Annotated in this window: 105 protein-coding genes, 2 tRNA genes, 1 other RNA gene and 1 riboswitch (1 of these 109 running past the window's edge); of the genes, 45 read left to right on the top strand and 63 right to left on the bottom strand. The window is 68.9% G+C overall.

Annotated elements, in window-relative coordinates; genetic code table 11:
• Positions 1-2003, bottom strand: partial view of an ATP-dependent chaperone ClpB gene (gene clpB, locus ACU5AP_RS04290; protein WP_128718919.1) — the 5' portion only. Its footprint begins 583 nt before the window's first position; only the first 2003 of its 2586 coding nucleotides appear in the window; its start codon is at positions 2001-2003; its stop codon lies off the left edge, out of view.
• Between the two features lie 182 nt (positions 2004-2185).
• Between clpB and ACU5AP_RS04285 the strand changes: the two genes are divergently transcribed.
• Entirely contained in the window at positions 2186-2818 is a 633-nt protein-coding gene (locus tag ACU5AP_RS04285; RefSeq protein ID WP_046652396.1) for a LysE family translocator, read from the top strand.
• Positions 2819-2834: 16 nt separating this feature from the next.
• Here the strand turns inward: ACU5AP_RS04285 and ACU5AP_RS04280 are convergent, their stop codons facing one another.
• Positions 2835-5111 carry a TonB-dependent receptor domain-containing protein gene (locus ACU5AP_RS04280; RefSeq protein ID WP_446680834.1) on the bottom strand — a complete coding sequence of 759 codons (2277 nt, stop codon included), beginning with the start codon at positions 5109-5111 and terminating at the stop codon, positions 2835-2837.
• 164 nt (positions 5112-5275) lie between these two features.
• On the opposite strand from ACU5AP_RS04280, the gene ACU5AP_RS04275 reads away from it, so the two are divergent.
• Both ACU5AP_RS04275 and ACU5AP_RS04270 read left to right on the top strand, forming a co-directional pair.
• The gene (locus tag ACU5AP_RS04275; protein WP_233126833.1) at positions 5276-7171 is read left to right on the top strand and encodes a BCCT family transporter; all 1896 of its coding nucleotides are present in this window, start codon (positions 5276-5278) and stop codon (positions 7169-7171) included.
• A gap of 72 nt (positions 7172-7243) precedes the next feature.
• Positions 7244-8896 (top strand): serine hydrolase, encoded by a 1653-nt coding sequence (locus ACU5AP_RS04270; protein ID WP_076224366.1) that lies wholly within the window; start codon positions 7244-7246, stop codon positions 8894-8896.
• A gap of 156 nt (positions 8897-9052) precedes the next feature.
• On the opposite strand, the gene ACU5AP_RS04265 is transcribed toward ACU5AP_RS04270, so the two are convergent.
• The 6 genes from ACU5AP_RS04265 to prmC all read right to left on the bottom strand — a co-directional run bounded on the left by ACU5AP_RS04265 (position 9053) and on the right by prmC (position 14682).
• Entirely contained in the window at positions 9053-9454 is a 402-nt protein-coding gene (locus ACU5AP_RS04265; RefSeq protein WP_003166255.1) for a hypothetical protein, read from the bottom strand.
• Between the two features lie 72 nt (positions 9455-9526).
• Positions 9527-10252, bottom strand: coding sequence for a DUF4893 domain-containing protein (locus ACU5AP_RS04260; protein WP_446680833.1), 726 nt, complete (start codon positions 10250-10252; stop codon positions 9527-9529).
• A 48-nt stretch (positions 10253-10300) separates the two neighbouring features.
• Entirely contained in the window at positions 10301-11026 is a 726-nt protein-coding gene (locus tag ACU5AP_RS04255; RefSeq protein WP_446680832.1) for a DUF4893 domain-containing protein, read from the bottom strand.
• Positions 11027-11131: 105 nt separating this feature from the next.
• Complete coding sequence (locus ACU5AP_RS04250; RefSeq protein WP_446680831.1) at positions 11132-12520, bottom strand: hybrid sensor histidine kinase/response regulator; 1389 nt, start codon at positions 12518-12520, stop codon at positions 11132-11134.
• Between the two features lie 82 nt (positions 12521-12602).
• Positions 12603-13496, bottom strand: a complete 894-nt coding sequence (locus tag ACU5AP_RS04245; RefSeq protein ID WP_233126834.1) for a DUF4167 domain-containing protein — start codon at positions 13494-13496, stop codon at positions 12603-12605.
• A gap of 277 nt (positions 13497-13773) precedes the next feature.
• Positions 13774-14682 (bottom strand): peptide chain release factor N(5)-glutamine methyltransferase, encoded by a 909-nt coding sequence (prmC, locus tag ACU5AP_RS04240; protein WP_446680830.1) that lies wholly within the window; start codon positions 14680-14682, stop codon positions 13774-13776.
• Between the two features lie 78 nt (positions 14683-14760).
• Between prmC and ACU5AP_RS04235 the strand changes: the two genes are divergently transcribed.
• Positions 14761-16032 carry a YihY/virulence factor BrkB family protein gene (locus ACU5AP_RS04235; protein ID WP_446680829.1) on the top strand — a complete coding sequence of 424 codons (1272 nt, stop codon included), beginning with the start codon at positions 14761-14763 and terminating at the stop codon, positions 16030-16032.
• On the opposite strand, the gene recR is transcribed toward ACU5AP_RS04235, so the two are convergent.
• Complete coding sequence (gene recR, locus ACU5AP_RS04230) at positions 16029-16631, bottom strand: recombination mediator RecR (protein WP_003166259.1); 603 nt, start codon at positions 16629-16631, stop codon at positions 16029-16031. The two genes, ACU5AP_RS04235 and recR, sit on opposite strands and share 4 nt — an antisense overlap.
• On the bottom strand, positions 16631-16960 hold the full coding sequence (locus ACU5AP_RS04225; RefSeq protein ID WP_003166260.1) for a YbaB/EbfC family nucleoid-associated protein: 330 nt from the start codon (positions 16958-16960) through the stop codon (positions 16631-16633). Before ACU5AP_RS04225 ends, recR begins: the two co-directional genes overlap by 1 nt.
• A 174-nt stretch (positions 16961-17134) precedes the next feature.
• On the opposite strand from ACU5AP_RS04225, the gene ACU5AP_RS04220 reads away from it, so the two are divergent.
• On the top strand, positions 17135-17749 hold the full coding sequence (locus tag ACU5AP_RS04220; RefSeq protein WP_088410554.1) for a malonic semialdehyde reductase: 615 nt from the start codon (positions 17135-17137) through the stop codon (positions 17747-17749).
• 30 nt (positions 17750-17779) lie between these two features.
• Here the strand turns inward: ACU5AP_RS04220 and nudC are convergent, their stop codons facing one another.
• Positions 17780-18703 carry an NAD(+) diphosphatase gene (nudC, locus tag ACU5AP_RS04215; RefSeq protein WP_446680828.1) on the bottom strand — a complete coding sequence of 308 codons (924 nt, stop codon included), beginning with the start codon at positions 18701-18703 and terminating at the stop codon, positions 17780-17782.
• Positions 18704-18774: 71 nt separating this feature from the next.
• On the opposite strand from nudC, the gene ffs reads away from it, so the two are divergent.
• The 3 genes from ffs to ACU5AP_RS04200 all read left to right on the top strand — a co-directional run bounded on the left by ffs (position 18775) and on the right by ACU5AP_RS04200 (position 21557).
• Positions 18775-18868, top strand: an RNA gene (gene ffs / locus ACU5AP_RS04210) — signal recognition particle sRNA small type.
• Positions 18869-19238: 370 nt separating this feature from the next.
• A complete protein-coding gene (locus ACU5AP_RS04205) occupies positions 19239-19637 on the top strand; it encodes a DUF3597 domain-containing protein (RefSeq protein ID WP_128718926.1) in 399 nt (132 codons plus the stop codon).
• 57 nt (positions 19638-19694) lie between these two features.
• The gene (locus ACU5AP_RS04200; protein WP_128718927.1) at positions 19695-21557 is read left to right on the top strand and encodes a DNA polymerase III subunit gamma/tau; all 1863 of its coding nucleotides are present in this window, start codon (positions 19695-19697) and stop codon (positions 21555-21557) included.
• On the opposite strand, the gene ACU5AP_RS04195 is transcribed toward ACU5AP_RS04200, so the two are convergent.
• Positions 21558-22280 (bottom strand): 3-deoxy-manno-octulosonate cytidylyltransferase, encoded by a 723-nt coding sequence (locus ACU5AP_RS04195; RefSeq protein ID WP_446680827.1) that lies wholly within the window; start codon positions 22278-22280, stop codon positions 21558-21560. It lies immediately after the preceding gene.
• 148 nt (positions 22281-22428) lie between these two features.
• On the opposite strand from ACU5AP_RS04195, the gene ACU5AP_RS04190 reads away from it, so the two are divergent.
• On the top strand, positions 22429-23136 hold the full coding sequence (locus ACU5AP_RS04190; protein WP_446680826.1) for a c-type cytochrome: 708 nt from the start codon (positions 22429-22431) through the stop codon (positions 23134-23136).
• A 78-nt stretch (positions 23137-23214) separates the two neighbouring features.
• On the opposite strand, the gene ACU5AP_RS04185 is transcribed toward ACU5AP_RS04190, so the two are convergent.
• The gene (locus tag ACU5AP_RS04185) at positions 23215-24015 is read right to left on the bottom strand and encodes a C40 family peptidase (RefSeq protein ID WP_446680825.1); all 801 of its coding nucleotides are present in this window, start codon (positions 24013-24015) and stop codon (positions 23215-23217) included.
• A gap of 80 nt (positions 24016-24095) precedes the next feature.
• Complete coding sequence (locus ACU5AP_RS04180; RefSeq protein WP_446680824.1) at positions 24096-25478, bottom strand: leucyl aminopeptidase family protein; 1383 nt, start codon at positions 25476-25478, stop codon at positions 24096-24098.
• A 90-nt stretch (positions 25479-25568) separates the two neighbouring features.
• Between ACU5AP_RS04180 and ACU5AP_RS04175 the strand changes: the two genes are divergently transcribed.
• The 6 genes from ACU5AP_RS04175 (at position 25569) to arfB (ending at position 30347) form a co-directional block, all read left to right on the top strand.
• Positions 25569-26390, top strand: coding sequence for a tetratricopeptide repeat protein (locus ACU5AP_RS04175; protein ID WP_128718932.1), 822 nt, complete (start codon positions 25569-25571; stop codon positions 26388-26390).
• Positions 26391-26601: 211 nt separating this feature from the next.
• On the top strand, positions 26602-27072 hold the full coding sequence (locus tag ACU5AP_RS04170; RefSeq protein WP_446680823.1) for an iron-sulfur cluster assembly scaffold protein: 471 nt from the start codon (positions 26602-26604) through the stop codon (positions 27070-27072).
• 80 nt (positions 27073-27152) lie between these two features.
• On the top strand, positions 27153-27401 hold the full coding sequence (gene yidD, locus ACU5AP_RS04165) for a membrane protein insertion efficiency factor YidD (protein ID WP_128718934.1): 249 nt from the start codon (positions 27153-27155) through the stop codon (positions 27399-27401).
• Entirely contained in the window at positions 27398-29338 is a 1941-nt protein-coding gene (gene thrS / locus ACU5AP_RS04160; protein WP_446680822.1) for a threonine--tRNA ligase, read from the top strand. The genes yidD and thrS overlap by 4 nt, the downstream gene beginning before the upstream one ends.
• Positions 29339-29490: 152 nt before the next feature.
• Positions 29491-29949 (top strand): YaiI/YqxD family protein, encoded by a 459-nt coding sequence (locus ACU5AP_RS04155; protein ID WP_076222843.1) that lies wholly within the window; start codon positions 29491-29493, stop codon positions 29947-29949.
• Entirely contained in the window at positions 29946-30347 is a 402-nt protein-coding gene (arfB, locus tag ACU5AP_RS04150; protein WP_125900405.1) for an alternative ribosome rescue aminoacyl-tRNA hydrolase ArfB, read from the top strand. The genes ACU5AP_RS04155 and arfB overlap by 4 nt, the downstream gene beginning before the upstream one ends.
• A 159-nt stretch (positions 30348-30506) precedes the next feature.
• Here arfB and ACU5AP_RS04145 read toward each other — a convergent pair whose 3' ends face one another.
• Genes ACU5AP_RS04145 through ACU5AP_RS04135 form a run of 3 tightly spaced genes read right to left on the bottom strand, consistent with a single transcriptional unit; the run spans position 30507 to position 33384 of the window.
• Positions 30507-31004, bottom strand: a complete 498-nt coding sequence (locus tag ACU5AP_RS04145) for a hypothetical protein (protein WP_128718936.1) — start codon at positions 31002-31004, stop codon at positions 30507-30509.
• Between the two features lie 23 nt (positions 31005-31027).
• Entirely contained in the window at positions 31028-32611 is a 1584-nt protein-coding gene (ubiB, locus tag ACU5AP_RS04140) for a 2-polyprenylphenol 6-hydroxylase (RefSeq protein ID WP_312293706.1), read from the bottom strand.
• Entirely contained in the window at positions 32599-33384 is a 786-nt protein-coding gene (locus ACU5AP_RS04135) for a class I SAM-dependent methyltransferase (protein WP_446680821.1), read from the bottom strand. Before ACU5AP_RS04135 ends, ubiB begins: the two co-directional genes overlap by 13 nt.
• Positions 33385-33519: 135 nt before the next feature.
• On the opposite strand from ACU5AP_RS04135, the gene ACU5AP_RS04130 reads away from it, so the two are divergent.
• Together ACU5AP_RS04130 and ACU5AP_RS04125 are read left to right on the top strand one after the other, a co-directional pair.
• Positions 33520-33816, top strand: coding sequence for a 4a-hydroxytetrahydrobiopterin dehydratase (locus tag ACU5AP_RS04130; protein WP_446680820.1), 297 nt, complete (start codon positions 33520-33522; stop codon positions 33814-33816).
• Positions 33813-34598: an SDR family oxidoreductase gene (locus tag ACU5AP_RS04125; protein WP_446680819.1), complete on the top strand. Its 786-nt coding sequence runs from the start codon at positions 33813-33815 to the stop codon at positions 34596-34598. Before ACU5AP_RS04130 ends, ACU5AP_RS04125 begins: the two co-directional genes overlap by 4 nt.
• A gap of 82 nt (positions 34599-34680) precedes the next feature.
• On the opposite strand, the gene ACU5AP_RS04120 is transcribed toward ACU5AP_RS04125, so the two are convergent.
• The 5 genes from ACU5AP_RS04120 to ACU5AP_RS04100 all read right to left on the bottom strand — a co-directional run bounded on the left by ACU5AP_RS04120 (position 34681) and on the right by ACU5AP_RS04100 (position 39861).
• Entirely contained in the window at positions 34681-36024 is a 1344-nt protein-coding gene (locus ACU5AP_RS04120) for an amidohydrolase family protein (RefSeq protein ID WP_046652436.1), read from the bottom strand.
• 3 nt (positions 36025-36027) lie between these two features.
• Entirely contained in the window at positions 36028-37524 is a 1497-nt protein-coding gene (locus tag ACU5AP_RS04115) for an amidohydrolase (protein ID WP_396489318.1), read from the bottom strand.
• Between the two features lie 116 nt (positions 37525-37640).
• Positions 37641-37922 carry a DUF167 family protein gene (locus ACU5AP_RS04110; protein ID WP_003166274.1) on the bottom strand — a complete coding sequence of 94 codons (282 nt, stop codon included), beginning with the start codon at positions 37920-37922 and terminating at the stop codon, positions 37641-37643.
• A 245-nt stretch (positions 37923-38167) separates the two neighbouring features.
• Complete coding sequence (locus tag ACU5AP_RS04105) at positions 38168-39097, bottom strand: electron transfer flavoprotein subunit alpha/FixB family protein (RefSeq protein ID WP_440229724.1); 930 nt, start codon at positions 39095-39097, stop codon at positions 38168-38170.
• The gene (locus tag ACU5AP_RS04100; RefSeq protein ID WP_046652441.1) at positions 39097-39861 is read right to left on the bottom strand and encodes an electron transfer flavoprotein subunit beta/FixA family protein; all 765 of its coding nucleotides are present in this window, start codon (positions 39859-39861) and stop codon (positions 39097-39099) included. The genes ACU5AP_RS04105 and ACU5AP_RS04100 overlap by 1 nt, the downstream gene beginning before the upstream one ends.
• A gap of 125 nt (positions 39862-39986) precedes the next feature.
• Here ACU5AP_RS04100 and ACU5AP_RS04095 point away from each other — a divergent pair, with 125 nt between their 5' ends.
• Positions 39987-40328, top strand: coding sequence for a hypothetical protein (locus ACU5AP_RS04095; RefSeq protein ID WP_076222848.1), 342 nt, complete (start codon positions 39987-39989; stop codon positions 40326-40328).
• Between the two features lie 9 nt (positions 40329-40337).
• Here the strand turns inward: ACU5AP_RS04095 and ACU5AP_RS04090 are convergent, their stop codons facing one another.
• Positions 40338-40910, bottom strand: coding sequence for a cob(I)yrinic acid a,c-diamide adenosyltransferase (locus tag ACU5AP_RS04090; protein WP_128718940.1), 573 nt, complete (start codon positions 40908-40910; stop codon positions 40338-40340).
• Positions 40911-40944: 34 nt separating this feature from the next.
• On the bottom strand, positions 40945-41148 hold the full coding sequence (locus tag ACU5AP_RS04085; protein ID WP_076222851.1) for a twin transmembrane helix small protein: 204 nt from the start codon (positions 41146-41148) through the stop codon (positions 40945-40947).
• Between the two features lie 156 nt (positions 41149-41304).
• Here ACU5AP_RS04085 and ACU5AP_RS04080 point away from each other — a divergent pair, with 156 nt between their 5' ends.
• Positions 41305-43446: a TonB-dependent receptor domain-containing protein gene (locus tag ACU5AP_RS04080; RefSeq protein ID WP_446680818.1), complete on the top strand. Its 2142-nt coding sequence runs from the start codon at positions 41305-41307 to the stop codon at positions 43444-43446.
• Positions 43447-43562: 116 nt separating this feature from the next.
• Positions 43563-44687, top strand: coding sequence for a hypothetical protein (locus ACU5AP_RS04075; RefSeq protein ID WP_040347107.1), 1125 nt, complete (start codon positions 43563-43565; stop codon positions 44685-44687).
• A gap of 64 nt (positions 44688-44751) precedes the next feature.
• Here the strand turns inward: ACU5AP_RS04075 and ahcY are convergent, their stop codons facing one another.
• On the bottom strand, positions 44752-46143 hold the full coding sequence (ahcY, locus tag ACU5AP_RS04070) for an adenosylhomocysteinase (RefSeq protein WP_446680817.1): 1392 nt from the start codon (positions 46141-46143) through the stop codon (positions 44752-44754).
• A 235-nt stretch (positions 46144-46378) separates the two neighbouring features.
• On the opposite strand from ahcY, the gene ACU5AP_RS04065 reads away from it, so the two are divergent.
• The 4 genes from ACU5AP_RS04065 (at position 46379) to ACU5AP_RS04050 (ending at position 50900) form a co-directional block, all read left to right on the top strand.
• Complete coding sequence (locus ACU5AP_RS04065; protein ID WP_446680816.1) at positions 46379-47872, top strand: methyl-accepting chemotaxis protein; 1494 nt, start codon at positions 46379-46381, stop codon at positions 47870-47872.
• A gap of 79 nt (positions 47873-47951) precedes the next feature.
• Positions 47952-49310: an amidohydrolase family protein gene (locus tag ACU5AP_RS04060; protein ID WP_446680815.1), complete on the top strand. Its 1359-nt coding sequence runs from the start codon at positions 47952-47954 to the stop codon at positions 49308-49310.
• Between the two features lie 67 nt (positions 49311-49377).
• The gene (gene bioB, locus ACU5AP_RS04055; RefSeq protein WP_446680814.1) at positions 49378-50394 is read left to right on the top strand and encodes a biotin synthase BioB; all 1017 of its coding nucleotides are present in this window, start codon (positions 49378-49380) and stop codon (positions 50392-50394) included.
• Positions 50391-50900: a GNAT family N-acetyltransferase gene (locus ACU5AP_RS04050; RefSeq protein WP_313425480.1), complete on the top strand. Its 510-nt coding sequence runs from the start codon at positions 50391-50393 to the stop codon at positions 50898-50900. The genes bioB and ACU5AP_RS04050 overlap by 4 nt, the downstream gene beginning before the upstream one ends.
• Positions 50901-50903: 3 nt before the next feature.
• Here ACU5AP_RS04050 and ACU5AP_RS04045 read toward each other — a convergent pair whose 3' ends face one another.
• The 12 genes from ACU5AP_RS04045 to ACU5AP_RS03990 all read right to left on the bottom strand — a co-directional run bounded on the left by ACU5AP_RS04045 (position 50904) and on the right by ACU5AP_RS03990 (position 59187).
• Positions 50904-51101, bottom strand: coding sequence for a hypothetical protein (locus tag ACU5AP_RS04045; protein ID WP_088410574.1), 198 nt, complete (start codon positions 51099-51101; stop codon positions 50904-50906).
• Positions 51102-51172: 71 nt separating this feature from the next.
• Positions 51173-51616 (bottom strand): hypothetical protein, encoded by a 444-nt coding sequence (locus tag ACU5AP_RS04040; protein WP_446680813.1) that lies wholly within the window; start codon positions 51614-51616, stop codon positions 51173-51175.
• A gap of 31 nt (positions 51617-51647) precedes the next feature.
• Complete coding sequence (locus ACU5AP_RS04035; RefSeq protein ID WP_128720666.1) at positions 51648-52850, bottom strand: divergent polysaccharide deacetylase family protein; 1203 nt, start codon at positions 52848-52850, stop codon at positions 51648-51650.
• 206 nt (positions 52851-53056) lie between these two features.
• Positions 53057-54475, bottom strand: a complete 1419-nt coding sequence (locus ACU5AP_RS04030) for a S41 family peptidase (RefSeq protein ID WP_046652452.1) — start codon at positions 54473-54475, stop codon at positions 53057-53059.
• Between the two features lie 149 nt (positions 54476-54624).
• On the bottom strand, positions 54625-55719 hold the full coding sequence (locus ACU5AP_RS04025) for a murein hydrolase activator EnvC family protein (protein WP_052747982.1): 1095 nt from the start codon (positions 55717-55719) through the stop codon (positions 54625-54627).
• A complete protein-coding gene (gene rlmH / locus ACU5AP_RS04020) occupies positions 55719-56183 on the bottom strand; it encodes a 23S rRNA (pseudouridine(1915)-N(3))-methyltransferase RlmH (RefSeq protein ID WP_003166290.1) in 465 nt (154 codons plus the stop codon). The genes ACU5AP_RS04025 and rlmH overlap by 1 nt, the downstream gene beginning before the upstream one ends.
• 4 nt (positions 56184-56187) lie before the next feature.
• Positions 56188-56622: a ribosome silencing factor gene (rsfS, locus tag ACU5AP_RS04015; protein WP_181409310.1), complete on the bottom strand. Its 435-nt coding sequence runs from the start codon at positions 56620-56622 to the stop codon at positions 56188-56190.
• Between the two features lie 135 nt (positions 56623-56757).
• The gene (locus ACU5AP_RS04010; protein ID WP_164917957.1) at positions 56758-57420 is read right to left on the bottom strand and encodes a nicotinate-nucleotide adenylyltransferase; all 663 of its coding nucleotides are present in this window, start codon (positions 57418-57420) and stop codon (positions 56758-56760) included.
• Positions 57421-57536: 116 nt separating this feature from the next.
• Entirely contained in the window at positions 57537-58154 is a 618-nt protein-coding gene (locus ACU5AP_RS04005) for a DUF6655 family protein (RefSeq protein WP_088410579.1), read from the bottom strand.
• Complete coding sequence (locus tag ACU5AP_RS04000) at positions 58151-58591, bottom strand: VOC family protein (protein ID WP_313424000.1); 441 nt, start codon at positions 58589-58591, stop codon at positions 58151-58153. Before ACU5AP_RS04000 ends, ACU5AP_RS04005 begins: the two co-directional genes overlap by 4 nt.
• Before the next feature lie 8 nt (positions 58592-58599).
• On the bottom strand, positions 58600-58839 hold the full coding sequence (locus ACU5AP_RS03995; protein WP_040346318.1) for a zinc-finger domain-containing protein: 240 nt from the start codon (positions 58837-58839) through the stop codon (positions 58600-58602).
• A gap of 57 nt (positions 58840-58896) precedes the next feature.
• Positions 58897-59187, bottom strand: coding sequence for a hypothetical protein (locus ACU5AP_RS03990; protein WP_003166297.1), 291 nt, complete (start codon positions 59185-59187; stop codon positions 58897-58899).
• Positions 59188-59376: 189 nt separating this feature from the next.
• On the opposite strand from ACU5AP_RS03990, the gene ACU5AP_RS03985 reads away from it, so the two are divergent.
• Positions 59377-60351: an ABC transporter ATP-binding protein gene (locus ACU5AP_RS03985; RefSeq protein WP_088410581.1), complete on the top strand. Its 975-nt coding sequence runs from the start codon at positions 59377-59379 to the stop codon at positions 60349-60351.
• Positions 60352-60370: 19 nt separating this feature from the next.
• On the opposite strand, the gene ACU5AP_RS03980 is transcribed toward ACU5AP_RS03985, so the two are convergent.
• A complete protein-coding gene (locus tag ACU5AP_RS03980; RefSeq protein ID WP_128718948.1) occupies positions 60371-60781 on the bottom strand; it encodes a Tat pathway signal protein in 411 nt (136 codons plus the stop codon).
• Positions 60782-60859: 78 nt separating this feature from the next.
• On the opposite strand from ACU5AP_RS03980, the gene ACU5AP_RS03975 reads away from it, so the two are divergent.
• Complete coding sequence (locus ACU5AP_RS03975; protein WP_128718949.1) at positions 60860-61336, top strand: RNA pyrophosphohydrolase; 477 nt, start codon at positions 60860-60862, stop codon at positions 61334-61336.
• A gap of 288 nt (positions 61337-61624) precedes the next feature.
• Here the strand turns inward: ACU5AP_RS03975 and ACU5AP_RS03970 are convergent, their stop codons facing one another.
• The 5 genes from ACU5AP_RS03970 to ACU5AP_RS03950 form a co-directional block, all read right to left on the bottom strand.
• Entirely contained in the window at positions 61625-61894 is a 270-nt protein-coding gene (locus ACU5AP_RS03970) for an ATP synthase F1 subunit epsilon (RefSeq protein WP_003166300.1), read from the bottom strand.
• Between the two features lie 3 nt (positions 61895-61897).
• Positions 61898-63439, bottom strand: a complete 1542-nt coding sequence (gene atpD, locus ACU5AP_RS03965; RefSeq protein ID WP_003166302.1) for a F0F1 ATP synthase subunit beta — start codon at positions 63437-63439, stop codon at positions 61898-61900.
• Positions 63440-63476: 37 nt separating this feature from the next.
• Entirely contained in the window at positions 63477-64346 is an 870-nt protein-coding gene (locus ACU5AP_RS03960; protein WP_076222867.1) for a F0F1 ATP synthase subunit gamma, read from the bottom strand.
• A gap of 37 nt (positions 64347-64383) precedes the next feature.
• A complete protein-coding gene (gene atpA / locus ACU5AP_RS03955; RefSeq protein WP_046652460.1) occupies positions 64384-65916 on the bottom strand; it encodes a F0F1 ATP synthase subunit alpha in 1533 nt (510 codons plus the stop codon).
• Between the two features lie 67 nt (positions 65917-65983).
• The gene (locus ACU5AP_RS03950; protein ID WP_003166305.1) at positions 65984-66538 is read right to left on the bottom strand and encodes a F0F1 ATP synthase subunit delta; all 555 of its coding nucleotides are present in this window, start codon (positions 66536-66538) and stop codon (positions 65984-65986) included.
• A gap of 332 nt (positions 66539-66870) precedes the next feature.
• On the opposite strand from ACU5AP_RS03950, the gene ACU5AP_RS03945 reads away from it, so the two are divergent.
• Together ACU5AP_RS03945 and ACU5AP_RS03940 are read left to right on the top strand one after the other, a co-directional pair.
• A complete protein-coding gene (locus ACU5AP_RS03945) occupies positions 66871-67701 on the top strand; it encodes a TerC family protein (protein ID WP_128114898.1) in 831 nt (276 codons plus the stop codon).
• A 2-nt stretch (positions 67702-67703) separates the two neighbouring features.
• Positions 67704-68513, top strand: coding sequence for a glutaminyl-peptide cyclotransferase (locus tag ACU5AP_RS03940; RefSeq protein ID WP_232623987.1), 810 nt, complete (start codon positions 67704-67706; stop codon positions 68511-68513).
• A gap of 161 nt (positions 68514-68674) precedes the next feature.
• Here the strand turns inward: ACU5AP_RS03940 and ACU5AP_RS03935 are convergent, their stop codons facing one another.
• The gene (locus tag ACU5AP_RS03935) at positions 68675-70855 is read right to left on the bottom strand and encodes a primosomal protein N' (protein ID WP_446680812.1); all 2181 of its coding nucleotides are present in this window, start codon (positions 70853-70855) and stop codon (positions 68675-68677) included.
• Between the two features lie 162 nt (positions 70856-71017).
• Here ACU5AP_RS03935 and fsa point away from each other — a divergent pair, with 162 nt between their 5' ends.
• The 4 genes from fsa (at position 71018) to ACU5AP_RS03915 (ending at position 74427) form a co-directional block, all read left to right on the top strand.
• Complete coding sequence (fsa, locus tag ACU5AP_RS03930; protein ID WP_003166309.1) at positions 71018-71671, top strand: fructose-6-phosphate aldolase; 654 nt, start codon at positions 71018-71020, stop codon at positions 71669-71671.
• Positions 71672-71695: 24 nt separating this feature from the next.
• On the top strand, positions 71696-72397 hold the full coding sequence (locus tag ACU5AP_RS03925; protein ID WP_446680811.1) for a DUF484 family protein: 702 nt from the start codon (positions 71696-71698) through the stop codon (positions 72395-72397).
• Positions 72398-72408: 11 nt separating this feature from the next.
• Entirely contained in the window at positions 72409-73323 is a 915-nt protein-coding gene (locus tag ACU5AP_RS03920) for a tyrosine recombinase XerC (protein ID WP_446680810.1), read from the top strand.
• Between the two features lie 81 nt (positions 73324-73404).
• Complete coding sequence (locus ACU5AP_RS03915) at positions 73405-74427, top strand: pepsin/retropepsin-like aspartic protease family protein (RefSeq protein WP_446680809.1); 1023 nt, start codon at positions 73405-73407, stop codon at positions 74425-74427.
• Positions 74428-74432: 5 nt separating this feature from the next.
• Here ACU5AP_RS03915 and ACU5AP_RS03910 read toward each other — a convergent pair whose 3' ends face one another.
• Positions 74433-75224, bottom strand: coding sequence for an SDR family oxidoreductase (locus ACU5AP_RS03910; RefSeq protein WP_446680808.1), 792 nt, complete (start codon positions 75222-75224; stop codon positions 74433-74435).
• Between the two features lie 69 nt (positions 75225-75293).
• Between ACU5AP_RS03910 and ACU5AP_RS03905 the strand changes: the two genes are divergently transcribed.
• Complete coding sequence (locus tag ACU5AP_RS03905; RefSeq protein WP_313425301.1) at positions 75294-75860, top strand: GNAT family N-acetyltransferase; 567 nt, start codon at positions 75294-75296, stop codon at positions 75858-75860.
• Here ACU5AP_RS03905 and ACU5AP_RS03900 read toward each other — a convergent pair.
• From ACU5AP_RS03900 to ACU5AP_RS03890, 3 genes are all read right to left on the bottom strand, one after another.
• Entirely contained in the window at positions 75835-76920 is a 1086-nt protein-coding gene (locus tag ACU5AP_RS03900; RefSeq protein WP_446680807.1) for a DUF5694 domain-containing protein, read from the bottom strand. The genes ACU5AP_RS03905 and ACU5AP_RS03900 overlap by 26 nt on opposite strands.
• Before the next feature lie 139 nt (positions 76921-77059).
• Complete coding sequence (gene lpdA / locus ACU5AP_RS03895; RefSeq protein WP_313518600.1) at positions 77060-78472, bottom strand: dihydrolipoyl dehydrogenase; 1413 nt, start codon at positions 78470-78472, stop codon at positions 77060-77062.
• 199 nt (positions 78473-78671) lie between these two features.
• Positions 78672-81515, bottom strand: coding sequence for a TonB-dependent receptor (locus ACU5AP_RS03890; RefSeq protein WP_446680806.1), 2844 nt, complete (start codon positions 81513-81515; stop codon positions 78672-78674).
• A gap of 253 nt (positions 81516-81768) precedes the next feature.
• On the opposite strand from ACU5AP_RS03890, the gene ACU5AP_RS03885 reads away from it, so the two are divergent.
• Entirely contained in the window at positions 81769-82875 is a 1107-nt protein-coding gene (locus tag ACU5AP_RS03885; protein WP_128718956.1) for a phytase, read from the top strand.
• Between the two features lie 125 nt (positions 82876-83000).
• On the opposite strand, the gene ACU5AP_RS03880 is transcribed toward ACU5AP_RS03885, so the two are convergent.
• Both ACU5AP_RS03880 and ACU5AP_RS03875 read right to left on the bottom strand, forming a co-directional pair.
• A tRNA-Gly gene (locus ACU5AP_RS03880) sits at positions 83001-83075 on the bottom strand.
• A gap of 272 nt (positions 83076-83347) precedes the next feature.
• The gene (locus ACU5AP_RS03875) at positions 83348-84130 is read right to left on the bottom strand and encodes an SDR family oxidoreductase (RefSeq protein WP_003166320.1); all 783 of its coding nucleotides are present in this window, start codon (positions 84128-84130) and stop codon (positions 83348-83350) included.
• 54 nt (positions 84131-84184) lie between these two features.
• On the opposite strand from ACU5AP_RS03875, the gene ACU5AP_RS03870 reads away from it, so the two are divergent.
• On the top strand, positions 84185-84589 hold the full coding sequence (locus ACU5AP_RS03870; RefSeq protein WP_003166321.1) for a YkvA family protein: 405 nt from the start codon (positions 84185-84187) through the stop codon (positions 84587-84589).
• 157 nt (positions 84590-84746) lie between these two features.
• On the opposite strand, the gene ACU5AP_RS03865 is transcribed toward ACU5AP_RS03870, so the two are convergent.
• Entirely contained in the window at positions 84747-85748 is a 1002-nt protein-coding gene (locus ACU5AP_RS03865) for an NADPH:quinone oxidoreductase family protein (RefSeq protein ID WP_128718957.1), read from the bottom strand.
• A 109-nt stretch (positions 85749-85857) separates the two neighbouring features.
• On the opposite strand from ACU5AP_RS03865, the gene ACU5AP_RS03860 reads away from it, so the two are divergent.
• Together ACU5AP_RS03860 and ACU5AP_RS03855 are read left to right on the top strand one after the other, a co-directional pair.
• A complete protein-coding gene (locus tag ACU5AP_RS03860) occupies positions 85858-86733 on the top strand; it encodes an isoaspartyl peptidase/L-asparaginase family protein (RefSeq protein WP_446680805.1) in 876 nt (291 codons plus the stop codon).
• Between the two features lie 107 nt (positions 86734-86840).
• On the top strand, positions 86841-89696 hold the full coding sequence (locus tag ACU5AP_RS03855) for a M16 family metallopeptidase (RefSeq protein ID WP_446680804.1): 2856 nt from the start codon (positions 86841-86843) through the stop codon (positions 89694-89696).
• Between the two features lie 160 nt (positions 89697-89856).
• Here ACU5AP_RS03855 and ACU5AP_RS03850 read toward each other — a convergent pair whose 3' ends face one another.
• The 3 genes from ACU5AP_RS03850 to rlmN form a co-directional block, all read right to left on the bottom strand.
• Positions 89857-90681 carry a S1 family peptidase gene (locus ACU5AP_RS03850; RefSeq protein WP_046652476.1) on the bottom strand — a complete coding sequence of 275 codons (825 nt, stop codon included), beginning with the start codon at positions 90679-90681 and terminating at the stop codon, positions 89857-89859.
• 10 nt (positions 90682-90691) lie between these two features.
• Positions 90692-91135 carry a DUF350 domain-containing protein gene (locus ACU5AP_RS03845; protein WP_003166326.1) on the bottom strand — a complete coding sequence of 148 codons (444 nt, stop codon included), beginning with the start codon at positions 91133-91135 and terminating at the stop codon, positions 90692-90694.
• A gap of 130 nt (positions 91136-91265) precedes the next feature.
• On the bottom strand, positions 91266-92429 hold the full coding sequence (rlmN, locus tag ACU5AP_RS03840; protein ID WP_003166327.1) for a 23S rRNA (adenine(2503)-C(2))-methyltransferase RlmN: 1164 nt from the start codon (positions 92427-92429) through the stop codon (positions 91266-91268).
• Between the two features lie 118 nt (positions 92430-92547).
• Positions 92548-92737, top strand: a riboswitch (yybP-ykoY riboswitch).
• Here rlmN and ACU5AP_RS03835 point away from each other — a divergent pair.
• Together ACU5AP_RS03835 and ACU5AP_RS03830 are read left to right on the top strand one after the other, a co-directional pair.
• The gene (locus ACU5AP_RS03835) at positions 92726-93316 is read left to right on the top strand and encodes a manganese efflux pump MntP (protein ID WP_081461917.1); all 591 of its coding nucleotides are present in this window, start codon (positions 92726-92728) and stop codon (positions 93314-93316) included. It overlaps the preceding riboswitch by 12 nt.
• A gap of 89 nt (positions 93317-93405) precedes the next feature.
• Complete coding sequence (locus ACU5AP_RS03830; protein ID WP_446680803.1) at positions 93406-93633, top strand: hypothetical protein; 228 nt, start codon at positions 93406-93408, stop codon at positions 93631-93633.
• A 504-nt stretch (positions 93634-94137) separates the two neighbouring features.
• Here the strand turns inward: ACU5AP_RS03830 and ACU5AP_RS03825 are convergent.
• Entirely contained in the window at positions 94138-94458 is a 321-nt protein-coding gene (locus ACU5AP_RS03825; RefSeq protein WP_046652478.1) for a hypothetical protein, read from the bottom strand.
• 517 nt (positions 94459-94975) lie between these two features.
• A tRNA-Met gene (locus ACU5AP_RS03820) sits at positions 94976-95052 on the bottom strand.
• 199 nt (positions 95053-95251) lie between these two features.
• On the opposite strand from ACU5AP_RS03820, the gene ACU5AP_RS03815 reads away from it, so the two are divergent.
• The 3 genes from ACU5AP_RS03815 to ACU5AP_RS03805 all read left to right on the top strand — a co-directional run bounded on the left by ACU5AP_RS03815 (position 95252) and on the right by ACU5AP_RS03805 (position 100193).
• Complete coding sequence (locus tag ACU5AP_RS03815) at positions 95252-96484, top strand: PQQ-dependent sugar dehydrogenase (protein WP_446680912.1); 1233 nt, start codon at positions 95252-95254, stop codon at positions 96482-96484.
• A 293-nt stretch (positions 96485-96777) separates the two neighbouring features.
• Complete coding sequence (locus tag ACU5AP_RS03810; RefSeq protein WP_446680802.1) at positions 96778-97983, top strand: acetyl-CoA C-acetyltransferase; 1206 nt, start codon at positions 96778-96780, stop codon at positions 97981-97983.
• Between the two features lie 17 nt (positions 97984-98000).
• A complete protein-coding gene (locus ACU5AP_RS03805) occupies positions 98001-100193 on the top strand; it encodes a 3-hydroxyacyl-CoA dehydrogenase NAD-binding domain-containing protein (protein ID WP_446680911.1) in 2193 nt (730 codons plus the stop codon).
• A gap of 148 nt (positions 100194-100341) precedes the next feature.
• Here the strand turns inward: ACU5AP_RS03805 and ACU5AP_RS03800 are convergent, their stop codons facing one another.
• The 3 genes from ACU5AP_RS03800 to ACU5AP_RS03790 form a co-directional block, all read right to left on the bottom strand.
• A complete protein-coding gene (locus tag ACU5AP_RS03800) occupies positions 100342-101160 on the bottom strand; it encodes a TIGR02186 family protein (RefSeq protein ID WP_046652504.1) in 819 nt (272 codons plus the stop codon).
• A complete protein-coding gene (locus ACU5AP_RS03795) occupies positions 101160-102083 on the bottom strand; it encodes a sulfite exporter TauE/SafE family protein (protein WP_040346327.1) in 924 nt (307 codons plus the stop codon). The genes ACU5AP_RS03800 and ACU5AP_RS03795 overlap by 1 nt, the downstream gene beginning before the upstream one ends.
• A 116-nt stretch (positions 102084-102199) precedes the next feature.
• Positions 102200-104992: an SEL1-like repeat protein gene (locus ACU5AP_RS03790; protein WP_446680801.1), complete on the bottom strand. Its 2793-nt coding sequence runs from the start codon at positions 104990-104992 to the stop codon at positions 102200-102202.
• Between the two features lie 244 nt (positions 104993-105236).
• On the opposite strand from ACU5AP_RS03790, the gene ACU5AP_RS03785 reads away from it, so the two are divergent.
• The gene (locus tag ACU5AP_RS03785; protein WP_003166340.1) at positions 105237-105455 is read left to right on the top strand and encodes a hypothetical protein; all 219 of its coding nucleotides are present in this window, start codon (positions 105237-105239) and stop codon (positions 105453-105455) included.
• Positions 105456-105519: 64 nt separating this feature from the next.
• Complete coding sequence (locus ACU5AP_RS03780; protein ID WP_040346328.1) at positions 105520-106026, top strand: pyridoxamine 5'-phosphate oxidase family protein; 507 nt, start codon at positions 105520-105522, stop codon at positions 106024-106026.
• A gap of 42 nt (positions 106027-106068) precedes the next feature.
• Here the strand turns inward: ACU5AP_RS03780 and argF are convergent, their stop codons facing one another.
• From argF to ACU5AP_RS03760, 4 genes are all read right to left on the bottom strand, one after another.
• Positions 106069-106986, bottom strand: coding sequence for an ornithine carbamoyltransferase (gene argF / locus ACU5AP_RS03775; protein ID WP_446680800.1), 918 nt, complete (start codon positions 106984-106986; stop codon positions 106069-106071).
• Between the two features lie 155 nt (positions 106987-107141).
• Positions 107142-108317 (bottom strand): aspartate aminotransferase family protein, encoded by a 1176-nt coding sequence (locus ACU5AP_RS03770; protein WP_128720677.1) that lies wholly within the window; start codon positions 108315-108317, stop codon positions 107142-107144.
• A 134-nt stretch (positions 108318-108451) separates the two neighbouring features.
• Complete coding sequence (locus tag ACU5AP_RS03765) at positions 108452-109366, bottom strand: M20/M25/M40 family metallo-hydrolase (protein WP_128114879.1); 915 nt, start codon at positions 109364-109366, stop codon at positions 108452-108454.
• Positions 109367-109452: 86 nt separating this feature from the next.
• Complete coding sequence (locus ACU5AP_RS03760; RefSeq protein WP_128719062.1) at positions 109453-110292, bottom strand: ABC transporter permease; 840 nt, start codon at positions 110290-110292, stop codon at positions 109453-109455.
• Positions 110293-110527: 235 nt separating this feature from the next.
• Here ACU5AP_RS03760 and ACU5AP_RS03755 point away from each other — a divergent pair.
• Positions 110528-110750, top strand: a 223-nt coding sequence (locus tag ACU5AP_RS03755) for a GcrA family cell cycle regulator (protein ID WP_446680799.1), incomplete at its 3' end; no start/stop codon positions are given.

Below are 110750 nucleotides of genomic sequence, written 5' to 3'. Positions count from 1 at the left end.
CGGCGCACCGCCTCGGTCAGGGCGCCGCCCTCGTCATAGCCGACATAGCCCGGAGGGGCGCCGATCAGGCGGCTGACCGAGTGCTTCTCCATGTATTCGCTCATGTCGATGCGGGTGATGGCGTTATCGTCGTCGAACAGATAGCCCGCCAGCGCCTTGGTCAGCTCGGTCTTGCCGACGCCCGTGGGGCCGAGGAAGAGGAAGCTGCCCAGCGGCTTGTTCGGATCGTTCAGACCGGCGCGGGCGCGGCGCACGGCGTCGGAAACGGCGGCCAGGGCCTCGTCCTGACCCACCACGCGGCGACCCAGTTCGTCCTCCATCTTGAGCAGCTTCTCGCGCTCGCCTTCCAGCATCTTGTCGACGGGCACGCCGGTCCAGCGGCTGACGACCGCGGCGATCTGTTCAGCGTCGACGACCTCAGGCGTCAGGGGGGCGGCGACCGCCGCCGGGGATTCGGAATCCGCGAGTTGCTTCTCAAGCTGCGGGATCTGGCCATAGGCGATCTCTGAGGCGCGGCCAAGGTCGCCGGCGCGCTGGGCGGCGGCCAGTTCGGCGCGCAGGCGGTCCAGGGTCTCGCGCAGTTGGGCGCCCTGCCCCACCTTGTCCTTTTCCGACTTCCAGCGGGCGGTCATGTCGTCCGACTGGCCTTCGAGGTCGGCGATCTCGTCCTCCAGCTTTTCGAGACGTTGCTGCGAGGCGCTGTCGCTCTCCTTCTTCAGGGCCTCGCGCTCGATCTTGAGCTGGACCAGACGGCGGTCGATCTCGTCCAGCGCCTCAGGCTTGGAATCGACGGCCATGCGCACGCGCGACGCGGCCTCGTCGATCAGGTCGATGGCCTTGTCGGGCAGGAAGCGGTCGGTGATGTAGCGGTTCGACAGGGTGGCGGCGGCGACGATGGCGCTGTCGCTGATGCGCACCCCGTGGTGGACTTCGTATTTTTCCTTCAGGCCGCGCAGGATCGACACCGTGTCCTCGACGGTGGGTTCGGAGACGAAGACCGGCTGGAAGCGACGGGCCAGGGCCGCGTCCTTCTCGACGTGCTTGCGGTATTCATCGAGCGTGGTGGCGCCGACGCAGTGCAGTTCGCCGCGCGCCAGGGCGGGCTTCAGCAGGTTGGAGGCGTCCATCGCCCCGTCGCCCTTGCCCGCGCCGACCAGGGTGTGCATCTCGTCGATGAACAGGACGATCTGTCCCTCGGCGGCGGCGACCTCGTTCAGCACGGCTTTCAGCCGCTCCTCGAACTCGCCGCGGTATTTGGCGCCCGCGATCAGCGCGCCCATGTCGAGCGACAGAACCTTCTTGTCCTTCAGGCTTTCGGGCACGTCGCCGTTGACGATGCGCAGGGCCAGACCCTCGACGATGGCGGTCTTGCCGACGCCGGGTTCGCCGATCAGGACGGGGTTGTTCTTGGTGCGGCGGGCCAGCACCTGAATGGTGCGGCGGATCTCCTCATCGCGGCCGATGACCGGGTCGACCTTGCCGTCGCGCGCGGCCTCGGTCAGGTCGCGGGCGTAGCGTTTCAGGGCGTCGAAGCTGTCCTCGGCGCCCGCGCTGTCGGCGGTCTTGCCCTTGCGGATTTCGGCGACGGCGTCGTCCAGCTTCTTGGCCGTGACCCCGGCGGACTTCAGCGCCTCGGCGGCGGCGCCGCCCTCCTTGGCGATGGCGGCCAGCAGGCGTTCGGTGGTGACGAAGGCGTCGCCCGCCTTTTTCGCGGCCTCCTCGGCGGCGCTGAAGACGCGGGCGGTGTCGCCGTCCAGATAGATCTGGCCCGAGCCGCCCGAAACCTGGGGCCGCTTCTTCAGCAACCCCTCGATGACGAGTTCGACGGCGGACGGGTCTCCGCCCGCCTGATCGATCAGCTTGCGGGCCAGGCCGTCGCGCTCCTCGAGCAGCACCTTGAGCAGATGCTCGGGCGCGAACTGCTGGTGGCGGCGGGCCAGGGCCAGCGACTGGGCGGACTGGACGGCCTGTTTGGCGCGGTCGGAATAGAGGTCGAGATTCATGTCGTTCGGTTTCCCCTCGGGAGGCGGATTTCGACTCAATGCGCCCTTTCACGAAGCGACGCCTTGAGCTGTCGCAAAGGAGGTGGGTGTGGCCTATGGGACACGCAAGAGGGCCGGCTCGCGATTGATGACGCCGCCCGTCACGGCCTAGCGTGGCCGCCAGAAGAGGATGGAAATCGCCGATGCAGCCGCCCATCGATCCCACCGTGGTCGCGCCCTTCCTGGTCGCGGTCGCGCTGATGGAGCTGACCCCCGGCCCGAACATGGGGTGGCTGGCGCTGGTGTCCCTGTCGCAGGGGCGCGCGGCCGGGCTGGCCGCCGTGGTCGGCATCACCCTGGGCCTGACGCTGTGGATGGTCGCCGCCGCCTTCGGGCTGACGGAAGTGGTGCTGCGCTGGCCCGCCTTGTATCAGGCCATCCGCTGGGCGGGCGTAGGCTTCCTGCTGTGGCTGGCCTGGGACGCCTGGCGCAGCGCGGGCGACGGCGCAGGCGTCGCCCCGGTCGCGATGCGGCGACGCGCCCTGTTCCGACGCGGCCTGATCGGCAATCTGCTGAACCCCAAGGCCGCCTTGCTCTATGTGGTGCTGCTGCCCGGCTTCATGCGCCCCGACCACGGCTCGACTCTGGCGCAGGCCCTGACGCTAGGCGCGCTGCACGTTCTGGTCAGCGTCGTCGTCCACACGACCATCGTGCTGACGGCGGCGCGCGCGGGCGGCGCCCTGTTGACCCGCGCCCAGGGTCCGATGCTGCGCGCCGCCATGGCCCTGGGCCTGGTCGCCATCGCCGCCTGGACCGCCTGGGAGACGCGAGCCTGAGCGGGTCATATCCGCGTCAGCCGCCCGTCGGGCCGGTCGAGAAGTCGAACTGCTCGGGCTGGCGCCGCGGTCCTCCGCCGAAGGACCAGGTCAGGCCCAGATAGAAGGCGCGCAAATTCAGATCCTGGTCGAAACGCTCGCGGAACTGAGGCGTGTCATAGGTGGTGGCGCCGCCGAACGAGTTCAGGATGTCGCGCGCGGTGAACTGCAGGGACAGGGTGTCGCTCAGCTTGCGGCGATAGCCGAAGTTCAGCATGCCTCCGCTCTCGCGCGTGCCCTGGGCCAGAAGTTGATCGCCCTGCCAGAAGCCCATCAACTGCACGAAATCCTTAGGCGTGGCCTGCCAGTTCAAGCTGAGACGCCCTGTCAGCATCTCGCCCTCACGGTCGCGACCGCCCACGATGCCCGCAGCGTCGTTCTCCTGACGGAAAGCGTTGATGCTGGCGTTGTAGCGCAGGGTCGGGTGCAAGCGGCCGCTGGCGGTCAGTTCGATCCCCAAGTCGCGTCGAGCGCCCAGGTTCTCGGGTCGCGTCAGCAGGACGCCGCCGCCCACATCGGCCGCCACGTCGGTGAAGGCCTTGGTCGTGTCGCGGAAGTAGGCTGTGGCCTGATAGAAGCTCTGACCGCGCCGCATCTGCCACATGGCCTCAAAGCTGTCGGTCTCCTGCGGCTCCAGGTCCGGATTGCCTGAACGCAGGTTCAACGGATCGCCATAGACGACGAAAGGATTCAACTGCGACGGCTGAGGCCGCTGGATTCGCCGCGAATAGCTGCCGCGCAGCGTCTGGGTCTCGGTCAGCTGATACTGCAGGTGGAAGGTCGGATAGGCGCGGAAATAGTCCTGGGACGCGCGCACGGCGTTGGTGACGTCCTCGACCTCGATGTCCGCCTGCTCCAGGCGCAGTCCGAACTGGCCGGACAGCTTCTCGCCGAACGGCCGTTCATAGGTGGCGTATAGGGCGTGGACGATCTGCTCCGCCTCGAACCGATTGCTTTGCGACGGCACGAGGACCAGAGCCTTCTCGGACGGCCCGCGCCGCACCTCATTCTCCTGATCCGGCCGGGTGAGGTTCAGCTCATATCCCGCGCGCAGCTTGGCGCCCTCGCCCATCGGCCGGGTGTAGGCGCTGGTGAAACCGATTGTCTGCTGAGCGTTCAAACCCCGCTGAGCCTCATAAAAGGCCGGCTCTGTCGGGAGGCTGAAGATGTTGGCGGCTAGCGAGTCATTTTCATGGTCGTTGCGATCGTAGCGCAACTCATTCGACCATTCATGCCCCGAGGCGTCGAACTGGTGCAGCACCCGGCCCGTGACGCCCCAACCGTCCATTGCGAAGCCGCCCGAACCGTTGCGGGCGTAGGCGCGAGTCAGCGCCCCGGAGCCGTCGCGGGTTTCGAACAAGCCGCGAACGTCGCTGTCGACCTCGAAACGGTTGGCGCGCACCTCGCCGGTCAGCATGGTCTTGTCGGTCAATCGGTATTCGGCCGCCACCCGACCGAAGAAACCCCTCTGGGTCGAGTCGATGTTTTGAGCCGTCGTCGTCGTGCCCACGGTCGCGCCGGTGGCGTTGAGCTGTTCGCGCAGACGGTTGAAGGCCAGGCCCTGATCATCATGGCGATAGCTGAGATCGCCTGTCAGGGTCAGCTTGCCGCGTTGCCGCGAACCGCTAGCGCCGACGTTCCATCGCCCATTGTCGCCGACATTGGCGCGCAACGAGCCGGTCGTGACTGTCGCGCCCGACGCCCCCGCAGCCGCCGCGGCGGCCACCGCCGCCGGAACCGGCTTGGTGATCAGGTTGATGACCCCGCCGGAGCCCTCGGGACTGTAGGCGGCGGACGGATTGGTCATCACCTCGATGCCGGCGTAGCGATCGGCCGGCAGCTGCAGCACCGCGTCGGCGCGGTTCGGGCCCGACAGAATGGCGGAGGGACGGCCGTCGACCAGGATGGTGACATTGCCGTCGCCGCGCAGGGAGACGTTGCCCTGAGGATCGACATCGACCGAGGGCACGTTGCGCAAGGCCTCGGCCAGGGTGCCGGTCGCCGCTTGAAGATCGTCGGCCAGGCTGTAGCTGATCGAGTCGATCGACGTGCGGACATCATTGGAGCGGGCGCTGACGACGACATCGCCCACGGCCGCAGGCTGGTCATCCTTGTCAGCCTTTTGAGGCGGACTCTGGACCTGCTGTGCGCGGGCGGCTGACGGCGACGCGGGTTGCGCCGTCTGAGCGAGCGAGCCTGCCGCAGGCAAGGCCAGAACGGCGCCCAACAAGGGCGCGAACTTGTATTTCTTCATATCTGGGCGTCCTCGCACGGACGTCCCTCAACGTCCTCCAGACCGCCGATACCAGCGCCACGACGCATAACCGAGTTACATCTTTTTCATTCCGAAGGCGGGTCTGTGACCCTGATGGAACCTTAAGCGTTGCCGTGCGCTTGGAGCCCATGCTGAGCTCAAAAATGAACCCTCGGGTCTTCTGGGGGGCCAGCGCCATCGCAGGCGGGCTGCTGCTGCTCGCCCTCATGGCGCCCGCGACGTCCGACCTGTTGTTCGGACGCGCCCAGGCCTGGGTGGTGGAGACGTTCGGCTGGTTCTACGTCGCTTCGGTCGCGGGCTTCATGCTGTTCGTCGCAGCGTTGGCCCTGGGACCGACAGGGCGGCTGAAGCTGGGGCCGGACGACGCCGAGCCGGACTTCCCCTATGTCTCCTGGCTGGCCATGCTGTTCGCCGCGGGCATGGGCATCGGCCTGATGTATTTCGCCGTCGCCGAGCCGGTCCAGCACTACATCGCCCCGCCCGAGGCGCAGCCCGGCACGCTGGAAGCCGCCCGCGAGGCCATGGTCATCACCTATACCCACTGGGGCGTCCACGCCTGGGCCATCTACGCCGTGGTGGGTCTGAGCCTGGCCTATTTCGCGCACAGGAAGGGACTGCCCCTGACCATGCGGTCCAGCCTCTATCCCCTGCTGGGCAAGCGGGTGAACGGCTGGCTGGGCGACCTGGTCGACATCTTCGCCATCTGCGGCACCCTGTTCGGCATCGCCACCTCCCTGGGCTACGGCGTGGCGCAGATGACCTCGGGCCTGAACTACGTCTTCGGCCTGCCCAACGACGTGATCATGCAGGTGGGACTGATCGTCGTGGTGATGGGCGCGGCGACGATCTCGGTGCTGACCGGCGTGGACAAGGGCGTGCGGCGGCTGTCCGAGCTGAACCTGTTCATCGCCGTCTGCCTGATGCTGTTCGTGTTGATCGTGGGGCCGACGCTCTTCCTGCTGCGGGCCTATGTGCAGAATTTCGGCCTCTATCTGGACCACTTCTTCGAGCGCACCTTCACCCTCTACGCCTATGAGCCGCGCGCCTGGATGGCGGACTGGACCCTGCTCTACTGGGCCTGGTGGATCTCCTGGTCGCCGTTCGTGGGCATGTTCATCGCCCGCATCTCACGCGGACGGACGGTGCGGGAGTTCCTCATCGGCGTGCTGCTGGTGCCGTCGGGCTTCACCTTCCTGTGGATGACGGTCTTCGGCAACACCGCCATGAGCCTGGACCTGGGCGTGGCGGCGGGGGCGATCTCGGACGCGGTGCAGACGGACCTGTCGACGGCCCTGTTCCGTTTCTTCGAGTTCCTGCCGGGCACGGCGATCACCTCGGTCCTGGCCATCGCCCTGGTGGCGGTCTTCTTCGTCACCTCGGCGGACTCAGGCTCGCTGGTGATCGACACCCTGGCCTCGGGCGGGGCCGAGGAGACGCCGCGCTGGCAAAGGGTCTACTGGTGCGGAATGGAGGGGCTGACGGCGGCCCTGCTGTTGTTGGCCGGGGGCCTCGGCGCCCTGCAGGCGGCGACCCTGGTGGCGGCCCTGCCCTTCGCGGTCATCATGATCCTGGCCTGTTTCGGCCTGGCGCGGCAGATGAACGCCGACCTGAAGGGCGAGGCCGTCGAGACCGAGGCGCCGCCCCTGCGCGAACAGCTCAAGCGCATCCTGGCCCCGGCCAGCCGTCGCGACATCGACCGCCAGATCGCGCGCCACGGCTTCCCGGCGCTGGAAGAGGTGCGCGCCGCCGTCGCCGCCGAAGGGCTGGAGAACAGCGAGGTCCAGAGCGACGACAACGGCGTCTGGCTGAGAGTCGAGCACGCCAACGGACGGGACTTCCTGTATCGGCTGGGCGCGCGCTCGCGGCCCCTGCCCGCCCTGACCGCGCTGGAGGCGCCCGAAAGCCGCCGCGCCCTGGAATGGCGGCTGAGCGCCGTGACCGGCGACGGCACGCGCCCGCGCGACGTGACCGGCTTCACCCGCGCCCAGATCGTGGCGGACGTGCTGGAGCATCTGCAAAGGTGGCGGCTGGCGGCGTAGGACGCTTTACGCCCCTTGGCCCGGCGGACGGGCGGCGTTAGCGTCGCCGTTCAGTCTTCGGGAGCGTCCTTGATGTCCATCCGCCTGTCGCGCCGCGCCGCGCTGATCTCTTCCGCCGTCGGCGCCGCCGGCGCGGCCCTGCCCGCGACCGGCTGGGCCCAGACCAGCGCCGATACGCGTTCCGACGACGAGATCGCCGCCGCCGCCGACGCCTGGGTGCGGCGTTGCATGGCCGCCTGGCCGGACCAGCCCGCCGTGTCGCTGGCCCTGGTCCGCGACGGCAAGACGGTGCTGGCCAAGGGTTATGGCGTGCGCCGTCAGGGCAAAAATGAACCCGCCGACGAACATACCCTGTTCGCCATCGCGTCGAACTCCAAGAACGTCACCGCCGCCTGCCTGGCCATCCTGGTCGATGAAGGCAAGGTGAAGTGGGACGAGCCGATCCGCACCTATCTGCCCGGCTTCACCCTGTCGGACCCGATGGTGGGCGAGCGCATCACGGTGCGCGACACGCTGAGCCACCGCGCCGGTTTCGGCCTGGGCGCGGGCGATCTGCTGTTCTGGCCCAACAGCGACCGGACGCGGGCCGAGGTTCTGGCGCAGGCCGCCTTCGTGCCCATCGAGGACGGCTTCCGCGAGGATTACCACTACTGCAACCTGATGTTCGTGGTGGCGGGCGCGGTGATCGAGAAGGTCTCGGGCCTGTCGTGGGAGGTCTTCGTCCAGACCCGCATCTTCGACCGCGTGGGCATGAGCGAGAGCGTGCCCCTGGCGCGTCTGGCCGACCCGAAGAAGAGCGCCCTGCCTCACGGCCGCGTCGGCCCGCCCCTGCGCTATCAGGGGGCGATGACCCAGATCGCCGAGTCGATCGTCGAGGTGTGGAACTGGGATTCGGCGGCGGCGGCGGGCGGCATCTGCGCCAGCGCCCACGACTGGGCCAAGTGGATCGCCGTGCGCCTGAACGACGGCAAGCTGGCCGACGGCTCGCGCCTGTTCTCCGAAGCCGCCGCGAAGGAAATGTACAAGCCCAACATCGTCGTCTCCTCGTCCAACGGGCCGACGGCGGCCCTGCCGAACCGGGCCGTAGCCTCGACCTACGCCATGGGCTTGCAGGTGCAGGATTATCGCGGCGAGCGACTGGCGACCCACGGCGGCGGCTCGCCCGGCGGCATCTCGGCCACGGTGCTGATCCCCGGCCGCAAGATCGGCTTCTCGGTCTTCACCAACGCCGAAGAGAGCTTCCTGCTGCGCGCCCTGCGCTCGGGCCTGTCGGACATCGCCATGAACAAGGTCGACGTCGACTGGATCGCCGATTCCAAGCGGATTGAGGCCGAAGGGACCGAGAAGTCGCTGAAGGCCGCCGTCGAGATCGACGCCAAACAGGCGGCGGGCGCGGCCCCCTCCCTGCCGCTGGAGGCCTACGCCGGAACCTGGCGCGATCCCTGGTACGGCGACATCGTCATCGAGCCGAAGACGGAAGGGCGCGGCCGCAACCGCAAGTCCGGCCTGTGGCTGCGCTTCACCCACACCCCGGCGCTGCAAGGCTGGCTGGAGCCCTATGACGGCGAGACCTTCCGCACCCGCTTCCCCGACAAGCGCGAGGAAGACGCCTTCATCACCTTCAGCATCGCCACGGCCAAGCCCGCCACGGCGACGGTCAAGGGCGTCTCGCCGGACATCGACTTCAGCTACGACTACCAGGATCTGCGGCTGACGCGGGTCTGAACGCCCTAACCTTCCCCTTGTGGGAGAAGGTGGCCCGTCAGGGCCGGATGAGGGGTCTTGCGACGGTGGATGAGGGTGATGTGGCTGCTCGCCAGAAACCCCTCATCCGTCTCGCTTCGCGAGCCGCCTTCTCCCACAAGGTGAGAAGGGTTCAGGTCAGCGCGCCGGACGTTGGCCCGCCTCCAGGATCGGCATCCCCGCCTCGGTGGGGATGTAGATGGTCTGGCGGCCTTCCTTGCCGGCCGTCTCCTGCAGCATGTTGATGTAGGACCAGCGCAGATAGGCCTCGGGGCCGCCCAAGGCCTCGGCCATGATGCGGTTGGCCTCATTGGCGCCCTTGGCGCGCTCGATCTCGGCGGCGGCGGTCAGCTTGGCCGAGTCCAGGGCGGCCTGGGCCTCCAGCACGCGGATGCGGCGGTTCTGCACCGCCTCTTCATAGGCCGCCTTGCCCGCCATCTGCTTGGAATAGACGTTGTAGGTGGGGAAGCCGATCAGCACGACCGCCAGGACGACGGCGATGGCGATGATGGATCCGAGCGTGAGGCCGACGCCGCGCATGAGGGTGCTCCGAAGGTAAAGGCGATGAGGCGCTCAGGGTGAAGGGCGCGCCCCTGAACGGTCAAGCTGCGATCAGCGCGTCAGCTCCAGAATGTCGAGCTTGGATTCCTGCTTGGGAAAGGGAATGACCAGGCGCCAGCGTTGCGGGCCGATGCGCTCGAACACGCCCAGCTGGTCGCGCTCGGCCTGGGCGCCGTAGGCGGGGAAGCCGGTCTCGTCGCCCCAGGCCTGGGCGCCGACATAGACCAGGCGTCGATCAGTGTCGGGATAGAGCAGGCCGCGCGTGCGCTGGCTGCCCGTGGTCTTCGCCAGGATCAGGTCGCCGCCGGGCGTCAGTTCGACGCGGCAACGGAAGGCCGGATAGGCGACGTAGGCCAGACCCTGCGCCTCGCGCGCGCCCAGCTTGACGGTGCGGCAACGGTAGTCGCCCGGCGGCGGTTGAAGACGACCGGCCTGCCCGGCGTTGGGATCGACCAGGACGCCGAGAGATTCGACCTCGTCGGCGAAGCCGCGCGCCTCGGCCTCGGCGCGGGCCAGGCTCCAGGCCTGGTCGAGGCGGCCCAGCAGGCTGGCGTCGGCGGGCGCGGCGACTGCACGCCAATCGTCGCCTCCGCCCTGCTCGCCGGGAGACGGGGACGGCGCCGCAGTCCCAGGCGGAGGCGATACGGCTTCAGACGGCGCCGCCACAGGCGCATCGGGCGAAGACGCGGGCGACGGAGTCGGCGCGGCGTCGCGGTCGCAGCCGGCCAGGGCGAGGACGCCCGCGAACAGGGCGGCGGCGACGGGGCTGAAGCGCATCGGGCTCTCTACTGTCATCCCGCCCTAACGGACAGGAACGGCGACGGTTCAGCGCGACGGCGGCGCCGGGACCAATTCCAGCAGGTCGAGGTTGGATTCCGCCGCCGGCCAGGGCGTGACCAGGCGCCAGCGCCGCTCGCCGATCCGCTCCAGCACGCCGACCAGGTCGCGTTCGGGCCGCTGGCCATAGCTGCGGGCCGTCGGTTCGGACGCCAGGGCCATGGAGCCGAGGAAGACCATTTCACGGTCGTTCTCAGGGAAGAGCAGGCCTGCGGGGCGTTGCGAGCCGGTGCGCTTGATCAGCTTCAGACCGCTGGGGGTCTGTTCGATGCGGCAGGCGAACCAGCCGTAGACCACATAGCCGAGCCCGCCTTCGTCGCCCTGCGAGCCCAGCTTGACGGTGCGGCAGCGGTAGGAGCCGGGCGGCGGGGCGACGTCGGGGCGGGCGGCGTCGGGATCGATCAGTTCGCCCAAGGCCGACAGATCGCCCGAACCGGGCTGACGTCGCGCCTGTTCCAGCGCCAGACTCCAGGCGGCGGCGCGGCGCTGATAACGGTCGCGGTCCGCCGGGGTGATGACGCCGCGCCAGTCGTCCAGCACGGCGCCGACGGGCGCTTCGGGCGCGGCCGGAACCGGCGGGAGCGGCGGCGGCGGAGGCGGCGGGGGCGTCGTGGCGCAGGCCGCCAGGGCCGCCGAGCCCAGAGCCGGGCCGATCAGGGTCTTGAACAGGGGCTGGAAAGCGAGCCGGGAGGGTCGGGTCGGCGTACGCGGCATATCGGTCTTCTCAAGCGACGGGGGATCGAAAGCCCCGTTTCTCTTTAGGAAGCCGCCATGAGGCGCGGCGTCAACCCCGCCCGTCGTCGCGACCGCGTGAAGTCGTCAGGCCTGCGCCGCCTTGGGCATGGTCGGCGAAGAGGCGTCAGACGGCGCCAGAAGACGCGACAGTCCTGCGGTCAGATCGGCGAGTCCGATCGGTTTGATCAGATATTCGGCGAAGCCCGCCGCCTGCGCGCGTCGCACCTCGTCCGGGGCGATCGCCGCCGACAGCGCCATGACGGGCAGGTCGCGGGTCAGCGGCTGCTGCGCCAGGGCGGCCTTGACCGCCAGGCCCTGCCCCCCGTGCAGATCAAGATCCAGGATGACGGCGTCGGGCTGAAGGTCGCGCGCCAGGTCCGCCCCCTCCTGCGCGGTCGCTGCGACGTGGAGCTGGATCTGACCCGCCCCGTGCAGCAGATGGCGCATCAGGGCGACCGCAGCCGCGTCCTCGGCGATGTAGAGCAGGACCGCGTCCGGCAGACGCGGCAAGGGCGAGGCGGCTCGGAACTCGGCCTGAAGCTCAGCCCGCAGTTCGGCCCGAAGTTCGACCTGACGCCGAGGTGAAGCCGGCAGGCGCAGAATGAAGGCCGCGCCCTCGCCTTCCCGGCTCTCGACCGTCAGATCGCCGTCCATGGCGGCCGCCAGACGGCGCGCGGCGGCCAGGCCGACGCCCGCGCCGTCAGCCGAGGAGGCGGCGCGGCCGCGCCGGGCGAAAGGGTCGAACAGGGTTTCGATCCGGCGCGGCGACAGGCCCGGCCCGGTGTCGCGTACGGTGATCCAGACCTCCTGGGCGAGGCGGCGGCCTTCGATCACCACCGTCCCGCCGCGACGATTATGCTGCACGGCGTTGCGGATCAGACTGGTCAACACCTGATCCAGGGCGCGAGGCTCGGCCTGGACCGTCAGCCCGGCCTGAAACGGAGGCGGACGCAGATCGACCCCCGCCGCCTCGGCCTGACCGGCCAGGGACTGGCAGATGCGCCGGGCGATCAGCAAAGGGTCCAGACGTTCGCGCGCGGCCGCGACGCCCGAGGCGTCCGCAAAGGCGGTCAGCCCCTCGACCAGAGTCCGCAGGCGAGCCGCGCCATCGTGAATCTGCTCGACGGCCTGGCTCTGACGACGGCTGAGCGGCTCATTGACCGCATTGATCCGCAGCAGATCGGCGAAGCCCAATATGGCGTCGAGCGGCCCGCGCATCTCACGGCTGAAGGCGGCGAGCAGGGCCGTATGGGTGCGGCGTCCGGCCGCCTCGACCGCCTGGGCGCGAAACAGGCGCGCCTCGACGTCGCAGGCGGCGCCTTCCAGATCAGCGATGCGTCGTCGGGCGGCGGCGAGCTGGCGGTCATGCAGCCGCTGCACCGCGCGAATGCGTCCGTGGGCGCCGATCGACAGCCTGACGCCCGCGACGCCCGTCGCCAGTCCGAGGGCGATCGCCAGTAGAACGAATTCCATCACACGTCCTCCCGATAGATCGAGAGTGACGCACAAATGGTTGTATTAGAGTGAACACACCCGCGAGGGTTGTTCAGTCGCCCTATTCGTCGTCGGCGACCGTCTCAGCCTTGCGGCGCGGACGGCGGGTGCGCGGGGCGGGCGTCTCGTCGTCCTGGGCCGCTTCCTCGATCGCCGCGGGGCGGGTCAGGAAGCCCGGCAGAGCCGCGGCGTCGTCGCCGGCCGCCTCATCCTTGGCCGCAGCGGCGCGAGGACGGCGCGGGGCGCGCGGCGCCTTGGCGACCGGCGCGTCGGCGTCCGCCCCGGCCTCGACGGCGGGCGCCTCATGCGCACGCTCTTCGGTCGGAACCTCGGACGCCGGGCCGCCGTCCTGACCGGATTCATCGGCGTCGGCGATCTCGGATTCGCCGTTCTCGAAACGACGGTTGCGCTCCTCGCGGCGGCGCTCCCAACGCTCGCGACGGGATTCGCGGCGGCCGCCTTCGCGGTTGTCGCCGTCGCCGTTTTCACGCGGTTCGCGGGGTTCACGAGGCTCACGGGGCTCGCGGTCGCGGTTGGCCTCGCGCTCGGCGCGTTCAGCCTGACGGCGAGCCTCTTCCTCGACGCGGCGCTCCTCGGCCTGCTGGGCGGCGATGATGGCCGCCGCCTGGGCGCCCGACTCGTCCTCGAAGTCGATGTCGAAGCCCTGGCCAGCCTGTTCGCGCTGGGCGATCTCGCTGACCGAGCGCTGCGGCTGGAGCGCGCGCAGGACGCGGAAATAGTGTTCGGCGTGCTGGGTGTAGTTTTCGGCCAGAACGCGGTCGCCGGCGGCCGCGGCGTCGCGGGCCAGCTGCATATAGCGTTCATAGACGGTCTGGGCGTTGCCCCGGACCTTGATGTTCTCGGGACCTTGCGAGTCCCACGAACGGTTCGGATTGGTCGCGTTGGCGTTATTGCCGCCGCCGGGCTTACGGTTGCGTCCGCGTTGACGCTTCATGCCCTTGAAATCTCTCATCGGAGCTTACCGTGTTGGTGCGGGCCGCCGTCGCAGAAGACGGGCGAGACCCTGTTCGTCGTTCCGTTCGTTCGGGGCCGATCCCCGGTGCGAGCTGTTCGGAAAACCGTGCGTCCCCCGTGGTCCGCCACGTCCGTCTGAGGGGCGCGGCCGTCACTGAACTCCGACACGCTTAATCGAGCGAACCGGCTCGAAAAGGGTGCGTCTGAGTGGGGAACACCACGGACTTAGCGCGCGCCGAGACGCTTTCCAAGGGTTTTTATTGCAACGGCGCTTCGGCTTCGGGGATCGGGCCCACGCGCGGGTCCGGGCCGTTGGTGACGACGCGGTCGCGATCCGACAGATCCTTCACGACCTTGACGTCGGTGAAGCCCGCCGCTTCGAACAGGGCCTTGACCGCCTCGCCCTGGTCCCAGCCGATCTCGACGGCGAAGACGCCTTGCGGGCGCAGGATGCGGGCGATCTCGGGCGCCAGGTCGCGATAGGGCTGCAGTCCGTCAGGGCCGCCGTCCAGCGCCAGATGCGGATCGTGCTCGCGCACCTCGGGGTCCAGACCGGCGATGTCCGCGGTCGGGATATAGGGCGGGTTGGACACCACCAGGTCGAAGCTGTCGTCGGCGAAGCCCGCCGCCCAGTCGGTGCGCATGAAGGTGCAGCGGTGGTTCAGGTCCAGATTGGCCGCGTTCTCGCGCGCCACGGCGATGGCCTCGGTCGAGATGTCGGTGCCAACGCCGCGCGCGCCGCGCCGCTCGGCCAGGGCGGCCAGCAGGATGGCGCCCGAGCCCGTGCCCAGGTCGGCCATGTCGAAGGCGGTGTTGGGCGGGAAGGCGCGGACGATGACGTCCACCACCGTCTCGGTGTCGGGGCGCGGGCTGAGCACGTCGGGGGTGACGTTCAGCATGATCTTCCAGAAGCCCTTGCGGCCCAGAATGCGCGACACCGGCTCGCGGCGCAGGCGACGATCCACCATGGCGTCCAGCGCCAGGGTTTGCTCAGGCGAGAGCGCACGGTAGGGGTCGTTCAGGATGTCGACGCGGCCTGCGCCCGTCGCCGCCTCGAGCATCAGGCGGGCGTCGATGGAGGGGCTGTCGATGCCGGCGGCCTTCAGGCGCGCCTGGGCGCCTTTCCAGGCGGTCAGCAGGGTCGGTTGGGGGTTCTGATCGGACATTCCGGGTGATTGGGGTCTGCGACGGATGATTTCAAGACGGAACGGCCGGCTAGCGTGGCCGTTGAAGGGCGAATGGGGATGAAACCACAGTCGAATCATCGCGCGTCTCGCGCCCGGAAGCGTCGTCCGGCGCGTCGCGCGCCCGGCGCGGCCGGCGGGCTGCTGCGCTATCTGGCCGCAGCGGCGGGCGGACTGGCGACGGGCGCGACGGCGGCCCACCTGCTCTACACTCAAGGCCACCGCTTCGGCCTGGAGTTGCGGCCCCCGCGTCCCGAGCCCCTGCCCCCGCGCGACCCCACGCCCGAAGACTATGACGCCGAAGAGCCCGGGCGCGGCCGCCTGGCCCAACGGCCGTTGCATATCCCGCACAAGGGCTGGGTCGACATCCTGTGGCGCACGGTCATGGGCTATTTCGGCGATCGCGTCGGCTTCGTCGCCGGGGGCGTGACCTTCTTCCTGCTGCTGGCCCTGTTCCCGACGCTGGGCGCCTTCGTCACCATCTACGGCCTGTTCGCCGATCCGGCCGACGCCTGGGGCCAACTCAGCTTCCTTTATGAGGTGCTGCCGTCGAACGTGGCTCAGTTTCTCGGAGCAGAGATGACGCGGCTGGCGGGCAGCTCCACCGGCCAGCTGACCTTCACCCTGATCTGGACCCTGCTGCTGACGCTGTGGGCGGCCAACGGGGGGATCAAGACCCTCTTCTACGGCCTGAACCTCGCCTATCACGAGGTCGAGCGGCGCAATATCGTCATCTACAACCTGGTGTGCATGGGCTTCACCGTCTCGGCCATGGCGGCGGTGATGCTGAGCTCGGCCCTGGTGGTCGGCGTGCCCGTGGTGCTGGCCGTGTTCGGCCTGGAGGACGAGTGGGCCTATCTGGCGCCGCTGCGCTGGCCCCTGTTGTTCCTAGGCTATGCCGGGGCGCTGGCCCTGATCTATCGTTACGGGCCGAGCCGGGCGCGGGCGCGCTGGCGCTGGCTGACGCCGGGGGCCCTGTTCGCGGCCAGCCTGAGCCTGCTGGTGTCCTTCCTGTTCAGTTGGTTCCTGACCACCTTCGTGCGCACCGATTCCTACGGCCCGCTGGCGGCGGCCATGGGCTTTCTGCTGTGGACCTGGTTCTCGGTGCAGGTGATCCTGATGGGCGCGCGGCTGAACGCCGAGATCGAACACCAGACCGCGCTGGACACCACCACGGGCGCGCCCCGGCCGCTCGGCGAGCGCGGCGCTGTGATGGCCGATTCGGTCGGTCCCCGGCGCGGCAATCCCGCCGCCCTGGCCTTCACCCTGAAATACGCCGAGGCGCTGGGCGATCGAGTGATGCGGCGGCGGATGAAGAGACGGAGGCCCTAAGCGGGCCGTCGCGCCCGCAGGGCCTGGATGATGGTGCCGTCGTCCAGCCAGTCCAGTTCGCCGCCGACGGGGACGCCGCGCGCCAGGGAGGTCACCTGCACCCCCGCCGCCGACAGGCGTTCGGCCAGATAGTGCGCCGTGGTCTGGCCGTCGACCGTGGCGGGCAGGGCTAGCACGACCTCCTTCGCCTCTCCGCCCTTCGCGCGGCCGATCAGTTCGGCGATGCGCAGTTGTTCGGGGCCGACGCCGTCCAGCGCCGACAGCAGGCCGCCCAGGACGTGATACTTGCCGCGAAAGGCGCCCGACCGCTCCATGGCCCACAGGGCGCCGGCCTCCTCGACCACGCAGATCAGGGCGTTGTCGCGGCTCTGGTCCGCACAGACCGAGCAGGGATCGCGCGTATCGGGCGAGCCGCAGACCGAGCAGTTGACCACCTTGTCCGCCGTCTCGGCCAGGGAGGCGGCCAGCGGGACCAGCAGCTGCTCGCGCCGCTTCAGCAGGGCCAGGGCCGCGCGCCGGGCCGAGCGCGGGCCCATGCCCGGCAGCTTGGCCAGCAGGCTGATGAGCCGTTCGATTTCCGGCCCGGCGGATGCGGCCATCAGAAGAGTTTCGGCATTCCGGGGATGTTCATCCCGGCCATCGGCCCGGCGGCGTCGCGCATCAGGGCGTTGTTGATCTCGTCCAGCTTGCGCTTGGCGTCGGCGTGGGCGGCGACGATCAGGTCGGCCAGGATCTCGCCCTCGCCGGGCGCCATCAGGCTGTCGTCGATCTTCACCGAGGTGATCTCGCCGGGGCCTTTCAGGGCGATGGTCACAAGGCCGCCGCCCGAGGTGCCCTCGGCGGTGGATTCGGCCATTTTCGCCTGGGCGTCCTGCAGCTTCTGCTGCATCGCCTGGGCCTGTTGCATCAGGGCGTTGAGGTCTTTCATACGCCCTAGATAGGGCCAAGCGCCGCGCGGCTCCAGACCCTGACGAAGAAAGCCTGTCGCGCACGCCGTCTCCACATTCGTCACAAAATCGGTTGCCGATCTCTTGACGACGGAGTCGCGCAAGCCTAATTGGTCACACCTGAAGTTACCAATCAGTTTTCTGGAGAAGCCCTGATGGCCTTTGACGCCCTTTCCGCCCGCGACCTTCCGGTTTCCGACGCCGTTCTGGCCCAGTTGTTCACCGAGGCGCGCACGCGCAACGGCTGGAGCGACCGCCCCGTGTCCGAAGACCTGATCCGCAAGCTGTATGACCTGACCAAGTTCGGCCCGACGGCGGTCAACATGACCCCGGCCCGCTTCGTCTTCATCACCTCGCCCGAGGCCAAGGCCCGGCTGTCGACGCACATGGCCGAAGGCAACCGCGCCAAGACCCTGGCCGCGCCGGTCAATCTGATCATCGCCCAGGACATCGATTTCCACGACACCCTGCCCAAGCTGTTCCCGCACGCGCCGGGCGCCCGCGACTGGTTCCTGGACGAGGCCGGTCGTCGTGAAGCCGCCTTCCGCAACGCCTCGCTGCAGGGCGGCTATCTGACCATCGCCGCGCGCGCCCTGGGCCTGGACGTGGGTCCGATGTCGGGCTTCGACGCGGCGGGGGTGAAGGCCGAGTTCTTCCCCGACAGCAATGTCGAGCCGAACTTCATCATGAACCTGGGCTACGGCACGGACGAGAACCTGTTCCCCCGCTCGCCCCGCCTCGACTTCGAAGAAGCGGCCCAGATCCTGTAAGGTCGTCGCCCTCGGGCTCGCCCCGAGGGCCTAGCCCTCGCCCCGCGCCCAGGTCTCCAGCAGCCGCCGTGCGATGGCGTAGGGCGGCGGGGCCTGGATGGTCGGGTGGGTCTCGTCCAGAACGGCGCGCGCCTCGCTGCGGGTCAGCCAGGCGACGGCCTCCAGCTCGGTCTGGTCCGGCGCGGCCTCGTCGGTCGTGACCTCGGCGATCAGGCCGATCATCAGCTGGGCCGGGAAGGGCCAGGGCTGGCTGGAGTGGTAGCGTACGTCCGACACCGTCAGCCCCGCCTCCTCCATCACCTCGCGGGCGCAGGCCTCCTCGATCGCCTCGCCCGGCTCCATGAAGCCCGCCAGCGCCGACATGCGACCGGCGGGCCAAGCGGCCTGACGGCCCAGCAGGCAGCGCGGCTCAGCCCCGCCCTTGTAGACAGGAAGCATGATGACGACCGGATCGACGCGCGGGAAATGCTCGGTCCCGCAAGCCGGACAGACGCGCTTCCACCCGCCGGACGCCTGATCCGACGCCTTGCCGCAGGCGGCGCAGAAGCCGTGACGACGGCGCCAGTCGAACAGGCTTTTGGCCGTGGCGGCGATGCCGGCGTCGGCCTCGGGCAGGACGACCGCCGCCTCGCGCATTTCGACGAAACGACCAAGCCCCCCGGCCGGGCCGCTGGTCGGGTCGATGGAGCCCTCGAACTCGGCGGCGAAGACCGGCGCCCCCTTCCACAGCCCCAGGAAGACGTCGCGGTCGCGCGCCAGGTCGCGCGCATGGCCCAGCGACAGCCAGACCAGCCGCTCGCCCCCCTCATGGGTTTCGACCAAGGGACGACCTTCCCACAGGATCATGGCCAGGGCTTCGGGATTGGCCTCCTGCTCGGCCAGCCAGGCGGCGTCGTTGCGAAGGTCGCCGGAACGGTCGAGCGGATTGCCGGAAAAGACGTTGCGATAGGGCATGACGCTACATAGCCCCGACAGCACGTGCAGGGGAGGGCTTGATTCCCGCGCCGTCCGCCGTCATATCCCCTCTCGGAGATCGCGGGCGAAGGCTTCGCCAACCTGGTCAGGGCCGGAAGGCAGCAGCCACAACGAATTCCCCTTCGGGTCGCGGTCTCCACCTTATTTTTAGGGCGCTATGTTCGCGCCGCGGGCGCTCACGACTTGAGCGCTTTTTTTATGCGCCGTTTTTAGTGCGCTATCGCTCGGCTCGCGGAGCCTCGCTGCTTGAGCGCACGATCCCCGACTTCTGCGCCGCACCTGTACCTGCATCTCCGCCGTCATCCTCGGGCTTGACCCGAGGATCGAGTTAAACGGCGTGCTCTGTCTTGCCGATGCCCCGCAGACAGATGGCCCGATCCTCGGGTCAAGCCCGAGGATGACAGCGAGGGAGGGGCGAACGGCGGCGTGGAAGGCCCGTCGTGCAAGCTTCACGGAACCGGGCCGCGCCTCATTCGCTGAAAGGGCTTCGATCCCCACGATCAGGAGCAGGCGAATGAGCATTCTCGGCAAGATTCTCGGCGGCGTCTTCAGGAAGAAGGAGGCCCCGGCGGCGGCGCCCGCAGCCCCCGCGCCCGAAGCGGCGGCCCCGACCCCGGCGCCCGCGCCCACAGCCGCCGCCGTCGCGCCCCAGCCCGCGGCCGAGGTCGATGTCGCCGGCATCCTCGACTTCATGAACGAGCAGCGCGCGCAGAAGCTGAACTGGCGCACCTCCATCGTCGATCTGATGAAGCTGATCGGCCTGGAATCCTCGCTGGCCGAGCGCAAGGAGCTGGCCGACGAACTGGGCTACACCGGCGACAAATCAGACAGCGCCAGCATGAACATCTGGCTGCACAAGCAGGTGATCCAGAAGATCCGCGACAACGGCGGCCAACTGCCCACCGATCTCTGAGCCTCTCTGCGGCGCGAGGGGGTGCGCGACAGCGCCCCTTCGCGCTAAGACAGGACCATGAGCGACGCCGATCACAGTCTCGATGGTCCTCCGTGGGAGGAAGACGCGCCCGAAGTCGAGGAGCGCGACCCCAACACCGACGACATGTTCGGCGCCCCGCCCCCCGTCGCGGCGGCCGAACCCGCGCCTGAACCGAAGGCGGAGCCCGCGCCTGCGCCCGCTCCCAAGCCGTTCGAAGCGCCGCCCGCCGAGGGCGAGGCCTACACCGTCCTGGCCCGCAAATACCGGCCGCGCGCGTTCGAGGATCTAATCGGGCAGGAGGCGATGGTCCGCACCCTGACCAACGCCTTCGCCACCGGGCGGATCGCCCACGCCTTCATGCTGACCGGGGTGCGGGGCGTCGGCAAGACGACGACGGCCCGCCTGCTGGCTCGCGCGCTCAACAACGAAACCGAGACCATCGACAAGCCGTCCCTGGCCCTGAGCCCCACAGGGCGGCACGACGCCGCCATCATGGCGGGCCAGCACATGGACGTGATGGAGATGGACGCCGCGTCGCACACCGGCGTCAACGACATCCGCGACATCCTGGAAAGCGTCCGCTACGCGCCGGTCGAGGCTCGTTACAAGGTCTATGTGCTGGACGAGGTCCACATGCTGTCGACGCAGGCGTTCAACGCCCTGCTGAAGACGCTGGAGGAGCCGCCGCCCCACGCGAAGTTCATCTTCGCCACCACCGAGATCCGCAAGGTGCCGGTGACCATTCTGAGCCGCTGCCAGCGTTTCGACCTGCGCCGCGTGGAGCCTGAGGTTCTGGTCGGCCATCTGGGCCGCGTCGCCGAGCGCGAAGGCATGAAGATCGAGCAGGAGGCGCTGGCGCTGATCTCGCGCGCGGCCGAAGGGTCTGTGCGCGACGGCCTGTCGCTGCTGGATCAGGCGCTGGTTCAGGCCGAGCGCGGCGCGGTGGTCGAGACGGCCACGGTGCGCGACATGCTGGGCCTGGCCGACCGCACCCAGACCATCGCCCTGTTCGAACAGACCATGGCGGGCAAGACGGCCGAGGCCCTGACGACCTTCCGCACCCTTTACGGCTACGGCGCCGATCCGGTGCAGGTGGCCAACGACCTGCTGGAGCACTGCCACGCGGCCTCGGTCGCCAAGATGCTGGGGCCGAACGCCACCCGCCTGCCCGGCGATCAGGCGCAGAAGCTGGCGGCGCTGGGCGCGGCCATCTCGGCCGGGACGCTGTCGCGGACCTGGCAGATGCTGCTGAAGGCGCTGGACGAGGTGCGGCGCGCGCCCAATCCCGCCGATGCGGTGGAGATGGCCATCGTGCGTCTGGCCTACGCCGCCGACCTGCCCGGACCGGAAGAGGCGCTGAAGGCGATCCAGTCGGGCGGCGTCCCCGGCGGCGGGACCGGCCCTCGCGGCGGCGGCTCAGGCGGAGGAGGCGGCGGCGCCTCGGCCATGCTGGCGGCGCGGCCGATGGCGGCGCCCGCCCTGCCGGACCCGCAGAGCTTCGAGGCCGTGGTCGCCCTGATCGGCGAGAAGCGCGAGATCACCCTGCAGATGGACGTGGAGCGCTACGTCCGCGTGGTCAGCTTCCGTCCCGGCGCCATCACCTATGAACCGGCCGAGGGCTCGCCCCATGATCTGGCGCGGCGTCTGGCCGGGCGGCTCAAGGAATGGACCGGCCGCACCTGGCTGATCGCCGCCAACGGACAGGGCGGCGGCGAGACCCTGATCGAGGTCGAGAAGAAGGCCCGCGCCGCCCGCCGCGCGGCGGTCGAGGCCGACCCCTTCGTGGTGTCGATCATGCAGGCCTTCCCCGGCGCCGAGATCAAGGAGATCGTCACCCTGGCCCCGGCCGTCGAGATGCCCGCCATCCCCGACGACGGCGAGGCGGGCGACGACGACTGATCAGGCCAGCGCCCGCGCCGCCTCCAGGTCCGCCGGGTTGTCCACGGACAGCGGCGCCGCTTCGATCACCGAAGCCCAGATCTGCAGCCCCATCTCCAGGGCGCGCAGCTGCTCCAGCTTTTCGCGCTTCTCCAGCGGCGACGGCGGGGCGGCGCAGAAGCGGGCCAGGGCTTCACGCCGATAGCCGTAGATGCCGACATGGCGCCAGACAGGGCCGTCGCCGTACAGGGTCGAGCGGGTGAAGTAGAGGGCGCGGCCGCTCGTCCCGCCGTCCGGCAGGGCCAGCACCGCCTTGACCACATCGGGATTGGCCCGGTCCGAGACGTCCGCCTCGGTCGCGACCAGGGTGGCGATGTCGCAGGCTGATTCGCGCGCCAGCAGCGTGGCGCAGGCTTTCGCCAGGTCCGGCGAGGCGAACGGCATGTCGCCCTGGATGTTGATGACCACCTCATGGGCGCCGTCGGGATCGACCGCCTGGGCGGCCGCCAGGATGCGGTCCGAACCGCTGGGCAGGTCGGGATCGGTCAGCACCGCCTCGCCGCCCGCCGCCTGCACCGCCGCGACGATCTCCGGATCGCCCGCCGCCACGGCGACGCGGAAACCCGAAGCCATGGCCTGCTCCCACGCCCGCACGATCATCGGCTTGCCGCCGATGTCCGCCAGGGGTTTGCCGGGCAGACGGGTGGCCGCCATGCGAGCGGGTATCATTATCAGCGGATTCATGGTCGCCAAGCGCCTTGAAAGCGCCCGGAAGCGTCCGGGCCGGTTGCGAAGGTCGCGCTAGCGTGTAAGAGACGCCCACGCAAGAATACGCCTGAACGCCGCTTCGCGGTTGGGGGGCTCACCTAGAGACGGGATGCGACGACGCGGAATGAGCGGCGATCTGAAGTGGAACAAGATTATGGGCGCGTGCCTGGGCACCGCCTTTGCGATCCTGGTGGTCCAGCAGGTTTCGGGCATGGTCTACCACACCAAGCAGCCCGAGAAGATGGGCTACTTCGTCGACGCGCCGGATGAAGCGGCTGCGGGCGCGGCCGAAGCCGCCCTGCCGATCGACTGGGGCACGGTCCTGCCGACCGCCGACCTGGCCGCCGGTGAAGCCGCCTTCGCGCGCTGCCAGGCCTGCCACACCGTCAACTCGGGCGGCGCCGACGGCATCGGCCCGAACCTGTTCGCCGTGGTCGGCGGCCCCGCCATGCACCGCGCGGGCTTCGCCTATTCGGACGCCATGGCCAAGCACAAGGCCGAAGCCCCGACCTGGAACTATGACGAGCTGGATCACTTCATCAACGCGCCGGGCCGCTATGTGCCGGGCACCAAGATGTCCTTCGCCGGCATCCGCGACGAGAAGACCCGCATCAACCTGATCGCCTGGCTGCGCACGCAAGGCTCGGCTGGTTTCGCCATCCCGGCGCCGGACCCCGCCCGTCAGCCGGGCGCCGCCGCCCCGGCCGCCGCCGAAGGCGAGGCTCCGGCTGCTGAAGGCGCCGCCGCGACCGAAGCCGGCGCCGCTCCGGCCGAGGCGCCCGCCGCCGACGCCGCCGCGACCCAGGCGACGCCTCCGACTCCGAAAGCCTAAGGGCGAGCGGACACGACAGACGACGGAAAGGCGGCCTTCGGGTCGCCTTTCTTCGTTTCAGGATCAGGCTTTAGCGTTTCAGACCCGGCGGAAAATCGCTGAGGCGAAGCCGTCGGCGGTCAGGCGGGCCTCGACCTCGGCCAGGGTCTCGACCACCACGCCGCCGCGCGCGCCCGTCGCGTGGATGATGCGCTCGGCGTCCAGCATCAGGGCCGAATGGCCGGTCCAGTCGCCCTCGGCCTGCGACAGCCAGATCGCCAGGTCGCCGCGCTGGGCGTCCTCGCGCGACACGGCGCGGCCGAGACCGGCCTGCTCGTCCGCGCGGCGCGGGCCGGGCCGGCCGCAGGCCAGCAGAGCCTGCTGCACCAGGCCCGAACAGTCGGTCTCCAGCGAGGAACGGGCGCCCAGGGCGTGCGGACGGCCCAGCAAGCGCTCGGCCACCGCTACCAGGTCGCGCTCGAACGCGCCGATGGATTCCAGGTCGCTATCGGCCAGGCCCTGAGCGTCGTCGCCGATCAAGGCGTTCAGCGGCAGGGCGGCGGAAACGGAGGCGACGCGGCGCGTCGCCAGGGGCGCGCCGGGCGCCAGGGCCTCCAGCGAGACCCAGCCGACCACGCCGTCGCGTCGGGCGCGGCCCCAGGCGCGATCCTGACGGCGCTCCAGCACGTCGAAAGCCTCGCCGAACAGCAGCTGATCGATGCGCTGACCATCGTCGGCGACGATGTCGGCGACCGGCAGGCGGCAATGGGCGGGATCGGTCCGGCGATAGGCCTCGGCCCGCATCAGGCCTTCCAGCGCCTGCTCGGCCAGCACCACGCGATCCCCGTCCCGCAGGATCAGGGGCGCGCCAGGCGGCAGCAGGGCCAGGACATCGGTCAAGCGGCGGTCTCTAGACGGCTCGGACAATTCGAGCCGCCCACCCTAGGCGCCGATCCCGAAGGGGGCGTTAACAGCCTTGGCTATTTGACGAATTTGTCGCTGAGGTAGCGGAAGCAGGCGCGGATGGCCTGGGCCTCGCCGCCTTCGGGCCAGCCGGGCCGGGCGCGCGGATTCCAGGCGAAGACGTCCATGTGCGCCCAGCTGCCCGTCGTCGGGGCGAACTTCTGCAGGAACAGGGCCGCCGTCACCGACCCGGCCTGGGCCCAGGCGGCGGAATCGTTGCGTACATCGGCGATCTCGCTGTCCAGCGAGGCGCGATAGCCCGCCCACAGAGGCATCCGCCACAGGGGGTCGCCCACGGCCCGACCGGCGTTCAGCACGCCCTCGGCCAGGGCGTCGTCGTCGGTGTAGAGCGGCGGCAGTTCGGGACCGAGGGCGATGCGGGCGGCTCCGGTCAGGGTGGCGAAGTCCAGCGTCAGATCCGGCTGATGCTCGCCCGCCCGCGTCAGGACGTCGGCCAGGATCAGGCGGCCTTCGGCGTCGGTGTTGCCGATCTCGATGGTCAGGCCCTTGCGGCTGTTCAGGATGTCGCCCGGCCGGAAGGCGTCGGCCGACACGGCGTTCTCGACCGCCGCCACCAGCACCACCAGCCGCACCGGCAGACCGGCCTGCATGATCAGGCGGCCCAGCGCCAGGGCGTGGGCGGCGCCGCCCATGTCCTTCTTCATGTTGCGCATCCCGGCGGCGCCCTTGAGGTCCAGACCGCCGGTGTCGAACACCACCCCCTTGCCGACCAGGGCCACCAGCGGCCGGTCCGCCTTGTCCAGATTCCAGCCGATCTCCAGAACGCGCGGCGCGCGGTGCGGGGCTGCGGCGCGGCCGACCGCGTGAACGGCCGGATAGTTGTCCTCCAGCAGGGCGTCGCCGGTGGTGACGGTCAGGCTCGCGCCCGCGCCCTCGGCGATCTCGCGCGCGATGGTTTCGAGTTGCAGCGGCCCCATGTCGGCGGCGGGAGTGTCGACCATTTCGCGGGTCAGGGCGCAGGCGGCGGCGATGTTCAGCGTCGCCGTCAGGTCGAGGCCGTCCGGCGCGACCAGACGCGCGCGCCCGCGCTCGGGCCGGGCCTTGTAGCGGTCGAACAGATAGCCCCCCAGCGCAAAGGCCAGCGCCGCCAGATGCGCCGCCTCGCCCTCGACGCCCTCCAGCCGCCAGTCGCCCGCGGGCAGGCGCGTCGGCAGGCCGCGCGCCGTCATGGGCTCGAAGGCCTCGCCCGCGCCGAACAGGGCCTGCTCCGGCGCGCCGTCGGCGGTGGGGACCACCAGCAGCTGGCCTGTCTTGCCGGTGAAGCCGTTGGCCTCGGCCCAAGCGGCGATGCGCCCCTCCAGCGCCGCGCCCGCCTTGACGATGCGAACCGGGCGCGCGGTCGCGGAAGCGGCGATCAGCAGTTGGGACTGAGGGGACATGAGGGCGACCTTTCCGACGCTTAACGCCGATTAACCAAACCTTGACCCGTCGGCGCGACCATAAGGGCAGAACCGCCACGGACCCCTTCCATGTCGCGCAACGCCGCCCTCGCCGCAACCGTCAGCCTGATGCTTCTGGCCGTCGCCGCCCCGGCCCTGAGCCAGACCGCGCCCGCAGCGCGCGCCCCCGCCGACGCCGCGACGCGGGCGGGCTATGATCGGGCCGACGCCCTCAGCCGCTCGGTGTTCTGGACCCAGGAGCAGCAGCTCAATCCGATGGACCCGGTCGCCGGGGTCAAGCTGGCCCAGGCCCTGCGCGAGCTGGGCCAGTTCGATCAGGCCGCCGAGACGGCGCAGGGCGTTCTGGTCGTCCAGCCCGCCAATGTCGAGGCCATGCTGGAGGTCGGCCGCGCCCACATCGCGCGCGGTCAGGCCTTCTACGGCATCGCCGCGCTGGAACAGGCCAAGGCCGCCGCGCCGCGCGACTGGCGGCCCCTGTCGCTGCTGGGCGTGGCCTATCAGCAGGTGCGCCGCCCCGACGACGCCAAGGCCGCGTGGAACGAGGCCCTGCGCCTGTCGCCCGACAACGCCGACGTCCTGACCAACGCCGCCATCGCCCGCATCGGCGAGGGCGACGCGCCCTCGGCCGAGATCCTGCTGCGTCGCGCCGCCGCCCAGCCGGGCGCCGGGCTGCAGGTGCGCCAGAACCTGGCCCTGGCGCTGGGCCTGCAGGGCAAGACCGCCGAGGCCGAGGCCATCCTGCGCCGCGACCTGCCGCCGGAAGCGGCCGACCAGAACCTGCGCTGGCTGGCCGCGCGGATGCAGCCGGGGCTGAGCGCGGCGGCAGTCGCCCCCGCGCTCGGTGAAGCGTCGCCGACGGCGCGGACGTGGTCATCGTTGCAGGGCGGATAGGTTCACCCCGCTCAAATACTGCCGTCATCCTCGGGCTTGACCCGAGGATCGGACCATCCGCCTACGCCTCCTTGGACAGGTCACGCGCCCCGCCACGCTCGATCCTCGGGTCAAGCCCGAGGATGACGGCGGGGTGGAGCAAGGCCCACGCGACCGAGGGAGAAGCGTCGCCTCTCTTCACCTTCTGCCCTTGAGGGCCTATCTTCATCCCGTGATCGACGACCTTTACAGCGCGCGCATCCTGTCGCTGGCGGCCAACCTGCCGCACAGCGGGCGCCTGCCTGCGCCCGAAGGCTCGGCCGAGCGGGTCGCCAAGCTGTGCGGGTCGAAGGCCATCGTCGACGTGGTGCTGGACGCCGACGGCCGCGTCAGCGGCTTCGCCCAGACGGTCAAGGCCTGCGCCCTGGGCCAGGCGGCGGCGGGCGTGGTCGGGGAAAATGTCCTCGGCGCCTCGGTTCAGGAGATCGAAGCCGCGCGCGACTCCCTGTCCGCCATGCTGAAATCCGGCGGCGACGGTCCCGAGGGCCGCTTCGAAGCCTTACGCGTGCTGAAGCAGGTCGCCGACTATCCCGCGCGCCACGCCTCGACCATGGTGGCGTTGGAGGCGACGCTGGACGCCGTGAAGCAGGCGCTGGAAAAACACCACAGCGATACGCGAACTCGCCTCGCCGGCGCGGCCTGAACGGCGCGTCGGTTGATCCCCCTGCCGTGAAGAGGGATAAGCGCGACGAACCCGAAACAGAGCCCCCGGCGAAGGGACCGATGTCTCTCTACGAACGCAGCGTCCGCGCGGCCCATCGGGGCTATAAGCTGACGCTGTCCCCCCTGATCGGCCAGCAGTGCCGGTTCATGCCGACCTGTTCGGATTACGGGCGCGACGCCCTGATCGAGCACGGTCCGGTGCGGGGGGGATGGCTCACCGTGCGGCGCCTCTGTAAATGCCATCCCTTCGGCGGTTCGGGCTATGATCCCGTCCCGCCCGCCAAGACCGAAAAAGAACGACCGTCATGATCGAACTGAAATTCCCCGACGGCGCCGTGCGTCAGTATCCGGCCGGCTCGACGGGCCGCGACGTGGCCGCCGCCATCTCGCCCTCGCTGGCCAAGAAGGCGGCCCTGGTCGTCTGGAACGGCGAGCAGCGCGACCTGGACCGCGTCATCGACGGGAACGGCGACTTCCGCCTGCTGATGCGCGACGATCCCGAGGCGCTGGAGACCATCCGCCACGACGCCGCCCACGTGCTGGCGCAGGCGGTGCAGGAGCTGTTCCCCGGCACCCAGGTCACGATCGGCCCGGCCATCGAGGAAGGCTTCTATTACGACTTCGCCCGCGACGAGCCCTTCTCGACCGACGACTTCCCGAAGATCGAGAAGAAGATGGCCGAGATCATCGACCGGGGCGCGCCGCTGGAGCGTCAGGTCTGGAACCGCGACGACGCCATCGCCCACTTCGAAAAGATCGGCGAGGAATATAAGGCCGAACTGATCCGCGACCTGCCCGAGAGCGAGACGATCACCGTCTACAAGCAGGGCGAATGGGCCGACCTGTGCCGCGGGCCGCACTTCCCGACGACCAAGTTCGTGGGCAAGGCCTTCAAGCTGACCAAGCTGGCGGGCGCCTATTGGCGCGGCGATTCCAACCGCGCCCAACTGCAACGCATCTACGGCACGGCTTGGGCGACCAAGGAAGACCTGGACGCCTATCTGCTGCGTATCGAGGAAGCCGAGAAGCGCGACCACCGCAAGCTGGGCCGTTCCATGGAGCTCTTCCATATGCAGGAAGAGGGCCGGGGCATGGTCTTCTGGCACCCCAAGGGCTGGGTGCTGTGGCGCGTGCTTGAGGCCTATATGCGCCGCCGTCTGGACGCCGCCGGATACGTCGAGGTCAAGACGCCGCAGGTGCTGGACCGCAAGTTCTGGGAAGCCTCGGGCCACTGGGACAAGTACCGCGCCAATATGTTCGTCTGCGAGACGGTCGAGGGCGAGACGCTCAGCCTCAAGCCGATGAACTGCCCCGGTCACGTGCAGATCTTCGATCAGGGCCAGCGGTCCTATCGCGAACTGCCGCTGCGCATGGCCGAGTTCGGCGCCTGCCACCGCTATGAGCCGTCGGGCTCGCTGCACGGCCTGATGCGGGTGCGCGGCTTTACGCAGGACGACGCCCACATCTTCTGCCGCGAGGATCAGATCGTCGAGGAGACGGCCGAGTTCATCAAGCTGGCCTATTCGGTCCACGCCGATCTGGGCATGGAGACCAAATACATCAGCCTGGGCACCCGCCCCGAACTGCGCGCCGGCACCGAGGAGTTCTGGGACAAGGCCGAGGCCCAGATGCTGGAAGCCGCCCGCGCCGCCGGGACCGAGCCGGTCGTCACCGAGGGCGACGGCGCCTTCTACGCGCCCAAGCTGGACTTCATCGTCAAGGACGCCATCGGCCGCGAATGGACCTGCGGCACGATCCAGCTGGACTATGTGCTGCCCGAGCGTCTGGATGCGACCTACATCGCCGAGGACGGCCAGAAGCACCGCCCGGTCATGCTGCACCGCGCGATCCTGGGCTCGTTCGAGCGCTTCATCGGCATCATGATCGAGAACTACGCCGGGGCCTTCCCGCTGTGGCTGGCGCCGACGCAGGCCGTGGTGGCGACCATCACGTCCGACGCCGACGGTTACGCCGAGGAAGTTCTGGCCAAGTTCCGGGCGGCGGGTCTGCGCACCGAGATCGACCTGCGCAACGAGAAGATCAACTACAAGATCCGCGAGCACTCGGTCGCCAAGGTGCCCGCCATCGCCGTCGTCGGCCGCAAGGAGGCCGAGGAAGGCAAGGTCGCCATCCGCCGCTTCGGCTCCCAGGCCCAGACGATCGTCACGGTCGAGGAAGCCATCGCCATGCTGACGGACGAGGCCCTGGCGCCGGATCTGAAGCGCATCCGCGACGGCGTGGCGTAAGACTGAGCGCGCTTCTCCTCTCCACTTTGTGGGGAGGTGGCGCGGCGCCGCAAGGCGACGTGACGGAGGGGCGGCCGGTCGCGCTGGCCCCTCCACCACTTCGTGGTCCCCCTCCCCATGAAATGGGGAGGAAAAGGCGCCATAAGCCTGTCATGGCCACCACCCTCTACATCGACGCCGACGCCTGCCCCGTGAAGGAGGAGGTCTATCGCGTGGCGCGCCGCTGCGGGCTGAAGGTCTTCGTGGTGTCCAACGCCTGGATCAACACGCCGCGCGAGCCGCTGATCGAACAGGTGGTCGTCGACGCCGGGCCGGATGTCGCCGACGACTGGATCGCCGAGCGCGCCCAGCGCGGCGACATCGTCATCACCGCCGACATTCCGCTGGCCGACCGGGTGCTGAAATCCGGCGCGCAGGCGCTGAAGTCGAATGGCCAGCCCTTCACGGCGGACTCCATCGGCTCGGCTCTGGCCGGGCGGATGATCGGCGAACACCTGCGCTCCATGGGCGTGCCGACCAGCGGGCCGCCGCCCTTCTCGGCCGCCGACCGCTCGCGCTTCCTGCAGGCGCTGGACGCGGCCGTGGTGCGGGCGCGCAGAGACGCGTCATGAGCCGTATTCCTGAAGACGAGCTGGAGTTCCGCTTCTTCCGCGCCGGCGGTCCGGGCGGCCAGAACGTCAACAAGGTTTCGACCGCCGTGCAGATGCGGTTCGACGTGAAGAACTCGCCCAGCCTGACCGAGCCGGTGAAGGCGCGGCTGATGAAGCTGGCGGGCAGCCGCCTGACGCTGGACGGGGTGATCGTCATCAGCGCCGTTCGCTTCCGCACCCAGGAGCGCAACAAGGCGGACGCCATCGAACGGCTGGAGGCCATGGTGGCCGAGGCCTCGATCAAGCCGGTCTATCGCGTGCCGACCCGGCCGACGCGGGCGTCCAAGGAGCGTCGGCTGCAGGCCAAATCCAGCCGCTCTTCGATCAAGAGCGGGCGCGGCAAGCCGTCGCTGGATTAGGTTTCCACCCCCCTCCGTCATCCTCGGGCTTGACCCGAGGATCAGAGGCGGCGTCGCGCTCCTGTTTCCGAGGTCGGGCGCGCGAATAGCTGGATCCTCGGGTCAAGCCCGAGGATGACGGCGAAGGGATGGGGGAGGAGGGCTGTGCGGAGAGCGCCCTCAGTCCTGTGCCGGACGGAACAGCAGGGCCGCGATCTGGTCCTGGTCGTCGAAGGCGATGACCCAGTCGGTGGCCTGCTTCTCGAACACCACGCGGAACATGTCGGCGCCGCTCTGCTGGCCGCGATGCTCGATCGTCTTCAGCGCGCCGAACTGCTGAATCAGGGGCGCCACCGCGCCGGACTGGGCGCGGATCTGCTCGGCCATGTCGGTGCTGAACACCGAATAGTCGATCTGATTGGTCTGGAAGGCGGCGATGACCCGGCGCAGGGCCTCTTCCGAGCGGGCGATGTCGGGCGCCTGGGCGGCGGGACCGGCGATCGGCGGCGACGCGGGCGCCGTCGAAGCGGCGGGCGCGTCTCCCTCGAAGGCGTCGGGCAGGGTCGCCGCAGCCGCGCCCTGAGCCGGCGCCCGGCTCGGAGCGGCGGTCTGGGCCAGCGCCGGGGCGGCCAGCAGGAGGGCGCCCGACAGGACGAGGGCGAAGGAAGAGGTCTTCATGAAACGCAGGCTCCGAAGAAACGTCAGGCGACGATCATCGGCCAAAGCGTCAGCACCAAGGCGGCCGCCGACGCGCAGACTGCGACGGTGACGGCGGCGACCACCCAGGGCCGCGTTCCGGCCTTCTCGATCACCAACGTCTGAGACGACGGCGGGTTCTGCACCAGACGCGACAGGGCCCTGAGAGCGGCCATCGCCTCCTCGACCGTCTCCTTGATCTGGGCCTGCGGGCCCAGTTCGCGCTTGATCCAGCGCTCGACCACCGGCTTGGCGGCCTCCCACAGATCGTGATCGGGGTTCAGGCGGCGCGCCACCCCCTCGACCGAGACCATGGTCTTCTGCAGCAGCACCAGTTCGGGGCGCATATGCATGTCGAACAGGGCGGTGATCTCGAACAGCTGGCCCAGCAGGCGGCCCATCGACACCTGGCTGGCCTGGCGGCCGATCACCGGCTCGCCGACCGCGCGCAGGGCCTGGGCGAAGGTGTCGACCGAATGGTGCGGCGGCACGTATCCGGCCTCGAAATGGACGCGGCTGATGCGGTCGTAGTCGCGGCTGATGAAGCCCCACAGGATCTCGGCCAGATAGCGTCGCTCGGCCGGGCCCAGCCGCCCGACGATGCCGAAGTCGATGGCCGTCAGCTGTGCAGGGGCGTCGGCGAACAGATTGCCCTCGTGCAGGTCGGCGTGGAAGACGCCGTGGTCCAGCGCCTGAACCAGGAAGGCGCGCACCACCTTGTCGGCCAGGGCGTCCTTGTCGAGGCCGGGCAGATCGACCAGGGCCGGGTCCGTCATCGGCAGGCCGGGCGCCCACTCCAGCGTCAGCACCCGCTTGCCCACCCCGTCCCAGACCACGGCGGGGGCGGACATATAGCCGTCCTTGGCCATGACCTCGGCCAGTTCGGAGGCGGCGGCCGCCTCCAGCCGCATGTCCAGCTCAAGCTGCAGCGACTGGGCGATGATCTCGACGAAGGCGCGCGGCTCCAGCCGACGGGCCGGCTCGACGAAGCGGTCGACCAGCTTGGCCCCCAGCCGCATGGCGTCCAGCCCCTGGGCCACGCGGCGCTCGACGCCGGGGCGCAGCACCTTGACCGCCACCTTGCGCCCGTCCGCCAGCCATGCCGGATGCGCCTGCGCCAGAGACGCCGCGCCCATCGGCTCGGCCAGATCGATGAACAGGCTCTCGGCCGGACGGCCCAGCGAACGTTCGATCTCGCGCTTGGCCTCTTCCAGCGGGAAGGGCGGCAGCTTGTCCTTCAGCCGACCCAGATCCTGCGCGAACTGCAGACCGAAGATGTCGGCGCGCGTGGCCAGAACCTGACCCAGTTTGATGGCGACCGGCCCCAGATGCTCGAACGCCTGACCGACGCGCTGTCCCGGTCGCCCGGCGCGGTGCTTGCGGCTGGCGAACAGCTGGATCAGGCGGGCGAACGGGCGGCCCCAGGCGGGCAGCAGGGGGTTGGCCTCGCGCGGGATCAGGGCGTCGTGGCGCGCCAGCACCCAGCCCCAGCGCACCATGCGCAGGGCCGCGCCCACCGGATGGCGGACCGGCTGGGCCTGCGGCGTCGGCGGCGGGGCGTTGAAGGTCAGCCGGCTCAGATCGCCCACCCATGGTGGATGGCGGCGATCCCGCCCGACAGATTGGTGACGCTGACGCGGCTGAAGCCCGCCTCCTCGATCATCCGCTTGAAGGTCTGCTGATCGGGGAAGCGGCGGATGCTCTCGACCAGATACTGGTAGCTGTCGCGGTCCTTGGCGACCAGTTGGCCGATGCGCGGAATGGCGTGGAAAGACCAGGCGTCATAGGCCTTCCTCAGCGCGCCCGTCGTGGGCCGCGAGAACTCCAGACAGATGAAGCGGCCGCCCGGCTTCAGCGCGCGGCGCGCCTCGCGCAGGGCCTGCGGAATGTCGGCCACATTGCGGATGCCGAAGCTGATCGAATAGGCGTCCAGGCAGGCGTCCGGCAGCGGCAGGTGCATGGCGTCGCCGACGCTCCAGGCCATCTCCGGCTCGCCGCCCTTGGCCACGCCGTTCAGGATCATCTCGGCGTTGTAGTCCATAACGATGACGGTGGCGTCCTCGCCGCCGCGCCGGTCCTGGGCCGCGCGGGCCATCTTCGAATAGCGGCGAGCCATGTCGCCGGTGCCGCCGGCCATGTCCAGCACCACCTCGCCCGGCCGGACGTTCAGCTTGGCCGCCGTCGCGTCCTTCCAGATGCGGTGGACGCCCGCGCTCATCAGGTCGTTCATCAGGTCGTAGTTGGAGGCGACGGAGTTGAACACGCCGCGCACCATCTGCACCTTTTCCTTGGCGTCCACGTCACGGAAGCCGAAGGAGGAGGTCTTGCCGGAAGCGTCGGAGGAGGGATCGGCCTGGGTCATGGATGGCGGTGTAACGCCTCCCGTCGCCGCCGTCATCCGGGGAAGCGTCGCATGATGGCGCCATCTGACGCAGGCTTGCCGCTTGTCGCGTCACGGAGCGCGCGATACGCCTGAACAAAATCCAAGGAGACGCCCATGACCGCCGCCCTCGACGTGACCGAAGTTCTGGCGGGCCTGCCCGACTGGCGCCGCGCCGACGATCCGCGCCCGGCCATCGCGCGCACCCTGCGCTTCGCCGATTTCAACGCCGCCTTCGGCTTCATGACCCGCATCGCCCTCTTGGCCGATAAGGTCGACCATCATCCTGAATGGTCCAACGTCTACAACCGCGTCGAGGTGCTGCTGACCACCCATGACGCCGACGGGGTGACGGAGCGCGACGTGGCGATGGCCCGCTTCATCGACGAGGCGGTCAAGGGTCTGGTCGAGTGACGGGCGGGCGCGTCGCAGGCAAGACGGCGCTGATCACCGGCGCCGCAGGGGGGCTGGGCCAGGCCATGGCCCGGATGCTGGTCCGCGAGGGCGCTAGAGTGGCGCTCAGCGACCTGGACCTGAACGGGGCCCGCGCCCTGGCCGAGGCGATCAACGCCGACCACCCCGACATGGCCTTCGCCTATGAGCACGACGTCACGCGCGAGGACGACTGGGTCCGCGTGGTCGGCGCGGCGGTCGAGGACATGGGCGGGCTCAGCATCCTGGTGAACAACGCCGGGATCGGCGGCCAGCTTTTGTGGGCCGAGCAGGACACGCTGGAGCACTGGCGCAAGGTCCAGGCGGTCAACCTGGAGTCCGTCATGCTGGGCTGCAAACACGCCATGGCGCCGCTCAGAGCCTCGGGCGCGGGGTCGATCGTCAACATCTCCTCGATCGCGGGGCTGGCGGCGGCGCCGGGCATGGGCGCCTATAACGCCACCAAGGCGGCGGTCTGGCTCTACACCAAGACGGTGGCGCTGGAGGCGGCCAAGGCGGGGTGGAACGTGCGCGCCAACTCTGTGCACCCGGTCTTCATCAAGACGCCGATCCTCGATCCCTTCATCGCCATGGCGGGCGGAGACGAGGCGAACGCGCACGAGAAGCTGGCGCGCGGCATTCCGCTGAAGCGCATCGGCGAACCGGACGACGTGGCCTATTGCGTGCTCTATCTGGCCTCGGACGAGTCCAAGTTCGTGACCGGGGCCGAGTTCAAGATCGACGGCGGACTGACGGCGCAGTAGGGGCTCCGCCCCCTTCCCCAGGCGCAGGAAAAAGGGCGCCGCGGTCTCCCGCGGCGCCCTTCCGTCTTCAGACTGTGAAGCCTCAGTCGCCGTAGGCGGGCGGCATGGCCCCTTCGCCGCCGGTGCGATAGCGGTCGCGCAGCAGCAGGTTGCGCGCCTGCAGCGGTTGCTCCACCCCGTCGATCAGCACGGCCGAGGGCTGGCTCAGCGGCTCCAGCGGATCGCCCGACCAGACCACGACGTCGCCTGCGGCCCCGGCCTTCAGCTCGCCGAACTGGCCGTCGAAGCCGAAGATACGGGCCGGATTGACCGTGATCGCCTGGATGGCCGCCGCGAACGGCAGGCCGTGCGACACGGCGTTGCCCGCGTTGTAGCGGATGTCGCGCGCACGGTGGGCCGAGCCCTCGTTGCCCTTGATGGCGATGACCACGCCCGCCGCATTCAAGGCCGCCGCATTCTGCATCCGCGCCGCCCGCATCTCGAAGTTCGAGGGCAGGTTGGTGGTCGGGTGCAGGATGACCGGAACCTTGGCCGCCGCGATCTCATCGGCCACCAGCCAGCCTTCGGCGGCGCCGTCCAGGATGACCTTGACGCCTTCCTCGCGCGCCAGACGCAGCACCTGCTGGATGTCCGAGGCGCGGTTGACGGTGACGATCAACGGCATGGCGCCGTTCGCCACCGGGATCAGGGCCTCCATATCGGCGCGAGACAGAGACAGAGCGCGCATGTCGGCCCGCTCATAGGCCGCCTTGTTCCGGGCGTAGGCCCGAACCTCGGCCAGGGTCTCCTTGAACAGGACGAACTCGGCGCCGCGGGCGCCGCCCGCCACCGTCGCCCCGGCCTCGCCGAAGGGCGCGACCATGGCCACGCGCGGCTTCACCAGGATGTCGGCGCCGCCCAGCTTGATGACCGCCGCCTGGCCGGCGAACAGGCCCGGCGACTGGAAGCCGCCGTGACCCGCGCCGGCGAAGTCGGAATCGTCGTGGCTGTGCCCGCCGCCCGAGCCGCCGTGCTGCGGCGTGACGACGGCGCGGGTGACGCCGCCCAGACGGGCCACCGGCAGGGTGAAGGACCAGGGGTCCAGGCCGTAGGACAGGTCGAAGGCCGCGGTCAGGGTGTTGGCGCGATTGGCCAGGTCGTTGGTCCCGCGCACCGAGCCGACCTCGGTCCCGGCCAGGCCGGAATCCACGGCGACGAAGCCCGGCGTGACGATCTTGCCGCGCGCGTCGATGACGCGCAGGCCGGCCGGGGCGCCGCCGGTTCCGACCGAAACGACCTTGCCGTTGCGGATGACCACCGTGCCGTTCTCGATCACCGAGGTTCCGGTCAGCACCCGGCCGCCGGTGATGGCGACGTCCTGAGCCAGGGCGGGGCCGGTCAGGGCCAGGGCTGCGACAGCGCCCGCGAGGAGAGTTTTGATACGCATGGTTCAGCGAGCTCCCTGGGCGACGCCGGCGGCGGCCTGGCCGAAGCCGGGCTGGCCCAGTTCGAAATCGGACACGGGCTGGAAGGCGGGGTTCTGGCGATCGAAGGCCAGGCCGCCGTCGATGAAGACCTGGTCGGCGCGAGCGTAGATCGAGAAGGGATCGGCGCTCCAGATCACCACGTCGGCGCGCTTGCCGCTCTCGAGCGAGCCGGTTTCCTTGTCGATGCCGATAGACCTGGCCGCATTCAGCGTGATCCAGCTGATGGCGTGCTCTTCGGAGATGTTCATCCCGGCGCGGCGACCGGCCGACAGGGCGGCGGCGGCTTCCTGGTTCAGGCGCTGGATCAGTTCGGCGTCGTCCGAGTGGATGACGGCGCACGAGCCCTCGGGCGCGTCGGTCAGGGCGGCGTTCTCCTCGATGCCGTCCAGGGCCTCCATCTTGAATCCCCACCAGCCGGTCCACATGGCGGCGCAGACGCCTTCACGGGCCAGCAGCGGCGCGATCTTGTAGGCCTCGACCGCGTGGTGGAAGGTGGTGATCTTGTAGCCGAACTCCTTGGCCACATCGAGCATGACCGCCATTTCATCGGCGCGGTAGCAGTGGTTCTGGATCAGGATCGAGCCGTCCAGAACGCCCGCCAAGGTCTCGAGCTGCAGGTTGCGGGTCGGGGGCGTCCCCTGGCCGTCCTCGCGCCACTTGTCCCACTTGGCCTTGTAGTCGCGCGCGGCGATGAAGCCGGCGCGATAGCCCGCGACATTGCCCATGCCGGTGGCCGGCGACTGGTTGCGCGAGCCATAGACCCGCGACGGGTTCTCGCCGCAGGCCATCTTCAGGCCGTAGGGAGCGTTCGGGAACTTCATCCCCTGCATGGTGACAGACGGCACATTGCGCAGGGTCACGCCGCGGCCGCCGAACAGATTGGCCGAGCCGGGCAGGATCTGCATCGTCGTCACCCCGCCCGCGCGGGCGGTGTTGAAGCCGGGATCCTGCGGCCAGATCGAGTGTTCGGACCAGACCTGGGCGGTGTTGGGGTTAGTGGCTTCGTTGCCGTCGCTCATCCCCATGACGCCCGGCGAAGGATAGACGCCCAGGTGGCTGTGGATGTCGATGATGCCCGGCGTGACGAAGCGGCCGCGCGCGTCCACCACCTGATGGCCCGCCGGGACCGGGGTGTCCGCTCCGCCGACGGCGGCGATGCGGCCGTCGGTGACGACGACGACGCCGCCCTCGATCTTCTGACCGGCGCCGGTCAGCACCGTCGCGCCGACGATGGCCATGTTCTGGCGCGGCAGGCCGCGATAGGTCGAGGGATAGGGGTCGGCATTGGCCCAGCCGTCCAGACCCGGCGCCATCGTGCGGTCCTTGGAGGACGACGCGGCGGAAGCCGTCTCGGTCTTGGGCGCGGCGTCGCCGGTCGTGGCGCAGGCCGACAGGCTGAGCGCGCCGAGCGCGCAGGTGAGAACAGCGAGGCTTGGACCCCGCAGGCGACTGAACAACATGGGCGAGCCCCCTCGCGCCCGCGAACTGCGGGCAGACAATGGCGTGTATACAATCGCCAGTTTCCGTCAGGGTAAAGCTCTAAAAGCCGCCGCTCTCGGCAAAGTCAGGCGCGCGCTCAATCCGCAGGCAGGCGGGCGCGGACCTCCGCGTCGGTCAGGCCGTCGACCTCGATCATCTTCAGCCGCGACTGGCCGCCGCGCGCCAGCGCCACATCGCGCTTGGGCACGCCCAGGGCCTTGGCGAGGAAGGCGGTCAGGGCGGCGTTGGCCTCGCCCTCCACCGGCTGGGCGCGGACGCGGACCTTCAGCACCGGGCGGCCGTCCGGGTCGACATCCCAGCCGTCGATGCGGTCGGCCGAGGCGCGCGGGGTCAGTTTGACGGGAATGCGGGCGGTCATGGGAGGTGTTTGGCCCGATCCACCAGCTTTGGCCAACCCCTCTCCGCTCATCCCGGCGGACGCCGGGATCCAGTGCTTTGGCTTCAGACGCGGCGCTGGATGTCTGGATGGACCCCCACAGTTGAGCGCGTGGCTCTTACTGGATCCCGGCGTCCGCCGGGATGAGCGGGCAGAAGGCGCACAAAAAGAAAACGCGCCGGACAGTCTCCCGTCCGGCGCGCATCTTGTTCAGTCTGTGACGGCCCTTAACCCAGGGCGGCCATCAGTTCCGGCACGGCGGTCTTGTAGTCGGCGACCCAGCCGTAGTCGGCGACCTGGAAGATCGGGGCGTCGGCGTCCTTGTTGATCGCAACGATCACCTTGGAGTCCTTCATCCCGGCCAGGTGCTGGATGGCGCCCGAGATGCCGATGGCGATGTAGAGGGCCGGAGCCACGACCTTGCCGGTCTGGCCGACCTGATAGTCGTTGGGGGCGTAGCCCGCGTCGACCGCCGCGCGCGAAGCGCCGACGGCGGCGCCCAGCTTGTCGGCCAGGGGGTCCATGACGGCGTGGAATTCTTCAGCCGAGCCCAGGGCGCGGCCGCCCGAGACGACGATCTTGGCGGCGCCCAGTTCGGGGCGGTCCGACTTGACCATTTCTTCCGACACGAAGGCGGTCTTGGGCGCTTCGCCGGCGGCGACGCTCTCGACCGAGGCCGATCCGCCTTCAGCGGCGGCGGCGAAGGCCGTCGGGCGCACGGTGATGACCTTCTTGGCGTCGGCCGACTGGACCGTCTCCAGCGCATTGCCCGCATAGATCGGACGCACGAAGGTGTCGGCCGAGACGACTTCCACGATGTCCGAGATCGGCGCCGTGTCCAGCTTGGCGGCGATGCGCGGCGCGAAATTCTTACCGTCGGTGTTAGCCGGGGTCAGGATGGCGTCGTAGTTCCCGGCCAGCGGCAGGACGGTGGCCTCGACGGCCTCGGCCAGACCGTGGGCGACGGCGTCGCCTTCGGCCAGCAGCACCTTGCGCACGCCCGCGATCTTGGCGGCGGCGTCAGCCACGGCCTGAGCGTCCTTGCCCAGCACCAGAACGTCCACGTCCGACGACAGGGCCAGGGCGGCCGTCACGGTCTTGTGGGTGGTGTCGCGAACAACCGAGCCGTCGTGGTCGGCGATGACGAGAACGGCCATTACAGAACCCCTGCGTCTTTGAGCTTGGAAACCAGTTCGGCCGCATCGGCGACCTTGACGCCCGCCGAACGCTTCGGCGGCTCCGTCACCTTCAGCACCTTGAGGCGGTCCGCCGTGTCGACGCCGTAGTCGGCGACCGCCTTCATGGCGATCTCCTTCTTCTTGGCCTTCATGATGTTGGGCAGCGACGCATAGCGCGGCGTGTTCAGGCGCAGGTCGACCGACACCACGGCCGGCAGTTCGGCCGCGACCGTCTGCAGGCCGCCGTCGACTTCACGGGTGACGACAGCCTTGCCGCCTTCGATCGCCAGCTTGCCGGCGAAGGTGGCCTGAGGCCAGTCCAGCAGGGCGGCCAGCATCTGACCCACGGCGTTGTTGTCGCCGTCGATCGACTGCTTGCCCAGCAGAACCAGGTCCGGCTTCTCTTCGTCCACCACGGCCTTCAGCACCTTGGCGACGGCCAGCGGCTCCAGATCCGTGTCCGACTGCACCAGGACGCCGCGATCTGCGCCCATGGCCAGGGCCGTGCGGATGGTTTCCTGCGCCTGGGTCACGCCGATGGAGACGACGACGATCTCGGTCGCCGTGCCCGCGGCATGGTGTTCCTTGCCTTCCTTCAGACGCACGGCCTCTTCGACGGCGATTTCGTCGAAGGGGTTCATGCTCATCTTGACGTTGGCCAGGTCGACGCCGGTCTGGTCCGCCTTCACGCGAGCCTTGACGTTGCTGTCGATCACCCGTTTCACCGGGACGAGTACCTTCATGAGCCTATCCACTTGGTCATCGAAATGTCGGTCGAGGGATTGGACCGATGAAACCGACCTGTCAACGTAACGCTACGTGAACTGCGGTCGTGTCGCGGACGCATTTTTGATCTATTGAGACGAGCATGAAACGCTTCCTGACGATCCGGCGCCTCAGCTTCATCTTCTTCAGCCTGTTCGCGGTGACGCTGGCGGGGGTGTTCATCCTGCAGCGTTTCTGGGTCGATCCGGGCGAACGCTGCGCGGCCAAGGGCTATTGGTACGATCTGGAGACGCGCATCTGCGCCCAGCCCATCTACATCCCCGACATCACCGGCCGCCCGGCGGGCACGACGCGCGCCGAGGCCTCGAACAAGGCCAATCAGGAGCTTCTGGTCCTGGAAGATCAGGTCAACGCCCAGAAGCGCGCCCGCGCCGCCGCCACCGAGGCCGAGCGCGAGCGGGTGAACGCCCTGCGGTCGCAGTAGGCCCGCGCCTCAGCGCGTCGCGCCGGGCCGCCACAGGACATCGCCCGCGCCATTGGCATTGGCGCGGCGGGCGGCGACGAACAGCAGGTCCGACAGGCGGTTGAGGTAACGCGCCGCCTCAGGGTTCACGACCTCGCCCGCTTCCATCAGACGCACGGCCTCGCGCTCGGCCCGGCGGCACACGGTGCGCGCCAGGTGCAGATGCGCCGACAACGGCGAACCGCCCGACAGGATGAAGCTGTCCAGCGGCTTGAGGCTCTCATTCATCCAGTCGATCTCTGATTCCAGCCGCTCGACCTGGGAGGCGATGATGCGCAGGGCCTCCCACTTGGGCGCCGGCTCCATCGGCGTGGCCAGATCGGCGCCCAGGTCGAACAGCTCGTTCTGGATGCGGCCCAGCATGGCGTCGATACGGTCGTTCTGGCCGCTGTTCAGGCGCGCCACGCCGATGACGGCGTTCAGTTCGTCCACCGCGCCATAGGCCTCGACCCGCGCATCGGTCTTGGACACCGGAGCGCCCGAGGCCAGCCGCGTCTGCCCGGCGTCGCCGGTGCGGGTGTAGATCTTGTTCAGCGTCACCATGACGCGCCCTCCCCTGTTCCTGTTGGTGCGCGCCTCAGCCCGCGTGCGTCCGCTTCAGCCACATGCCGACCATCAGCAGCAGCACCGCCACCGCCTGAAGGATGATGCGCAGCCGCATCAGCTTGTTCGAGCGGACGCTCGCGCCTTCCCCGCCCTTGTTCAGGTTGTAGAGGCCGAAGCCCAGGGTGACGACGACGCCGGCCACGGCGATCAGGATCAGAATGTCGATGAGGTCCATGACCGCTTCTTAGGCCCGCCCGCCATCCCGCGCCAGACATGTCGAAACGAGATCGCAATTGCGACCTATTCGCACACCCCTATTGCGTTGAGAATGCGAACGCTGTTGAGAGGCGTTCTCATTTTAAAGGCCCCTCCCCGAATGTCCCCTTCACGCATGTCCCGCCGTTCGTCCCTGCTGGCCGCCACCGCTCTGATGACTGTGGGCGCCGGCGCGCCCGCCCTGGCTGACGAGACCGCGGACCTGATGGAGCCGACGCACAAGGTCGCCGACGTGGTCGTCACCGCCTCGGGCTTCGAGCAGAAGATCACCCAGGCGCCCGCCTCGATCAGCGTCCTGCCGCGCGAGGAGATCCAAGAGATCCGCGCCGCCTCGATCGCCGAGATCCTGAACAACATCGAGGGCGTCGACACGGGTTCGGGCGTCGGCAAGACCGGCGGCCAGACGATCAACATTCGCGGCATGGGCTCGGACTACACCCTGATCCTGATCGACGGCCGCCGCCAGAACACGGCCGGCAGCGTGACCCCGAACGGCTTCGGCGAAACGGCCAACAGCTTCCTGCCGCCGGTCTCGGCCATCGACCGCATTGAGGTGGTGCGCGGCCCGGTCGCCACCCTCTACGGCTCGGACGCGATGGGCGGGGTCGTCAACATCATCACCCGCAAGGTCGGCGACGCCTGGACGGGCTCGGCCTCGGCCAACTACACCCTGCAGGGCGACGACGAGTTCGGCGACTTCTGGGGGATCAACGGCTACGCGTCGGGTCCGCTGATCGCCGACCGCCTGGGCCTGGCCCTGCGCGGCTCCTGGTCCGAGCGCGAACAGTCCGACCTGAAATACCGCGACGTGAACGGAAACGAGGTCGACGTCACCGGCTTCGGCCGCAGCGCCACCGCCTATGAGATCTGGACCCTGGGCGCCCGCCTCAGCCTGACGCCGAACGCGGACCACGATCTGTGGCTGGACGTCGACGCCGCCGGCCAGTGGTACGACAACGCCAAGGGCCAGATGGGCACCAACACCGTGGCGGGCGGCTACAAGGACTTCCTGGAATTCAACCGCGAGCAGTACCTGCTGGCGCACAATTGGCGCCTGGATTTCGGCACGCTGGAATCCACCCTGTCGCACAACAAGACCGAGACGGTCGGCCGCATCATCCCCCGCGGCGTGCCCGGCGCCGGGGGCGACCGCACCCTGGAGACCACGACCACCCTGTTCGACACCAAGCTGAACAGCCAGTGGCGCAACCACACCTTCACCGTCGGCGGCCAGTACATGGACGCCGAAATGACCGACGGCGTGGCGGCCGGCGCCTTCACCTTCGAGCAATGGGCCCTGTTCGCCGAGGACGAATGGCGGCTGCGCGACGACCTGGCCCTGACCGTCGGCCTCCGCTACGACGACCACTCCAGCTTCGGCGACCACGTCAGCCCGCGCGCCTATCTGGTGTGGAACGCCAATGAGCAGTGGACGCTGAAGGGCGGCGTCAGCGGCGGCTACAAGACGCCGCGCCTGGAACAGCTGACCCCCGGCATCAACGGCTTCGGCCGCCAGGGCGCTTTGCCGCTGATCGGCAGCCCCGGCCTGACCCCGGAAACCAGCGTGGCCTATGAGTTCGGCGTCTATTTCGACAACGGCTCGACCTTCCGCGCCAACGCCACCGTCTTCCGCAACGACTTCGAGGACAAGATCGCCTCGGGCCAGCCGATCGCCAACTGCACCTTCGGCCTGACCCAGGCCCAATACGACGCCGGCGACTACTCCAAGACGGGTTGCGCCGACGTCGGCTTCTGGTCGGCGATCAAGGAGTTCGGTCAGAGCGTGAACATCGACGAGGCCACGACTCAGGGCCTGGAAGTCGTCGCCCGCTGGCGCTTCGTCGAAGCCTGGAGCCTGCACGGCAACTACACCTACACCGACAGCGAGCAGAAGACCGGCGCGCAGGCCGGCCGCCCCCTGACCGATACGCCCGAGCACATGATCAACGCCCAGCTGCGCTGGCAGGCCACCGACCGTCTGTCGACCTGGCTGCGCGGCGAGTATCGCTCAGAACGCTGGCGCGGCGAGGGCGCGGCCCGCGACGCCCTGGGCGACTTTAAGGCCTATGAGCTGTTCCACATCGGCGGCTCGTACGAAGTCAATGACCGCGTGACCCTCAATGCGGCCATCTACAATCTGTTCGACAAGGACTTCGTCCGTCTGGCTCCCTATGGCGCGCCGGTCGCCTATTCGCCGGAATACGCCAACAATCAGGAGCCGCGTCGTCTTTGGATGTCGGTGACGACGACCTTCTAACCCCTCTTCAGTTTCCTCCCCGACTGACCGGGCCGCCTCCTTGAAGGAAGCGGCCCGTTTTTTTGACCTGCGCCAAACTAAGCCGTTGGTCATTTTTGACGGGCAGGATGGTCGTCATGACTGATCGCGCCATCCGCAACCTCGAACACCTGCGCCGCACCGCCTCGACGGCGCGCGTGCTGAATCTGCTCAAGGTCTATGACGAGCACGGCGACAGCGACGACTGGGCCGAGCGCCCCATGTTCCGCAACCCGGCCCTGAACCGCGCCCTGATCATCAAGCACAGGCTGCGGCGCAATGAGACCGACGCCTTTCCGGGCCGCCGTCAGGTGGCGACCAAGATCGTGGTGCCGATCGACAGCACCGATCTGAAGACCGGCGGCCGCTTCATCTTCGTCAACCAGATCGGCTTCGAGCGCGCCATGCACGAGGCCTTCGGCGTCGACCCCGACCACCCGGACCTGAAGACCCTGCGGCTGATGGATCAGCTGCCGTCGCTGGACCCCTTCCTGCTGCGCGAACAGCTGCGGCGCGGAAATGTGGACGCCGCCCCCTGCTATTTCGCCCTCAGCGAGGCCGACCTGGAGCGTATGCTGGAGTTCGTCCAGAAGGAGATCGAGCCTCTGGTCACGCTCAGCGTCGGCGACGGGGTGGTGGCCGCCGGTTCGACCGCCCGCATGGCGTCGAAGATCCTGTCCAACGCTCCCGGCGACCGATTGGAGGCGCTGCGCCTGACGCTGAAGCTGGAGCCCGAGCAGTATCAGGAGGGCGTCTTCTGCTGGAAGGGCTTCCTCTACTACAAATGGGCGCTCGCCAGTCTGATGGCCGACATCGTCCATGTGGCCGACGAAGTGGGCACGATCCAGCCCGCCGGCCCCAGCGACCAGGCGGCCAAGGACTATATCGCGCGCGGACGCGGCGTGCTGCGCGGCCGCATCATGAAGACCTGCGAAGAGGTCAGCCGCACCCTGCGCTACTACGACGACGCCTATGCGGGACTGACGCGCGAGGGCAATCCGGTGGCGTTCCGCGACTTCCTGCTGGAGGCGCCCGCCCTGTTCACTCGCCTGGGCGACCAGCTGGGCGCAGTGCAGCACATCGTCAGCTTCTGGCGCTTCCGCTTCAACCCCAAGGCGCCGCCGGTCGGGGTGGATGAGCTGATCGACATCTTCATGGACTTCGAAACCGGCCTGATGGGCCGAGGGCCTGACGAGTTCGATCCACGCGACGTCGCAGCGTAAGTTCAAAAGAAAACCCCGCGCCGTCGCCGGCGCGGGGTTCTGTCTTTCAGACCCGAGACAGGTCTCAGTAGCGGTAGTGTTCCGGCTTGAACGGACCCTCGACCGGCACCGAGATATAGTCGGCCTGATCCTGGCTCAGCGTCGTCAGCTTGGCGCCCAGCTTGGCCAGGTGCAGGAAGGCGACCTTCTCGTCCAGGTGCTTGGGCAGGGTGTAGACCTTGTTGTCGTAGGCCTTGGCGTTGGTCCACAGCTCGATCTGGGCCAGCGTCTGGTTGGTGAAGGACGCCGACATCACGAAGGACGGGTGGCCCGTGGCGTTGCCCAGGTTCACCAGACGGCCTTCCGACAGCAGGATGATCTTCTTGCCATCCGGGAACTCGACGTGGTGGACCTGATCCTTGATCTTGTCCCACTTGAAGTTCTTCAGGCCCGCGACCTGAATCTCAGAGTCGAAGTGGCCGATGTTGCAGACGATGGCGTTGTTGCGCATGGCGCGCATGTGCTCGACGCGGATGACGTCCTTGTTGCCCGTGGTTGTGACGAAGATGTCGGCCTTGTCGGCGACGTCTTCCAGGGTCTGGACCTCATAGCCTTCCATCGCCGCCTGCAGGGCGCAGATCGGGTCGATTTCCGTCACGATCACGCGGGCGCCGCCGTTGCGCAGCGAGGCCGCCGAGCCCTTGCCCACGTCGCCGTAGCCGCAGACCACCGCCACCTTGCCCGACAGCATGACGTCGGTGCCGCGACGGATGGCGTCGACCAGGGATTCACGGCAGCCGTACAGGTTGTCGAACTTCGACTTGGTGACGCTGTCGTTGACGTTGATGGCGGGGAAGGGCAGCTCGCCGCGCTCGGCCATCTGATACAGGCGATGGACGCCCGTGGTCGTTTCTTCCGACACGCCGCCGATGGCCTCGCGGATAGCCGAATAGAAGCCCGGCTTTTCCTTCAGATAGCGCTTCATGACCGAGAAGAGGGCTTCCTCTTCCTCGTTCTGCGGGTTGTCCAGAACAGAGGCGTCCTTCTCGGCCTTCGGGCCCAGCACGCACAGCAGGGTGGCGTCGCCGCCGTCGTCCAGGATCAGGTTCGGGTAGCCGCCGTCGGCCCATTCGAAGATCTTGTGGGCGTAGTCCCAGTACTCCACCAACGTCTCGCCCTTGAAGGCGAAGACCGGCGTGCCCGACGCGGCGATGGCGGCGGCGGCGTGGTCCTGGGTCGAGAAGATGTTGCACGAGGCCCAGCGCACTTCGGCGCCCAGGGCTTCCAGCGTCTGGATCAGCACGGCCGTCTGGATGGTCATGTGCAGGCTGCCGGCGATGCGGGCGCCCTTCAGCGGCTGGGACGCGCCGTATTCCGCGCGCAGCGCCATCAGGCCCGGCATCTCGGTTTCGGCGATGGCGATTTCCTTGTTGCCGAAGTCGGCCAGGGAGATGTCGCGGACGATGTAGTCGGTCATGCAGAAATGTCTTTCGGCCACTGTCGGGGGATCGCCGTCGCTATAGCGCGGCGCGGCGGCAGGAGCAATCAAGACATAAGGATGTCTTTATATGAGCGGCCGCTCACTTGAATAGCGGCCCCTCCGAAGCGGTTAAGGGAATCTACGCAATCCGGGCTTAACCCGGCCAATACCCTCTTGGTGACAAGGGGCATTAAGGGCTCTCCCCCGCCCTGCCGTTGAAACGAGTTGCGTCATGGCTTCCCACGAGATCGACCGTCGCATGAACTTCATGGGGCTGGGTCGGCCGTCCGCCGGTTACAGCGCCATCTCGGGCCTGCTGCGTCAGGCCGTGCCCCAGGCCCTGGCCGACTTCTACGACAAGGTGCGCGCCGAGCCCGAGACCCGCCGCTTCTTCCGCGACGAAAGCCATGTCGCCGCCGCCAGCAACGCCCAGCAGCGCCACTGGAGCGCCATCATCGACGGTCGCGCCGACGAAGACTACGCCGCCTCGGTGCGCACCATCGGCCGCGTCCACGCCCGTATCGGTCTGGAGCCGCGCTGGTACATCGGCGGCTACAGCGTCATCCTGGCCCACCTGACCCGCGCCGTGGTCGAGCGCCCCAGGAAGCTGTTCGCCAACCGCCGCGCGCACGACCGCATCACCGCCGAAGCCCTGGCCGAACTCAACCAGCGGGTCATGCTGGACATGGACCTGGCCATCTCCATCTATCTGGACGCCCTGCAGGAAGAACGCGACCGGGTGCAGGCCGAGCACGACGCCGCCGAAGCCCGCCAGGCCGAGGTCGTGCGCGCCCTGGGCGCCGCCCTGCACAGCCTGGCCGACAACGATCTGTCCGTAACCATCCCGGACGTCTTCCCCGAGGAATACCGCTCGCTTCAGAACGATTTCCACGCCGCGACCCGCGCCCTGCGCACCGCCGTGCGCGCCGTGGCCGACAGCGTCGAGAGCCTGAGCGCCGGGTCCAGCCAGCTGGCCGTCGCCTCCGAAGACCTGGCCAGCCGCACCGAGCGTCAGGCCGCCAATCTGGAGCGCACCGTCAACGAGGCCGACGCCATCGCCCGCCAGGTCGCCTCGACCGCCGACGGCGCGCGCCAGACCGCCGAGGCCCTGGCCGCCGCCCGCGCCGATGTCGAACATACGACCCAGGTGGTCGGCGACGCCGTATCCGCCATCCACGCCATCGCCGAATCCTCGACCGAGATCGCCCGCTTCACCAGCCTGATCGACGAGATCGCCTTCCAGACCAACCTGCTGGCCCTCAACGCCGGGGTCGAGGCCGCCCGCGCCGGCGACGCCGGGCGCGGCTTCGCCGTGGTGGCCCAGGAAGTGCGCGCCCTGGCCCAGCGCTCGTCCGAGGCGTCCGGCGAGATCCGCACCCTGATCTCCACCTCCTCGGCCCAGGTGGCGCGCGGGGTCGACCTGGTCGAGCGCACCGGCGCGGCGCTGGAGCGCATCGGCGCCAAGGTCTCGGCCGTCGACGGCCTGGCGGGCGGCATCGCCGGCTCGGCTCAGGAACAGGCCGACGGCCTGGCCCGCGTCCGCCGCGCCATGGGCGAGATGGACGACATCACCCAGCAGAACGCCGCCATGACCGAAGAGGCCACCGCCGCCGCCCGCCAGCTGGCCAATGAGGCCGTCAGCCTGAACCAGCAGGTCGGCCGCTTCCGTCTGGACCGCTCGGTCGCCGCCGGCGCCGCCGCGACGGGCCCCCGCCTGGTCGCCTGATCCGCAGACGCAAATCCGACTGGCGTCAGGCGACGGACGCGGGCTAACACTCTCCCCGAGTTTCGAGGGGGGAGTATCCATGATGAAGACCTTGCTGACGACGGCCGCCTGCGCCCTGGCCCTGGCGGCCGCGAGCGCGCCCGCAGCCGCCCAGACCGCCACGCCCGTCGCGCCGACGGGCGCCGCGCCCGCGCCGGGCGTCGTGACCCTGATCCAGGCGGGGCGCCTGCTGGATCGTCCCGGCCAGGCCCCGCGCGGCCCGTCCACCCTGGTGGTGCGCGACGGCAAGGTGGTCGAGATCCGCGACGGCTTCGTCGACGCCGCCGCCTTTCCCGGGGCCGTGGTGGTGGACCAGCGCGACCGCTTCGTCCTGCCCGGCCTGATCGACAGCCATGTGCACCTGGTGTCCGACGTGGCGGGCCAGGCCGGTTTCCTAGCCGAGATCACCGACAACCTGCCCTCGCGCGCCTACAGCGCCGCCATGAACGCCCGCAAGACGCTGTTGGCGGGCTTCACCACCGTGCGGAACCTGGGCGACAGCGGCGGCGTCACCCTGGCCCTGCGCGAGGAGACGGCGGCCCACCGCCTGGCCGGACCGCGCATCATCGACGCCGGGAACAGCATCTCGACCACCTCCGGCCACATGGACGGGCGTCTGGGCTTCAACGACGACTTCCGCGAGCACATCGCCCACGACAACGTCTGCAACGGCGCCGAAAGCTGCCGCGAGGCGGTCCGTCTTCAGGTCGGACGCGGCGTCGACGTCATCAAGATCGCCACCACCGGCGGGGTCAACAGCCGCATCGGCGCCGGACTGGGCGCCCAGATGTTCGACGACGAGGCCAAGGCCCTGATCGACACGGCCCACCTCTACGGCAAGAAGGTCGCCGTCCACGCCCACGGCGCCGACGGCGTCAACCTGGCCCTGCGCATGGGCGTCGATTCGGTCGAGCACGGCACCATCTTCGACGACGAAACCCTGCAGCTGCTGCGTCGCACCCGCGCCTATTACGTCCCGACCCTGTCGGTGGTGAACGGCTACACCGAGCGTCTGGCCGCCGACCCCGAGGCCTATCCGCCGGAAGTCCTGGCCAAGATCCGCTGGCGCATCGAGATCACCGGCCAGTCGCTGCAACGCGCGGTCCCGGCGGGCGTCCGCATCGCCTTCGGCACCGACGCGGGCGTGTCCAAGCACGGCCGCAACGCCGATGAGTTCGAGCTGATGGTCAGGAACGGCATGACCCCGGCGACCGCCATCGAGGCAGCCACGGTCAACGCCGCCGACCTGCTGGGCGTCTCGGCCGAGGTCGGCACGCTGGAGCCGGGCAAGCGGGCCGACGTCATCGCCGTGGCGGGCGATCCGCTGGCCGATGTGACGACGCTGAAGTCCGTCGCCTTCGTCATGCGCGACGGCCGCGTCTACAAGGACGAACGCTGAGCCAAAGAACGGCGACGCGTCACTTCCGGCTTGGCCGCGCCCGCGCGCGCGGCTAAGCCGTCGTCCCATGGCTGACGACGCATCGATCCGACCCGCCCGCGATCTCTCGATCCCCCGCCACGACTGGACCCTGGAGGAGGTCGAGGCCCTGTTCGCCCGCCCCTTCATGGAGCTGGTGTTCGAGGCGGCGACGGTGCACCGGCGCACCTTCGACCCGAATGAAGTCCAGAAGTCGCAGCTGCTGTCGGTCAAGACCGGCGGCTGCGCCGAGAACTGCGGCTACTGCTCCCAGTCGGCCAGCTTCAAGACCGGGCTCAAGGCTGAGAAGCTGATGGAGCCGACCGCCGTCATCGCCGAGGCCATGGCGGCCAAGGCCGGCGGGGCCAGCCGCTTCTGCATGGGCGCCGCCTGGCGCGAGCTGAAGGACCGCGACACGCCCAAGCTGGCGGCCATGATCTCGGGCGTGAAGGCGCTGGGTCTGGAGACCTGCGCCACGCTCGGCATGCTGAACGCCGACCAGGCGAAACAGCTGAAGGACGCGGGCCTCGACTACTACAACCACAACCTCGACACCGGGCCTGAGTATTACGCCGAGGTGGTGACGACGCGCTCCTATCAGGACCGGCTGGAGACCCTGCAGCACGTCCGCGACGCAGGCATGTCGACCTGCTGCGGCGGCATCGTCGGCATGGGCGAGAAGCGCCGCGATCGCGCGGGCCTGCTGCATGCGCTGGCCACCCTGCCTGTCCACCCCGACAGCCTGCCGGTCAACGCCCTGGTTCCCGTCGGCGGCACGCCGCTGGGCGAGCGGGTGCTGAAGGAAGGCGAGATCGATCCGATCGAGTTCGTCCGCACCGTCGCCGTCGCCCGTCTGGTCTGCCCCAAGTCGATGGTCCGCCTGTCGGCCGGTCGCGAAGGCATGACGCCGGAGATGCAGGCCCTGTGCTTCCTGGCCGGCGCCAACTCCATCTTCGTCGGCGGCAAGCTGCTGACCACGCCGAACCCGGAAGAGGACGACGACGCCAAGCTGTTCGCCCTGCTGGACCTGAAGCCCATGCCCGCCAAGGGTTGCGACGCCCATTGATCCGGGTCCGCCCGACGCGCGGAACGGACATCGGCCGTCTGGAGGCGGTGGAGCGGTCGGCGGCGACGCTGTTCCGCGCCCTGCCCGATCTGGCCTGGCTGGCGGAGGACCGCACGGCCGGGCCTGAAGCCCATGCGCGCGCCGTCGCGCAGGGCCTGTCCTGGGTCGCCGTGGACGAAGTGGATCAGCCGGCCGGCTTCCTGATCGCCGCCGTAGAGGACGGCGCAGACCTTCACGTTCTGGAGTTGTCCGTCGCCGCCGACCATCAGGGACGCGGCGCCGGGCGGGCGCTGATGCAGACGGCCCGGCGCGAGGCCGAGACCCGCGCCCTGTCCGCCCTGACGCTGACGACGTTCGCAGGCGTCGCGTGGAACGCGCCCTTTTACGCCCGCCTCGGCTATACAGCGCTGACCGCAGAAACGACGCCCGCCTATCTGCGCGAGGCACTGGCCGCACAAGCCGAACACGGCCTGACCGACCGCGTCGCCATGCGCCTCAAGCTCTGACGCCTATTTGCTCATCCAGGGTCGCGAAGCCCCGCTCTTGATGCGCGCTGCCTGTTCGCGCTGGAAACGGCCGCCGCGCGGCGGCTTGGGTCGGGCGTCGATCGCCGCCTTCTTGAGCCGCAGCGCCCGCTGTACGGGCGTCTCGCCGGGAACAGCGTCCGCAGGTTCGGCGGCGGGCGTGTGATCATCATCAGTGCTCATGCCGCTTCTGTAGCACGTCCACGGCCCACGACGACCAAGGTATAGACAGGCTCGCACATAAGCCGCTTATCTCATTGTTCGAAACCACGAGGGTCGGCATGCAAACCAGCAAAGGCACCGCCTGGATCGGCGAGCCGACGCCGGGCGACGCCCTGTTCTTCCCTAGCCTCGAGTTCGTCCAGACGCCGTGCGCGCTGGGCGTGTTGGCGAGGGGCAACCCGATCGACCGAGGCGCTCCATTCGTTCAGATTTTCGTCTTCCGCGACGTGCAGGTGTTCAGCGCCTTTGACGAAAGCCTCTACTGGTCGCATGCGGAAACCGCGGACAGACCCCGCCATTTGCTTAGCCGTGTCGAGACCAGCCCCTTGCGTGATGCGGTCATGAAACTGCGCGGCGGCGACGACTGCGCCGACCACTGGATCGTCCACCATTTTGTCATCTGCGGCGGCGACTTTTGCGGCGAGGTTCTCGCCTCGCCCCACTTTGAGAGCGCGGTTTTTAAGACGGAAGCCCATGCGCGCGCGGCGTTGCGTCAGATGACGACGTTTAACGCCCCGGCCGCCGGGTCATCGCCGAGGCGGGGGCCAACTGGAGGCCGCGGGCTTCGAGGCCCGCCGTCCAGCGGGCGGCGGCCTCGACGGTGACGGGGTAGGAGAAGCCGGTTCCCAGGGCCGCGCCGTTGGTCTTGGCGGCGGCCTCCAGGGCGTTGAACTGGCGCAGGATGGCGGCGGGGGTCTGTTCCTCGTCGACGACGCGGTCGGCGCTGGCGCGGGCGAAGGCGCCGGGGCGGCGGCGCATGGAGCCGTCGTCGAGGAAGGCCAGGCCCCGCTGGCGCAGATTGGTCATCAGGGCCGTCACGCCCTCGTCCGAGGTCGCGAACCGGTCGCCCAGATAGTTGGTCACGCCGAAATAGCCCGTGGCGCGCGCCAGCAGCCAGTCCAGCTTGACCGCTACGTCGTCGGCGCCGCCGGACGACAGCAGGGTGTAGGGGCCGGGGTCGTTGTCGGGATAGCCGGTCGGCTCCATCGGCAATTCGATCATCACCTCATGGCCGTGGGCGCGGGCCATGTCGATCCAGGTCTGAAGCCCCTCGGCGTAGGGCACGAAGGACAGCGTCACCTCGGCCGGCAGGCGTTCGATCGCCGCGCGGGTCGTGGCGCTGTTCAGGCCCAGCCCGCCGACCACCAGGGCCACCATCGGCTTGCCGTTCGAGCGGAAGGGCCGGGCGTAGGCCTGGGCCGGGACGCGGCCGTCGACGGCGATGCGCGGCAGGGGGCCGTTCGGGCCGGGCTGGAACAGGCCCGCGATCGGCGCCTTGGGCAGGGGGTTGGAGGGCGCGCGCACCGGGGCGCTGAAACCCTGGCCCGAGGCCACGCTGGCGCCGTCCGGCAGAGTGATGAGCGCCTCGCCCCCGGCGGCTCCGCCCTCGCCCATCAGGGCCGGATCGATGGGGCCGAGATCCTGATAGATGTCCAGACCGCTGAAACCGAAGGCCTCCGCCCCGGTCGGCGCCGTGTCGGCGGCGACGGGCCGCTCCAGCACGGCGCTGGCCGTCGGCGCGCCCGCGCGCGGATCGCCCAGCACGGCGACGAACAGGGCGGCGGCGCCGATGACGAAGACCCCGGCCGCGCCCGCCGCGACGGGCGGCTTCTTCAGGGCGTTCAGGACCGGCTCCATGGCGACGCGCGACCGGGGCTCCGGCGGCGCGCCTGCGGCGGCGGCGAGGGCGGACTGGCGCTTGGCGAACATGGTCAGGGCGGCGGCTCGGGCTTGCAGGCGCCGCACAGACGCGGCGCCCCTCAGCCTCAGTTAAGCCCTGCGTCGGTTAAGAAAGCCTAACGGCGCGTTCACCACGTTCTTAGCCGCCCTAAACCGCCCTTATTCGCGGGCTTATGAACAGCGCGATGTCGATCCCCCGGGACAAGCCCGGGGCGACGAAGAAAGGCGAGAGGCTCTTAATCAGGCTTCGGCTTGTTCTCTGGCGTGATGTCAGGCGGCAGCATCGGGCGTTCCGTCGGCGTTTCGGCCTCCGCCGTCTCGACCTTCTCTTCGCCCGGCTCGGTGATGACGATCCCCTCGGGCGCAGCAGCCAGCTTGGTCAGGTCGCCGCCGGCGCGCAGCACGTCCAGCGCCCGCTCCAGCTGATAGTCCTTGTCCTTGGCGTAGTCGGCGCCCGGCGCTTCGCGCGGTGTGTGCGGCCCCTTGCGCTCGGCCCCGATGGAGGAATCCAGCGCCGTCGAATAGGCCGCCTCGGAATAGATGAAACTGGAGCGCGAGACGATGCGCGCCTCGGCCTCGGAGCGCGCGACCTCCAGGTCCGGCTCGATGCCGATCTTCTGGATCGAGCGGCCCGACGGCGTGTAGTAGCGCGCCGTGGTGATCGACAGGGCGCCGTCCTGGCCGCCGCGCAGCGGGATCACCGTCTGCACCGACCCCTTGCCGAAGCTGGTCAGGCCGACGACCGTCGCCCGCTCCTGATCCTTCAGGGCCCCGGCCACGATCTCGGACGCCGAGGCCGAGCCGTAGTTGATCAGCACCACCACCGGCAGGCCGCCGGTCAGGTCGCCCGGCTTGGCGGCGTAGCGTTCGATGTCCTCGGGCTTGCGGCCGCGCTGGCTGACGATCTCGCCGCGCTCCAGGAAGGCGTCCGACACGTCGATGGCCGCCGTCAGCAGGCCGCCGCCGTTGTTGCGCAGGTCCAGCACATAGCCCTTCAGGCCCGGCTTCTCGCGCTTCAGCCGCTCGATCGTCTCGGTCAGCTCGCGGCCGGTGTTCTCGTTGAAGGTCGAGATGCGCAGATAGCCGAAGTCGCCTTCCAGACGGCCGGTGACGGATTCGACCTTGATGACTTCGCGCGTCAGCACGACCTCGCGCGGCTCCTCGCCGTCGCGCAGGAAGGTGACGGTGACGCTGGTGCCCGTGGCGCCGCGCAGCTTGTCCGAGACCTCGGACACCGTCAGACCGGCCGCGTTCTGGCCGTTGACGGCGCTGATGACGTCGCCCGCCTGAACCCCCGCACGGCCCGCCGGGCTGTCGTCCATCGGCGAGATGACCTTCACCAGCCCGCCCTCTGAGGTGATGGTCAGGCCGACGCCGGAATATTCCCCCGAGGTCCGCTCGCGCAGGTCGCCGAAGGCCTTGGCCGGCAGATAGTTGGAGTGCGGGTCGAGCGCCGTCATCATGCCCTGCAGGGCGGCCTCGATCAGCTTCTTGTTGTCGACCGGAACGACATAGGCCTGCTCGACGATGCCCAGCACGTCGCCGAACATCTCGAGCATGCGGAAGGTCTCGTTGCGCGGAGTCTGGCTGGCCACGGCCGCCGCCGATCCGCCCAGCGCCAGGGCGGCGGCGCCCACGAGAAGCAGTTTACGCATTCGGTCTCTTTCCATCGGATCCGCTTTCGGCTCCGGTCGTCCAGGGCGGCGCGGGCGCCACGAACGGCGCGCACGACAGTTCCGGCGATACAAACAGCGTCCGCGCCGATTTGAAAGGGATTTCGCGCGGTTGGCCCTCGGAGGGCGGCCTACTGCAGCCAGGGCGCGGGATCGATGGGCCGTTCCTGGCGGCGCAGTTCGAAATAGGCCTCGCCGTCCTCGCCGGTGCGGCCCAGGGTCTGGCCGTCGGCGACGCGCTGTCCGGTCTCGACCTCCAGACGATCCAGGCCCGCAATCACGGCGCGCCAGCCGGGGCCGAGGTCGAGGATCACCACCTCGCCCCACTCCTTCAGCGGCCCGGCGTAGGCGACGCGGCCCGCCGCCGGCGCGCCGACCGCCTCATGGCTGGAGCGCCAGCTCCACCCGGCTGAACGGCCGCCGAAGCGTTGAGAGGGCGTCCCCGCGATGGGCGGGGTCAGGCGGCTGCGGCCCGCAGGCAGGCGGGCGGCCGGGGCCTCTTCCGGCGCCTCGGCGATCCGAGGCGTCTGGCCGCCCAGTTCGCGGATGCGCGCCTCCAGCGCCTTGGTGGCCCGTTCGGCCCGCGCCGCCTCGGCCCGCAGGACGGACCGCAGGGCGGTCTTGCGCGCCGTCAGCCCCTCGATCTCGGCGCGACGGTCGTTCTGGGCGCTTTCGACGGTGAACAGCCGCTCGCTGGACAGGGCGGCCAGGCGGCGGATGCGGCCGATCTCGGCCTGGCGCTCGACCAGGGTTTCGGCCCGGTCCTGAAGCTCAGGCGTGATGGCGCGGATCAGGATGGAGGCGCGCACCGTGTCCACCGCCTTGTCCGCCGGGATCAGCAGGGGCGGCGGCGGCTCGCGGCTCATCATCTGCAGGGCGGACAGCAGCCGTCCCTGCGCCGCGCGCTCGCGCGACAGGGCGGCCAGCAGGGCCGCCTCGCGATCGCCCAGCTCTTTCAGACGGGCGCGCTGGGCCTCCATCTGCACGTCGTCCTCAGCCTCGGCGCGGCGCAGCTCGCGCAGCTGGCGGTCCAGGTCGACGATCTCCTCGGCGGCGGCGGCGGCCTCGGCGCGCAGGCGGCGGGCGCGGGCGGTCTCGTCCCGATACTCGGCCTGAAGCCGGGTCAGCTCGGAGTTCGGCTGGGCCGCGCGCTGGCTGGCCGCCGGCCCGGCCAAGGCCAGCAGCAGGCTGGAGGAGGTCAGAAGAAGAACGGCCCCGGATCGCATCAGTCGCGATGATAGGGCGAACCGGCCAGGATGGTCACGGCCCGATAGATCTGCTCGGCCAGCATGGCGCGGGCCAGGGCGTGGGGCCAGGTCTGCGGCCCGAAGGCCAGGGTCGAGCGGGCCGCGCGGCGCACGCTTTCGTCCAGACCGTCGGCGCCGCCGATGACGAAGACCAGCCGCCGCTCGCCCTGATCGCGCAGAGCCGCCACATGGTCGGCGAAGGCGCGCGAGGAATAGGTGCGTCCGCGCTCGTCGCAGGCGATCAGGTGCGCGCCCTCGGCGGCGGCCAGCAGCAGCTCGGCCTCCGGCGCCTTACCGGGTTTCTTCGGCTCAAGATCGATGAGTTCGAGGGGCCCCAAGCCCAGGGGCCGCCCCGACAGGGTGGCCCGCCGGGCGTAGTCGTCGGCCAGGGCGGCCTCGGGACCGCGGCCCGGCTTGCCGATGGCCGCGATCGCCAGCTTCATGAGGTCAGTCCCGGGCGGGGCCGCCGCGGTGGGCGCTGTCGACCGCCCAGATCTTCTCGATGTTGTAGAAGGTGCGCACTTCCGGGCGGAACAGGTGGACGACGACGTCGCCCGCATCCAGCAGCACCCAGTCGCAGTGCGGCAGGCCCTCGACCTTCACCTTGCCCAGGCCCAGTTCCTTGAACAGGCGCAGCAGGTGGTCGGCGATGGCGCCGACGTGGCGGTGCGAGCGGCCCGAAGCCACGATCATGGCGTCGGTCATCGGGCTCTTGCCGCGCAGGTCGATCAGGACGATGTCCTGAGCCTTATCGTCGTCGAGTTTGGCGAGGATGGCCTGCTCCAGCTCGGTCGCGCCGACCGGCAGAGGCTGGCGCTCGTCGCTACTGGGGCCGTCCTCGGCCTGACCGTCTTCGGAATGGACGGAATCCATCAGGTCCATTTCGTGCGCCGCATTCGAAACGGCGTCTTGCGCATCGTGCGCGGTCGAGGGGGTCAGCGGAGGGCTCCGAGGCGATTACTAAAAGCCGATCATAGCACGCCCGGCGCAAAAGGTCACCCGGCCTGCGACGACTCTTCACCCCCCCGCGCGCGTCGCGCGGATGGCGGTGGATGAGCGGTGGTTCAGCGGCGCCGTCAGATAGGTCCAGGCCGGCGCCTCCAGATTGGGCAGCAATCCGGCCTGGGCGGCGGGAATGCGATAGCGGGCGAACCGAGCCGCCGCCGGGGCCGTGCGGCTGTCCAGCAGGCTGCCCGGCCGGGCGATCACCGCCACCGGCATCAACCGCATGATGTCGGTCCAGCCCCTCCAGCGATGAAATCCCGCCAGATTGTCCGATCCCATCAGCCAGACGAAATTCACGCCGGGATGGCGGGCGACGACGGCGCGCAGGGTGTCGACGGTCCAGCGCGTGCCCGCCCGCGTCTCGAAATCCGAAACGATCATGGCCGGGCCGACGCTCGCCGCCACGGCGCGCGCCGAGGCCATGCGTTCGGCCAGGGGCGCGGTCTCGTGCTCGGATTTCAGCGGATTCTGCGGCGAGACCAGCCAGACCACCCGGTCCAGGTCCAACCGCTGCATGGCGGTGGCCGCCACATGGGCGTGGCCGTCGTGAGCCGGATTGAACGAGCCGCCGAACAGGCCGACCTTCATCCCCGGCGCCAGATCCAACCCGTCGCGCAGGGCGCCTCGGCGAAGACCGGAGCCTTTCGGCGCGGGACCGGCGTGGAAGAAGGACAAGGGCGTCTCTTGCGGCGGCGGCGAACGAGTGAGCGCGGCCAACGCCTTATGCTCACCTGCGCCCTAACACGGTCCGAAGCGCCTGTCTCGCTCCGCGAACGGAGCGAGCGACCGCGCTAGAATTCCTTCCAGCTCGAGCCCGGATCACGTTCGCCCGGCTGGGCCAGCTGCTGGCCCCAGGTGATCATCATGAAGGCCTTGTGGCTGCGGATCTTGTACTGGCCGATCATCGGCGTGACGGCGCCCAGCGGCATCCCGGTGCGGGCGTCGTAGAGGAAGCCCGAGAACTCGGCCACGCCCATGCGGTCGCGGTTGGAGTAGAGCGACAGCTCCGGCAGGGAAACGACGTTCAGGCTCTCATTGATCGGCACGCGCATGTCGGGAATGCCCACCACCCGGCGCAGTTGGTCCAGCGACAGGGCGCCGGCGCGCACCTCGAAGATGGCGTCGGCCTCGCCGCGTTCGCGCACGATGGCGTAGCCGGCTTCCGACAGGGCGGCGCGGATGGCGCTCAGCGCATAGCGGGCGTTCTCGGCCTGGAAATAGGTCTCGTCGACGAAGACGCGCGCGCCCTGCGGGATCGGCAGGGTCAGGCCCTCGACCGCCCGGTCGGCGGCGCGGTTGACCAGCAGCATGTCCGTGGCCGTCCGCGACGGATTGGTCTCCGTCACCGAGGCGCAGGCGCCCAGGCTCAGGACCGCCAGCCCCAGGATCAGCCGCGCCGAAACGCTCACCAGGCGCCCACGTTCGGCATGGAGGCCCAGGGCTCGGCCGGGGCCAGGCGCTCGCCCGACTGCAGCAGCTCGATCGAAATCCCGTCCGGCGAACGGATGAAGGCCATGTGGCCGTCGCGCGGCGGACGGTTGACGACCACGCCGCCGTCCATCAGCCGCTGGCAGGCGGCGTAGATGTCGTCGACCTGAAACGCCAGGTGGCCGAAGTTGCGGCCGCCGTCGTAGTCCTGATCGTCCCAGTTATAGGTCAGCTCGACCTCGGGGGATTGCTCGGCCTCGGCGCGGGCCTTGTCCGCCGGCGCGGCCAGATAGACCAGGGTGAAGCGCCCGGCCTCGTAATCCGCGCGGCGCGTCTCCACCAGACCCAGCAGATCGCAGTAGAAACGCATCGAAGCGTCCAGATCCTTCACCCGGACCATGGCGTGCAGATAGCGCATGATCGGACTCAGTGCGCCTCGGGCGGACGGGCCGCCGGATCGAGGTATTCGCTCTCGGGGTGCGGATGGGCCGACAGCACGAAGCGGCGGTCGCAATAGCCGCACTCGATGAAGTCGTCCTCGCCCATGTCCATGTAGACCAGCGGGTGGCCCAGGGCCCCGCCGCCGCCGTCGCAGGCGACGCGCTTGGTCGAGACCACGATCTCTTCGGGCGGAGGAATGACGGCTTCGAGATGACGGGGAGGCATGATCCGGTCCGGTCTGGAAAGGCTTTGCGCCGTTCCTAGGCGGACCGGACCGTCAGGTCAAACCTCCGAAGGCGCGGCCTTGCGGCCCATCACCTTGTCGAACAGGGCCTTGCGCTTCTTGAACAGGGTCAGGCCCAGGCAGCCCGCCCCGACCCACAGGCCGATCTCGCCGATCACAGCGGCGACCGCGGCGATGATCGCCGCCTGGGTCATGGGCAGATAGTCCAGCTTGCCCGCCAGCAGGGCCAGGGCGAAACCGGCGTAGCCGATGGCGCAGACCCCCATGGCGATGAAGCCGATCAGGCGAATGCGGGTCAGCGGCTTGCGGGTGGCGACGGCGGTGGTCATGGCGTGTCCTCATCCAAGGGAAGTTGTCTTTCTGACAAGCAAGCTAGACACATCACCCGCACACGTCAAGCACCATTTACATATCGTCTCGCAACCTTGTCCCCGTACGCACGGCGACGGCTTGGCGAACCGCCCCGCGCCCCCTACCTATGCCGTCCGCCCCGCCTTGCCCGAGTTGAAGTCCGCGCCATGACCCAAGAGCCCCGCCTGCCCGTCAACGCCATCGAGGTCAGGGGGCTGAAGAAGACCTACAAGGGCTCGCGCAAGTCGCCGCCGAAAACCGCCCTGCGCGGGGTCGATCTGACGGTGCCGCGCGGCTCGATGTTCGGACTGCTAGGGCCCAATGGGGCGGGCAAATCGACCCTCATCAACATCATCGCGGGCGTGGTGAACAAGTCCGAGGGCACGGTCCGCATCTGGGACCGCGACATCGACCATGAGGCGCGCGACGCCCGCTCGGCGCTGGGCGTGGTGCCGCAGGAGATCGTCGCCGACGTCTTCTTCACCCCGCGCGAGGCGCTGGAGGTCCAGGCCGGCTTCTACGGCGTGCCCGCCAACGAACGCCGCTCGGACGAACTGCTGGCGGCGCTGGGCCTGTCGGACAAGGCCAACGCCTATGTCCGCGCCCTATCCGGCGGCATGAAGCGGCGCCTGATGGTGGCCAAGGCCCTGGTGCACAATCCGCCCGTGCTGATCCTGGACGAACCGACGGCGGGCGTGGACGTCGAGCTGCGCCGCCAGCTGTGGGAGTACGTCCGCAAGATCAATGAGGAGGGGGTGACGGTGATCCTGACCACCCACTACCTCGAAGAGGCGCAGGAGCTGTGCGACACCATCGCCATCATCAACCGCGGCGAGGTCGTGGCCTGCGAGCCGACTGAACAGCTCTTGAAGCGGCTGGACACCCGCAACGTCGTGGTGACGCCCGAGACGGCGCCCGAGACCCTGCCCGCTCTGAACGGCTTTGCGGTCGCCCCGCGCGCCAACGGCGCCTTCGTCGTCACCTACCGGACGGGTGAATCCAGCGTCGAACAGGTGCTGGCCGCCGTGCGCGCGGCGGGCGTGACCATCAAGGACATCGCCACCGAAGACCCGGACCTGGAAGACGTCTTCCTCGCCATGACCTACGGCGACACGAGCCGCCCCGACCCGACGCAGGACTGAGGGAGGGGGCGTAGCCCCTTCACGCCACCATCACCGTGCCGAGCAGCAGCTTGGCCCCCGGCTTGCCCAGAATGGCGTCCGTCGCGTGCTGCAGCGCCACCACCAGCCATTCGACATTGGGCGGGGCGTCCGGCAGCAGCCGCGCGGCGGCGATGCGGACGATCTCGTTGTAGGCGGCGCTGAGACGCGGCTGGGACAGCTGCGCCCGCTCCATCAGGGCGCCGTCGGCGATGTCGAGACCCGTCTCGACCGTCATCACCCCGCGTCGTCCGTCACGCCTCAACACGGTGGCCGTGGCGGTGGGCAGGGACAGATAGCCCCCCTTGCCGCCGCCGCTCTTCTCAGGCGAAGCGTGCGCGGCGCCGGCCGCCGCGAGGCCGCCGAGCGCCACGCCATGCAAAGTCAGGCCGATCAGATGACGTCTGTCCATGACGCCACCCTAGCCGCGCACGCCTTTCCCGGACGTTGACGCCTAGCCCGCGACGAGACGGCGGCGTATGCGAAGGGCATGAGCATCGACCTGTCCCTCTATCGCCCCAACGTCGGGGTCGTCCTGTTCAACCCGGCCGGCCAGGTCTGGTTCGGCCGCCGCGCCGACACGCCCGAGCCGTGGAACTGGCAGTTCCCGCAGGGCGGTGTCGACGACGGCGAAGACCTGGAAGCCGCCGCCCGCCGCGAACTGCACGAGGAGACGGGCGTGCGCTCCATCGCCCTGCTGGGCCGCACGAGCGAGTGGATTCCCTATGACTTCCCCGAAGGCCTGCCGAGCCCCAAGAGCTGGAAGGGGCTGAAAGGCCAGCGCCAGCAGTGGTTCGCCTTCCGCCTGACCGGCCAGGAGGACGAGATCGACCTGAACGCCCACGGCGAACCGGAATTCGACGCCTGGCGCTGGGGGCGGCTGGAAGAGGCGCCCAGCCTGATCGTGCCGTTCAAACGCCCGGTCTATGAGCAGGTGGCGCGGGTGTTCGGGGAATGGGCCGCCTGAGGCTCTGACGCTTCTCTAAAGACCAAGCGTCACTCTTCGGACCCCACTGCCGTCATCCTCGGGCTTGACCCGAGGATCCAGCCGTCCGTCTGCGGAACCTTGGCTAGGTGGAGCGCGCGCCGCACTGGATCCTCGGGTCAAGCCCGAGGATGACGGCGGAGATAATGGATGACGGCGTGAGGTGCGATGACGGCGGAGTTGGCGTCGGAGTTGGCGTCGGACATCGCGCACGAAAAAGGCCCCTCGCCGCAAGCGAGGGGCCTTTGATCGTTTCAGCGTCGCGAAAGCTTAGTTCGCGACCAGCTCCGAAGCCTCTTCGGCCAGGATGGTCAGGCCTTCGCCGTTGACGTCGGCGAAGCCGCCCTTGACCTCGAAGCGGCGGCGCTGGGCGCCGTCATAGACCGTCACCACGCCTTCGCGCAGGGTGGTCATGAAGGGCGCGTGGCCCGGCAGGACGCCGAAGTCGCCCTCGACGCCCGGCGCATCGACCTGATCGACCGAACCGGCGAAGACTTCGCGTTCCGGGGCGACGAGGGAGAAGTTCAGCTTACCGGCCATGACTTAGGCTTCCGCAGCCATCTTGGCGGCCTTCTCGACGGCCTCTTCGATGGCGCCGACCATGTAGAAGGCGGCTTCCGGCAGGTGGTCGTATTCGCCGTCGCAGATCGCCTTGAACGAGCGGATGGTGTCGGCCAGCTCGACGAACTTGCCCGGCGAGCCGGTGAACTGCTCAGCCACGAAGAAGGGCTGCGACAGGAAGCGCTGGATCTTGCGGGCGCGCGACACGACCAGCTTGTCGTCTTCCGACAGCTCGTCCATGCCCAGGATGGCGATGATGTCCTTCAGCGCCTTGTACTGCTGCAGGATTTCCTGGACGCGGCGAGCGACCTGATAGTGCTCCTCGCCGATGACCAGCGGGTCCATGATCCGCGAGGTGGAGTCCAGCGGGTCCACGGCCGGGAAGATGGCCTGGGCGGCGATGTCGCGCGACAGAACGGTCGTGGCGTCCAAGTGGGCGAACGAAGCGGCCGGGGCCGGGTCGGTCAGGTCGTCGGCGGGGACGTAGATGGCCTGGACCGAGGTGATCGAGCCCTTCTTGGTCGAGGTGATGCGCTCCTGCAGGTTGCCCATCTCGGTCGCCAGCGTCGGCTGATAGCCCACGGCCGAGGGGATGCGGCCCAGCAGAGCCGACACTTCCGAACCGGCCTGGGTGAAGCGGAAGATGTTGTCGACGAACAGCAGCACGTCCTTGCCTTCCTCGTCACGGAAGTATTCCGCGATCGACAGGCCGGTCAGGGCGACGCGGGCGCGGGCGCCCGGCGGCTCGTTCATCTGGCCGTAGACCAGGGCGCACTTGGAGCCTTCGGTCGAGCCGTTGTTCTTGGCCGGGTCCACGTTGACGTTGGACTCGATCATCTCGTGATACAGGTCGTTGCCTTCGCGGGTGCGTTCGCCCACGCCGGCCAGAACCGAGTAACCGCCGTAAGCCTTGGCGATGTTGTTGATCAGTTCCTGCATGGTCACGGTCTTGCCCACGCCGGCGCCGCCGAACAGGCCGGTCTTGCCGCCCTTGGTGTAGGGGCAGATCAGGTCGATGACCTTGATGCCGGTGACCAGGATTTCCGCCGAGGTCGACTGTTCGTCGAAGGTCGGGGCTTCCTTGTGGATCGGACGGTATTCAGTGGTCAGGATCGGACCGGCTTCGTCGATCGGCTGGCCGACGACGTTCATGATGCGGCCGAGCGTGCCGGGGCCGACCGGGGCCATGATCGACTTGCCGGTGTCGACGACGGGCTGACCGCGGGTCAGGCCTTCGGTCGTGTCCATGGCGATGGCGCGGACCATGTTCTCACCCAGGTGCTGGGCGACTTCCAGGACCAGGGTGAAGGGCTCGCCCGTCTTCTGGTCGACGTTCTGGGTCTCCAGGGCGCTCAGGATCGCCGGCAGGTGGCCTTCAAACTCGACGTCGACGACGGCGCCGATGACCTGGGCGATCTTGCCCTGGCCCGCGACGGTCGCGACGGCGGCCTTCGGAGCGGCGGCCTTCTTGGGAGCGGCCGGCTTCTTGGCGGCGGGTTTCTTGGCGGCGGTGGTGTCGGTCATCGGGTTTTGTCCGTGTCGAATGTCAGCTGTGTCGGGATCAGAGCGCTTCAGCGCCGGCGATGATCTCGATCAGCTCGGTGGTGATCTGAGCCTGGCGGGAACGGTTGTACTGCAGCGTCAGGGCGCTGATGAGGTCGCCCGCGTTGCGCGTGGCGTTGTCCATCGCGGCCATCTGGGCGCCGAAGAAGCCGGCCTGGTTCTCCAGCAGGGCGGCCAGGATCTGCGTCGTCAGGTTGCGCGGCAGCAGGGTCTCGAGGATTTCCTCTTCCGACGGCTCATATTCATAGAGCGCGCCGGCGTCGGCCGAGGCGTCCGCGTCGACTTCGGCCGGGGCCAGCTGACGCGACGACGGAACCTGAGAGATCACCGACTTGAACTGGCTGTAGAAGAGGGTGACCTTGTCGGCCTCGCCCGCTTCAAACTTCTCGGCCAGCAGTTCGGCGATCGGCTGGGCCGAATGCAGGCCCACCGTCTTGTGCTCGCTCAGCTCGAAGGTCTTGACGACCTTGTCGCCGAACAGGCGGGTCAGCTGGTCGCGCGACTTGCGGCCGACGGCCACGATCTCGACGGTCTTGCCGTTGGCGATCAGGCTGTTGATGTGATCCCGCGCAGCGCGGATGACGTTGGTCGAGAACCCGCCCGCCAGGCCCTTGTCGGCCGTGGCGACGACGACCAGATGCTTCTGGTCGGCGCCGGTCCCGGTCATCAGGCGCGGGCCGTCGTCGCCGACGCCGGCCGCCAGGTTGGCGATGACCGAGGCCATCCGCTGCGCATAGGGCCGGGCGCTTTCGGCCTGGTCCTGGGCGCGCTTCAGCTTGGCCGCGGCGACCATCTGCATGGCTTTCGTGATCTTCTGCGTCGCTTTGACGCTTCCGATCCGATCGCGCATTTCCTTGAGGCTAGCCATCCGGCTCTGCTCTTCCTTTGACTACAGGGCCGAACGATCAGGCGAAGGTCTTGGCGAAGGCCGCCAGGATGTCCTTCAGCTCGGCTTCCAGCTCGGGCGTCAGGGCCTTCTTGGTGCGGATGCCGTCCAGCAGCGAGGCGTGGTTGGCGTGAATGCGGGCCAGCAGCTCGCTCTCGAAACGGCCGACCTGAGCCACTTCGATGCCGTCCAGATAGCCGCGCGTGCCGGCGTAGATCGACACGACCTGCTCTTCGACGGCCAGCGGCGAGTACTGCGGCTGCTTCAGCAGCTCGGTCAGGCGGGCGCCGCGGGCCAGCAGGCGCTGGGTCGAGACGTCCAGATCCGAGCCGAACTTCGCGAAGGCGGCCATTTCACGATACTGGGCCAGCTCGCCCTTAATCGAACCGGCGACCTGCTTCATGGCCTTGATCTGGGCCGAGGAGCCCACGCGCGACACCGAGATGCCGACGTTCACGGCCGGACGGATGCCCTGATAGAACAGGTCCGATTCCAGGAAGATCTGGCCGTCGGTGATCGAGATCACGTTGGTCGGGATGTAGGCCGACACGTCGTTGGCCTGGGTTTCGATGATCGGCAGGGCGGTCAGCGAGCCCGAGCCGTAGTCCTCGTTCAGCTTGGCCGAACGCTCCAGCAGGCGGCTGTGCAGGTAGAAGACGTCGCCCGGATAGGCTTCACGGCCCGGCGGACGGCGCAGCAGCAGCGACATCTGGCGGTAGGCAACAGCTTGCTTCGACAGATCGTCATAGATGATCAGGCCGTGCATGCCGTTGTCGCGGAAATACTCGCCCATGGCGGTGCCGGCGAACGGGGCCAGGAACTGCAGCGGGGCCGGCTCCGACGCCGTGGCGGCCACGACGATGGTGTATTCCAGCGCGCCCGACTCTTCGAGGGTCTTGACGATCTGGGCCACGGTCGAGCGCTTCTGACCGATGGCGACGTAGATGCAGTACAGCTTGGCCGACTCGTCGTCCGACTTGTTGACGGCCTTCTGGTTCAGGATGGTGTCGATGGCGACGGCGGTCTTGCCGACCTGACGGTCGCCGATGATCAGCTCGCGCTGGCCGCGGCCGACCGGGATCAGGGTGTCGATCGCCTTCATGCCCGTCTGCATCGGCTCGTGAACCGATTTGCGCGGGATGATGCCGGGGGCCTTCACGTCGACGCGGCGACGCTCGGTGAACTGGATCGGGCCCTTGCCGTCGATCGGCTCGCCCAGCGGGTTGACGACGCGGCCCAGCAGGCCCTTGCCGACCGGCACGTCCACGATCTCGCCCAGGCGGCGCACGTCGTCGCCTTCGGCGATGGCGGCGTCCGCGCCGAAGATCACGGCGCCGACGTTGTCGCGTTCCAGGTTCAGGGCCATGCCCTTCACGCCGGCCTTGGTGAACTCGACCATTTCACCGGCCTGGACGTTGTCCAGACCGTGAATGCGCGCGATGCCGTCGCCGACCGACAGCACCTGACCGACGTCCGAGACGTCGGCTTCCACGCCGAAGTTGGCGATCTGCGACTTGAGGATGGCCGAGATTTCGGCGGCGCGGATATCCATGATTGGCTCTTTCGGCTTTCGTCTTCGGTGCGGGCCCGCTGGCCCGGCTTGATCTGGAATTCGGGGCTTAGGCGCGCTTCAGCGCAAAAGTCATCTGGTCGAGCTTGGTCTTCAGCGAGGCGTCGAACAGCTTCGAGCCCACCTTGACCTTCAGGCCGCCCAGGATCGTCGGATCGACGCGAGCGGTCAGTTCGGGATCGCGGCCCAGGGCGGCGCGCAGCTCGGCCTGGATCTTCTTGGTCTGGGCGGCGCTCAGCGCCACGGCCGAAACCACCTCGGCGGCCACGACGCCCGTCTTCTTGGCGTACAGCGCCTCGAAGCCGGCGATCACGCCCGGCAGGTCCGACGCGCGGCCGTTCTGGCCCAACAGGCCCAGGAAGTTGCGCGTCGTCGCATTGAACTTGGCCTTGTCCGCGATGGCGGCCAGGCCCTTGGCCTGATCAGCCGACGCCACGATAGGCGAGGTGGCGAGACGGCGCAGATCCGCGCTGTCCAGCCAGGCCGCCTTTAGCGCAGCCAGATCGGCGCGCACGGCGTCCAGCGCCCCCGTCTCGTCCGCGAGGTCGAACAGCGCCTGTGCATACCGTCCGCCGACTTCCGTCGTCCTGAAATCGTCCGCCACTTATATTTGGTCCGCGTCTGAAGCGTTTGGATCAAGACCGGCCGCAGTCGCCTGCGCCAGCCAAGGGCCTGAAATGCTTGTAGAAAGCACGCTGGGGACGCATCTTTCGATACGCCCTTCGCTAAAGCCGCGCGGCTGATACCATGCAAGGCCTCGCCTCGCAACCGAGGGGCGCGGAACGATAACGCCGCACCCGCGCTCTCTTTGGTCGAATAGGACCGGTCAAGCTGGGTTCGACAGGAGGGCCTGCGACGACGACGACGCCATCCGACGCTTGATGCGCGCTCACGCTCCCGTTACCGAAAACCTTCCAACACCCATCAGGACACCCGATGCTCGAAAGCATAACCCCGCTGTTGACCGATCCCGCCGCCTGGGCGGCCCTTGTGACCCTCGTGGTCATGGAGGTGGTGCTGGGGATCGACAACCTGATCTTCATCTCGATCCTCTCGAACAAGCTCCCGCCCGAGCACCGCCAGCGCACGCGCCGTATCGGCATCGGCCTGGCCCTGGTCATGCGCCTGGGCCTTCTGGCCGCCATCGGCTGGATCGTCGGCCTGACCCAGCCGGTCTTCGACCTGGGCATCCACGGCGAGACCTTCGACACCGCCTTCTCCTGGCGCGATCTGATCCTGATCGCCGGCGGCCTCTTCCTGGTCTGGAAGGCGACGAAGGAAATCCACCACGCCGTCGACACCACGCCGTCGAACGACCACCTGCTTGAAAAGGACAAGAAGGACGTCGTCATCAACAACGTCGGTTCGGCCATCTTCCAGATCATCCTGCTGGACCTGGTGTTCTCGGTCGACTCCATCCTGACGGCGGTCGGCATGACCGATCACGTGCCGATCATGATGATCGCCGTGGTCATCGCCGTTCTGACCATGCTTCTGGCGGCCGACCCGCTGGCGAACTTCATCGACAAGAACCCGACCGTGGTCATGCTGGCCCTGGGCTTCCTGCTGATGATCGGCGCCGTGCTGATCGCCGACGGCTTCGGCGTCCACGTGCCCAAGGGCTATATCTACGCCGCCATGGCCTTCTCGGCCCTGGTCGAGGGCCTGAACATGTGGTCGCGCAACGCCCAGATCAGAAAGAACCAGGCCGAGGAAGCCGCCCAGGCCGCCCTCAACAAGGCCGAAACCGCCGAGCCCGGCGTCTAAACGTGCGTATCGGGCCGGTCCTGGCGACGCTTCTGCTGGCGCTTCCCGCGTCGGCGGCGGCGCAAGCGCCGGGGCCGGCCCCTTCTTCTTCCCCTCAGCCCGCGCCGGCCCGCGTTCCGGTCTATGGCTATGAGGTGGTGCGGACCTTCCCCCACGACCCGACCGCCTTCACCCAGGGGCTGGTCATTCGCGACGGCGTGCTGATCGAAAGCACCGGCCGCAACCCCTCCAGCGTGCGGCGCGTGCGGCTGGAGGACGGCGTCGTGCTGCAGAAGCGCGAACTCGAGCCCGAGTTCTTCGGCGAAGGCCTGACCGAGAAAGACGGCCGCGTCTTCTCCCTGTCGTGGATCAACGGCGTCGGCTTCATCTGGAATGCGGACGACCTGAAGCCCGTCTCCCGCTTCGCCTACGCGGGCGAGGGCTGGGGCCTGACGCACGACGGAACGCGCCTGATCCTGTCGGACGGATCGGCGGCCCTGCGCTTCCTCGACCCCGACACCCAGGCCGAGACCGGCCGCGTCTCCGTCACCCTGAACGGCCGCCCGGTGCGCCAGTTGAACGAACTGGAATGGATCGACGGCGAGGTCTGGGCCAACGTCTGGCGGACCGACTACATCCTCCGCATCGACCCAGAGTCCGGCCGCGTGGTGGGCGTCATCGACCTCAGCGGCCTGCTGCCCAAGGATCAGGTGAAGGATCCGGTCGACGACGTGCTGAACGGCATCGCCTGGGACGCGCAGAACCGCCGCCTGTTCGTCACCGGCAAGAATTGGCCCAGCCTGTTCGAGATCAGGCTGACCGGGCCGAGGTAGGCGCGGCTCTCGCCCTTACCCCTCACTCCACCGTCATCCTCGGGCTTGACCCGAGGATCGAGCGGGGGGCGCGCTCGCCCTCTCCAAAGTCGCGGAGGCGGATGGACCGATCCTCGGGTCAAGCCCGAGGATGACGGAGAGTGGGTAGGCGCCAGCACGCCTTACAGGAAACTATAAGGATCCACGTCCACCGTCAGCCGCACCGAGGCCGGAACCTTCACCCGCGCCAGCCAGGCGCGCAGGAAGGCCTGCAGGTTCACGTCGCGGTCGGCCCGCACCAGCAGCCGCTTCCTCCGCCGCCCGCGCACCAGCGCCAAAGGCGCGTCGGCGGGGCCATAGACCTCCAGCCGTTCGGCGTTGGGGATGGCCTCGGCCAGGTCGCGGGCGACCTTCTCGACCGCCATCGCGTTCTCGCTGGACAGGATCAGCGCCGCCAGACGGCCGTGCGGCGGCAGGGACGCCGCCTCGCGCTCAGCCATCTCCGCCTCGACGAAGGCGTCGCGATCGCCCGCCGCCAGGGCCTGCAGCACCGGATGCTCGGGCGTCCAGGTCTGCAGCAGGGCGCGGCCCGGCTTGTCCGCCCGCCCCGCCCGGCCCGTGGCCTGGGCCAGCAGCTGATAGGTGCGCTCGGCCGCGCGCAGGTCGCCGCCGCGAAGCCCTAAGTCCGCGTCCACCACCCCGACCAGCGTCAGGCGCGGGAAGTTGTGGCCTTTCGCCGCAGCCTGGGTGGCGACCAGGATGTCGATCTCGCCGTCGGCCATGGATTGGATCAGGGCGCGGGCCGATTTGCCGTCCGGGACGGTGTCCGAGCTGAAGACGGCGGTGCGCGCCTGGGGGAAGAGCTGGCGCACCTCCTCCTCGACTCGCTCGACGCCCGGCCCGACCGGGACCAGCGAATCCTCGGCCCCGCATGACGGGCAGGCCTTGGGCTTAGGCATGGAGAAGCCGGTCAGGTGACAGACCAGCCGCCCGGTGTAGCGATGCTCGACCAGCCAGGAATCCGTATCCGGCGCCGTCAGCCGGTGCCCGCACGACCGGCACAGCACCACCGGCGCATAGCCGCGCCGGTTGAGGAACAGCAGGCTCTGCTCGCCCCGCGCCAGCGTCTCGCCGATGGCTTCGCGTAAAGGTGCGGACAGCCAGGTCTGCGGGTCGGGCGGACATTCGCGCAGGTCGATCAGGCCAATCTCGGGCAGCACCGCCGCCCCATGCCGCGCCGCCAGCTTCAGCCAGCGATACCGTCCCTGATGGGCGTTCCACAGCGTCTCCAGCGACGGGGTGGCCGAGGCCAGCACCACCGCCGCCCCCTCGATGCGCGCCCGCGCCACGGCCAGGTCGCGGCCGTGATAGACCAGCCCCTCTTCCTGCTTGAACGAGCCGTCGTGCTCCTCGTCCACCACGATCAGGCGCAGGTTGGCGTAGGGCAGGAACAGGGCCGAGCGCGCGCCGACCACGATGTTGCAGCGCCCGGCGACCACCGCCTCCCACGCCTGTCGCCGGCGCGGCGGGGCGACGCCGGAATGCCACTCGGCCGGGGCGACGCCGAAGCGGGCGGTGATGCGCTCGATCACCGCCTGGGTCAGGGCGATCTCGGGCAGCAGGATCAGCACCTGCGCCGTCGGGTCGGCCCGCAGCGCCCGCGCCGCCGCCTCCAGATAGGCCTCCGTCTTGCCCGAGCCCGTCACCCCGTCCAGCAGGAAGGGGGCGAAACCGCCCGCCGCTGTCGCCTCGGCGATGGCCGCCGCAGACGCCGCTTGATCGGGGTTCAGGGTCGCGGGCGCATGGTCGGGATCGGGCGGATCGAAGGCGGCGACGGCCTCGATTTCGAACGCCTCCAGCACGCTTTCGTCGACCAGCCCCTTGACCACGCCGGACGAGACGCCCGCCGCCCGCGCCAGATCGGGGCCGGGCATGGATCGCGCGCCCAGCGCCTCCAGCACCGCCGTCCGCGCCGCCGTGGGGCGAGCGGGACTGCGCCCCTCGACGCGCCGCACCCGCCGCTCGGGGCGGGGCCGAGGCGCGCGCAGACCCTTCAACGCCGTCGCCGCCATCTCGCCGGGCGGGCTGAGGGTCCAGCGCGCCGCCCATTCGACGAAGTCCAGCGTGCGCTCCGGCAGACGCGGATCGTCCAGCACCTGCTCGACCGCCTTGAGGCGCCGGTTGGAGCCGGTCGTCTCGAACACCTCGGCCACCACGCCCCGGATCAGGCGCGGGCCCAGCGGCACGGCGACCTGATCGCCGCGCGCGACCGACAGCGCCTCGGGAACCGCATAGTCGAAGGCTTCCGGCACCGGCAGGGGAATGAGGACGGAGGCGACCTTCACGCGGCTTCTCCTCCCCATTTCATGGGGAGGTGGCGCGGTCGCGCAGCGACCGTGACGGAGGGGCTGCCTGGTTCTGCTGACAGAAGCCCCTCCACCACTACGTGGTCCCCCTCCCCACAGAGTGGGGAGGAAAAGAATGAGAGTCGCCCTTCGCGTTGGTCAGGGTTAGAACTCTTCTCCATGAAACTCTTTCTCGACACCGCCGACGTCGCCGTCATCAAGGACTTGCTGCCCACCGGGATGGTGGACGGCGTCACCACCAATCCTAGCCTGATCGCCAAGTCGGGTCGCAACATCGCCGAGGTCATCGCCGAAATCTGCGCCCTGGTCGAGGGGCCGATCTCGGCCGAGGCCGTGGCCACCGATTTCGAGACCATGGTCAAGGAGGGCGACAAGCTGGCCTCCATCGCCCCCAACGTCGTGGTCAAGCTGCCGCTGACGTGGGACGGCCTGCGCGCCACCCGCGCCTTCGCCGACAAGGGGATCAAGACCAACGTCACCCTGTGCTTCTCGGCGGCCCAGGCCATGCTGGCGGCCAAGGCGGGCGCGACCTTCATCTCGCCCTTCGTCGGTCGTCTGGACGATGTCGGCGCCGATGGCGTGGGCCTGCTGGAAGACATCCGCACCCTGTATGACATCCACGACTTCAGCACGGAAATCCTGGCCGCCTCGGTGCGCAATGCGGACCATGTGACCGCCGCCGCCCTGGCCGGCGCCGACGCCTCGACCATTCCGGCCGACGTTTTCAAGGCCCTGGTAAAGCACCCGTTAACCGACAAGGGGTTGGATGCCTTCCTGGCCGACTGGGGCAAGACCGGCCAGTCCATTCTGTAGTTTCCGACCCGACGAGAGGTCCGCTTGAGCACTTCCCTGGACCTCTCTTCCGACCCGGCGGCGGGCCTGCACTGGCCGCAGGTGCGCGCCTGGCTGGAAGATCACGCCGAACACCTGCTGGATGACCGCGCCCTGCTGGAAGAGCTGGGCCTGACCGCCACCGGGCGTAACGTCGTCGACTTCGGCCGCGCCGCCCTGGCGCGGCTGGAGGCCGTCGCCCAGCGCGAAGCCGGGGCGCGCAAGCTGATCGAAGAGATCGCCCGCGCCAACTTCGCCGCCCAGACCCAGACCCACGTCGCCGCCCTGGACCTGATGGAGGCCCAGACCCACGCCGAACTGGCGCGCTGCCTCGACGCCGTGACGCAGGGGCGTTTCGGCCTGGCCGGCGCCGCCGTGGCGATCGAGAAGCCGGGCGCCGTCCCCTTCGGCTGGAAGGCGCTGGAGCCGGGCCGCGTCGACGCCCTGCTGGGCGAGGACGGCCTGCACTGGCTCGGCCCCAACTTCACCGGCCTCAGCCTGTTCGGCCCGGCCGAGGGCGAGGTCGCCTCGGTCGCCCTGGTGCGGATGAACCTGCGCCTGCCGGGCGCCGCCGCGCCCCGCGCCGCCCTGTGCGCCTTCGGCTCGGGCGAGGAAGACGGCTTCACCCCCGCCATGGGCTGCGAACTGGTGGCCTTCGTCGCCCGCGTGGTCGAACGCATGGCCGAGCGATGGCCGCTGGACGCCTGAGCGCCCCCTCCATGACTTCGCAGGACGCTCTGGCCGCCTGGCTGGAGCATCTGGCCCATGAGCGCCGCCTGTCGCCGCGCACGCTGGAGGCCTATGGCCACATCGGCCGGCTGTATCTGGCCTTTCTGGAGCGCCATCGCGGCGGCCCCCAAAGCGCGGCGGACCTGGGCTCCGTCACAGCGGCCGAGGCGCGCGCCCATATGGCCGAGCGCCGCAACGGAGATCGCCCGCTGAACGCCCGCTCGCTCAGCCAGACCCTGGCCGCCATCCGGGGCTTTCACGCCTTTCTTGACCGACGCCTCGGCGTAGCGGCGCCGCAGCTAGCTCTGGTGCGGGGGCCCAAGGTCAAGGCCTCCCTGCCCCGCCCGGTCAGCGAGGATCAGGCGAAGGGCCTGCTGCACGAACCCGAGGCCGACCCCGACATGGAGCCGTGGGAGGCCGCGCGCGACCGCGCCGTCCTGACCCTGCTCTACGGCTGCGGCCTGCGGATTTCGGAGGCTCTGTCGCTGAAGCGGTCGGACGCCCCACTGCCCGAATCCTTGCGCATCACCGGCAAGGGCGACAAGACGCGCATGGTCCCCGTACTGCCCCAGGTGCGCGAGGCGACGCAGGCCTATCTGGCGCTGCAGCCCTTCGTCATCGACGCGGATCAGGCCCTGTTCCGGGCTCGGCGCGGCGGCCCTTTGAGCGCCCGTCATGTGCAGGCGGCCGTGCAGCGGCTGCGCGGGCGCCTCGGCCTGCCCGTCTCGGCCACGCCCCACGCCCTGCGCCACAGCTTCGCCACCCACCTGCTGGGCGCCGGCGCCGACCTGCGCTCGATCCAGGAGCTGCTGGGCCACGCCAGCCTGTCGACGACGCAGAAATACACCCAGGTCGACGCCGCCCGCCTGCTGGCCGCCTACGCCCAGGCCCATCCGCGCGGCTGACCCTCCGCAAACGGACTTTTCAGCACCTCGAAAAGGCGCCAGAATTCCGGCCTGGGGATCGCGGAACGGGAGTTCACGCGCGTGCACAGGCCGATTCTCGTTTCTGAGACCGATCGCCTCGCCCCCAGCCGCCGCATGGCCCTGAGCCTGCTGGCCCAGACCGGACTTGTTCTGGCCGCCCCCGCCTGGGCGCAGGATGCGACGAACCAGACGCCTCCCGCTTCGCCCGACGCCGAGGCCCGCCTGCTGGCGAACCTGCTGACCCGCATCGGGGTCGAGGTCGATCTGGACGGGCGCAAGGCGCTGTTCGTCATCGACACGGGCGCAGAGCGCAGCGCGATCTCCGACCGGCTGGCGCAGGCGCTGGACCTGCCGCCCGGCCCGCCCGTCCTGGTGCACGGCATCACCACCGCCCAGATGACGCCGACCGTGCGCCTGCCCCATCTGGCCTTTTCCGAGCGACGGTTCGCCGACCTGGTCCTGCCGGTCTTTCCCTATGGGCTGCTGGGGGCCGACGGTCTTCTGGGGCTGGACGTGCTGTCGCGCTTCCGGCTGACCCTGGATCTGCGGCGCCGCCGGGTCATGATCGCGGCCTCGGGCGTCGACGTCGTGCGGCGCGGCCTGTCCTTCGGCGGACGCGCCAGCCGGGTGGGTCTGGACATCACCGATGTCCGCTCGGGGCGTTTCAGCCAGTTGATCCTGACCCAGGTCGCGGCCGACGGCGTCCCGGCCGTCGCCTTCATCGACAGCGGCGCCCAATATTCGATCGGCAACAGCGCCCTTATGCGGGCGCTGGATTCGCGCCTGGGCCGGGTCGAGCGTCCCTTGGTGCGCGTCTATGGCGTGATCGGCCAGTCCTTGCTGGTGCGGTCCGGCGAACTGGCTGATCTGCGCCTGGCGCGGCGCGATCTGGGGCCGACGCCTCTGTTGTTCGGCGATCTGCACGCCTTTCGCATTCTGAACCTGATCGACCGCCCCGCCCTGTTGCTGGGCGCCGACGTCCTGACCCGGTTCAGCCAGGTGATGCTGGACTATGGCCGGGGCCGCATCGCCCTCGGCGGCCTGGCCCGTCGTCCGACGCCGCAGGCCGCGCCTCGGTCCTAGGCCGATCAGATCGCCCGAACCGCCCCGCCGTCGATGCGGATCAGCGAACCGGTGACATAGCCCGCCAGCGGACTGGCCAGAAAGGCGGCGACGGCGCCGAACTCCTCGGTCGCGCCGATGCGTCCGGCGGGGATGGACTTGACCGATTCCGCACGGGCCTCGGCGGGTTCGACGCCAGTCGCTGCGGCGCGGGCAGCGTCCAGCCGCTCGATGCGCGGGGTGTCGATCCGGCCGGGCAGAAGGGTGTTGACCGTCACCCCATTGGCCGCCACCTCGCCCGCCAGGGTCTTGGCCCAGGCCGCCACCGAGGCGCGCAGGGTGTTGGACACGCCCAGCGTCCCGATCGGCTCGATCACGCTGGTCGAGGCGACGTTCAGCACCCGCCCCCAGCCCATGGCCCGCATCCCCGGCATGACCCGGTCGGTCAGGCGGAAGACCGACAGCACCATGGCCTCGAACTGCTCGCGCCACAGCGCCGGGTCCAGCCCCGCCACGCCCGACGGCGGCGGCCCGCCCGTGTTGTTCAACAGGATCTGGATCGGCCCGCCCAGCCCGGCCTCAGCGACGTCCACCGCCTTCAGCAGGGCCTCGTGATCGGCCAGATCGGCCGGGGCGATGACCGCCCGGCCCGGCCCCATGGCGTTCAGTTCGTCGGCCACGGCCTGAAGCCTGGCCGCATCGCGCGACAGCAGGGCCACGTGCGCGCCCTCGGCCACAAGCGCCGTCGCCACCGCTCGCCCCAGGCCGCTGGAGCCGCCGCAGACCAGGGCGCGCTTGCCGGTGAGTTGAAGATCCATGCGAGGCTCCTGTTGCGAAACACCCAAGGCTCCACATGTACGTGGCCCTCTCGTCCAGACAAGGCCGCCATGTCGCTTCCCGTCCTGCCCATCGAAACCGAACGCCTGTCGCTGCGCGCCTTCCGCCCGGACGATTTTGACGCCTATTACGCCTACCACGCCCTGCCCGAGGTCTATCGCTACCTCTACGCCGCGCCGCCGAGCGCCGAAGAAGCGCGCAAAACCCTGCAAACAGCGAACGCCTTCACCGAGGACGGCGACGTCGCACGGCTTGCGGTGACGCGACGCGCGGATGGAGCCCTGCTGGGCGAGCTTTTCCTTAGGCTGGCCAGCAAGGCGGCCCTGCAGGCCGAGATCGGCTACATCTTCAACCCGGCCTTCGCCGGCCAGGGCTACGCCGCCGAGGCGGTGCGCGCCCTGGTCGGCGTCTGCTTCTCCCGCCTCGGCCTGCATCGCCTCTACGCCCGCCTCGACACGGACAACCAGGGCTCCATCGGCCTGGTCGAGCGGCTGCGCTTCCGGCGTGAGGCGCACCTGATCCAGAACGACCGTTTCAACGGCGTCTGGGGCGACGAATTCATCTACGCCGTGCTGGCCGCAGAATGGGCCGCTAACGCAGAACCGCGTCGGAACTGACCAGCCGCACGTCGTGCATCTGGTTCAGATAGGCCTCGTAGTAGCCTTTGTGCGAGGCGCCGACGATGGTCAGCATCCGCGTGCCCGGATAGCGCCCCAGCACGTCGCGGATGTTGGCGACCATGCGCAGGTTGCGGGTCTCCCAATAGCCCAGGTAGCGTCGCCCGAACGCCTCGGGCGACGGCTCCACATGGGTCGCGCCGAAGTCGGAGCGATAGGCCGCTACGGCTTCAGCCGGATCATTGTAGGCCCGATACATCGCCAACAAGCCGCCTGGACGCTCCAGACCAGCGCCCAACACCGCTGAGGCTTCCTTTCGCGCCTTTGAATTCGGGTTGTCCCAAGATCCCATGATGGCCTGGCGATAGCCCTCCTGCTCGTCCGGTCGAATGTCGGAAGAAGCCGTGTGGTCATCAACGGCCCACAACCTCTCCAGGCCCAGACGCGCCGCCAGAGCCGCGGCGATCAGCTCGGTCTCATTGCGACGCGTCATCCGACGGTTCAGTTCGGCAACCAACTCCTCCGTCAGCCCGTCCTGGGCCAACCGCTCGCTTTCAGGCAGGCGCAGCCACTGGACCACGGCGGACGGTGCTTCTCCGGCGGCCAGAAAAAGTAGGGCGAGCTGTCGCCTCTGTGTTGACGAAGGCGTCTCCGGCCAGTCCGCCAGAACGCGCTCGACTTCGACATTGGCGCCCGGAACATCCAATGCAGCGGCTTCACCGGCCTTGGCCGGATCATAGCAATAACTTCTAATCGTCGAGGCATAGCGTGTCGGCTGGCGTTTCATAGCATCGCACTGCAGACCCGAAAGGTTCTCGACCGCAATCGCCGTCGGTCGCCAAGTCGCCAACCGATCAAGCAAGGGCTCCAACAGCTCGGGCCGGAAGCTGTCCGGCAGGGCGGAAAGGTGCGGCGAGCCCAGCACCAGAACCTCATTGAACGCGCCTGCTGGAGGGCCTTTCAACTGGTCAGGGTGAAACGTGGGTCGATAGTCCTGCGCCGAGGCGACAGAACCGATCACCGCCCAGGCCGCCGCCGCCAATCCAATCGCCAAACGCATCGCTTCACCCTCGCTCCCGCCGTTTCGCGGTGAAACTGAAGACGGCCGCCGAGGCCAGCAAGTTAAGTTTCGGCAACGAAAAACGGCGCGCCCCGTGCGGAGCGCGCCGTTCAGATCGCGGTCTGAAAACCGGTGAGGCTTACGCCTGCATCGTCCAGCCTTCGACGCCCATGGCGGCCTGACGGAAGGCTTCCGAGCGGGTCGGGTGGGGGTGGCAGGTGCGAGCCACGTCTTCCGAGGCGCCGCCGAAAGCCATGGTCATGCAGGCCTCGCCGATCAGCTCGCCCGCCTGCGGGCCATAGATGTGGACGCCCAGAACCTTGTCGGTCGCGGCGTCGGCCAGAACCTTCACGAAGCCCTCGGTCTCATGGTTGATCTTGGCGCGGCTGTTGGCGGCGAAGGGGAATTTGCCCTTCTTGTAGTTGACGCCCGCCGCCTTCAGCGCCTCTTCGGTCTTGCCGACCCAGGCCACTTCCGGGCCGGTGTAGATGACCGACGGCACGAGGTCGTAGTCGACGTGGCCCGGCTTGCCCGCGATCAGTTCGATCACGGCCACGGCGTCTTCCTCGGCCTTGTGGGCCAGCATCGGGCCGTGCGTCACGTCGCCGATGACCCAAACGCCCGGCGCCGAGGTCTTGAAGTGGTCGTTGGCGATGAAGCCGCGCTGATCCGGCGTGACGCCGACCGTCTCCAGCCCCAGGCCTTCGGTGTAGGGACGGCGGCCGATGGCGACCAGCACCACGTCGCCCTTCAGGGTTTCCGCCTCGCCGCCCTTGGCCGGTTCGAGGGTCAGCTCCACGCCGTCCTTGGACGTCTTGGCGCCGGTGACCTTCGTGCCCATGCGGAAGGTCATGCCCTGCTTGGTCAGGCCGCGCTGGAAGGCGGTGGCGACTTCGCCGTCCATGCCCGCGCCAACCTTGTCGAGGAACTCCACGACCGTGACCTGGGCGCCCAGACGGCGCCAGACCGAGCCGAGCTCAAGGCCGATGACGCCCGCGCCGATGACGATCAGATGCTTGGGCACCTTGGGCAGGAACAGGGCGCCGGTCGAGTCGATGACCTTGCCGTCCTCGAAGGCGACGCCCGGCAGGGGGGTCGGCTCGGAGCCGGTGGCGATGACGATGTTCTTGGTCTCGAGCGTGGTCTTGGCGCCGCCCTCGGCTTCGACCTCGACCTTGCCGGCGCCGACGATGCGGCCGAAGCCCTTCACCACGTCGACCTTGTTCTTCTTCATCAGGAATTCGATGCCCTTGGTCAGGGCCTCGACGCTGTCGTCCTTGGCCTTGTGCATCTGGGCCAGGTTCAGCTTGGGCTTCACCTCGATGCCGATGCCGGCGAATTCGATGTTGGCGGCCTCATACAGTTCCGAGGCGTGCAGCAGGGCCTTCGACGGCATGCAGCCGACGTTCAGGCAGGTGCCGCCCAGGGTCGCGCGCTTTTCGATCAGGGCGGTCTTCAGCCCCAGTTGTCCGGCGCGGATGGCGGCGTTGTAGCCGCCCGGCCCGCCCCCGATGATCACCACGTCGTAGGTCTGGGAAGCGGCGTCGGCCATATGGTCCTCTGATCGTTCAGGCGCTGGGGAAGAGAGCGGCGCGGACACTAGCGCCGACCCCGGCGGGGTCAACCGCCACGGTCCATATAGGCCCGGATCGCGTCGGGGACCATGCCGAGAAAGACTAAAGGAGGGGCCGACGAAAGCAAAAGGCCGGGCGTCGCCGCCCGGCCTTCCGTTTTCAGCCGCTATGGACCGATCAGTATTTGAAGCGCACGCCCATGAAGACGTTGTAGCCGAACTTCTCGTACTCATAGGTCCGCTCGCGCGAGCCGTAGTAGCGAACGCCCGCCGAGTCGGTCAGGTTCTTAGCCTCGCCGAACACCTCGACCCCGTTGCCGAAGTCGTAGGAGGCGGTGAAGTCCAACTGCTCGCGGCCTTCGACGAACAGGTCGAAGTCGGGGTCGTCGGCGTTGATCTCTTCCAGATAGTCGCTGCGCTTGGTGTAGCTGAGGCGGGCGCTGAAGCCGGCCATCTCGTAGAAGAGGGCCAGGTTGTAGTTGTTCTCCGACTGACCCGGCAGCGAGAACTTGTTGCGGCCGCCATAGGCCTGGGCCGTTTCGATCTCGGCGTCGGTCCAGGTGTAGTTGGCGAAGACGCCGAAGCCCGAGGCCCAGCCGGGCAGGAAGCTGAACTTCTGCTGCCAGTTCAGCTCTAGGCCCATCAGGTGGCCGTTCGGGGCGTTGATGGGGGTCTCGAACTCGGCGTCGAACTCGGTCCCGTCGATCGTCACCTTGTCCTCGTATTTGAGGATGTAACGGTAGTCGGTCAGATCCTTGTAGAAGGCGTTGGCCGACACCACGCCCAGCGAGGCGAAGTAGTACTCCAGCCCGAAGTCGACGTTGTTCGACAGCGTCGGCTGCAGGTCCGGGTTGCCGATCTCATACGAGATGTCCGTGCCGTCGGTCTCTTCGATACGACGCGGGACGATCTGGTTGAACTCGGGGCGCGAGATCGAGCGCGTCAGGGCGAAGCGGCCGATCAGATTGTCCGAGAAGCTGTGGCGGACCGTCAGGTTGGGGAAGAACTCGGTGTCGTCGCGATCGACCCGCGCCATGTCATAGGGCTTGGTGCCGTCGTTATCGATCAGGCTGGCGGCCTCGCCCTCGAACTTGGTGTTCTCTACGCGCAGGCCGAAGATGATGTTGGTCGCGCCGATGTCCAGGCGGCCCTGGGCGTAGGCCGACAGAATGTCTTCCTTGGCCGTATAGTCCGCCGCGATGGAATCCGCCGGACGGATCGGCGACAGCGGGCGCATCTGGCCGAAGTAGTCGTCCACCAGGCCGTTGTTGAACTTCTTGCCCAACAGATAGTCGTAGTTGCGCGAGTCCGAGCCCGTCAGCAGGTCGGCGTAGGACTGCGACGGCGCATGGGCGGCGTCACGGCTGCGGAAGCGGTCCTCGTCGGCCGAGATGTCGCGGGTGCGGTATTTGCCGCCGAATTTCCAGGTGATCTCGCGGCCGCCGATGACCGAAGGCAACTCGAAATTGGTCTGGAAGGTCAGTTCGTCCTGCTCGGTCGTGCTGGAACGGAAGGCGTTCTCGCGGAAGCGGTATTGCGCCGCATCCATGTGTTCGCCGGTCGTGAAGATCGAATAGGTCGGCTGGTAGTGATCGCCGGTGAAGTCATAGGTGACCGACGGCTTGGCCCGCGACCGGAACAGCAGCTCGTTGCGGTTCGGATAGGTCTGCTCGCTGCTGGCCCACGAGATGTTCGCGTCCCACACAGCGCCGTTGCCGAAGATGCGCTCGGCGCCGGTCGTCAGGGTCAGGATTTCGTTCTTCTGGGTGCGGTGACGCAGCTGGCGCTCGACCGTCACGTCATTGAAGGTCGCCTTGCGGTCGGTGGCGCCGGCCTGAAGCTTTCCTTCGTCATAGGTCAGCAGCAGCTGGTTGCGGTATTCGTCGTCCTCGAACTGGGCGAACGAGCCGCGCACCCAGGCGCGATAGGCGTCCGACGGTCGGAACTCCAGCGAGCCGTTGATCGACTGGCGCGTGCGCTCGGTGTCGTAATCCTTGAACAGGCTTTCCTCGAGGGCGAACACCTCGCCGCCTTCCGGCGTCTTCATCTTGGTCCAGCCGGACTCGACGTTGTCGGGGCGGCGGTTGGTCTTGGAGTAGGAGTAGGACAGCAGGCCGCCGAAGGTCTGGTCCGCGCCGAAGACGTTCGACGCCGTGGCGCCCGCGCGGATGTCCTCGCCGCCGTAGTCGTTGTAGCTGCCGCCGGCATAGCCGCTGACGGCCAGGCGACGCTGGTCGAAGGGCGAGCGGGTCTTGATGTTGACGGCGCCGGCGATGGAATCGGCGTCCTGGCTCGGCAGCAGGGTCTTGGAGATCTCGATGTTGGAGACGATGTCGCTGGGCAGGGTGTCCAGGTCGACCGCGCGCGTGCCCGGATCGACGGCCGGAACCGTCACCCCGTCCACCGACACGGCGGTGAAGGCCGACGGCGCGCCGCGCACGTTGATGTAGCGGCCCTCGCCCTGGTCGCGCTGGATGGCGATGCCCGGCACGCGCTGCAGCGATTCCGCCACGTTCGGGTCAGGGTAGCGGCCGATGGCGTCGGCCGACAGGACGTTGATGGTGCCGTCGGCGTTCTTCTGCTGGTTCAGCGAGCGGGCCACGCCCTCGGTGATAACGCCGTTGACGATGACGTCGGCCACGGCGACCGCGTCGCCCGAGCCCATCATGACGGTGACCGAGGTCAGGCGGCCCGGCGCGGCGGCGACCGTCTGGGTCGCGGTCGGCAGGCCGATGTAGCGGGCCTCCAGCGTCACCTGGCCCGAGACGCCGCCCAGGTTGAACTCGCCCTGGCTGTTGCTGACGGCGCGGCGGCCGCTGACGCGGTCGATGATCTCGGCGCCCGGCAGGGGCGAGCCGTCGGCGTTGACGACGCGACCGATCAGGCCGTCGCCCGCCGGGGCGGCCGCAACGGCCGGAGCGGCGTCAACCGCGACGTCGACAGCCCTGGCGTCAGCAGCTTGGGCGGCGACAGCGAAAACCAGCGGCAGGCTCGCCGCGCTGAGAAGAAGTCCGAGCTTCATGTCCATATCCCCGAAGGCCGGCGCCGCTTCTGGCGGCCCGGTTCCGGCGGGATGGCTAATGCGCCGCGACGACGCGGCCGCGACGGTTTCACGAAAAGGAATCTGCGAGCGGAACACGGGATGACGACAGTTCATCCCGACCCGGATCATCCGTTGTCGAACCATCGCCGAACCGTCGCGGCAGCGCCGTTGACCGTCCTTTCGCGCGCGTGTTTCGGGCGGGCATTCCTCATTCGGACGGAAAGCTCCGCTCATGCCCGCCTCCCTGCCCCTGCGTTCGCTCGCCGGCCTTCTGGCCCCCGCCCTGCTACTGGCCGCCTGCGCCGGGCATGAGGCGGACTATCAGGGCGAGGGCGGCGGCTTCGTCGGCCAGGGCGCGCCCGTGCGCGCCGTGCTGGAGACGCCCTCGGTCGGCACCGTCGGCGACGACGCGGCCGACGATCCCGCCGTCTGGGCTTCCAAGACCCCCGTGACCATCGGCGACGTCCAGACCCCCGGCTTCGTCGTCGGCACCGACAAGAAGGCGGGCCTCTACGTCTACGGCTTCGACGGGGCCATTCTGCAGTTCATGCCCGAGGGGCTGCTGAACAACGTCGACGTGGTCGAGGGCCTGAGCCTCGACGGCCGCCCGCAGTTGCTGATCGGAGCCAGCGACCGCACGCCGGGCCGCACCGGCGTCGCCCTCTATCTGTTCGACCCGGCCGGGACCGGCGACAACAAGGTGCGCTACTGGGGCTCCATCGCCACCGACGTGGTCGAGCCCTACGGCTTCTGCTTCGCCCGGCGCGGCGAGGAGGTGCACGCCGTCCTGGTCGGCCATGAAGGCGAGCTGCGTCAGTTCATCGTCGCCGCCGGACCCGACGGCCGCCCCTCCGCGCAACTGGTCCGCCGCGCCGAGATCGGCTCCATCTCCGAAGGCTGCGCCGCCGATCCGGCGACCGACGCCCTCTATATCGCCGAGGAGAACGTCGGCCTGTGGCGCTACGCCCTCGACCCGGCCTCGGGCGGGACGCGCACCCTGGTCCAGCCGGTCGCGCCGGGGCTGCTGGTCGCCGACGCCGAGGGGCTGACGACGCTGACGGACGGCGAAGCGCGCTATCTGATCGCCTCCAGCCAGGGCGACTCGACCTTCCCCGTCTGGCGCATCGACGGCGCAGAGCCGCAGTTCAAGGGCCGCTTCGTGGTCGTGGACGGGACGGTCGACGGGGTGACGGGCACCGACGGCCTGGCCGCCCTGGGCGGTCCGGTCGGACCCTTCCCCGAGGGCCTGGTGGTCATCCAGGACGACGTCAACGACACCGGAACCCAGAACTTCAAATACGTCGACTGGCGCGACATCCGCGCCGCGCTGGGGCTGTAAGGTCGGAGGAGGGAACGCGAAAAGGCCTGACGGGATCGTCGGGCCTTTTTCATGTGCGGCGATGGACAGGGCGCAAAAGGAAACGGGGCCCGACCTTGCGGCCGGACCCCGTTTTCCCTTTCGACTGGAGCGGGCGAGGCGATTCGAACGCCCGACCCTCACCTTGGCAAGGTGATGCTCTACCCCTGAGCTACGCCCGCACTCCGTTGGGAGCGATGTGCTGCTCCCCGTCGAGGAAGGGGCGTATAGCGGACCGACTTCGGATCGCGCAAGCCCCTTTTTCGATTTTCGGCCAATCCGCCGATTTTTTTCGAATAGCCCTGAAACTTCACACGAAAACGGCCCCCGAAACGCCCGCAAGGACGCCTCGGAGGCCGCTTCAAAGCGCAGCTGCTGCCGCCGCTACGCGCCCTGCCCGCTCAAGCAGCGAGCCGCCGCGCGGCGAGCGTTAGCGGCCTTGCCGCTCATCGCCTTAGCGAGGCGCGAGACGGATCGCCCCGTCCAGACGGATGCACTCGCCGTTGATGTAGGTGTTCTCGGCCAGATGCAGGGCCAGGGCGGCGTAGTCGGCCGGCGTGCCCAGGCGCTTGGGGAAGGGGATCATGGCTGCCAGGGCGTCTTGCACCTTCTGGTCCATGCCCGCCATCATCGGCGTCCACATGATGCCCGGCAGGATGGTGTTGACCCGCACGCCCTCGTTCATCAGGTCGCGCGCGACGGGCAGGGTCATGGCGTAGACGCCGCCCTTGGACGCCGAATAGGCCGCCTGGCCGATCTGGCCGTCCTGAGCCGCCACCGAGGCGGTGTTGATGATCAGGCCGCGCTCGCCGTCGTCCATCGGCTCCAGCGTCACCATGCCCGCCGCCGACTGCGACAGGACGCGGAAGGTGCCGAACAGGTTGATCGAGACGGTGCGCTCGAACTGGGCCATGTCGTGGGCGCGGATCTCGCCGGTGTCCTTCTTGCGGCTGACGGTCTTCTGGCCGGTGGCGATCCCGGCGCAGTTGACGGTCAGGCGCTCCTGGCCGTGGGCGGCGCGAGCCTTGGCGAAGCCGGCGGCGACGCTGTCGTCCGAGGTCACGTCCACCTTGCAGAAAACGCCGCCGATCTCCTGGGCGATGACCTCGCCGCGCTCTTCGTTCAGGTCGAACAGGGCGACCTTGACGCCCTTGGCCGCCAGGGCGCGCGCCGTGCCTTCGCCGAGGCCCGAAGCCCCGCCCGTCACCACTGCCGCGATCGAAGCGTCGAGTTTCATGAAAGTCGTCCTATATTCGATTGAACCGAGTGCTCGTGCGAGGATTTAGCGGCCATGACCGCAAAGACCAACGGGGTGTCGCCTGATGACGCCATCAATCCTGAAAAGGCCCTGGTTCCCGCCGTGCAGAAGGTGAACGAGATGCGCGTGCGCAAGGGCTTCTGGCCCAAGATGCGGCGCACCGCCGCCCGCATCCCCTTCGCCGGACAGGCCATGGCCGCCTGGTACGCCGCCCAGGATCCCAAGACGCCGCTGGCGGCCAAGGGGCTGATCCTGGGGGCGCTGGCCTATTTCGTCATGCCGGTGGACGCCATTCCCGACATCTTCGCCGGCATCGGCTTCACCGACGACGCGGCCGTGATCGCCGCGGTGCTGGCGACCCTGGGCGCCCACCTCAAGCCCCGCCACCACGATCAGGCGGCGCAGGCGTTGAAGCGGTTGCGGGAGGACGAGGAATAAACCCTTCTCCCCTTGCGGGAGAAGGTGGGCGCCGAAGGCGCTCGGATGAGGGATCTCTCCGAAATCGGATGAAGGCTGCGAGGCCGAGGTCCCGCAACCCCTCATCCGTCAGGCTTCGCCTGCCACCTTCTCCCGCAAGGGGAGAAGGAAGCAACGATCAATCCTCCACCTTCACCACGATCTTGCCGACGGCCGAGCGGTCGCTGAGGGCCTGGATGGCCTCATGGGCGCGCTCCAGCGGGAAGGTGCGGCTGACGCGCGGCTTGATCTTGCCCTCGGCGTAGAGCTGCATCAGCTCGGCCATGTTGGCGGCGTGGGCCTTGGGATCGCGGGCGACGGCGGCGCCCCAGAAGACGCCGACCACCGACACCGACTTCAGCAAGGTCAGGTTCAGCGGCAGGGTCGGAATCCCCGCCGGGAAGCCGACCACCAGATAGCGGCCGTTCCAGTCCATCGCGCGCAGGGCCGGCTCGGCGTAGTCGCCGCCCACCCCGTCGAACACCACATCGGCGCCGTCGCGGCCGGTCGACAGCTTGAACTCGCCCGACAGCTCCTTCTGGGCCGCCTTGTCCATCGGGCCGGAGGGGTAGATCAGGCCGTTGTCCGCGCCCAGCTCCAGCGCGAACTCGACCTTGTCGTTGGTCGAGGCGGCGGCGACCACGCGCGCGCCCATCGCCTTGCCCAGTTCGACCGCAGCGGCGCCGACGCCGCCCGCCGCGCCCAGCACCAGCAGGGTCTCGCCCGGCTGCAGCTGCGCCCGGTCCTTCAGGGCGTAGTAGCTGGTGCCGTAGGTCATGATGAAGGCGGCGGCGGTCTCATAGTCCATGCCCTCTGGAATGGGGATCAGGCTGTCGGCCTTGACCTTCAGCCGCTCTACCATGCCGCCCCAGCCGGGCACGGCGACGACGCGGTCGCCCCGGAACACGCCCTTCACCCCCTCGCCGACGGCGTCGATCACGCCCGCGACCTCGGCCCCCGGCGCGAAGGGGCGCTCGGGCTTGAACTGGTATTTGTCGGCGATGATCAGGGCGTCGGGATAGTTGACGCCCACGGCCTTGACCTCGATCACCACCTCGCCCGGACCGGGCGTGGGGTCCATGACCTCCTCGACGACAAGCGATTCCGGGCCGCCGGGGGCCTTGGACAGGACTGCACGCATAGGAACTCTTTTCAGCTTTCCCCCATCGGCCATGGCGCCGACACGCCGGCGACGCTAATCAGCCTGCGGCCCGATGCAAAGAGGTCGAATAGGTTCTGAGGAGACGATCATGGCGAAACCCGCCCTCATTCTTCACGGCGGCGCCGGCGCCCGGCGCGAGCGCAACTACGACGCCGAGGTCGTGCACATGCGCGAGGTCGTCGAGGCGATGAAGGCGCGGCTGGACGCCGGGGCGTCGGCCCTGGACGTGGCGGTCGAGGCGGTCGTCATGCTGGAGGATTCCGGCCTCTACGTCGCCGGGCGCGGGGCGTCGCCCAATCTGGCGGGCGACTATGAGTTGGACGCCAGCCTCATGGACGGCGCCTCGGGCAAGGCCGGGGCCGTCGCCGCCCTGCAAGGGTTCCGCAACCCGGTCGTCGCCGCCCGCGCGGTGATGGACCGCACCCCCCACGTCATGCTGGCCGGAAACGGCGCCGCCCGTTTCGCCGCCGAACAGGGTCTGGCGCGCGTCGAAGATCCCGAGGCCTGGTACACCCGCGCCGGTCAGGGCGAGGACAACCATCCGCCCGGCGGCCTGAGCCACGGCACCGTCGGCTGCTGCGTGCTGGACAGCCAGGGCCGCCTGGCCGCCGCCACCTCGACGGCGGGCGTGTTCGGCAAGATGCCGGGCCGCGTCGGCGACACCCCCATCCCCGCCGCCGGCACCTGGGCCGACGAACACGCCGCCGTCTCCTGCACCGGCCAGGGCGAATACTTCATCCGCGTCGCCGCCGCCGCGCGCACCGCCTTCGGCGTCGCCGCCGGTCAGTCTCTGGCCGAGGCGTCGCAAGCCGTCATCGACCGCATCGGCGCCCTGGGCGGCGACGGCGGCCTGATCGCCCTGGACCGCGAGGGCAACATCGCCGCCCCCTACAACAGCCAGGGCATGAAGCGCGCCTGGCTGGCGACCGACGGCGGCGTCAGCGTCGAGGTGTTCGGGCGGTAGAGCTCCGCCCCTTTCATTACAGCTCCGTAAGGTGCGCGGCGGCTCTTCGCCCTGCTAGGCTTTCGGCGCCCGTTTCTTCGATTGCGGGCGTTGGAAAGCCGCCCCTCATGAAGAATCGCCTGATCCTGACCGCCTGCGCCTCGGCGCTGCTGCTCGGCCTGCCCGCCGCCGCCCCGGCCTGGGCCAAGGCGCCGCCCGCCGTCGCGTCTGCCGCCCAGGGCGGGGTCGAGGTGCCGCCGCTGGGCTTCGCCAAGCGGGTGCTGGCCAACGGCATGGAGGTCTATACGGCGCGCGACGCCTCGACCTCCAACGTCACGGTCCAGGTCTGGTATCGCGTGGGGTCGAAGGATGATCCGGCGGGCCGTTCGGGCTTCGCCCACCTGTTCGAGCACCTGCTGTTCAAGGCGACGAAGAACATGCCGTCCGAGACGTTCGATCGTCTGACCGAGGACGTCGGCGGCTTCAACAACGCCTTCACCGCCGACGACGTGACCGCCTATTACGAGGTCGTCCCGGCCAACCACCTGCAGCGCATCCTGTTCGCCGAGGCCGACCGCATGGGCTCGCTGGTCGTCGACGAGGCGAACTTCGCCTCCGAGCGCGACGTGGTGAAGGAGGAATACCGCCAGCGCATCCTGGCCAGCCCCTATGGCCGTCTGTTCGGCCTGTTCACGCCCGAGACCATCTATCAGGACCACCCCTATCGCCGTCCGGGCATCGGCTCGATCGAGGAGCTGGACGCCGCGACCCTGGACGACGTGCTGCGCTTCCACGCCACCTACTACCGGCCGGACAACGCCATGCTGATCGTGGCGGGCAATTTCGATCAGGCGCAGCTGGACGGCTGGGTCGACGAATATTTCGCCCCGCTGAAGCGTCCGGCGACGCCCATGCCCGCCAATGATGTGAAGGAGCCCGAGCCGACCGGCCCGCGCACCGCCACCTACTACGCGCCGAACGTGCCCCTGCCCGCCGTCGCCCTGGCCTGGAACACCGTGGCCTACAAGGACGCCGACCGCGCGGCCCTGACGGTGCTGGACGGCATCCTGTCGACCGGGGAAAGCAGCCGCCTGTACCGCTCGCTGGTCTATGACAAGCAAATCGCCGCCTCGGCGGGCTCCAACCCCGACTTCGCCCAGCAGGCGGGCAATCTGGCCGCCTACGCCATCATGGCGGGCGGCCAGACGGTCGAGACCGGCAAGGCCGCGCTGGAGGCCGAGATCGCGCGCCTGCGCGACGAGCCCGTCACCGCCGCCGAACTGGCCGAGGCCAAGAACGAGCTGGTCGCCGACGCCCTGCGCAGCCGTGAAAGCATCGACGACCGCGCCACCACCCTGGGCATGGCGCTGATCATGACCGGCGACGCGACCGCCGCCGACCGCGAGATCGCAGAGATCCAGGCCGTCACCGCCGCCGACGTGCAGCGCGTGGCCCGCCGCTATCTGACGCCGCAGCGCCAGATCACCATCAACTACCTGCCCGCCGACGACGCCAATGCGCCCAGCGAGCAGAAGAAGAACGTCGACGCCCCCGTCACGGTCGCGTCCCTGGCTCCGGCCGGTCCGGTCGCCGTCCTGCTGCCGGAGGCCGAGCGCGCCCGCCTGCCCCAGCCGGGGCCGGAAGTGTCGCCCGCCACCCCGGCCATCGCCGACTTCCGTCTGGACAACGGCCTGCGCGTTCTGGTCGCCCCGACGCAGGGCCTGCCGCTGGTCTCGGCGCGGCTGAACTTCAACGCCGGTTCGGCCCACGATCCGGCGGGCAAGCCGGGCGTCGCCTCCATGACCGCCGCCCTGCTGACCCAGGGCACGACGACCAAGGCGGCCCCGGAAATCGCCACCGCCATCGAACAGCTGGGCGCCAGCATCGGCGCGGGCGCGGGCGCCGACTTCACCAATGTCTACGCCAATGCGCCCAAGGACGTGTTCGGCCGGACCCTGACCCTGATGGCCGATCTGGTGCGCAACCCGACCTTCGCCGCCGAGGAGTTGGAGCGTCAGCAGTCCCAGACCCTGGACGGCCTGCGCGTGGCGCTGAGCCAGCCGGGCTCCATCGCCTCCCAGTCGGTGGGCCGCGTGATCTACGGCGACGCCCCCTACGGCGCGCCGGGCTCGGGCACGGTGAACAGCATCCCCGCCCTGACGCGCGACGACGTGGCGGTGTTCCACTCCGACCGCTTCCGCCCGTCGCAGGCGACCCTGGTCTTCTCGGGCGACGTGACCCCGGCCGAGGCCCGCGCCCTGGCGGATGAAGCCTTCGGCGACTGGCGCGACGCCGGTCCGGCGCCGGCCGCCATCGACAAGGCGGGCCAGACCCTGGCCCCGCGCGTCGTCGTCATCGACCAGCCGGGCGCCGGCCAGGCGGCGGTCGTCGCCGCCATCCGCGGCGTCAGCCGCACCGACGCCGACTTCTTCCCGCTGACGGTCGGCAACACCCTGCTGGGCGGCGGCTATTCCTCGCGGCTGAACCAGAAGATCCGCATCGAGAAGGGCCTGTCCTACGGCGCTGGATCGGCGCTGGGCGCGCGGGCCGAAACGGGCGTCTTCACCGCCTCGACCCAGACCAAGAACGAGTCGGCGACCGAGGTGGTCGAGCTGATGCTGGCCGAGATCGGCAAGCTGGGCGACGCCCCGGCGACCGAGGCCGAACTGGCCCCGCGCCGCGCCACCCTGATCGGCGCTTTCGGCCGCTCGCTGGAGACGGTCGACGGCCTGGGCGGACTGGTCGCCAACCTGGCCCTCTACGACCTGCCGATGAGCGACCTGGCCGACTACGCCGGGCGCGTCCGCGCGGTCACGCCGCAGCAGGTCGAAGCCGCCTTCGCCGAACACCTGCCGACCGACCGGGCCAGCCTGGTCGTGGTCGGCGACGCCTCGAAGTTCATCGACGGCCTGCGGGCCAAGTATCCGAACGTCGAGGTCATTCCGCTGACCGAACTCAATCTGGACAGCGCGACGCTGAAGTAGGGCGCCGGGCGATCTTTTCCTCCCCATGCAAATGGGGAGGGGGACCGCGAAAGCGGTGGAGGGGCTAGGACGGCGGAACCAAGCGGCCCCTCCGTCTCGCCGGCTACGCCGCCGATCCACCTCCCCGTCCGCTTCGCGAACGGGGAGGAAAATCATTCGCTCACGTCGTCAGGCAGACCACCTGGGCGACGCGCAGATCCTGACGCAGGCGATCGGAGACGGCGCCGTAGTTCTGGGTCGTCACCGCCTGGCCGAGCGCCGCTTCGTCGGCGCGCTGCTGGGCGCCGACGGTGGGCACGAAGGTGTCGGGCGCCGTGGTGTAGATGCGGCCGCGCCGGGGCGACTCGGCGATGGTCACGCCCAGCACCCGTCCGCGACGATCCAGCACCGGCGCCCCGGACAGGCCCGACAGCGTGCCCTTCAGCCCCCGTGTGCGTCCGGCCTCGGCCCAGGCCAGCACCGGCTCGTCATAGGAGCGGTGGCCCCTGATCTTCAGCGTCTCGCGGCCGATCAGGCGCGAGGCCACCTCGCCCGGCCGTCCCTGGGGGAAGCCGGGATGGAAGGCGCGCTGGCCCTTGTAGAGCGGCGCTTCGGGCGCGATCGGCAGGGCGGGCGGCCCGCCGTCGGTCAGCAGCAGGGCCACGTCCGCCCGCGCGGCCAGGCGCACGTCGGCGGCCAGGGCGCGGGTCTTGTCGATCACCAGGGCCGGCTTGCGACAGCCCTCGACCACATGGCGGGCGGTGATCCAGCGGCCGTCCCCGGCGATGGAGAAGGCCGTGCCCGACACCGGCTCGTGCTCGTCCGAAGTGTCGACGGTGACGGACGGATCAAAGGGGGTGATCGGCCCCAGCAACGGTCCTGTCGGCTCTTCGGCATGGAAGTCGTGCGGCGCATCAGCCCGCTCGCCCCGATTCAGCGACGCAACCAGGATCACGCCGATGACGGCGGCGTAGATGGTCCAGTCGGGAAGATGGGGAAAGCGCAAGGCCGCCCCCTCAACCCGTCAGGGCGGCCGCCAGGATCAAGGCGGTCGACAGCTTGGCCCCAGCCAGGACCACGGCGGCGGAGGTCTCGCCCTTCTCTATCCGTTGCGGCAGGCCGTGCAGCAGGAAGTCGACGACGCGGAAGGCCAGCAATTGCAGCACCACCGTCGCCACGCCCCAGATGGCGATGTCGCGGATCGAGGTCGACACCGACAGGGACACCGCCAGCGGAATGGCCAGGCCCACCAGCACCCCGGAAAAGGCCACGGCGGCGGCCGGATTGCCCTGGCGGATCAGGGCGATTTCGCGCCACGGCGTCAGCAGGGCATAGACCGCCGCCCCCGCCGCCAGCAGGCCGAAGGTCACGGCCAGATGCAGCATCAGGATCGGAAAGCCCGTCGCGAACGCCTGGAGTTCAGGAGTCGACAGAACGCCCGGCAACGACGAGGTCTCCATGACGACGAACCCTAGCCTCCCAGCCTGAAGGGGAACGAAACCAAAACACCCTTGCCCGAAAGCCTGACCATTCCGCTAGGGCGCCCGCGCCACAGTCGACGGACAAAGCGTCCAGACGGACGGTCGGACCTCAGGCTGCGTCCGCCTCTTCGCGCTCGGCCTTCAGACGCGCCGAGGCCCGCAGCTTTTCGCTCTCGGACTTCAGCTGGCCGCAGGCGGCCAGGATGTCGCGGCCGCGCGGGGTGCGGATGGGCGAGGCGTAGCCGGCCTTGTTCAGGATGGCGGCGAAGGTCTCGATCGTCTTCCAGTCCGAGCACTGATAATCGGTGCCGGGCCAGGGGTTGAACGGGATCAGGTTGACCTTGGACGGAATGCCCTCGATCAGCTTGATCAGGGCGCGCGCCTCGGCCGGGCTGTCGTTGACGCCCTTCAGCATGACGTATTCGAACGTCACCCGGCGTGCGTTGGACAGGCCGGGATAGGCGCGGATGGCGGCCATCAGCTGATCCAGCGGATACTTCTTGTTCAGCGGCACCAGCTGGTCGCGCAGCGGGTCGTTGGTGGCGTGCAGGCTGATGGCCAGCATGGCCGCCGTGCGCTCGCCCAGGGCGTTCAGCTGCGGCACCACGCCCGAGGTCGATACGGTGATCCGGCGCCGCGACAGGGCGATGCCTTCGTTGTCGGAAATGATGTCGATGGCGTTGGCGACGTGGTCCAGATTGTAGAGCGGCTCGCCCATGCCCATGAAGACGATGTTGGACAGGCGGCGGTCTTCCTTGGGCGAGGGCCACTCGTCCAGGTCGTCGCGGGCCACCTGGACCTGGGCCACGATCTCGGCCGTGGTCAGGTTGCGGACCAGCTTCTGCGTGCCGGTGTGGCAGAAGGTGCAGTTCAGGGTGCAGCCCACCTGGGACGAAACGCACAGGGCGCCCGCCCGGCCCACGTCGGGGATGTAGACGGTCTCGATCTCGATGCCCGGCGCCGTGCGGATCAGCCATTTGCGGGTGCCGTCCTTGGACACCTGACGCTCGACGATCTCGGGGCGGGCCAGGGTGAAGGCCTCGGCCAGTTTGGCGCGGGTGTCCTTGGCCACATCGCTCATCAGGGCGAAGTCGGTCACGCCGTAGTGGTGGATCCAGCGCCACACCTGGGAGGCGCGCATCTTGGCCTTTTCGGGCGGACAGATTTCGGCGTCGATCAGGGCCTGGCGCAGTTCGTCGCGCGTCAGACCGCTGAGGTTGACGGGCGTCTTTACCGGGGCGCTGGCGCGCGAGAGATCGAGCGAAATGCTCAAGGGCGGATGTCCTGCGGCGAAGAGTGAAGCGGCGGCGTCTAGCACAGATGGGGCGTCTTGTCGCCTTTGGCCATGCGCGGGTTGATAGACTCGGAACGAGGCGTTAGAGGGGCGGCCGTTGGGGAGTAGCTTCCGGCATATCCCAGCCGGGGTCGCGTCAACACACTTGCTCCTGTCGTCAGGAGCATGGCGCGATCAGCGGATCACCTCCGCCTAGCGAGACCAGCATGCTGCACCTGCGGGGCCGGCCCGTGCGTGGAGCGTGCTGTCATGCGTCCGGCCGAGTGTGTTTTCCCATGATGTCCCCTGTCGCCATCGCCGTCCTGTCCGTCAGCATGTCCGCCGACGCCTTCGCCGCCGCCATCGGGCGCGGCGCCCAGCACCGACCGACAGTGCCCCAGGCCCTGCGCTCGGGCCTGGTGTTCGGCGTGATCGAAGCCATCACCCCCCTGATCGGCTTCGCCCTAGGCGTGGCCGCCGCCGGCTTCGTCGCGGCGATCGACCACTGGATCGCCTTCGGCCTGCTGGGCGCGGTCGGAGCCAAGATGATCTGGGAGGCGCTGAAGCGCGACGAAGCAGAGGTCGAGGCGGCTGACGCCGGCGGCAAGGCCGCGTCGCGCGGCCTGCTGGCCCTGGTCGCCACCGCCGTCGGCACCTCGATCGACGCCGGCGCGGTCGGGGTCGGCCTGGCCCTGCTGGACGCGAACATCTGGCTGATCGCCGCCTGCATCGGCTTCACCACCTTCGCCCTGGCGACCCTGGGTCTTCTGGTCGGCAAGGCGGCGGGCGCGCGGCTGGGCAAGATCGTCGAGCTGGTCGGCGGCGTGGCCCTGATCGCGCTGGGCCTGAAGATCCTGCTGGAGCATCTGGGCGTTCTGGCGGGCTGACGAGACGCCGAAAGCCTAGCCTTGCTCCGAGACGGTTTCAGGGGGATCATTCCGTCTCGCCGCTCGTTCACCGGTTGAAGGAGACTCCCATGCGCGCCCCCCTGTTCCTCGTCGCCATCATTGTCGCGCCGCTAGCGCTCGCCGCCTGCGCTTCGACCCATCCGCTGCCGACCTATCAGCAGGAAATGGACAAGCTGGACGCCGAATGCCGCGAGCGCGGCGGCATCATCTCGCCCACCGGCCGCCAGACGGGTCGTCCGCAGACCGACTACGTCTGCAAGATCACCGGCGGCGCCTCGCGGATCCCGCAAAGCTGAGTCTCCACGGCCGCTTTATTTAGAAGAAATGGCCGAACGCCCGCTCTGTAAGATGTTCGACCGCTGATCGTCTGGCGGTGCGGCAGGAGCCACCATCTCCGGCCGCAGCCAAGAAACCGCTAAAGCAGACGCTCATTCCCGGTCATGCGCTTAAAGAGGTTGTCGAGCGCAGCGAGTAGGTATCCACCAAGTCCAGCCATATGGAGCCAACCGGCCATGCTGGATTTGGTTGCAGGCCGGGGCGATGGTCTGGCGCTGCGATCCATGTCCGCCGCCCGCACAGAACGACCGCTCATCCTCCCGCTTCGTTTTAACCCCAGCGACAGAGCTTCATCGGGATCAACTAAAGCACTCCCCCCGGTTTACTGGGGCGCTTTCTGCCGTTTGGAACCACTTCCCGCGCATACAGTTAGCCCGTCGCAGCCCGCCCCAACCCATCTAGGGCTGCCCTCTGTTGAACCGCGGAGCCCCTCGCTAGACGTCTGAGCGCCTGGCGAGGGGTCTTCAATTATCTAGGACGCCCCGCTCGAGCAGACCCACGACTACTGGGTCTTGCAGAGACGCGGCGACCTCGCGGGCAAACGCTCGATGAGCCTCAGCTTCATCCGTGATCAGGCGCTGACTGCCGTTCCGATGCGATGAAAGCTGAAAGGAAATCAGGCGCTGCTGCTTGGCCAAACGCTCTATTCGAACCAGCTTCACCCCCGCCTGATCGCGCAGAGTAGCGCGTGAACTGATGACCATGATCGACCTCCTGAACAGGCCCATAAAGGCGAGGCCGCGAAGAACCGTTCCAAGCGAAGAGAACACGGCGACGCCCGACAAGCGACAGCTCGACGAGAAGCGGCCTCCTCCGTTGTCGGCTCGGAGGATGGACGCGACGGCTTCAAAGCTCGCGTCGCCATAAGCCGCTGAATTAGGCTTAACCGCTAACCAGCGTGTAGGGTCTCGCCATCGTAGGCTAAGTTCATCTGGCCGTCTGCGACTGGTAGAGATCGGTAGCGCACGCCGAACACTCCCGCCTGAACGGCTTGGGAGTTGCCCGTGGCTTACTTTTGTTTGATCGACCTTTCGTCTTCCAACGTGCCCCATATGGAATTCTTGGAGGCTGAGTCCCCGACCGAAGCCGAGTTTGAGGCGCGCGCGCTGAGCCTGCTTCATCAGAGCGCGAAGACGACTAGCATCCTGAACGGCGAAGGCGAGGTTACGGCCGTCCTTCCGCCGCCCGGCAAGCCGTGAGCCGCCAAGAGCACGCCCATACTCGATACGGCTCGCCACGCCATCAGCGGCGCAACGGGGCGATGCGTGACCGTGTATCGCCGACATTTGACTAGGAAATCCGTGGTGGTTGGAGGCGGGATCGAACCGCCGACCTGTGGGTTATGAATCCACCGCTCTAACCATCTGAGCTACCCAACCCCTTACGGAGCATCGCGCCGGATCGAGAACGACCCCTGAGCGCGAGAGGGGTGCGTATATCGCCGCCTTCTCTCCGGTTCAAGCCGCTTCGATGCGGATTTCGTGCGGGACTATCGGTCGCGGCGCGTTTCGGCTCGCGCAAAGCGCGCCGAGGCGGCATCCTGACCGTTCAAAGCCACGCTGTTCAGGAGCAGCCATGCTGCGCCCCGCCCTCTTCGCCGCTTCCGCCGCCGCCCTGGTTCTCGCCGCCTGCGGGGCCAATGGACAGGATGAGGCGCCGTCCTCCGCCGCCACGGGCGCGCCGGTCGAGACCCGCCCGCCCAACAACCCGGATCAGAAGCCGGCGCTCGAAGGCCAGACCCGCGCCCCGTCGGTCAGCACCACGATCGCCATGCAGCACGCCGTCGTGGCCGAAGGGCTGGAGCATCCGTGGGGCCTGGCCCTGCTGCCGGACGGCCAGTGGCTGGTGACGGAAAAGCCGGGCCGGATGCGCGTCGTCAGCGCCCAGGGCCGGATCGGCGCGCCGATCAGCGGCCTGCCCGCCGTGGCGGCGCGCGGCCAGGGCGGCCTGCTGGACGTGATCCTGAGCCCGACCTTCGCCCAGGACCGGATGATCTACTGGTCCTACGCCCAGCCGCGAGACGGCGGCAACGGCACGGCCGTGGCCCGCGGGCGCCTGTCGGACGATCTGAGCCGCGTCGAAAACGTGCAGGTCGTCTTCCAGGTCAAGGACACCTATGACGGGGACAAGCATTTCGGCTCCTCCCTGGTCTTCGGCCCGGACGGCAAGCTGTACATCACCATCGGCGAACGCTCGGACAAGCCGATGCGGCCGACGGCCCAGAGCCTGGCTTCGCACCACGGCAAGGTCATCCGCATCAACGCCGACGGCTCGGTCCCGTCCGACAACCCCTTCGTCGGCCGCGAGGGCGCCCTGCCCGAGATCTGGTCCTACGGCCACCGCAACCCGCAGGGCATCGCCGTCCAGCCGGGAACCGGGGCGGTCTGGAGCATCGAGCACGGCACGCGCGGCGGCGACGAGCTGAACCTGGAGAAGGCCGGCGCCAACTACGGCTGGCCGGGCGCGGCCTACGGCATCGAGTACAGCGGCGACGCCATCCCCGGCGCGACGACGACGCAGGAAGGCACCGTCCAGCCCGTCTACTACTGGGACCCGGTGATCGCGCCGGGCGGCATGGTCTTCTACGACGGCGCCATGTTCCCCGACTGGAAGGGCAACGCCCTGATCGGCGGCCTGGGCGGCAAGCATCTGGTCCGCCTGGTGCTGCAGGACGGCCGCGTGGTCGGCGAGGAGCGCCTGCTGACCGGCCTGGGCGAGCGCATCCGCGACGTGGCGGTCGGCCCTGACGGCGCCGTCTGGGGCGTGACAGACGAGGAGAACGGCAAGCTGGTGCGGCTGGCGCGCCGCTGAGGCTGAGAACACAGGGCGGGCCGCGCACGACGGCCCGCCCTTTTCACATCCGCCGACCTCACGCGCCTTGTTACTTGACGTTGACGTAAACGTCGGCTTTCTAACGACCTGAGTTTCAATTCCAGACGCGATGATCGGGATCCGCCCGCCCACCGCCTCCCAACCAAGACGACAACCGTCCCTTATGCAGCGAGGCGCCGCGCGCCGAGCGATAGGGACACCAAGAACCCGTCCCTCATGCCGTTCGCTGCCGCGCAGCGAACGGTAGGGGCACAATAAGAGAGAGACGCTCCATGGCCGACGCCTACATCTACGACGCCGTGCGCACCCCGCGCGGCAAGGGCAAGAAGGACGGCAGCCTGCACGAGATCACGGCCCTAAGCTTGGCGACCCAGGTTCTGGAAGCCCTGCGCGACCGCAACGGCCTGGACACCGCCAAGGTCGACGACGTGATTCTGGGCGTGGTGTCGCCGGTGGGCGAGCAGGGCTCGGACATCGCCCGCACCGCCGTCCTGTCGGCCGGCTGGGGCCAGGAGACGGCGGGCGTGCAGATCAACCGCTTCTGCGCCTCGGGCCTGGAAGCCGTGAACATGGCCGCCGCCAAGGTGAAGTCCGGTGAGGCCGACATGGCCGTCGGCGGCGGCGTCGAGGCCATGAGCCGCGTGCCCATGGGTTCCGACGGCGGCGCCTGGCCGACCGATCCCTCGGCGGCCTTCCCGACCTATTTCGTGCCGCAGGGCGTCTCGGCCGACATGATCGCCACCAAATACGGCTTCAGCCGCGACGACGTGGACGCCTATTCGGTCGAAAGCCACAAGCGCGCCGCCCAGTCCTGGACCGAGCGCCGCTTCGATCGATCGGTGATCGCGGTCAAGAACCAGCTCGGCCTGACCCAGCTGGACCGTGACGAGACCATTCGTCCGAAGACCGACATGCAGACCCTGGGCGGGCTGAACCCCTCCTTCGTCATGATGGGCGGCATGGGCTTCGACGCCGTGATCAACCAGCGCTACCCCGAGGCGGCGGGCGTCAACCACGTCCACACGCCGGGCAACTCGTCCGGCATCGTCGACGGCGCGGCGGGCATTCTGGTCGGCTCCAAGGAGATGGGCGAGGCCCTGGGCCTGAAGCCCCGCGCGAAGATCCTGGGCGGCGCCTCGATCGGCTCCGAGCCGTCGATCATGCTGACCGGCCCCGAGCCCGTCACCCGCAAGCTGCTGGGCAAGCTGGGCATGCAGCCGGGCGATATCGACCTGTATGAACTGAACGAGGCCTTTGCCGCCGTGGTGCTGCGCTACATGCAGGCGCTCGATATTCCGCACGACAAGATCAACGTCTGCGGCGGCGCCATCGCCATGGGCCACCCGCTGGGCGCCACCGGCGCCATGATCCTGGGCACGGTGCTGGACGAGCTGGAACGCTCGAACAAGTCGACGGCCCTGGCCACCCTGTGCATCGGCGGCGGCATGGGCACCGCCACCGTCATCGAACGCGTCTGATCCGGGAGCGAATGACTATGGAAAACTTCAAGATCGACATCGACGCCGACGGCATCGCCACGGTCGCCTTCGACGTGCCGGGCCGTTCGATGAACACCCTGACCTCGGCCGTGATCGCCGAGATCCCGGCCATGGTCGAAAAGATCAAGACCGACGACGCCATCAAGGGCGTGGTCCTGACCTCGGGCAAGACGACCGGCTTCTGCGCCGGGGCGGACCTGGGCGACATGGCCGCAGGCATGCTGGCCGGCGGCGGCGACCTGCAGAAGGCGTTCGACACCGGCTGGGCGCTGAACGGCGCCTTCCGCGCGCTGGAAACCTCGGGCAAGCCGGTGGCGGCGGCCATCAACGGCCTGGCGCTGGGCGGCGGGCTGGAGTTCACCCTGGCCTGCCACTATCGCGTCGTCGAGAACGACCCGAAGATCCAGCTGGGCCTGCCCGAGATCAAGGTCGGCCTCTTCCCCGGCGGCGGCGGCACCCAGCGCCTGACGCGCCTGATCGGGGTCCAGACCGCCCTGATGCAGATGGCCGAAGGCAAGTCCTGGCGCCCGAACGACGCCAAGGGCGCCGGCGTCGTCCATGAGGTCGTCGATAAGGGCCAGTCGGTCGCGGCCGCCAAGGCCTGGATCAAGGCCGGCGGCAAGGCCGTCCAGCCCTGGGACGATCCCAAATTCAAGATCCCCGGCGGCGGCCCCTACCACCCGGCGGGCGCCCAGGTCTTCATCATGGGCAACGCCATCCTGCGCAAGCAGTCCTACGGCAACTACCCGGCCGTGCTGAACATGATGAAGGCCGTCTATGAAGGCGTGCAGGTGCCGATCGAGGCCGGCCTGCGCATCGAGACGCGCTACTTCATCAAGACCCTGATGACGCCGCAGGCCCAGGCCATGATCCGCAGCCTGTTCCTGTCCAAGCAGGAACTGGACAAGGGCGCCGTGCGCCCGGCGGGCGCGCCCAAGTCCGATCCCAAGAAAGTCAGCGTCCTGGGCGCCGGCATGATGGGCGCGGGCGTGGCCTATGTTCAGGTCATGGCCGGCATCGAGACCGTGCTGATCGACCAGACGCAGGAAGCCGCCGACAAGGGCAAGGCCCACGTCGAGGAGCTGCTGAAGAAGCGCCTGTCGCGCGGTCAGATGACCCAGGAGAAGTTCGACGCCACCTTGGCCCTGGTCACGGCGACGACGGACTATGACATGATCAAGGGTTCGGACCTGGTCATCGAGGCCGTGTTCGAGAACCGCGAGATCAAGGCCGACGTCACCAAGCGCGCCGAGGCTCAACTGGCTGAAGGCGCGGTGTTCGGCTCCAACACCTCGACCCTGCCGATCACCGGCCTGGCCGAGGCCAGCGTCCGGCCCGAGGACTTCATCGGCATCCACTTCTTCTCGCCCGTCGACAAGATGATGCTGGTCGAGATCATCATGGGCGAAAAGACCGGCGACGCGGCCCTGGCCAAGGCGCTGGACTATGTCCTGAAGATCAAGAAGACGCCGATCGTCGTCAACGACAGCCGCGGCTTCTACACCTCGCGCTGCTTCTCGACCTTCCTGATGGAAGGCATGGCCATGCTGGAAGAGGGCTATTCGCCCGTGCTGATCGACAACGTCGGCCGCATGACCGGCATGCCGCGCGGCCCGCTGGAGATGCACGACGACGTGGCTCTGGACCTGTCGTACAAGATCGCCAAACAGACCCGCGAGGATCTGGGCGACAAATACGTCCCGACCGAGGGCGAGCAGATCGTCGCCACCATGGTCGAGCAGGGCCGCTACGGCCGCAAGAACGGCAAGGGCTTCTACGACTACGACCAGAAGCCCAAGGTCATCTGGCCGGGTCTGGCCGAACTGGCCCCGACCACCAAGGGCGGCGCCTTCGGCGAAAGCCCCGAGGCGCTGGCCGCCATCGACGAGCTGAAGACCCGCCTGCTGTATCGCCAGGCGGTGGAAGTGGCCCGTTGCTGGGAAGAGGGCGTCATCGACGACCCGCGCGAGGGCGACCTGGGCGCCATCCTGGGCTGGGGCTTCGCGCCCTGGACCGGCGGCCCCATCACCTTCATCGACCAGACCGGCCTGAAGGCCTTCGTGGCCAAGGCCGACGAACTGGCCGCCAAATACGGCGACCGCTTCAAGGTTCCGCAGCTTCTGCGCGACATGGCCGCCAAGGACGAGACCTTCTACGGCCGCTTCGCGCCGCAGACCAAGGCGGCCTGAGGCTCAGGCACAGACTGAAACGGAAAGGGCGGCCTTCGCGGGCCGCCCTTTTTTGTTGGCGCTACGCTCGCGACGCGGTCGCTCGCTGCTTGAGCGCAGCCCCAACCTCCGCTCCTCCCGGCGGACGCCGGGATGAGCGGGTGAGAAGTCATCGGCTCCGGAACACCCGCGACGCCGCATAGCCCGTCATCGCCGCCAGCAGTACGCACAGCACGCCGTAGCTCCACGGCCGGCGGTGGGCGAACTCATAGATGTCGCGCTCCAGCCCCACCTTCTCGACCGTCAGGGTCAGGTTGGACACCGACACCGGCGTCCCTTCCTGGAACAGCCAGACCTCGGCGTAGTATTTGCCGGTCGGGGCCACGGCGGGCAGCTTGACCTCGGCGCGGAACAGGCCTCGATCGACGAACTCCACCCCCTTGGGATCGGTGTCGTAGAGGGCCGCCGCCTCCTTCAGCCGGATCACGGCGCGGCGCCAATCCAGATAGTCCTCGCCCAGACGGCTGATGACCACGTCGCGCACGCCGTAGCGGGTGACGGTGCGGGCCTCTTCCGGCGCGTCGATGCGCAGGTGGTCCACCCCCACGCCCAGACGGCGCAACTGGCCGAAGTCGGCGATGTCGCTCAGCGGCCGCGTAGAAGCGGTCATGTAGAAGCCGGGCGCTCCCTCGAACAGCACCGGGCGGCTGTTCAGCCAGACCCCCATGTTGCGCGTCTTCTTGACTAGGCGAACCGGCGCGTCGGGGCCGCGCACCACCACCACCACGTCGGCGGGTGTATCGGTCGGGTTGAACACGGCGCCGTAGAGGACGATCGACGCCCCCTTGAACCCCGAGTCCACGTCCACCCGCGCGTCCGTCAGGGCGGCGGCGACCCGCACATCCTCGGTCGTGGCGGCCGAGCGTTCGATGATGATCTCGGGCGCGGCGGCGACGGGCGGCGGCTCGGGCGGCAGAACCTGGAACATCAGTCCGCCACTCCCGGCGCCAGCAGGAACAGGTCGCCAGGCCGCACGAACAGCTCCAGCCCCATCTGGATGCCGACCAGCAGGACGATCAGCCCCAGCGCCGCGCGCATTTCCTCGGCGCGGAACCGGCCCGACAGCTTGGCGCCGTACTGGGCCCCCACCACCCCGCCCAGCAGCAGGATGGTCGACAGGACGATGTCCACCGTCTGGTTGCGCCCGGCTTGCAGCACCGTCGTGATGGCCGTGGTGATGATGATCTGGAACAGGCTGGTGCCGACGACCACGCTGGCCTTCATCCGCAGCACATAGAGCATGGCCGGCACCAGGATGAAGCCGCCGCCCACCCCCATGATGGCCGACAGAATCCCTGCGAACACGCCCAGGCCGAGCGGCGGAATGGCGCTGATGTAGAGGCCCGAGCGCGGGAAACGCATCTTGAACGGCAGGCCGTACAGCCACATGGGGCGGCGGCGCTCCTTGCGCGGCGGCGTCTCGCCCCGGACGCGGTGCAGGATCTGCGTCAGGCTTTCGTACAGCATCATGCTGCCGATCGAGCCGAGGAACAGCAGATAGGACAGGGCCACCACCAGGTCGGCCTGACCCAGCAGGCGCAGGTAGCGGAACAGCTCGACGCCGAGCACGGCGCCCAGCGCCCCGCCGACAGCCATGATGCCGCCGATGCGGTAATCGACCGCCTTCATGCCGGAATAGCGGATGACGCCCGAGGTCGAGGAGGCCACGACGTGGCTGGCCTGGCTGGCCACCGCCACCGTCGGCGGGATGCCCAGAAAGACCAGAACCGGCGCCATCAGGAAGCCGCCGCCGATGCCGAACAGACCGGACACGAATCCGACCAGCGCCCCCAGCAGAACCAGGAGCGGCCAGTTCACCGAGACTTCGGCGATCGGCAGGTAAATATCCACGGCACGCGCCTTCGGCTGGAAGGACAGGCAATCGGCGCCGGAAAGGCGACTAGGCCTTTGGTCTTAGCGGCCCCTGCGGCGAACCGCCACCCCCGGTTGAACGCGTCGTGCGCCGATCAGGCGGCCGGGGCGGTGAAGGCGTCGGCCGCCTCGCGCGCCGTGCGGCGGTCGGCCGCCGACAGGCCAGAGGTCAGGCGCTGCACCGAGGCCAGGGCCTGCTGGTCGCCGCGCCGGGCCGCGATCATGTACCACTTGAACGCCTCGACCCGATTGGGGGCCACGCCCTGGTCGCCCTTCTCCAGCAGTTGGGCGACGTTGTACTGGCTGTCGACCCGCCCGGCGGTCGCCGCCTTGGTCAGCCAGGCCAGGGCCTCGGCGCGGTTCTGCGCGCCGCCCACGCCGTCATACAGCTGCATGGCGTAGAAATGCATGGCCTTGGCGTCGCCCGCCTCGGCGGCCCGGCGGGCCCAGGCGCGCGCCTCGGCCTCGTCCGCCGTCAGCCCGGCGGCGCCGTCCTGATATAGGCTGGCCAGGCGCAGCTGCGCCGGGGCGTAGCCCAAGTTGGCGGCGCGGGTCAGGGGCTCCAGCCCGCCGTCGTCGCCGTTGTCCAGCATCTGCACCGCGCGTGCGAACAGGCCCGCGCCTTCGGTCGCCGCCGCATCGGGCGACGGCACGGCGTCGGTCGGCGCGGCGTCCAGCGCCAGGGCCGCGATCGGCGCCGTCGTCTCGGCGGGCGCCGCATCGTCGCTCGACGTCGGCGCCAGGGTGAAGCCGCCCGGCAGGGTCAGACCCGAACCGCCCGCCACTTGCAAGGTGGCGTAGCCGCCGACGACGCCCAGAGCCGCCACCGCCATGGCGCCCAGCGCCGTGCGCATGGTCGAGCTCTGACGGCCGGCCTGCTTGTCCAGACGCTCCTGCAGCTTGGACTTGCCGCCGCGCTTGGCTAGGCCGAAGGCCTGACGCGGCGCGGCCTCGTCTTCGGGCGCCATGGCCGCGCGAGCGGCCTCCAACACGTCGCGGGTCGAGGCCGCAGCAGGCTCCTGCGCCGACTCTTGCGGCGTAACGAAATCCAGCTCGGCCGAGAAGTCGTCGACGTCCGCCGCCTCACCGAGGTCGAACGGCTGACGGTCGGCGTCCTGATCGGCCGCAGCGTTCAGAATGTCGCTGACGTCCGCGCCGCCGAACAGGTCTTCATCTTCCAGAGACGCAGCCTGCGGCCAGGCGTCGGCCGCGACCCGGCCGAACGGCGCAGCCGTCTTCGGTTCGGTCTCCAGAAGGTCAGTCTCCAGCGGATCGCCGAAGATGTTCTCAGCGCCCGATGCGAAATCCGACACGGTCGTCGGGGCGTCGCCCATCACAGGCTCGACGGACCAATCCTCGACCGGATCGGCGAAGGCCGTCGCGCGCCAGTCGCCGCTGGCGGTTTCCGCCGGGGTCCAGGGCGCGGGGTCGGGGCTTTCCAGCGGCGGGGCGCGACGCGGGGCGCGATCGGCGCGCTGCTCCATGCTGTCGCGGGCGTCGGCCAGCAGGCGCGCCGTGCGCTCCTCGCTCTGACGCATCCGTTCGGCCAGATCGCCCGAGGCGCTCTCGTGACGCTGATGCATCTTGTCGGCGCTCTCCGACAGACGGCGGCCGATATCGTCGATAGCCTGGGCCGAGCGGCGCTCGGACTGGGCGATGCGTTCGCTCAGGCGATCCGAGATGCGGGCGATCTCGCCGCCCAGACGCTCCAGCGCCAGGGCGTGCTGATCGTCGGCCTGGGTCAGACGCTGGTCCACCGTCTCAGCATGGCGGGCCAGGTCGCGCTGCAGCTTCTGCTCCAGCGCCGTGATGCGGGCGTCCGACGGTCCCACGCCGCCGGCTTCGACCTTCTCGACCCGGCCGTTGAGGTTGCGGGCGATCCGCATGATCTCGCGGCCCATGCCCTCGACCGCGGCGGCCGCGCGCTGCTCGGCGGCTCGGGCCTGATCGCCGATGGCGGCCAGGGCGCGTTCGATCCGTTCGACGCGTCCCTCGGTCTCGACGGCGTCGAGGCGGCGGATCATCTCGGTGCGGCTGGACTCGACCTGGCGCGTCAGGCTCTCGGCCAGCTTCTCGAAACGCGAGGCCTCGCGCGCGTGGTCCGGCTCGATGCGGCGCTCGGCGTCGCGCATCCGCAGATCCAGGGCGGCGAACGACCGCTCCAATCCCTTCAGCGCATCAGAGGTGCGCGACTGGGCGTCGTCCAGACGCACGCCGACCTGCGACAGCAGGGAGGTTCCGGCGCCCGGCCCAGCCGCCTTCTCGACCGCCTCGATGCGATCGCGCAGTTCGCTGACGCCCGCGCGCTGGCGCTCGTCCATCTCATAGAGACGGGTGGAGACGGCGGTCAGGGCCGCGTCCAGCTTGTCCAGTCCTTCGCGCGCCTCGGTCCCGGCGTCCTGCTCCAGACGACGCAGGCGACGATGGCCCTCGCGCAGCTCTTCGGCGATGTCGTCGATGCGGCGGGCCTTGGCGGCTTCGGCTTCGTCCTGCGTCTCAAGACGGCGCACCAGACCGGCCACGGCCTGGTCGATGCCCTGGATCGCGAGGGTCGAGCGGCGCTCGGCCGCCTCCAGACGCTCGGCGATCACCTCCAGCGAAGCGCCCATGCGGCCCAGGTTCTCATGGCGGCCCAGGCCTTCATGCCTGTGCGCATCCTCGCCATAGACGTCGTCCAGGCGGCGCGAGCGGCTGCGGCGGTCATAGGGGTCCGGAATGGGCGACCGGCGCGGCAAGGTGGCGACGCCGTCGTCGTCGTCCGGCTCATCCATGATCATGGAGTTCAGCCACTCGCCCAGGGTCATGCCCGAACGTCGCGCCAGATCCTTGGCGATCTCGCGCGCCTTGGGATCGATGCCCTTCACGCTCCACGGCGCCGCTGCGGTCACTGATTCGCCTCCCGACCCATGGCGCGAACGGTATCCTTCCAGATAAAGCGTGTAAACGTGTCGTTAACCGCTAGATGTGGCGCCTCGTCGCGAGTCGCCGACGGCAGCCGACAGGCCGCTGATGCGCCCGACATGGTTAATGCCGCGTTTAGATTAACCGCGCATCAAGAAATACGGCCACGCTGGCGATCCTGCGCGCCCGAGCGCTTGCATCGCCGCCTCGGGCGCCCCAACTGGCGGCGTCATGGACGCCACGCTCACCCTGATCCTGCTGATCGTCTCGATCGCCGTCGTCGTCTTCGCGGGGTGGCGAGGGTCGCGGCCGACAGACATCATGCGCGGCCCGCGCATGATGCCGTGGCGCTTCATCATGCTGCTGGCGGCCGCCCTGGTCTTCTTCCTGCTGATCCACCTGCTGGCGGAGCTGAGCGGGCGGCCTCTGCCGTCCGCGGCGCCGTTCTAGACGGGAACGCTCCGGCGCCGGGTTGGTTGTCCTGTCTCCCCGAACGACGAGACAGGAGACGATCTTGACCGACAAGCACCTGACGCCCGCCGAGGCCGAAGAGGCCTTCTGGAAAAGCCTGAAGTCCAGCAACACCGGGATGCTGGGACTGGATCGCCCCGGCTATCACAGCCAGCCGATGACCGCCTTTCGCGAGGCCGAGACCGGAACCATCTGGTTCTTCACCCGCGACGACACCGACCTGGCGCGCGACGCGGCGACGCCGGGACAGACGGCCATGTTCAGCTACGGCTCCAAGGACCAGAAGGTCTGGGCCTGCATCCACGGCGCCCTGTCGGTGCATGGCCACGACCGGGACGTCATCGAACGCTACTGGAACCCGGTGCTGTCGGCCTGGTATCCGGACGGCAAGGACGATCCCCGCCTGACCCTGTTGCGCTTCGACGGCGACGACGGCCGGGTCTGGGTCAGCGACGGCGGCTTGATGAAGTTCGCCTTCGAGATCGCCCGCGCCAACCTGACCGGCAAGGAGCCGGACGCCGGCGACGTGGTCGACGTCAACCTGCGCTAGGCCTAATTCGCCCTCAAGCAGCGCGAAGCGCGTTAGGGCGACCTAGAAAGCTCCGAAGCACCAGGCCAGGACCGCCTTCTGAGCGTGCAGGCGGTTCTCGGCCTCGTCCCAGATCAGCGACTGCGGGCCGTCGATGACGGCGTCCGTCACCTCTTCGCCGCGGTGGGCGGGCAGGCAGTGCAGGAAGACGGCGTCGTCGGCCGCCTCGGCCATCAGGGCCTCGTCGACGCCGTAAGGCTCGAAGGCGGCCAAGCGGGCCTCATAGTCCTGATCGCCCATCGACACCCAGGTGTCCGTGACGACGACGTCGGCGCCCTTGACCGCCTCGCGCGGGTCGCTGGTCAGGTGGACGTGGGCGGCGCCCTTTTCCAGATCGCGCAGGTCGGGGTGGTATTCCGCCGGGCAGGCGACGTGCAGGTGGAAGCCGAACTTGGGCGCGGCGTGCATGAAGCTGTGGCAGACGTTGTTGCCGTCGCCGATCCAGGCGATCGTCTTGCCCTCGATCGGGCCGCGATGCTCTTCGATCGTCATCAGGTCGGCCAGGATCTGGCACGGGTGGCTGCGGTCGGTCAGGCCGTTGACCACCGGCACGGTCGAGACGCGGGCGAAGCGCTCGACGTCCTCATGGTCGTTGGCGCGGATCATCACGGCGTCGACCATGCGCGACAGGACGCGGGCCGTGTCCTCGACCGGCTCTCCCCGGCCCAGTTGCATGTCCGCGGCGGTGGCGATGATGGAGTCGCCGCCCAGCTGACGGATGGCCGCGTCGAAGCTGAAGCGGGTGCGCGTCGAGTTCTTCTCGAAGATCATGGCCAGGACGCGGTCCTTGCCCGGCGCATCGGCGTCGGCGCGGCCCTGGAGCCAGCCTTTTCGGGCGCGTTTTCGGGCGTGGGCGTCGTCCAGAATGGCGCGCAGATCAGCTGCGTCCAGGCGGTGGATGTCGAGGAAGTGACGAACCATGACCAAGCCTTCTCCCTCCCCTTCATGGGGAGGGTGGTCCCGCAGGGACCGGGTGGGGGCGGCCCTGCGAAAGTCTGGAGGTAGAAGAAAGCGTCCCCACCCGGCCTCGCCTCGCGGCTCGGCCCCCTCCCCATGAAGGGGAGGGAGAAACAGCGTCAGCCCGCGACCTTGGCGCGGGCGAACTCGCAGGCCTTCTCGAACTTCTCGATGGCCTCGCGGGCCTCGTCGAGGGTGATGTTCAGCGGCGGCAGGACGCGGACCAGGTTGTCCCCGCCGCCGGCGACCAGCAGCTTGGCCTCGTCACGGGCCCAGCCCATGAACTCGCGGTTGTTCGGAACCAGCTTGACGCCCAGCAGCAGACCCTTGCCGCGCACCTCGACGATCACGTCAGGGAAGCGCTCCTTGAGGCCGTGCAGCTGCTGGGTCAGATAGCCGGCGACCTCATTGACGTTGTCCAGGATGGCGTCCGACGACACTTCGTCGAAGGCGGCCTGGCCGACGGCCATGGCCAGCGGGTTGCCGCCGAAGGTTGAGCCGTGGACGCCGACCGTCATGCCCTTGGCCGCCTCGGCGGTGGCCAGGCAGGCGCCGATGGGGAAGCCGCCGCCCAGGGCCTTGGCGATGGCCATGATGTCCGGCGTCATGCTGGCCCATTCGTGGGCCCACAGCTTGCCGGTCCGGCCCATGCCGCACTGGACTTCGTCGAAAATGATCAGGACGCCGTACTGGTCGGCCATCTCGCGCATCCAGCGCAGATCGGCGTCCGGCGTGGCGCGGCAGCCGCCCTCGCCCTGAACCGGCTCCAGGATGATCGCGGCCGTGTTCGGGTTCTCGAAGGCGGCGGTCAGGGCGGCCTTGTCGCCCCACTTCAGCTGATGGAAGCCTTCCATCTTGGGCCCGAAGCCCTCGGTGTAGCTGGGGTTGGCGGCGGCGTTGATGGCGCCGTAGGTGCGGCCGTGGAACGAGCCGTCGAAGCCGTAGATGTCGATGCGCTCAGGCTGGCCGTTGGCGACGTGGAATTTGCGCGCCGTCTTCAGGGCGCACTCGATCGCCTCGGTGCCCGAGTTGGTGAAGAAGACGACGTCGGCGAACGACTTCTCGCACAGGGAGTCGGCCAGGGCGTCCTGCCCCGGTATCTTGAAGATGTTGGAGACGTGCCACAGCTTCTCAGCCTGATCCTTGACCGCCTGCACCAGCTTGGGGTGGGCGTGGCCCAGGGCGTTGGTCGAGATGCCCGAGACGCAGTCCAGGTATTCCGTGCCGTCGGTGGACCAGAGGCGGACGCCCTGGCCGCGCTCCACTTCCAGCGGCGCGCGATTGTAGACACCCATCAGATGACCGGACACTTGGCAGACTCCATAAAGCGAGACGGTCCCGACGCGTCTGCGACGGGACCGCTTTGGAAAAGGGCGACGAACTTGTCGGGCGCTATTTCCGCTTAGTCAACACCGCGAGGGGCGCGAATTCAGCGCAGTTGCGCATCCAGCTTCTGGATTAGGGCCGCATAGGTCCGGCCCGCCAGGTCGATGGTATGGCCCTCGACCGCTGCGATGGCGTCGTCCTTGGAGTGGATGACGCGGAAGACCTGAGGCGTGAAGCCCTCGGCCAAACCGTTGGTCTCGCCGCCGTTGAAGGCCAGCCACATCTGGTGGGCGCCGACCTCATCCTGGAAACCGAGCGAGACCACCGGCGCGCCCGCCGCCGAGAAGGCCCGGTCGTCGGACGGCGGATATTCGGGGAAGCCGACGCACTGCTGGGCGCGCTCGGCGCACAGCTCCTGCACCGCGCGGGTGACGAAGGCCGACTGCGCCCCATTGTTCTGGCCGTACATCATGGTGTCGCCATAGGCGGCGACGTCCGAGTTCACCACGGCCGCGATATTGGCGATCCCATGCGCCTCGATCCACTTCTTGGCGCCGATCAGGCCCAGCTCCTCCTGGTCGAAGAAGATGATGCGGATGCGGTGCGACAGCGGCGCCTCGCGCAGGATTTTGGCCGCCTCGATCAGGGCGACCACCGAGCCGGCGTTGTCGACCAGACCGTCCGCCATCGTCCCGTCGCGCAGCTTCACCGCGTCGTAGTGGGCGGTCAGCAGGATCTCCTTCTCGCCCTCGCCGATGACGACGACGACGTTGGAGCCCTGCATCGGACCGGCGCGGCCGCCGCCTTCGAAGGTCTCGACCGTGGGCGCAAAGCCCTCGGCTCGCAGCTGGTTCAACAGCACCTCCAGACGCTCGGCGTTGGAGGGCTTGGCGTAGGCGCCGACCTGTTCACGCAGATCGGCGGCGCGATCCTGGGCGAAAGAGGGCGCGGCCGTCAGGCAGACGACGGCCAGGCAGGCGCCGCTGACAGCGGCTTTCAGGCGAAGGTGAAACGACATGGCGAGGCCCCTTTCGCGAGACCCCTCGCCTCGCGCTCGACGCCTTGCTTAAAGCGAAATCGGTTCAGATGCGACCGCATCTGGACTCAGCTCTTCAGCCGCCAGCCCGAACGGAACACCAACCAGCAGGCTGCGCCCATGACCACGGTCAGCACGGCGCTCATGACCACGCCGACCATCAGGCTGCCCTCGGCATGGCCGATGAAGCCCGCCCGGAAGCCGTCGATCAGGTAGAAGAAGGGATTGAACTTGCTGATGCTGGCGAAGGGCTCGGGCAGGCTGTCGACCAGGTAGAAGGTGCCCGACAGGAAGGTCATCGGCATGACCACGAAGTTCTGCACCGCCGACAGGTGGTCGAACTTCTCGGACCACAGCCCCGCCAGAACCCCGACCATGCCCATCAGCAGGGAGGCGATCAGGCCGAACCAGACGATCAGGGCGATGTTGGCCAGGCCCAGCTTGGCGAAGGGCATGACGCAGATCGCCGTCACCAGCCCCACCGCCACCCCGCGCGTCGCCGCGCCCAGGGTGAAGCCGACCGTCAGCTCCAGCGGGCTGAGCGGCGGAGTCAGAAAGTCGGTGGCCGTGCCCATGATCTTGGCCTGGATCAGGCTGGACGAAGCGTTGGCGAAGGCGTTCTGCAGAATGGCCATCATGATCAGGCCCGGCGCGACGAACTCGGCGAAAGGCGTGCCGTGCAGAGGCGGCCGCGCCCCCTTCAAGGCCACCACGAAGACCATCATATAGAGCAGGGTCGTCACCACCGGCGCCGCCACCGTCTGGGCGCCCACCTTCCAGAAACGACGAACCTCCTTCAGGTAAAGAGTGCGCAGCCCCACCCAGTTGATCCCGTCATAGCGGCGAGGCTGGGGCAGGCCGTGAGGTGCGGCGGAAGAGGCGTCGGAACTGGCGATCAGGTGCGTCATGCCGCCTCAGATGCGACAGCCAAGCCGGTTTCGCAAGGCGCAGCCCCTGTGGATGACGCCCAAGAAATTGAGTCAAATCGGGACATTAACCATACTAGATGTAGTTTCTGTGGACAGGTGAATTCCCACATATTGCGTGTTTTAAGGGGTGATTTACGATTAGAGGCGTGATGAGGGGCCGAAATTCGGACTCCGGCACAAGATATTGAATCCGACTTCTCCGCAGGAGGGCGACATGAACCCAGGCTGGACCGAAGACCGCGTCGGCGCGCTCAAGAAGCTGTGGCTGGAAGGCCAGTCAGCGAGCCAGATCGCCAAGGCTCTGGGCGGCGGCGTGACCCGCAACGCCGTGATCGGCAAGGTGCACCGCCTCGGCCTGTCGGGTCGGGCCGCCCCGTCGCAGCCCGCCCGCACCACCTTCCGCCCGGCCCGTCCGCGCGCCGCCGCCCCGGCCGCGC

Source organism: Brevundimonas sp. RM1 (assembly GCF_052907225.1).
This window is presented reverse-complemented; position numbering and strand designations above follow the sequence as displayed.

Bases quoted from the DNA above. Each gene is read 5' to 3' on its own strand.
- ACU5AP_RS04095 (WP_076222848.1), top strand. From the start codon at position 39,987: ATGAAACGCTTCCTGACGATCCGGCGCCTCAGCTTCATCTTCTTCAGC.
- bioB (WP_446680814.1), top strand. From the start codon at position 49,378: ATGGCTGACGACGCATCGATCCGACCCGCCCGCGATCTCTCGATCCCC.
- ACU5AP_RS03945 (WP_128114898.1), top strand. From the start codon at position 66,871: ATGCTCGAAAGCATAACCCCGCTGTTGACCGATCCCGCCGCCTGGGCG.
- ACU5AP_RS04120 (WP_046652436.1), bottom strand. From the start codon at position 36,024: ATGCGTATCAAAACTCTCCTCGCGGGCGCTGTCGCAGCCCTGGCCCTG.
- ACU5AP_RS04265 (WP_003166255.1), bottom strand. From the start codon at position 9,454: ATGCGCGGCGTCGGCCTCACGCTCGGATCCATCATCGCCATCGCCGTC.
- ACU5AP_RS03900 (WP_446680807.1), bottom strand. From the start codon at position 76,920: ATGCGTTTGGCGATTGGATTGGCGGCGGCGGCCTGGGCGGTGATCGGT.
- fsa (WP_003166309.1), top strand. From the start codon at position 71,018: ATGAAACTCTTTCTCGACACCGCCGACGTCGCCGTCATCAAGGACTTG.
- ACU5AP_RS04180 (WP_446680824.1), bottom strand. From the start codon at position 25,478: ATGTCCCCTCAGTCCCAACTGCTGATCGCCGCTTCCGCGACCGCGCGC.
- ahcY (WP_446680817.1), bottom strand. From the start codon at position 46,143: ATGACCGACTACATCGTCCGCGACATCTCCCTGGCCGACTTCGGCAAC.
- ACU5AP_RS04090 (WP_128718940.1), bottom strand. From the start codon at position 40,910: ATGGTGACGCTGAACAAGATCTACACCCGCACCGGCGACGCCGGGCAG.
- ACU5AP_RS03800 (WP_046652504.1), bottom strand. From the start codon at position 101,160: ATGTTCCAGGTTCTGCCGCCCGAGCCGCCGCCCGTCGCCGCCGCGCCC.
- ACU5AP_RS03870 (WP_003166321.1), top strand. From the start codon at position 84,185: ATGACCGCAAAGACCAACGGGGTGTCGCCTGATGACGCCATCAATCCT.
- prmC (WP_446680830.1), bottom strand. From the start codon at position 14,682: ATGTCCGATCAGAACCCCCAACCGACCCTGCTGACCGCCTGGAAAGGC.
- ACU5AP_RS04115 (WP_396489318.1), bottom strand. From the start codon at position 37,524: ATGTTGTTCAGTCGCCTGCGGGGTCCAAGCCTCGCTGTTCTCACCTGC.
- ACU5AP_RS03835 (WP_081461917.1), top strand. From the start codon at position 92,726: ATGATGTCCCCTGTCGCCATCGCCGTCCTGTCCGTCAGCATGTCCGCC.
- ACU5AP_RS03990 (WP_003166297.1), bottom strand. From the start codon at position 59,187: ATGACCACCGCCGTCGCCACCCGCAAGCCGCTGACCCGCATTCGCCTG.
- ACU5AP_RS03905 (WP_313425301.1), top strand. From the start codon at position 75,294: ATGTCGCTTCCCGTCCTGCCCATCGAAACCGAACGCCTGTCGCTGCGC.
- ACU5AP_RS04275 (WP_233126833.1), top strand. From the start codon at position 5,276: ATGAACCCTCGGGTCTTCTGGGGGGCCAGCGCCATCGCAGGCGGGCTG.
- ACU5AP_RS03960 (WP_076222867.1), bottom strand. From the start codon at position 64,346: ATGGCTAGCCTCAAGGAAATGCGCGATCGGATCGGAAGCGTCAAAGCG.
- ACU5AP_RS03805 (WP_446680911.1), top strand. From the start codon at position 98,001: ATGGAAAACTTCAAGATCGACATCGACGCCGACGGCATCGCCACGGTC.
- ACU5AP_RS04280 (WP_446680834.1), bottom strand. From the start codon at position 5,111: ATGAAGAAATACAAGTTCGCGCCCTTGTTGGGCGCCGTTCTGGCCTTG.
- ACU5AP_RS04085 (WP_076222851.1), bottom strand. From the start codon at position 41,148: ATGGACCTCATCGACATTCTGATCCTGATCGCCGTGGCCGGCGTCGTC.
- ACU5AP_RS03980 (WP_128718948.1), bottom strand. From the start codon at position 60,781: ATGGACAGACGTCATCTGATCGGCCTGACTTTGCATGGCGTGGCGCTC.
- recR (WP_003166259.1), bottom strand. From the start codon at position 16,631: ATGGCCGCATCCGCCGGGCCGGAAATCGAACGGCTCATCAGCCTGCTG.
- rsfS (WP_181409310.1), bottom strand. From the start codon at position 56,622: ATGGACCTGATGGATTCCGTCCATTCCGAAGACGGTCAGGCCGAGGAC.
- arfB (WP_125900405.1), top strand. From the start codon at position 29,946: ATGAGCCGTATTCCTGAAGACGAGCTGGAGTTCCGCTTCTTCCGCGCC.
- ACU5AP_RS04035 (WP_128720666.1), bottom strand. From the start codon at position 52,850: ATGTTCGCCAAGCGCCAGTCCGCCCTCGCCGCCGCCGCAGGCGCGCCG.
- ACU5AP_RS04080 (WP_446680818.1), top strand. From the start codon at position 41,305: ATGTCCCGCCGTTCGTCCCTGCTGGCCGCCACCGCTCTGATGACTGTG.
- ACU5AP_RS03890 (WP_446680806.1), bottom strand. From the start codon at position 81,515: ATGAAGCTCGGACTTCTTCTCAGCGCGGCGAGCCTGCCGCTGGTTTTC.
- ACU5AP_RS04025 (WP_052747982.1), bottom strand. From the start codon at position 55,719: ATGCGATCCGGGGCCGTTCTTCTTCTGACCTCCTCCAGCCTGCTGCTG.
- ACU5AP_RS04000 (WP_313424000.1), bottom strand. From the start codon at position 58,591: ATGCGCTATCTGCACGCCATGGTCCGGGTGAAGGATCTGGACGCTTCG.
- rlmH (WP_003166290.1), bottom strand. From the start codon at position 56,183: ATGAAGCTGGCGATCGCGGCCATCGGCAAGCCGGGCCGCGGTCCCGAG.
- ACU5AP_RS04105 (WP_440229724.1), bottom strand. From the start codon at position 39,097: ATGGCCGTTCTCGTCATCGCCGACCACGACGGCTCGGTTGTTCGCGAC.
- ACU5AP_RS04155 (WP_076222843.1), top strand. From the start codon at position 29,491: ATGGCCACCACCCTCTACATCGACGCCGACGCCTGCCCCGTGAAGGAG.
- ACU5AP_RS03970 (WP_003166300.1), bottom strand. From the start codon at position 61,894: ATGGCCGGTAAGCTGAACTTCTCCCTCGTCGCCCCGGAACGCGAAGTC.
- ACU5AP_RS03845 (WP_003166326.1), bottom strand. From the start codon at position 91,135: ATGGAGACCTCGTCGTTGCCGGGCGTTCTGTCGACTCCTGAACTCCAG.
- ACU5AP_RS03875 (WP_003166320.1), bottom strand. From the start codon at position 84,130: ATGAAACTCGACGCTTCGATCGCGGCAGTGGTGACGGGCGGGGCTTCG.
- ACU5AP_RS04045 (WP_088410574.1), bottom strand. From the start codon at position 51,101: ATGAGCACTGATGATGATCACACGCCCGCCGCCGAACCTGCGGACGCT.
- atpA (WP_046652460.1), bottom strand. From the start codon at position 65,916: ATGGATATCCGCGCCGCCGAAATCTCGGCCATCCTCAAGTCGCAGATC.
- ACU5AP_RS03765 (WP_128114879.1), bottom strand. From the start codon at position 109,366: ATGTCGTTTCACCTTCGCCTGAAAGCCGCTGTCAGCGGCGCCTGCCTG.
- ACU5AP_RS04285 (WP_046652396.1), top strand. From the start codon at position 2,186: ATGCAGCCGCCCATCGATCCCACCGTGGTCGCGCCCTTCCTGGTCGCG.
- ACU5AP_RS03770 (WP_128720677.1), bottom strand. From the start codon at position 108,317: ATGGGTGTCTACAATCGCGCGCCGCTGGAAGTGGAGCGCGGCCAGGGC.
- ACU5AP_RS03985 (WP_088410581.1), top strand. From the start codon at position 59,377: ATGACCCAAGAGCCCCGCCTGCCCGTCAACGCCATCGAGGTCAGGGGG.
- nudC (WP_446680828.1), bottom strand. From the start codon at position 18,703: ATGCCCTATCGCAACGTCTTTTCCGGCAATCCGCTCGACCGTTCCGGC.
- ACU5AP_RS04250 (WP_446680831.1), bottom strand. From the start codon at position 12,520: ATGGAATTCGTTCTACTGGCGATCGCCCTCGGACTGGCGACGGGCGTC.
- ACU5AP_RS04205 (WP_128718926.1), top strand. From the start codon at position 19,239: ATGAGCATTCTCGGCAAGATTCTCGGCGGCGTCTTCAGGAAGAAGGAG.
- ACU5AP_RS04175 (WP_128718932.1), top strand. From the start codon at position 25,569: ATGTCGCGCAACGCCGCCCTCGCCGCAACCGTCAGCCTGATGCTTCTG.
- ACU5AP_RS04195 (WP_446680827.1), bottom strand. From the start codon at position 22,280: ATGAATCCGCTGATAATGATACCCGCTCGCATGGCGGCCACCCGTCTG.
- ACU5AP_RS04135 (WP_446680821.1), bottom strand. From the start codon at position 33,384: ATGACCCAGGCCGATCCCTCCTCCGACGCTTCCGGCAAGACCTCCTCC.
- ACU5AP_RS04235 (WP_446680829.1), top strand. From the start codon at position 14,761: ATGAAACCACAGTCGAATCATCGCGCGTCTCGCGCCCGGAAGCGTCGT.
- ACU5AP_RS04225 (WP_003166260.1), bottom strand. From the start codon at position 16,960: ATGAAAGACCTCAACGCCCTGATGCAACAGGCCCAGGCGATGCAGCAG.
- ACU5AP_RS04200 (WP_128718927.1), top strand. From the start codon at position 19,695: ATGAGCGACGCCGATCACAGTCTCGATGGTCCTCCGTGGGAGGAAGAC.
- ACU5AP_RS03885 (WP_128718956.1), top strand. From the start codon at position 81,769: ATGCCCGCCTCCCTGCCCCTGCGTTCGCTCGCCGGCCTTCTGGCCCCC.
- ACU5AP_RS04040 (WP_446680813.1), bottom strand. From the start codon at position 51,616: ATGGGCTTCCGTCTTAAAAACCGCGCTCTCAAAGTGGGGCGAGGCGAG.
- ACU5AP_RS04030 (WP_046652452.1), bottom strand. From the start codon at position 54,475: ATGCGTAAACTGCTTCTCGTGGGCGCCGCCGCCCTGGCGCTGGGCGGA.
- ACU5AP_RS04270 (WP_076224366.1), top strand. From the start codon at position 7,244: ATGTCCATCCGCCTGTCGCGCCGCGCCGCGCTGATCTCTTCCGCCGTC.
- ACU5AP_RS03975 (WP_128718949.1), top strand. From the start codon at position 60,860: ATGAGCATCGACCTGTCCCTCTATCGCCCCAACGTCGGGGTCGTCCTG.
- ACU5AP_RS04260 (WP_446680833.1), bottom strand. From the start codon at position 10,252: ATGCGCTTCAGCCCCGTCGCCGCCGCCCTGTTCGCGGGCGTCCTCGCC.
- ACU5AP_RS03830 (WP_446680803.1), top strand. From the start codon at position 93,406: ATGCGCGCCCCCCTGTTCCTCGTCGCCATCATTGTCGCGCCGCTAGCG.
- ACU5AP_RS04130 (WP_446680820.1), top strand. From the start codon at position 33,520: ATGACCGCCGCCCTCGACGTGACCGAAGTTCTGGCGGGCCTGCCCGAC.
- ACU5AP_RS04060 (WP_446680815.1), top strand. From the start codon at position 47,952: ATGATGAAGACCTTGCTGACGACGGCCGCCTGCGCCCTGGCCCTGGCG.
- ACU5AP_RS03810 (WP_446680802.1), top strand. From the start codon at position 96,778: ATGGCCGACGCCTACATCTACGACGCCGTGCGCACCCCGCGCGGCAAG.
- ACU5AP_RS04245 (WP_233126834.1), bottom strand. From the start codon at position 13,496: ATGAAGCGTCAACGCGGACGCAACCGTAAGCCCGGCGGCGGCAATAAC.
- ACU5AP_RS04255 (WP_446680832.1), bottom strand. From the start codon at position 11,026: ATGCCGCGTACGCCGACCCGACCCTCCCGGCTCGCTTTCCAGCCCCTG.
- lpdA (WP_313518600.1), bottom strand. From the start codon at position 78,472: ATGGCCGACGCCGCTTCCCAGACCTACGACGTGGTGATCATCGGGGGC.
- ACU5AP_RS04075 (WP_040347107.1), top strand. From the start codon at position 43,563: ATGACTGATCGCGCCATCCGCAACCTCGAACACCTGCGCCGCACCGCC.
- thrS (WP_446680822.1), top strand. From the start codon at position 27,398: ATGATCGAACTGAAATTCCCCGACGGCGCCGTGCGTCAGTATCCGGCC.
- ACU5AP_RS03760 (WP_128719062.1), bottom strand. From the start codon at position 110,292: ATGACGCACCTGATCGCCAGTTCCGACGCCTCTTCCGCCGCACCTCAC.
- atpD (WP_003166302.1), bottom strand. From the start codon at position 63,439: ATGACCGACACCACCGCCGCCAAGAAACCCGCCGCCAAGAAGCCGGCC.
- ACU5AP_RS04100 (WP_046652441.1), bottom strand. From the start codon at position 39,861: ATGAAGGTACTCGTCCCGGTGAAACGGGTGATCGACAGCAACGTCAAG.
- argF (WP_446680800.1), bottom strand. From the start codon at position 106,986: ATGGTTCGTCACTTCCTCGACATCCACCGCCTGGACGCAGCTGATCTG.
- ACU5AP_RS04145 (WP_128718936.1), bottom strand. From the start codon at position 31,004: ATGAAGACCTCTTCCTTCGCCCTCGTCCTGTCGGGCGCCCTCCTGCTG.
- ACU5AP_RS03855 (WP_446680804.1), top strand. From the start codon at position 86,841: ATGAAGAATCGCCTGATCCTGACCGCCTGCGCCTCGGCGCTGCTGCTC.
- ACU5AP_RS03920 (WP_446680810.1), top strand. From the start codon at position 72,409: ATGACTTCGCAGGACGCTCTGGCCGCCTGGCTGGAGCATCTGGCCCAT.
- ACU5AP_RS03995 (WP_040346318.1), bottom strand. From the start codon at position 58,839: ATGCCTCCCCGTCATCTCGAAGCCGTCATTCCTCCGCCCGAAGAGATC.
- ACU5AP_RS04190 (WP_446680826.1), top strand. From the start codon at position 22,429: ATGAGCGGCGATCTGAAGTGGAACAAGATTATGGGCGCGTGCCTGGGC.
- ACU5AP_RS03865 (WP_128718957.1), bottom strand. From the start codon at position 85,748: ATGCGTGCAGTCCTGTCCAAGGCCCCCGGCGGCCCGGAATCGCTTGTC.
- ACU5AP_RS03910 (WP_446680808.1), bottom strand. From the start codon at position 75,224: ATGGATCTTCAACTCACCGGCAAGCGCGCCCTGGTCTGCGGCGGCTCC.
- ACU5AP_RS04065 (WP_446680816.1), top strand. From the start codon at position 46,379: ATGGCTTCCCACGAGATCGACCGTCGCATGAACTTCATGGGGCTGGGT.
- ACU5AP_RS03785 (WP_003166340.1), top strand. From the start codon at position 105,237: ATGGACGCCACGCTCACCCTGATCCTGCTGATCGTCTCGATCGCCGTC.
- ACU5AP_RS03860 (WP_446680805.1), top strand. From the start codon at position 85,858: ATGGCGAAACCCGCCCTCATTCTTCACGGCGGCGCCGGCGCCCGGCGC.
- yidD (WP_128718934.1), top strand. From the start codon at position 27,153: ATGTCTCTCTACGAACGCAGCGTCCGCGCGGCCCATCGGGGCTATAAG.
- ACU5AP_RS04110 (WP_003166274.1), bottom strand. From the start codon at position 37,922: ATGACCGCCCGCATTCCCGTCAAACTGACCCCGCGCGCCTCGGCCGAC.
- ACU5AP_RS03935 (WP_446680812.1), bottom strand. From the start codon at position 70,855: ATGGGGAGGAGAAGCCGCGTGAAGGTCGCCTCCGTCCTCATTCCCCTG.
- ACU5AP_RS04220 (WP_088410554.1), top strand. From the start codon at position 17,135: ATGGCCTTTGACGCCCTTTCCGCCCGCGACCTTCCGGTTTCCGACGCC.